Consider the following 115343-nt stretch of genomic DNA (forward strand, 5'->3'; position numbering starts at 1 on the left):
ACGGAATTCAGCCTTGAAAGTGATTCAAAATCGCATTTTTTCGTTGTTTGAACATCGGTTTCAAGATAAATGCTTCAATGAAGAAGGCAGGAAGGAATGACGCATAAGTCACTTCGTCCACGAAATAGACGCCAGATCCACGTTCTTCGACTCGGTGCACATGGCACCACGCTCGAAATGGATATGGAACTTTTGTACCGACATCAACGAAGACATATTCTTCTACAAAAGGAATCCAAGAAGTCCAAGAGACAAACAGCGGAGAAACTCCGACGCGCAGACGAATTGTATTTCCCGCCCGCGTGCGTGTGTCGCCTGACGTTTTCACTTGCGGAAATACGGTCAATCGACTCAATGCCTTGGCATCACTTAAGAAGTCCCACGCTTGCTCCTTTGATGTATCAACACGTGTCTCAAAACGAAAAGTATGCATTAGAGTTCCCCCTTTAATAGTCGATCAATCTTCATTTGCGCGACAGAAATCGGATGCGTCATATATGTTTCCTGATCGACGAGCACTGTCTGGTCCGGCTGTTCTGTCACGCGATAAACGGCAATTTCCCAAATCCGGTGCGAGAAGATATGTCGAACGTGTCCAACGAGCGTTCCGTTTCGATCTTCCTCTGCTTCCCGTAGTGGGTATTGCCACATGCCAGCGAGTAACCCTGTCTCAGCCCGTTGTTCGATTGCGATTTTTCCGTCTGTTTCATAGACAAGAGCATCATAAGGAATAATTTGCGTCTTCCCTTTCTTCGTCTTCACAGGCAATTCTTCCTGTGCGTTTCGATCATATGCGAAACAAACGTCTTGAACAGGACAAAGTCCACACATCGGTGACTTCGGGGTACAGACCATTGCCCCGAGTTCCATTAATCCTTGATTAAAACTCGATGGGTCAGCCGGATCAATCAATTGGTGAACTGCCGCTTCAAACAACTTCCGTGTTTTCGGAGCTGCGATATCCTCATAAATTCCAAGGACACGTGAAAGAACGCGCATCACGTTCCCATCTACTGCAGGTTCCGCTTGACCATAAGCAATCGACAGAACCGCTCCTGTCGTATACGGACCGACTCCCTTCAACTGACTGAATAACTCCTTCTCATCCGGAACGATCCCATCATATTTTTCAACAACTTCCTGAACCGCGATTTGAAGATTCTTCACACGGGAATAGTACCCTAAGCCTTCCCAATGCTTCAGGACCTCACTTTGTTCCGCTTGCGCTAAATCATGCGGTGTCGGAAAACGTTTCGTGAAGCGCTCGTAATACGGAATCACGGTATCGACGCGTGTTTGCTGAAGCATGATTTCACTAATCCAAATATGATACGGATTTTTTGTTCTCCGCCAAGGCAAATCTCGCTGTTCACGTAAGAACCAAGCAATCAGTTCTGTGGTAAATTGTGTTTTATTAAAGTTTGTGAAATATTCTTGAACGACAGTCAAAAGGTTACCTCTTTTCTCTTAGATACGATATATTAATTAAAAATTACACGAAAGAACCTCGATGGATCTACCATCACGATTTTATAGAAGGAGCGAATTCGCATTGGATACTGGGACGCATATCGGCATGGGACTTTGTCTCGCCGCCATCTCAACGCTACACCCTGACGTCGCAGCGAGCACGACGATGTTTGCTGCCGTGACGACGACAGCACTCGTCGGCTCACATGCACCGGACTTCGACACCGTCTTCAAATTTAAAGGAAATAGCGCCTACTTGCGCCAACATCGCGGAAAGTCGCATGGCTTGATTGCCTTGATTGCTTGGCCCTTGCTACTATCAATTGTTATCGGTACGTTATTCGGTATACCTCCGACTTCATTATGGCTGATGGCACAGATTGCTGTCGCCCTTCATGTCTTCGTCGATCTGTTTAACGCGTACGGAACACAAGCCTTACACCCATTCAAACAATCCTGGATCGGTTGGGGTGTCATTAACACATTTGATCCGTATCTATTCACGATGTATTATGCTGCGTTCGGGATTTGGTTGTTGACGAAAGCAACAATTGTCATCTTCCCAATATTGATCGCTATCGTCATTATCTACTACGCCGTTCAGTTTAAATTGCGGAATGATGCCTTAGCAACTGCAGCCCGTTATTATCGCGGGGCGCATAAGCTCTTCATCTCGCCCGGCATGAAATGGGACGAGTGGCATGTCGCGGCACGTTTACGTGACGAGTACTCTGTCGTTAAGATCAATAGTGGAAATGTCGTTGAGTGTGGAAATTTCCGCATCAAGGACGAACCGCATGGGGACGATTTATATGAAATCGTTAAACAAAATGCTGACTTGCAAGCGTTTCTTGAATTCTCGAAGATCCATACGTATACGGTCTCACGTAAGGACGGTATTGTCGAATACCGCTTTACGAACCTACGTTACTTCACGAAGGAAGTCTATCCGTTCGTTGCCGTCGTCAGAATCGACGCAGCGACAAAGGAAATCGTCAGTTCGTACACCGGCTGGGTGTTCAGCGAACGGACCTTGCAAAAAAAGTTGTTCATCCCTGCATTATAAAGAAAAAGCTCCGCGCAACGGTAATCCCGATGTGCGGAGCTTTTTTCATTCGACGTTTCGACCTGTCATCAAATGCTTGAACTTTTCATTCGTCGTGTTAAACCGGTGTAACATCGCCCCGTGCTGTTTAATCTGTTGTTCGACGAAATGAACAGCAACGGCTTCACCTTGATATTTTTCACCAGCACGCGCGAGTGTCGCTTCGAAATCTTCCCATAGGACTTCGACCCATGTTAATGCCTCGTCGGGCGTCAGTACGTCGTTTACTTGTAATAATTCTTCGGCTAGTTGCTGGAGTGCTTGTTCTCGATTTGTCATGCCTGTTCTCCCTCTCCTGTAAATAGTGCGAGTGGAATCGCGACTTCTTGAGCTGTTCCTTCAAAATGTCCCCAACCCATGACCCCATTGACGAAGTGTAATTCAAATCGTGCCTCTTCTCCTTCAATCCGGTAATAGGCACCCCGTTCAAATCGTTCCGGGTCGACTAAATAACTTTTCGCAATGGCGATTTTTCGCGTCACGACTTCTACTTCGCTGACGTTACCATGTTGCTCAGCTTTTCGTTTCTGTTCACTTAATTTCGTGATCAGCATTTCAAGCTCATATTTTGATAATTGACTCATCCGTGTCTCCATTAAAAAAACTCCCCCTCTTCGTTTTTCAGTATAAACGAAAAGGAGGAGAAACTGGATGGATTAGCTTGATTTCAATTCAAGATTACGCTTGCTTTGCAACGCGTACATTTTCGCATAAATACCGGACGCTGAAAGAAGCACATCATGTGGTCCCCGCTCTACGATCCGACCATGATCAAGAACAAGAATCTCATCCGCATCCTTGATCGTCGACAAGCGGTGCGCAATGATGAACGTCGTCCGTCCTTTTGTTAACGTCAGCAAAGCCTCTTGAATGACTGCTTCGGTTTCTGAGTCGACACTTGCTGTTGCTTCATCAAGAACAAGGATTGCTGGATCGAATGCCAGCGCACGAGCAAAGCTTATTAATTGGCGCTCCCCAGCGGATAACGTAGCACCTTTTTCAATGACCGGTTCATCGAGTCCATTCGGGAGACGGTCGATGAATCGATCGGCTCCGACGGCTTCAATCGCCTGGCGAACGCGAGCTTCCGTTATATCAGGATTGCCGAGCGTGATGTTCGACCGGATCGTTCCCGTGAAGAGGAACGGATCCTGTAAGACGATCCCCATATGCTCACGGACTGCTTGTTTCGGTAAGTTTGTCACGTCTTGTCCGTCAATCAACAATTGCCCTTTTGACGGATCATAGAACCGCATCAGCAAGTTCATGATTGAGCTTTTCCCACTGCCGGTATGACCAACGAGAGCAATCGTTGCGCCTGGTGCTGCGTCGATTTGAATTTCACGCAATACAGGATTACCTGCCTCGTAACTGAATTCGACGTCTTTGAAGGAAACTGCTCCTTTAAAGCGCGGAACACGACCTTGTTCGACCGGCTCGCCTTTTTCGTCGAGCAACTGGAACATCCGGTCCGCTGAGACGAGCGCTTGTTGCAGTGGTGATAGCTGATTCATAATTTGAGTGACCGGTTCGAACAAACGGGACACATAATCGATATAGGCATATAAAATACCGAGCGATAAAAACGATCCGTTTGTCAGGCTTTTTCCACCGACGACCCAAATCAATAGGGCAAGCGTCAGGTTTTTCAAAAAGTAGGATAAGTTGTGTGACATCAAGGCATCGAGTCGTAACAACTTTGCCCGTGTCTGATAGTTCTCTTCATTTTTTTCTTCGAATTCGGCAAGGACTTCCTTCTCGCGCGCATAGGCTTGAATGATCGGCATCGTCTGAATGTTTTCATTCAATTGTCCATTCATGTCAGCAACGAGCGAACGAACCTTGAAGTTATTTTTCGTCGCAAGTTTCTGGAACAGTTGAATCCAGAAATAGACGATCGGAATGATGATCAGCGAGACAAGTCCTAGTCGGTAATCAAGGAAGAACATCGCGACAAGAATTCCTGCCATCGTGATGATTCCTGAAAAGACCCGTGCGAGCACACCGAGATAAAGATCACGAATCGTCTCCGTATCATTTGTGACCCGACTGACGATTTTCCCGATTGGCGTCTGATCGAAATAACGGACCGGTAACCGTTGCAGGTGCGTAAAGACATCAAGTCGCATCCGTTTGATGATTTTATGGGCCGACCGCTGGAGTAAAATTTGCTGTACCCAGTTCAATCCAGCTGCTACTAGTAACAAGATGACGTAGATCAATGATAGCCAGCCGATCGCTTTTAAGTCGTTTGAATAAAAATCATAGACCTGTCCTTGTGTCAGTTTTTGAATATCGTTATACGTGTATACGTCGTTCCCACGCGTAACGGTCATCGTATTTCCACTGATGTTCCGTTCCCCACCACTAACGACTTGTTTGGGTACGAAATAGTAGCCGTTTTCTGTTTGAACGATCGAGACGGATCGAACGATTTCATCTTTAGAGACATCTTGTGCTTTGGCGAATTGACGACCGTCATACGTGACCGCGCCATCCGTTTTAACTTCAACCCAGTCCTTTTCAATCGCTACGATATGTTCATCGATGATGACTTTAGCGATATAGGGACCCGTCAGTTCTGCTCCGACTGCTAGTACGAGTAGAAACAGCCCTAAAAAGATCGCTTGTTTTTCGTGAATCGCATAGCGGATCAACGAACGGATCGTCGTCTTCCGACGTGCCGGATCGAGTTGATATAATTCCAATTCATTCATGTAGAGGCACCTCCTTACATCTCTTCACTTTGTCGCTCGAATTGTTGAGCGTACCAGCCATTTTGTGCCATCAGGCTGTCGTGTGTTCCTCGTTCTGAAATCACCCCGTCTTGTAAGACGATGATTTCGTCCGCATGCGCCACTGCCGATAAGCGATGGGCAACGATCAATGTCGTTGATTGATGACGATTCGAGCGAATCGAATCGATAATATGTGATTCCGTTTTCGCATCTACTGCCGACAGTGAATCATCCAGCAGTAGCAATTCTGGTTTTTTCAACATTGCACGTGCGATCGACAGACGTTGCTTTTGTCCGCCTGATAATGTGACGCCTCGTTCGCCGACCATCGTCTCAAGTCCTTGTTCGAGCGTCTCGATGTCTTTTTCAAAGGATGCGAGACGAATCGCTTCCTGTAATTCTTCTTCCGTCGCTTCACCTGCACCGAACAAGATATTGTCCCGGACGGATTTCGAGAACAGTAAATGTTCTTGTGATACGTAACCTGTCCATCCACGCACTGTTTCAAGCGCGATATCTTCATACGGCACACCGTTGACCGTCAGCATGTCTCGACCAATCGGATACTCACGCAGGAATTGACGCAAGAACGTCGTTTTCCCGGACCCGGTTGGTCCAACGATTCCAATCGTTGCTCCTTGATCGATCGTCATGTTCAAATCTTGTAATACCGGATGCGCCGTTTCTGGGTACGTAAATGTCAAATTCGTCATCTCAATCCGCTCCGGACGCTCGACGTGCTCCCGCGGCGTCGAGGCAATCAACGGTTTCACACGCATCGTCGCTTCTAAGCGGTCAAGACTCGCTGTTCCCCGCTGGATGACGTTGATCAATTCACCAAATGCATACATCGGCCAGATCAGCATTCCGAGATAGATGTTAAAGGCGACCAATTGTCCAAGCGTGATATCGTTCGTAAAGACGAGATATGTCCCGAACGACAAGCCGATCAAATAACTGAATCCGACGAGTAGTTTAATGATCGGTTCAAATAAGACATCGATTTTTGCGACGTGCATGTTTTTCTCAAAGACATCCGTCGTCACATCGTCGAACCGTTTGACATCAACTGGTTCTTGGACAAACGAACGGATGACACGCAGTCCAGAAATCGACTCGACGACCTGATCGTTCATCGTTCCGAACGAGTCCTGGGCAGTAATGAAACGACCATGAATTTGACTCCCGAGCTTATTCATCGCATAGGCGAGAAGTGGCATCGGTAATAATGCAGCGAGCGTCAACTTCCAGTCGATCGCGACACCCATAACGACAAGTGTGATGGCTGTCATATTCAGCGAATCAACGAGCGTCAAGACACCAAACCCAGCTGTCCGTTCAACGGCTTTTAAGTCGTTTGTTGCGAGTGCCATCAAATCACCTGTCCGATTCTTTTGATAGAACGTTGGTGTCAATTTCAATAAGTGCGTAAAGAACCTACTCCGCAATGTCCGCTCTAGTAAAAATGCCGTTCCGAATAACTTAGCTAACCACTGATACGTCAAAATGAAGGAGATGATGGAAATGACCGTTAATCCACCGACATACTGTAAGAGTGTCGTTCGATCCATCGAACCTGAGCGTAAACCGTCGATCACTTTTCCGATCAACCACGGCGGTGTCAAATCGATGAAGCCCGTGATGATCAGTAAGACGACTGCTACGAGGTAAGATGATTTGTGTTCTTTTAGAAACCAACTCAATTGCCGAAATAAACGCATGAGGGTCCCCCCTTTACTGTGAAATGAAGTGTTTTTTCCGAGCACGCAAAAAGGCATACGGATTTCCGGATGCAGTCCGAGAATCCGTATGCCTTGAAATAGACATACTGTTTTCTTGTTCGTCTGCGCGCTCGGGAGACGAATCCCCTTGCTCGCACATGAAATGAATTACTTATACGTGCTCAAGAGTCTCCGTCGTATTCAGCTGTTGGATGTGTGTGAAACCAATTGGCTTTTTCATAGGACGGTTCCTCCTTTTCTTAGTCTGTGCGTAGAATAACACAATTGTCGGATAATTGTCAATTTTTCGTCTTGCTTTCGTTATTCTGTCTCTTCTTCTTTAACTTGTTCAAGAACTTGAGCCGCTAGTCCATACGGAAATCCCTTTCGGACAAGTGCCTGTTTTACCTTTTGCTCGCGTTCGAACGGTTCGAGTTGCCGGTACTTCGGATAATACTTGCGTGCTTGATAGAGTGCTGCTTGTTCTTCTTCGTCACCTTCTTCAGCTAAGAATACCTCTTCGATGCCCGCTTTGATCAAATCGGTCGAAAACCCGCGTTTCATAAGTGTCATCTGTAGCTTTTGCGTCAATTCGCGTACGGAGCGTCGTTGCAATTCCTTTTGCTTTTGTCGTAAAAATTTAAGTATTTTTTCGTATGCTTCTTCATCCGTAAACGTCATGATTGCCTCATCGATTGCTGTCTTCGGTATCTTCAACGCCTCAAGATCGCGGCGAATCTTTCCCGGTCCTTGTGGTGTAGTTGCTTTTTTCGTCGCTGTATACGCAAGTGCGAACTGGTGATCATCGAGATAGCGTTGCTCGGTCAATCGCTCGATCGCATGTTTGATCGCATGTTCCGGTGTCTCTTTTTCCGTCAGATACGTGACGACCTCACTTGTTGCCCGCATCCGATACGATAAGTGATTCAATGAGAGACGATATGCTTTCTGCTGTTCTTCAGCCGTCAGTACTTCCTTAACGAAGTCGTCATCGAGCTCTTTATCGCGCTGTAGATTGTATTTGATTAAGATATCGACGTCTACGGCAAATGCATATTCTTCTTTACCATCACGTTCGACATAGATATTGAATCGTTCGCTGTTCTTTTTCTGGGTCGAGATCCGCTTGATCTTCATTTCGTTCCCTCCTCTAACCTGATTCGATAGTTCTACGATAGCATGAACAGGCAGGTCTATGTTTGACTGAAACTAAGGAACGGGAACAAATGGTAAGAACCTTATTTTGATGGATTTCAGGGAGGATGGATTATATGAAGATTGCAATCACGGGTGGAACTGGAATGATTGGTCAAGCCTTGACGAAGCGTTTACTTGAGCAAGGACATCATATTTTTATTTTAACGCGTCATCCGAAAGCGGATGATGCGCACGTCACATATATCAAGTGGATGACAGAAGATGCAAAACCGGAACAACATTTAGAAGGAGTCGATGCTTTTATTCATCTCGCCGGCGCTTCAATCAATGATGGTCGTTGGACGGATGAACGAAAACGCGTCATTCTCGATAGTCGTGTCAGTACGACAAAAGAACTGGTACGAATCGTCGAAGCACTCGATCAAAAACCAAACGTCGTCTTATCTGCTTCGGCAGTCGGAATTTACGGACAAGATCGGCATCAGACGTTCTCAGAAGACCAACCACTCCCCCCGACTGCTGACTTTTTGAGTCATGTCTGTGTCGCATGGGAAGATCTCGCCCGTCCGATTGCTGACGCTGGCATTCGACTCGTTCATCCACGAATCGGTGTCGTCTTGACGAAAGCCGGCGGTGCTTATCCATTAATGCGCTTACCGTACGTCTTGTTTGGTGGCGGTACGATGGGTGACGGAAAACAATGGGTGTCTTGGGTCCATATCGATGATTTAGTCGATTTATTCATCTTCGCCCTTGAGACCCCGACAGTCGAGGGGCCGCTGAACATTACTGCTCCTCACCCAGAGACGATGCGTCGCTTTGGTCAGACGATTGGGAAAGTCTTGCACCGTCCACACTGGCTCCCTGCTCCACGCTTCGCGTTAGAACTCGCACTGGGTGAAAAGAGTACGATCGTACTCGAAGGAGCGCGTGTCGTTCCAAAAAAAGCGCTCGAAAACGGATACAAGTTTCGGTATGCTGAACTAAAGGATGCGTTACGAGCAATCGAGCATTCAAACTAGTACAGGGGTGGACGATACTTGGATATCTTAATTCGAAATGCACATATCTATCCGATTACTTCGGACAGTTTTTACGGAGACATCCGAATCCGTGACGGGAAAATCATTGAAATGGGTGAACTGCTTGATCATTTAGAAAATGATCAAGTCGTTGAAGCTGAAGGTCACTTTTTATTGCCCGGTTTCATCGATGCCCACACGCACCTTGGATTATATGACGAAGGAACCGGAACGGTCGGAAACGATGCCAATGAGACGATCTTTGCGATGACACCACATCTCCGTGCCATTGATGGCGTGTACCCGCTTGATGAAGGATTCAAGGAGGCTGTTCAACATGGTATCACGACCGTTCAAGTCATGCCCGGTAGCATGAACATCATCGGTGGTGTCACAAGTGTCATCAAAACACATGGTCGATTCATCGATGATATGATCCTTCGCAAGTACGCGGGTCTGAAGGTGGCGCTTGGTGAAAACCCTAAACGCGTCCATAGTGCTGGTCGCGCCGGTGAACTGACACGGATGGGCATCATGGGAATGTTACGCGAAGCTTTTCTTGAAGTTCGGACACAACACGTTTCTGAAACCTTCGCTCACCAAATGATCAAACGTGTTCTTGACCATAAAATGCCTCTACGTGTACATGCGCACCGAGCAGATGATATCCTGTCCGCCATTCGTTTTGCGGAAGAGTTCGATCTTGATTTACGTATCGAGCATTGTACGGAAGGTCATCTCGTCGCGAAAGAGATGGAGCAGTTGCCGATTGAAAAAGTGACTGTCGGACCGACATTTACACGTAAGTCTAAAATCGAACTGAAGAACAAAACGTGGGAAACTTACCGGATACTACACGAACACGGTCTTGAGATTTCGATTACGACCGATCATCCGTACACCCCTGTCCAGTATTTGAACCTCTGTGCTGGTCTCGCTGCACGAGAAGGTTTACCGGTCGACATCGCCTTACGGGCAATTACGATTCATCCCGCCCGTTCGCTTGGTGTAGAGGATCATGTCGGATCGATCGAGACCGGAAAAGATGCCGATCTCGTCCTCTGGAGTCACTTCCCACTCGACTATTTAGCAAAGCCGCTCATGACGATGATCGACGGAAAAATCATTTTTGAACACGCTCAATTGAACTTGTCTTAACCCCGCCCCCGTAAGGTGTTTGTAACGCCTTTCGGGGGTTTTGAACGCTTCCGAAAAACATCTTGTTTTTGTATCTTTTTTCACAAAAATTATTTTCTTGCAATTTTAAAAAAAGAAGGTAATATTATCTTATCCGACAACTGAAGAAGGCATACCATGCGCGGTTCAAACGAGTCAGACAGGTAGCTTTCGACAATCATTCTTGCGGTCCTAAAAAGGAGGAATGGAAGTATGCTCAAGCAACGGGAGCTGAGCGACTGCGCTGATTTGTTCGAACTGATGCAGCATCAAGACGTATATCCGTACGTCCGCCAAAAAACACGGTACTTTGATGAATTTCTGTTTACTACAAAGCAGGCAATCGAAGAGGAAGAACGTGGTGAAATCGTATCACGTACCATCCTAGATGAGTTCGATCAACCGATTGGTACGATTAGTTTACTCGATATCGAAGGACAATATGGGTTTCTCGGTACATGGTTAGGTAAACCGTATCATGGTAAAGGATACAATCATTTAGCGAAAGAAGCCTTCTTCTCTGAGCTGTTCTTCGAGCTCGAATACGAGAGTGTCTTCATGAAAATTCGCAAAAGTAACATCCGTTCACAAAAAGCAGCTGAAAAATTGCCATACGCGTTCTGTGCTGATGAGTTGCGCCCAGCGCTCCTTGAACAATTGAATGCCGGTGAGACACAATTCACGCTGTATGAAGTCTCAAAGTCTAGTTTCCACATGTACATTCATGGTCGGGAGCTCGAAACACTATATGATCACCAACAACTCGAAGCATGAGAGCCTTGTCTCTCGTGCTTTTTTGCGTCCACGCATGCGTTTCTAAAGTTTGAAATGGTATGATAAATAAGAAAACTTATCTTTATGGAAGAAACTCTTTCTTCTACAGGAAATGGAGCGAAGACTTATGCCAGAATCGTTTAACATTCTCGTAGTAGATGATGAAGCACAAATGCGTGACCTTCTCGTCTCGAATCTCGAAAAAGAACATTACACGACGATGACAGCTTCTAATGGACAAGAAGCAATCCATCTCATTCAACAAAATACATTCCACCTCGTCCTACTCGATGTCATGATGCCGGAAATGGATGGTTTGACAGCCTGTATGCGGATTCGTGAATTCTCAAACGTTCCGATCATCATGCTGACGGCACGTTCGGACGAACTCGACCGGATCCACGGTCTAAAAATCGGAGCTGACGACTATATTACAAAACCATTCAGCCCACGAGAGCTGCTCGCTCGGATCGAAGCGACACTTCGTCGTTCTCATCGATTCACGGTCGATCAATCGGCTACTTTGACGCTTGGTATGCTCGAACTTGATACCGAAAGTCGGAGTGTCCACGTTAACGGTAAACCGGTCAGTCTGACACGTAAGGAATTTGATTTGTTGCATTTGTTCGCCCAAAACAATGATAAGGTCTTTTCTCGCGAACAGTTACTCGATCAAATCTGGGGTGCAGATTATATCGGTAACTTGCGGACAGTCGATACACATATCAAAACACTTCGCTTAAAGCTCGGGGAAGCTGGTGGCTCGATTCAAACAGTCTGGGGCATCGGTTATAAATTCGAGGAAGTATGATTAAGCGCTATACGATCCGGCGTCGGATTTGGATCACGATTTGGTTCACAAGCGTTTTTTCTGCCATTTTGTTCGTCCTGTTGACGTTTTATCTCTACGACCGGTTCTATCTTCAGACGCAGGAAGATATCTTATTAAACCGAGGCGAAAAGCTGATCAACATCTATGAATCTGAAGGATTATCCGGTGCTTTTTATGATGGAATGACTTATACGAATGAGTTAACAGAATCAAAAGTCTTCTTCATTGATTTTCTGAAGAAAAATCCAGCCGGACTTCGTTTTTTGACGAATGCAGATATTGAACAACTGCGAAACGGGGAAACTGTTGTCTCGAGTCGGACCCATCCGATTGAAGGAACAGACATTTTAATGACCGGATTTCCAATCATTGAAAACAATCGACTCGTCGGTACGCTGATCTTGTATTTGGAACTCGGTCAAATCAGTGAACCGTTCCGTCCACTCCGGCTGATGATCTTCTTTATGATCGGACTGATCGTCTTGAATCTTGTCATCTTTGGACGCCAGATCATTGATACGATCATTCGCCCGTTAATCGATATGAAGCGCGCCTCAACCGTCTATGCGCAAGGTGACTTTGATTACCGGATTCCAATTCAGTCAGATGATGAAATCGGTGAACTAGCAGAGACGTTGAACAAGATGGCAGAATCACTCGGTGAGGTCGATGAGCAACGTAAAGAGTTCCTCGCAAACGTTAGTCACGAACTCCGTACACCACTCTCTTATATCCGTGGTTATACGGAGATGATGCAGGACGATTCACTCGAGGAAGAAAAACGTGCTCAGTACTATCAAATCATCGAACGGGAAACCGAACGTTTGCAACGTCTCGTCAATGACTTACTCGATCTCGCTCAACTCGAGCGCGATTCTTACCCGATGTCGAAACAACCACTCGTCTTCAGTCAAGTACTTGAAGATGTGATCTACCGGATGGAACCGATCGCTCAATCAAAAGGGGTCACATTCGTCATGAATCTCGACCCGGATCAAATCGTCTTAGGCGATACGGACCGTCTCGAGCAAGTCTTTGGTAATTTACTCGATAATGCATTGCGGTACACACCACCCGGCAAACAGATTTTCTTGTCGACTGAAACGATCGGTGACCGGACGCATTGTCTAATTCGAGACGAAGGAGAAGGCATTCCGGAAGAACATCTCGATCGACTGACGAAACGCTTTTACCGTGTCGATAAATCACGGACGCGCAAAGATGGCGGAACTGGTCTTGGTCTTGCGATCACAAAACACATCATTGATCGGCATGATGGGACGATTCGGTTCAACTCCATTCTCGGACAAGGCACAACCGTCCACATCGAGTTACCGCTTCTTCCGGATGAAGAGGATGGTTTCGAATGATGGAACAGCATGTCGTACAGACTTTTGAACTCTTCGGTTCGTTTGCACCGATCGTTAGTTTGTTAATTGGTATCGTCGTCAGCGTTCTTGGTGTTTTACCGAGTACGTTCGTCACCGCTGCGAACCTCGTCTACTTCGGACTATGGTACGGCACACTGCTCTCGTTCATCGGTGAGGTCTTCGGTGCAGGGTGTGCCTTCCTGCTCTACCGGAAAGGATTACGATATGCCCTTCGTCGTCCACTTCCGGATCGATTCGCTCGCCTGCAGCAAAAGCTACAAGCACAACAAGGACGCGAAGCCTTTTTGACGATCATCTTATTGCGACTATTACCATTCGTCCCGTCTGGCATTGTCAATATCGTTAGTGCGGCTAGTCGTGTTTCCATCTTGCTTTTCCTATCTGCAAGTACGCTCGGAAAAATTCCAGCTATGTTACTCGAAGTACTCGCCGTCCATCAATTCATGCAATCCTCGACGATGATGCAATGGTCGATTGCAAGCATCGCATTCGTCAGTTATTTGATCTATCGCGTATATCAAAAACGAATATCATCGATTTAATTACAAGCTAGCTGAAAGGAATTGTCGTTCATGGAGTTAAGACGTTTTGGAACATCCGATTTACTTGTTTCTCCGCTTGGTTTTGGAGCCGGTCATATTGGTGCAGAACAGATGACGGATCGCGAAGCCGTCTATTTACTGGAACAAGCACGGGATCTTGGTATTAATCTGATCGATACAGCACGCGGCTATGGCTTATCCGAGCAACGTGTTGGGCAATTCCTAAAGAATCGTCGTCACGACATCATTCTCTCGACGAAGGTCGGCTATGATGTAGCGGGTGCACAGGATTGGACCTTTGAAGCGGTCAGTGGCGGCATCGATCAAGCCTTACGGACGATGCAAACGGATTATCTTGATATCGTACACTTACATTCCTGCAGCCGAGAGATTCTTGCTCAAAGTGACGTCATCGAGGCGCTGGAACGAGCAAAACAAGCTGGGAAAGTCCGGGTCATCGCTTATTCTGGTGATCGGGAAGATTTGCAGTATGCCATCGAAACGAAACGCTTCGATAGTTTTCAGACATCCTTCAATCTGTTCGACCAACGCGTCGATCAAGTCTTGCCTACACTTTTGAATCACGGGGTCATCGCCAAACGTCCAATCGGTAATGCACCGTGGCGCTTTACGGATCGTCCGGTCGGACAATATGTTGAACCCTACTGGGAACGGGCGCAACAACTCGCTTATCCACTCGAAGAATCAAGCTGGCTTGAGACCGCACTTCGTTTTACAATTTTTGAACCAGGCATTACGACGGCCATCATCGGAACGTCTCGACCAGAACACCTCGCTGTGAACCAGCAGCTGATTGAACGCGGTCCACTCCCAGCTGACCGCGTCACTCAATTGAAAGAACGTTTTTCCGAATGTGACGCCACGTTCGATTATGTTTCACAAACGTAAGTGATCAGTCGCAGAAAAAAAGCCCGTATGCACTCCTCTTAACGAGTGTGCATACGGGCTTGTTTCATACTTAGAACTTTTTCTTTTTCTTCTTTTCGAGCACGACGATCGCTTCGACGTGTGCCGTTTGTGGGAACATATCATACGGTTGAATGTACGATACCTTATATCCCGCTTTCATTAAGTGATCGCAATCACGTGCAAGCGTCTGCGGGTTACACGAGACATAGATGATTTTTTTCGCCTTAGACGAAATCATTGCGTTCAATAACTGCGTATCGCAACCTGAACGGGGTGGATCGACGATGAAGACATCTGGAATCCAGCCTTCCTTCACCCAACGTGGAATCCATGCTTCTGCCTTACCGACGACATAATGCGCATGATCAAAGCCATATTGCTTCATGTGCGCGTTCGCATCTTCAACTGCTTCTTCAATGATTTCCATCCCGCGGACTTCTTTCGCACCCTTAGCAATCCAGAGTCCGATTGAACCGACACCTGCGTATGCATCAACGACACGTTCTTCGCCTGTTAAAGCAGCAGCACGGGCAATCTCTTCATACATTCGTTCTGCCTGTTCTGGGTTCAACTGGAAGAAAGCGCGTGGCGACAATTGATACGTGAACTCGCCCATCTCTTCTTCGATCCGTTCCACACCACGCAACACTTCCGTCTCTTCTCCGAAGACACGTGACGTCAACTTGTCATTGATGTTCAGTGCGACCGAGACGACACCTGGAATATCCATGATATCGCGGGACAGCCCTTCTAGATCACGGAAGCCATCTTTAAAGGCAACGAGCACAACTTGAATTTCGCCTGTTTTGATTCCTGTCCGAACGACGATATGTCGCATGACACCGTCTTGTTTTGATGCATGGTAAACGGGCACTTTATAGTTATTGAGTAATTTCGTGACAGCTTGGTTGACGCGAAGCGTATCCTTATTTTGGACGACACAATCGTCGATTGCGACAAGACGATTGGAATTCGCAGAATAGAGACCACTGACGATTTCATTGTTTTGTTTCCCGACGACGAATTGTGACTTGTTGCGGTATCCCCACTCCTTCGAGCCAATCGTCGGACGGATATCAGCCTTCTCAACATTCAACTTCGTTGATTTCAAGAAGGCATTGCGAAGCATCTCTTCCTTATAACGTAATTGTCCATCGTAACTCATATGCTGTAATTGACAGCCACCACAGACACTATAGACTGGGCAAAGTGGTGTCACACGGTCTGGTGAACGATCGTCACGCTTTAAGATTTTTGCATTCGCATAGTTCGCATGGATTTCTGTGATCTCGATTTGTGCCGTCTCCCCTACAAGTAACCCTGGGATAAAGACGATCTGTCGCTCAAGCGTTGCGATCCCTTCACCGTTGATTCCCATTCGTAGACAAGTGACCGAACGGACCTCACCCGTCTGTAATTTGATTTTTGTTGCCATTGATTTCATCCTTCCTCTTTACGCAAATGAAAAAGCGGTCTCAATCTACCGCTTTTTTCGTTTCTTCTTGTTCTTTCATATCCTTCGCATATCGAACGACCTTCGCCTTCAATTGATCCAGTGATACGATCAGTCGTTCCAAATCTTCGATATCTGATGATTCATCGAGTGAATCGATTGTATGACAGAGAAGCTGCATTCTTGATTTTAGCACATTCATTTGACCAAGTTTATCAGTTCTTGCTTTTCCCATTATTCAGACTTCCTTTCTTCCGCTGGATTCCGACGTTATTTTAGCATACGATACGAGGTGGAGCACTAAAAAGGAGGAGTAAATATGCCACATTCATCACCCATTACGATCGCGAATGATCCGTGGGAAGCTTATCGTGACATTGAACAATACGGCACGGTCCGTTTGACGAACATTGAAGTCACGACAACAAAACTGTGTAACATGCGCTGCGAACATTGCGCCGTCGGTTACATGTTATCCAGTAGCGAATCACCTGAAATTCCAGTCGAACTACTCATTCAACGCCTGGATGAAATCGAACATCTGCGTGCGTTTTCCATCACAGGTGGAGAACCGATGCTCTCAATGAAGTCCGTCAAGGAATATGTGGTCCCTTTACTTAAGTATGCCCACGAACGTGGCGCTAAAACCCAAATCAACTCAAATTTAACACTTCCGTTATCTCGCTATGAATTAATCATTCCTTATTTAGATGTCTTGCACATCTCACATAACTGGGGAACAGCCGATGATTTCATCGATGGTGGCTTTGCGATGATGGAACGAAAACCGTCACGCGAAGCACGGACGAAGCTATTTGAGACGATGAAAGAGAATGCCCGTATCCTGAATGCACGAGGTGTCATCGTTTCTGCTGAGACGATGATCAATAAACGGACCTTACCACATCTTGAAGCGATTCATAAGGAAATCGTCGATATGGGTTGTGTTCGTCACGAAGTGCATCCGATGTACCCCGCTGACTTCGCGTCGATGATCGAAGCGGCTAGCTTGCCCGAAATCCGCGATGGGATTCATCGTTTGCTCGATGTTCGGGATCCGAACGTCTGGATGTTATTTGGAACACTCCCCTTCTATGCTTGCTCGATGGAAGAGGCGGATTTAGAACTTCATCGACGATTGCGTCAAGAGAAAAACGTATCTGTCCGCAATGACCCTGATGGTCGCTCTCGGCTCAACGTCAACATCTTTGATGGCGAGATCATCGTAACGGATTTCGGTGATGAACTTGCTTCGCTCGGTACGATTCATGAGACATCCTTCAATGATGCGTATGCCGAGTGGCAAGAAACGGAACTGAATAAAAGCTTGTCGTGTCACTGTCCTGCAGTGCAATGCCTCGGACCAAACGCCCTTGTGAAGAATGCATATTACCCTCAGATTAATTTCACAAAACAATCGAGTCGGCTTTAAATCTAAAAAAGAGGTTTTGAACAATTCTTTCCCGGGAAAAATGTCACAAAGTAGACACAATCTGTTTTTCTAAAAGGGGTGACCGGGATGGAATGGCTCGTAGGTATTGTTGCAATCATCGGTACGTTCAGCATGGTCTTGTTCGTCATGATGGTTGGTATTCGCGCTTCACATAGCATCGAACATGATGAAGTATTCGATCAAACGGACTGGGACGAACATCTTCTGCATATGCCGCGTCCAACACGGTTCGAACAAGAAAATAAATGAAGCACGCCCCGGTCTCCCTTTTCAGAGTCCGGGGCGTGTTATGCTAAAAAGAAAAAGAAAGGTCGTCGTTACTTGTGTCACGTCGTTTTGCACTTATCTTATCGATTGTCTTCATTTCCGGATTCACGCAAGGTCTGTTGATTCCACTGTTATCCATTTTACTTGAACGTCAAGGAACACCAGCCTTCATTAACGGTCTTAGCGCTGCCGTTCTTTATATTGGTGTCATCGTCGCTGCTCCTTTAATGGAAGGACCACTGCGACGACGCGGCTATATTCCAGTCATTTCATTCGGTCTTGCTCTAGTTGCTGTCGCTGTATTTTTATTCCCGCTCCTTCCGAGCATCATTGCTTGGATGATTCTACGCTTTCTCGTTGGATTCGGTGATCAAACGTTACACTACGGATCACAAGTTTGGGTCACGTCCATTACACCGAACGAACGATTGGGAAGAACGATGTCATTGTACGGTATGGCATTTGGTCTTGGTTTTGCCCTCGGACCTCTTGCTGCGCCACTCGTTGATATCATTGACTGGTTGCCTTTCGTGTTAACAGGAACTTTGACTGTCATCGTTCTGATTTTGTTATCACGTATGCCGAATGAAAAGCCATCGACCGTCATGCCGGAGGAATTACAAAGCGCTGCCTCCCGCTATCGACTTGTCTTAGCGACTGCTTGGTTCACGCTACTACCTGGCTTTACATACGGTTTTCTTGAAGCCACACTGAATGCCAGTTTCCCTGTGTTTGCGACGCGTAATGGGTATGGGTTATCAGAAACAAGTACTTTGATCACGACGTTTGTCGTTAGCTCATTGATTATGCAACTACCACTTGGACGGCTCGCAGATCACTTCGGGAAACGTCGGACGTTAGTGACGGTACTCTCGATTGGATCCGTTGCTTTTCTCATTGCCTGCTTCGCCTTCGAGCAATATGGTTGGCTGTTCGCAATCTTTGCAATTAGTGGGATGGCTCTCGGCTCAACGTATTCGCTTGGCGTCGCCTATATGACGGAACAATTACCACGTCATCTCCTACCAACCGGTAATTTACTTGCCGGAATCGCCTTTAGTCTCGGTTCGATTCTCGGACCGATTGCCGGCAGTCTGTTCGTGCAGCTTCCAGCTACGCTATATTTTAGTTTATTCGTTCTTGTCCTTGCGACACTTGCCTTTCTCTTACGATATGCAAAACGTCACGAGACACCTCGAATCTAAAAAAGGATCTTGCGCCACTGATGCGCAAGATCCTTTTTTTATTTCACGATTCCTTCTTGCCGAAAACTCCGCCAGAGCTTATCGTCGATTGCATACGGTTGTTCCTTTGCGCGCTTTAACTCTTCTGTCTCGAGCAATACGACGACCTCTCGACCGTTGATTGACCACACTGAATCGTAACCTCTCTCCGCCTCAATGATCTCTACATCCACATCTCCATGGGTTTCCTTCAATTGCTGACTGACGCACGTCACGACGAACCGGGCAAACTCATCACGTGGACGACGAGTGGCAATGATCTTTCGAACGATCTCATTCCGTTCCATCCGTTTTCATCTCCTTTCGTTTAATAGTCGCACTAGCCTTTCAGACAAGGCCGAATCGGTCTTTAGATGACCGTACAGAAAAAAGCCGAACGGGTCGGCTTGAGCAACGAACGATTGGGAGTTACTTTAATTGAAACTATTTTTGCACGATTCTGAATCTTCGTCAACCTCGCTTTTGAAACCAGACAGGCAAGTACGTGGAAACTAAAATACCACCCACAACGAACAAGAGACCTAACAACGCTTGCGGCGGAATCGCCTCGCCAAGAATCAAGGCAGATAAACTGACTCCATAGATCGGTACGAAGAACATAAATAACGACACCTTACTGACAGGATTATATTTCATCAGTAAATTCCATAGTGTAAATCCAGTCGCCGATAAAAAGGCGAGATACACGAGCATCCAAGCACTAGTCGTTGAAAAGCTGAACGGCGCGACGTGACCATCAAGTATGACACCCGCAATGAAGAGACCGATTGACCCAATGACCATCGCCCATCCTGTCATCGGCGCAACCGGATAACGTGCCGAGTATTCTTTTGCGATCAAATTACCGAATGCTCCGGAAACCATTGCCGCAATCAACAATCCTTCCCCTACTCCAAACGAGACACCTTGTCCACCTTGCGGCCAGTTCGCCAAGATGACGCCTGTAAATCCAAGGAACAAGGCGAGTCCTTTAAATCGATTCAGTCGATCGTCCTCGTACCGGAAATGAGCCAATAACATCTGAAAGAACGAAGTCGATCCGGCAATGATTGATCCTTGTACGCCGGTTGATAAAGATAAACCGATATAAAAGAAGACGTACTGCAAGAAGGTCAAAAAGAAGCCGAGTCGGCTATAGGCATAGGTCCGCTCCTTTAGCGTAATTGTCTGTTTGAAGACGGAGACACTGACGACAAGTAACAACACACCTGCTAAAAAGAAACGATAGCTCGCAAACAGTAGTTGCTCTCCGTATTCGGAAGACGTGATTTGTAATAATTCATAACTTTTCTTAATGAAGGGAAACGCACTTCCCCACAAAAAAGTCGTCAGTAACGCAAAGACGACGAGTCCAATCCGATGGGTTAAAATTTTTTGCATCTTTCTGGTTCCTTTCCTGTTCCTTTTCACTGAAGCATGGTATAGTAATTCTACAGATAATAATAATTATAATCTAGAGACAATGAAACTCATTATCAATCAGTTAAACGCATTGATATATCACATTCTCATTCTCTTTCTATAATGATTTCATTTCTCATTTACATTTTGAAAGGAGTTTTAATATGACGACTTCCACTACTACCGATGTTCAACAGCGTTCCGTATTCCGTCATGCTTGGGATGAGCATCACGAATTGATTCTAGCATTGTTTAGCGGAATATTGATTTTAGTTGCTTACGGACTTGAAAAATTCAATGCGGCGTCTGCCATTTATGTCACATTGTACTTATCTGCATATGTGATCGGAGGATATGCGAAAGCAAAGGAAGGCTTGACGGAGACGTATCAAGAAAAGACGTTGAATGTTGAACTGCTGATGATTTTAGCAGCGATCGGTGCTGCTGCTATCGGATACTGGATGGAAGGTGCAATTCTTATCTTCATCTTCGCATTATCCGGTGCCCTTGAAACATATACGATGAATAAAAACGAACGCGCTCTACAAAGTTTGATGTCTTTACAGCCAGAAGAAGCAACACGCCTGAACGCAAACGGACAACTCGAAGTCGTTGGAATCGAACAATTAGCGATCGGTAACCTCGTCTATGTTCGTCCGGGTGAACGAATTCCGGTTGATGGTGTCATCATTCGTGGTCAAGCGGCGATTGAAGAAGCGTCGATTACTGGCGAATCAATCCCCGTTGAAAAACAGACCGGTGATACTGTCTATAATTCGACTGTCAACATGAACGGTGTCTTAACGATTGAGATGACGAAAGCTGCAGATGAATCATTGTTCCAAAAAATCATTCATATGGTTCAAAATGCACAAAGCGAGCAATCCCCATCTGCTCAGTTTATCGAACGGTTTGAAAGCCGTTATGTCAAAATCGTATTGCTTGTCGTCGCACTCATGATGGTCCTTCCTCATTACATCGTCGGTTGGACGTTCGAGACAAGTATTTACCGCGCGATGATTTTACTCGTCGTCGCCTCCCCTTGTGCGCTTGTGGCGTCGATTACACCTGCTGCCTTGTCTGCAATTGCCGCATCTGCGAAAAATGGTGTTCTTTTTAAAGGAGGCGCACACATTGAAACACTCGGACAAGTCGACACGATCGTCTTCGACAAAACGGGTACGCTGACGACAGGTAAACCAGTCGTTACAGAAAGTCGTTACGCCGAAGGCTTGGATGTTCAAGCTGTTCAACAAGCCGTCGCTTCTATTGAAGCACAGTCGAATCATCCGCTCGCACAAGCGATCGTTGACCACTTAAAAGCCGATGTTCGTGAGCCGTCAATGTTCAAAGATGTAACAGGATACGGAATTGAGGCAACCGTCGATAGTGTCACGTATCGCATTGGTAAACGGGCATTCCACGATGGTTTAGACGATCCATTCGTCGCGATTGAACAATCGCTTAAAGAACAGGGACATACAATCGTTTATGTCAGTAATGGATCGCAAATCGTAGCACTTTATGCGCTACGTGACACGATTCGTCCTGAAGCCAAAACAGCGATTGCTGCTTTAAATGATCTCGGAATCGCAACAATCATGTTGACAGGTGATAATCCGGTGACGGCAGCTGCTATTTCGCGCGAAGCAGGATTAACGGATTTCGTCGCTGAATGTCTACCGGAGGATAAAGTCCGGTATATCAAGCAATATCAAACAGAAGGTCGGACCGTTGCGATGGTCGGTGATGGCATTAACGATGCTCCAGCACTTGCACTGGCGCATGTCGGAATCGCCATGGGCGAAGGAACAGACGCTGCGCTTGAAACGGCTGACGTCGTCTTGATGAAAAATGATTTAGGTCGCCTTGCCTATGCTGTGCATAAAGCACGGAAGATGAACCGAATCGTCAAACAAAACATCACGCTGGCGATCGGTGTCATTCTTCTATTGATCGCATCTAACTTGTCACAGTTCTTGATCATGCCGTTCGCTGTCGTCGGACACGAAGGATCGACGATTCTTGTCATCTTGAATGGTTTACGTCTTCTCCAACAGGACGCTTTACCACGTCTTACACCACGTCCTTCTGAAAAGCAATTAGCTGCTTAATCATCAAAAAAGCCTGACCGCCACATGGCAGTCAGGCTTTTTTGTACCTTCATCCGAATGTATTCGTTGGAATCGAATCGAGTTCTGCTTGTTCCTTCAAGCGTTTCTCTTCCATCTTTTTCGGATCTGCTTTTTTCATGAACCGTTCCCACGAGGCGTTCAATTCAGAACCGAGTAAAATGATCAAACCTGTGAAATAGAGCCATAGCAACAAGATGACGACACTACCGAGCGAACCATACGTTTGATTGTAATTGGAGAAGTTCGAGACGTAGAAACCAAATCCAACCGATAACAATTGCCAGACGATGACACCGAAAACAGCTCCTGGGATCGCTTCTTTAAACGTAATCGGACGCTTTGGTGCAACGCGGTAGAAAATTGACAAAATACCAATCAATAGAATCGTCGACACGACGTACCGTAAGACGGTCAGTAAGATTTTTTGTCCCATATCGATCGGGAGGACGAAATTCGCAAGGTAAGTAATAATCGGACCACCGAGGACATTCAAGACGATCAGCAACAACATCCCGATTCCAAGTACGATCGTGAGTAATAAGGCGATTCCTCGTGCTGCGACAAAACCACGGGGTGAGAAGTCGCCATACGCATGGTTCGCCGTCGTAATCAAACGATCGACCCCTTTTGAAGCCGACCAGACGGCAAGAATCGCACCGATTGATAACAGACCACCTTGTGGTTCCTTAATGGCTTGGAAAATCGTATCCGTAAACGTGTTGACGGCTCCGCCTGGCGCTAGATCTCGAATTTGCGACTCGAGCGTCTGCCGATCAATATCAAAGAAAGATAAGACGGAAATGACGAAAATGATACCTGGGAAAATGGATAAAAACCAGTAATAAGCGAGCGTCCCTGCATAATCCGTGATGTTATGATCGGACATTCGCTGCTTTAAGTTAAGGGCAAGCCCTTTTGGATCGCGTGAATGCGCCATCGTCATCTCTCCTTCATGAAAAAGAGGCAGTCAAAGACCACCTCATTGTTTTAATATACTTTTCCCATTTTATTTCAACTAAAACCTCATTCGTTCTCAGAAAGAATTAATTCATAGAACGGTTCTGTCATTTCTGCCAACTGTTTGGCGAGTGACGGCGGACGAATCGGCAACGAAGGTAACGCTGAACGTTTGATCCAAACTGGCGTATAACCCGATCCTTCCTCTTCGAATTCTTCACCTGTTCCCGTCCCAAAACGACCACCTATTGTTTTTGCCCAAAAATAAGGGTTATCGAATCCATTAAATCGGACGATAGCAGCTATACCGGTCAACTCCACGTCGACACCAAGTTCTTCATGTGCTTCGCGAATCGCTGTCTCTTCTAGCGATTCTCCGTCATCTTTTCCACCGCCTGGAAAGACATAATACGTTTCGTTCGGTTTATCCCGACGAATTAACGCAATTTCATCCTGTTCGTTTCGTAAAATGATCGCACTTCGTTGAATCGGCATGACGCCACCCCCTTTTCAAATTCTACTTATTGAATAGCATCCAGCATTTCAGGAACGAGCCCGTTCTCTGTCGAAGCGATGACTTCTGCTGCGACTTTCATGCCAAGCTTCAATGCTTCTTCTGCAGTTTTTTCTTGTGTCAGTTCAGACAAGACAGCGGAGAAGAAAGAATCGCCTGCTCCAGTCGAATCGACGACCTTTACTTTTTTCGTTCCGACGTGACCGGATGTCGCCGTACGACGATCGACATAGACCGCACCGAGTTCGCTCATTGTCACGACCGTGAATGGCGCTCCTTTTTTCGCTAATTCGTTTGCTACATGAATCGCATCTTCCACTGTCACGATCGATAGATCAGACAGAATTTCTGCTTCTTCTCGACTACAAATAAATCCAGTGAATCCTTGTAGCAGATGACGATTTCGTTCAATGACGCTCAAGTGACCACAAACACCAAACAATGGTAACTCCATTTTGCGGCATAAATGAATCAAACGTTCGAGCACAGTAACAGACAAATCAAGATCGATCGCTACGGCATCGACTCCATCAAGTGCATAGATCGATTGACGTAAAATCGCTTCTTCGAGCAACTTGGCATCCGGTTGTTTCGAGATCGATGTTTGCAAGTCACCTTCGTTGTCCATAACAGCTAGCCACATACCCATTCCATGATCTTCTAACATTTCGACATGATCCACATTCGCACCGTAAGATTTCAGCTCATCGAGCACTCCTACGCCAATCTGGTCATTCGTAACCGTCGAGATAAAGCGAACTTCATTCCCGAGGACGGCTAGGTTTTGTGCTACGTTGCGTCCTGTTCCTCCATTCGAAAACGTGATGTCTCCTACGTTTTTCGCATCCTTGTGCAAGGGAGCGAACGAAGTTCCTTTTATGTCGACGAATACTTTTCCGATTACCGCGATTTTATTCATTCTAGTTCCACCTCTAACCATATTTCCTGATTTCCGACCTTGAATTGGTCTTTCAGGCACATTGCTTCAATTATAGTAAAATTTTAAATCAGTGACAACCGAAGTACTTTTTTTCTAACTGTTCTCTCTCTTCATACGAAAAAAGCAGCAAGCGAATCGCCTGCTGCTTTGACTTAACATCAGATATTTGCAATGACAAGACTGATTGCGAGTAAAAGACCAAAAATCGTGTTCACCTTACCAGTCTGTGCCATTCCAGGCATCAGTTTTTCTGGTGGTAGGTCTTCCCAGAAGAGACGCACCGCTTTGATCATCAGTGGAATACTTAACAATGCAAGTAGTGCAAACCACGAGACCTCGAATGCGAGTACAGCAATGATAAGAGATAGGACAGCGGCTGCAAAAAATCCAACTAAGACATATACAGCACGGCGATGTCCAACGAGACACGCAATCGTTTTTCGCCCGTTGACCTTATCATTATCCAAATCACGAATATTATTCGCAAGTAGGATCGAACCAATTAAAATGGCGACTGGTATAGAAATCGCAACGGCTTCTGTCGGAACGTAACCGATTTGCAAGTACGCAGAGATTGCGATGATGATATACCCCATAAAAAAGCCGGCAACGACTTCCCCGAACGGCGTATAGGCAATCGGGAGCGGTCCACCCGTGTAGATATATCCGACGAACATCGAAATGAGTCCTACGACAAGCAACCACCACGATGTCTCGATACACAGATACACACCGAGTAATGCCGAGATCCCGTACAATATAAGCGCGAACGCTAGAATCGTACCCGGCTTGAACCCGTCACGAACGATCGATCCACCAATTCCGACCGACTCCTCCGTATCTAAACCACGTTTGTAATCGTAGTATTCATTGAACAGATTCGTTGCGATTTGAATCAGCATCGATGCGATCAACATCGCCACGAACAAATCCAAGCGTATCGACTCCACACGTGGTGCGACAACTGCCGTACCGACGACGACCGGAACAAAACTTGCTGTTAAGGTATGTGGTCGTGTCATTCGCCAATAGACAGCGATTGATTTATTCATATAATAACCCCTTTCCTGTCTAAGTGTATCGGGTTTCGTTTTTTGCTGTCAATGTTCAATCCCAGATAGCTTATTCCTTCTTTTTTGTCCGTAAAAAGTTTACACTTAGATTAAGTGAAACATATCACAGTATCTACAGACTAGGGGGCAATGAGCGGTATGGCTTACGCTCAACAAGAGCTAAAACAGTGTATCGAACAGGCCGTCAGTCAGGCAAACGCCTCACAACGACCTATACTCGCTTCGTATTCATGGGAAATCGAAGCAACTGACATGCGTTCCCTCGAACAGGGTATCGAGGAACGATTTTATTTCGCGACACCTGATCGCTCGATGCGGGCCATCGGGTTTGGCATCGTACAACAACTTCAGGCTTCAGGAACGGATCGTTTTTTACGAATTCAATCACAATGGGCAAACTTAAATCGCGATCACGTCGGTCATGATTTGTTTGCGTTCAGTGGTTTTTCTTTCGCTGAACTCAAACAACCAGACTATCGCTGGTCTTCATTCGGTGATGCCTCGATGACGATTCCGAAGTTTTTATTTTTAGAGCAAGACGGACAGACACGCGTGACGATTTTTGCTCGTGTCGAACCGATGGATCAAGTCGATTCAATCTTAAATCAACTCGCACTCGATTTCGCCAAAGTCAATCAACCGCAAGCATCGACTTTGTCAGGCGTCACGCGTCTACGGCTATCGCGGGATGGAAATGAGGCGTTTGAAGCGTCGTTCCAACAAGCGATGCATTACTTGGAGACAACACTTGAAAAAATCGTCCTTGCACGGGAGGTCGTTTATGAACTGGATCGCCCGCTCGACGTGGCAGCTGTCGTTGCTGAACTAGAAGACACACAGCCTGGTAGTTACGTCTTCTGTTTCCAACCGAATCCAGAAGAAGCCTTCATCGGCGCCACACCGGAACGACTCGTTCAAAAACGTGGGCGTCGCCTTGAGACGGCAGCAGTTGCTGGTTCCGCACCACGTCACGAGACCGATGAGATGGACGAAGCACTTGGTCAATCACTCTTACAAGACCAAAAGAATCGGATGGAGCACGGTATCGTTGCAGATTCGATAGAACGGACGTTATCTGTATTTTCGGAGGAACTGGATTGTCCGGACACACCGATTCTCTTGAAGAATCGCCATATCCAACATCTTTATACTCCAATCACAGCACGTCTAAAAGCAGACGTGACATTGTTTCAATTGATTGAAAAACTGCACCCCACACCTGCGCTTGGTGGTGAACCCAAACAGTTGGCGGTCGATGCCATCCAAGAAATCGAGACGTTCGAACGGGGTTGGTACGGTTCACCCGTCGGTTGGATGAATGGACAGGATGATGGGGAATTCATCGTTGCCATCCGCTCCGGACTGTTTACGGAACGGGCGGTCATTCTTTATGCTGGTTGTGGTCTTGTCGAAGGCTCTCATCTCGATAGTGAGCTGGCAGAGACGGAAACTAAACTATCACCGATGTTACAAGCACTGTCACATGTCGGTTCGATTGAAAAGGATGATATTTATGTTGACTAAGTGGATGCATACGTTAATCGATACGCTCGTCGCTTCTGGTGTCCGGGACTTCGTCATCAGTCCCGGTTCTCGGTCGACACCACTGGCTATTGCTGCATTTCTGCATCCGTCTAGCCGTACCCACGTCCTTGTTGACGAACGGTCGGCTAGTTTTTTTGCATTAGGTTTGACGCGGACGGAAGATCACGTTCGTCCTGTTGCCTTAATTTGTACAAGCGGTACCGCTGCGACGAACTATTATTCGGCAGTGACCGAAGCCAATATTTTCGAACTTCCACTAATCGTCTTGACGGCCGATCGCCCACATGAGTTACGTAATGTCGGTGCCCCACAAGCGATTGATCAAGTCGGATTGTACGGAAAACAAGTCCGACATGCGTTTGATCTACCTTTAGCGGAGGAAGCAAGTCTTCCTTACGTTGCTCATGTCGCACAACGGGCAGCCTTACTCTCGCTGACGGAACCAGCAGGACCGGTTCAAATCAACGTCCCGTTACGAGAACCACTTGTCCCGGAACTCGATCTCTTACGAACAGGATGTCCTGTCGGCGAATTACCTGCCCCGACATCGGAAGTAAATAACGCCTTAACGGTTGCGCTTCAAGAAGAGCGTCTTCTTTTTGTGCTTGGACCTCAACTCACTGCGACGGACAGTCAGGTTGTCATTTCATATGCGAAAAAAGCGGGTATTCCAGTCTTAGCAGATCCACTTAGTCAAGGGCGGCAATCGAAGGAAGATCATGTTTTTGCCTATTACGATACATGGCTAAAACATCCTGCTACTGCTCAGCACGTCCGACCGGATCGCATCATTCGTTTTGGTGCCATGCCAACGTCAAAACCTTATCTGCTCTGGTCTCGGGACATCCCGACGACGGTCGTCGGTCATCCAGGTAACTGGCGTGACCCGCAACTCCATTCGGATTTCGTGATTGGTCACGCGCGACAACTCGAGCATCAGGAACTCATTTTGCATGATCCTACGTATCTCGCACTATTACAACAGGCGGAGCGACTCGTCGCGAATGCCTTTACGACGATTAATCAAGAAGAGATGACGGAATATAATGTCGTTCGCGCCTTGACGACATTACAGGAAGGAAGTCTCTTCGTTTCAAACAGCATGCCGATTCGAGACGTTGATACGTTCCTGCCGACAGGCACACCCCTTCGTCTGCTCGCGAACCGTGGCGCAAATGGAATTGATGGTATTCTTTCGAGTGCTCTTGGAGCAACGTTTGATGCCAAACACCGCTATTTACTCGTTGGTGACTTGGCATTCATTCATGATATCAACGGGCTAATGACAGCGCGCACGCTTCCGTTAACGATTATCCTCGTCAACAATGCGGGTGGTGGTATCTTTAGCTTTTTACCACAACAACAACTCGAGCAAGAAGTGTTCGAGCCACTATTTGGTACACCACAACATCTTGACTTCGCTTCCCTCGCTTCTGGGTATGGCGTGACCTATCAGGCGATCGATTCGATTGCTGCGTTACGTCAATCACTTGCGGAAGAGACAAACGTCACTCGGATTCTCGAAGTCAAGACGACACGAATCGAAAACGTACAGATGCATCGTTCGATTTGGGACGTGACGAATCAAGCGTTAGACGAGGTGTTCCGATGATTTTACGCGGTCATCCCTATCACGTGAAAATCGAAGGATCTGGTCCTCCACTCCTGTTGCTCCATGGTTTTACAGGATCCCTCTCAACGTGGGACATGCTAAGTGAGCATTTATCTCCTCACTTCACTGTCTATCGTCTTGATTTGATGGGACATGGAAAGACGGTACCAGCGCCCGATCAACGGATGCGTTTGACGCAACAGGTCAAGGATCTCGAGACGCTACTCTCTACTCGATCTGAGCAATGGGTCGTCCTCGGTTATTCGATGGGTGGACGAATTGCTTTAATGCTGAGTGTCGTCTCGGAGCGAGTTGCTCGAACGATCGCTGTCAGCACGACACCAGGCATTAAAACGGCAACGGATCGAAAAGCACGTCGTGCATCCGATCGAATATTAGCTGATCGACTTGAAAAAGACGGACTTGAGACGTTCATTAATTACTGGGAGACACTTGGACTGTTTAAATCGCAAGCCCTTCTCCCTGAACCTCAACGTCAGCTTCTGCGTCAGGAACGTCTATCACAAACCGTTGAAGGGCTAAGTGCCTCGCTTCGTTCGCAGGGTACAGGAAGCATGCCTTCACTTTGGTCACGCCTTCCACAAGAGATTGATTGGATTGTCGGGGAAGAGGATGAAAAATTCCGAACGATTGCTTCGCAGGCTGCATCATTTGAAAAAATTCACGTGATTTCGCATGCTTCGCACGCCCCACATATCGACCAACCGCAAAAGTTTGTTACAATGGTAAAGAATCTACTTATTCATCACTAACATATTGGGGGAATTCACATGAAATACGCTCCGGAATGGGTATCAGCCCGTAGCTATGAAGACATCAAATATGAACAATGGAACGGTATCGCGAAAATCACGATCAACCGTCCAGAAGTTCGCAACGCGTTCCGACCACACACGGTCCACGAACTCATTGACGCATTTTCACGTGCACGTGACGATCAAAACGTCGGCGTCATCATCTTAACAGGTGAAGGTGATCTCGCATTCTGTTCTGGCGGAGACCAAAAGGTACGCGGACATGGTGGATATGTCGGTGAAGACGAAATTCCACGCTTGAACGTCCTTGATCTTCAACGTTTGATTCGTGTCATCCCGAAACCAGTCATCGCAATGGTCGCAGGCTATGCAATCGGTGGCGGACACGTCCTTCACCTCGTGTGTGACTTGACAATCGCTGCAGACAACGCCCGCTTCGGACAAACAGGTCCTAAAGTCGGCTCATTCGATGCTGGTTATGGTTCTGGTTACCTTGCACGCGTTGTTGGACACAAGAAAGCGCGCGAAATCTGGTACCTCTGCCGTCAATATGATGCGCAACAAGCACTCGATATGGGACTCGTCAATACGGTCGTTCCACTTGCAGATCTCGAACAAGAAACGATTCAATGGTGTGCTGAAATTCTTCAACATTCACCAACTGCTCTTCGTTTCCTCAAAGCGGCATTCAATGCTGATTCAGACGGTCTTGCAGGTATCCAGCAACTTGCAGGAGATGCGACATTGTTGTACTACACAACAGACGAAGCAAAAGAAGGACGCGATGCGTTCAAAGAAAAACGCAATCCTGACTTCGGACAGTTCCCGCGTTTCCCATAATGAAAAGAAGGTTCAATCGTCTTATGACGTTGAACCTTTTTCGTATATTCATCACAAAGGAAGTGACTATTTTGTATCCTTGGATTTATACACGGGCAAAAGAACAGCCGAATGATATGGCGCTCATTACGGAGACAGAGCGCTGGTCGTGGTCCGAACTCTATACACATGCCCACCGCTTAGCAAGTACTTGGGCGACAATCGTGTCACGTGGAGACCGGATCGTCCTTTACGGTCCATCGAGTGCACGTTACATCGTCGCACTTCACGCAGCTCAATTACTCGAATTGACCGTCGTCCCGATCAATACGCGTTTGACGCAAACGGAAGTATTACGTCAATTCAAACAGGCAGATGTACGACTCGTCGTGACAGACCGGGCACTCGATACAGCGATTCCGTGTCGCTCTTTTTCCTATGAAAAAGAAGCCCCTGACCTGTTAATACGCCATATGCCCAAGCAATATATCCAATCCATGCTCTTTACGAGTGGTACGACCGGACATCCGAAAGCTGTCGAACAAACAATGTTGAATCATTTCTCGAGTGCTACGAATGCTGCGCGTCACATTGGATCACTTCCGGAAGATCGTTTTTTGATCGTCACACCACTGTTCCATATGAGTGGGTTAGCTGTCGTCTACCGGGCAGTCATCTACGGCGTACCAATCGTTCTTGAGCCACATTTTTCACCAGAACGTGCCTTGCACTGGATCACGACGGAACGAATCACACATGTCTCACTCGTTTCTGTCATGCTCGACCGACTGCTCGAAGCTGGACTTCGTCGGCATTCGCTCCGCGTCGTATTAACCGGAGGTGGACCCGTCCCTTTACCGATTCTGACGCGAGCTCTTGATCGAAATATCCCTGTCATGCAGACATATGGTATGACAGAAACAGCTTCCCAAATCGCAACTCTCTTGCCTGAGGATGCTTTACGAAAGCTCGGATCGGCTGGACAAGCGATTCATCCGACACAAATTCGCATCACGCGTCATCAAGAAATCGAAGTCAAAGGACCGACAATCATGAAAGGTTATTTTCATGACGAGGAGAAAACGGTAAACGCCTTTACCGCAGATGGTTTTTTTAAGACCGGTGATCTAGGTCGTCTCGACGCAGATGGCTATCTTTATGTGCTCGATCGCCGAAGTGATCTTATCATCTCTGGTGGTGAGAATATCTATCCAGCTGAGGTCGAATCAGCGCTTTTATCGATCAATGGTATTCAAGAAGCGGGTGTCGTCGGACGTTTTGACGCAACATGGGGGCAGGTTCCGGTTGCCTTCATCGTCAGTAATCTTGACGAAACAACCATCCGAACAGAGATCAGCCAATTACTCGCGAAATATAAATGTCCAGTTGATTACATTTATCATAGCGTGTTGCCACGCAATGCGAACGGTAAGTTGCTTCGTAAGCAACTGAAAGAGTCGTTATGAGTATCACGTTACGTTCCGCCGAACTGTTCGATGTTCCACTCGTCTTTCGTCGTCCGATGCAAACCGCCCTCTCAACGTTGACGGTTCGCCGCACGACGATTCTACGCGTAACCGATTCAGAAGGACGAATCGGTTACGGAGAAGGTGTTGCGTTTGATACACCGTGGTATACGTCCGAAACACAACACTCCCTCCAAGGGATCGCTCCGCTGCTTTATCGGTTACTTGAACCACCACTCCATCGTCCTGCTGACGTCAAAGATCGCTTCCGCATCGTGCAAGGCAATCCGATGGCAAAGGCGATGTTTGAAGGGGCCATCTATGAATTATTTGCAGCAGCATCCGGACAATCGCTTGCTACCTATCTCGGAGGTGACGAGTCGTGCCTCGTCCCTTGTGGGAAAGCACTCGGACGAGCATCAGCAGAACAAACAATCGAGGCAGTCGGTCAAGCTATTGCCTCCGGATATGGACGGATCAAGCTGAAGCTTGCTCCGACAGACACAGCAGTGCTCGAACAAGTACGGTCAGCTTTTCCTGATGCGCCTTTAATGTTTGATGCAAACGGTAGTTTCACTGAAACGGATTTCCCTCTATTACAACATTGGGATTCATTCGGTCTCGTTATGATGGAACAACCACTCGCAACATCTGATTGGTCTGGATATCAACGTCTTGCTGCACTTCTGAAGACACCGATTTGTCTTGATGAATCCATCGTCGCTCCAGCAGATGCCGATTTGATGAAGATGACACGTGCCGGTCAGATTTTGAACATCAAGCCTGCACGCGTCGGTGGATTAACGAATGCTTTATTGCTTCGAACGAAAGCCCCGTACTGGCTCGGCGGTATGTTCGAGAGTGGCATCGGACGTCGCCAAACACTTGCCTTCGCGACACTTCCCGGTCTCGCTTATCCGATCGACATGGCAAGTACTGCTGATTATTTTGAAGAAGATTTGCTCGAGACCCCGTATTACGTTGAACAAGGACACATTCGCTATACAGCCTCGGCTGTATCCGAAACACAGTTAACTAAACTAGCAACGTCCCGGATTTTTTTATGACTTACTTGAACTCCGACGACAAAGAAGAGGCAATGGATCGATGTCCATTGCCTCTTCTCGTATTTTACTAAGAGTTTCTCTTAGAACGATTCTTTTCCTTCAACCTTCGTCAAAATCTCATACCCGTCTTTTAAGACGACGACAGTATGCTCAAATTGTGAAACGAGACTCCGGTTCGGCGTGTACAACGTCCAACCATCCCGCTCATCTTCGATACAGAACTCGTCTCCTGTTGAAATGAACGTCTCGACAGCAATGACTTGTCCTTCCTTCAACAAATCGTTCTCTTCACGGTTGAAGTAGTTCGAGATGGATTCCGGCTCACCATGAAGTGTCTTCCCAAGACCGTGTCCCGCTAAGTTACGGATGACGGTAAAACCGCTCTTACGCGTTTCAGCATAAATCGCTTTTCCGATCTGGTTGACCTTCGTTCCTGCTTTGACTTTCTCAAGTCCTTTTTCAAGCGCCGTTAACGATACTTCAACGAGTCGGACATCTTCCGGACGTTTTGCTTCTCCCGCAATGACCGTCTTTCCTGTATCCGAGTAATAGCCATTTTTCACAGCTGAGACATCAACGTTGACGATATCCCCCTCTTGAATAACGTATTTACCAGGAATACCGTGTGCCGCGATGTCATTGACACTGATGCATGTCGCTCCTGGGAAATCATACATGACGATCGGAGCAGACTCGGCTCCCTGTTCTTTCAGGATACGTGCACCGATTTCGTCGAGTTCTTTTGTCGTGATTCCTGGTTTGACAGCGTCCGCCATCTCATCGCGCGCCATAGCGACGATTCGTCCAATTTCTCGTAATGCTTCATAATCATAATCTAACACTTTCATTTCCTCCTCATTCACTCAATCGTTCTTGATATAGATAATCTGCGGATATATCCGCAAATAAGAACATGCCATTACTGAGCGGCATACTAAATGTCCGTGTCTGTTCACTCGAACTGAAGTCGACATATCGTTCCGATAAATAACCACTGTGTCGTCGCTCCATCGCAACAGTCGTCCGAATGAAGTACGGACGGAAACTCCAATTGTACCCTTTGTAGAAAGCATACAGTTTCCATTCTCCACTCTTTTTACTGACGTTCGAAGATTGCTGGAATCCATTCGCATCCGTAATGTAGAATCGAATGAACTCTGGTTCCATCTTCCTCGCAAGCATCATCAACCATTCATCGAGATCCTGTTCCGATTTCAATGATTGACAGTATTCGTTAAACCGAACCGTCCAGTCTTGCTCCAGTTGAAACAATCGATTCATCTGTTCCCGATCATATTTATAGAACATTGGAACTTCATGAATCAAAATCTCCATTCCTGGACAAGTCATGACCCATTCAGGTGATGCTTCTCCCAGTAAATTCCCCATATAGTAACGTCCTCCGTGTTGCCACGCATACCGTAGTTGTCCTAAATGACTGATATTCTTATACAAAAGTGGCGCTCCAAGCTGATCACACAAGTGCTCCATCGTTTGTAAGAGATGCGGATACGTCGCTGAGACGGTTTTTTTCTCTATCATCGAGGATAGATCGACGATCAACATATCCGGTGACATCGAAAAGACACGTTCGAGACTCGTTGCTTCCGCACGGTCTAGCGCTACCTTCAGTCCAGAGTTCTGGTAGTACGCGACGATCCGACCAAGACGGTCAAAGTCATCAACTTGAACGTCCGTCAATGTGACATACATTCGTTCTTTTGGAAACGACGAATCGACCGTCCGTAAGACATGCAAGAAGTCTTCCCCACCGTTTTCAAACAGCCAAGCTGGGCGACAACGGATCAGGATAAACGCTTGTGCATCGGAGGGTACTTTTTGGAATGCTTGACGGACGACATGCCCCATGACTTCGAGTTGATACTCGATTGGAACATCATCTTCCTGAAAAAATGGTTTTAACGGTTCTCCACGAAAATGGGACTGGATTTCATACCCTTCCACCTTAAAAGGGGCAGCGCCTACAATCGGTTGAAACCACGCCTCTATCTCTTCGGGATGAACGATGACATCTAATGCATCCATTCTATTCCCCCCTTGTACTCTTTTTCTATCTTAACAAAAAAAGAGCCTCTCTGTAACGAGAGAGCCCCTGTTTTACGATAACGTCGTATCTTTTCGTAAGGCGATATACAAGTACACACCAAATGTCGCCGTCAAATAGATGATACTCAGAACACCATATTGAATTCCGACGGCTCCTCCCTTACCGATGGCGAGCACAAGAAAAATAATGCCACCAAATAATAAGGTCGCTAACGGAATATAACGAAAATGTCCTTTTGTCGTCCGCTCACAAATCTTTTTCGTCGCGACGATCAGTGCAACGAGACAGACGGATGCTGCTACATAAATGGTATACACGAATGATTCAGCCCTCTCCCTATCGTTCATGGCTCATTTTATCATGACCGATTAGAAAAATCATAAAAAAGAACCGACTTGTCTGTGACAAATCGGTTCGAATCGTTTACTTTTCAAAACGTGGTTTACGTCCACCACGGTTACGATCGCTTTCGCTACGGTTGCTACGTCCTGCATAACCGCCTTCACGACGATCCGATGAAGAAGATGAAGATGAACGACCACCTTCACGACGTTCGCCACCGCTACGTGGGCTGTTTCCACGGTATCCGCCACTGCGGTTGCCGCTGCCACTTCCACCTTTGTTTCCGTAAGGACGACGGTTTCCACCACCGTTACTACCGAAACGTTTCACGCGGATTGGTTCGATTGAAGAGATTTGGACTGGTGTTGCATCCGGCTCTTTCGTCAATCCTTTAAGTGCTGCTGAAAGAAGTTCCACTGCTTCGTACTCTTCTAAGAGTTCTTGTGCAAGTGTTGTATATTCTTGTGAATTTTTTGCTTCAACGCGTTTGATGAGTTCTTGTGCAGCGAGCTTCAAGTTGCCTTCTAAGATTTCGTCAAGTGTTGGCGCATGACGACGTGACATTTTTTTGTTCGTGACACGTTCGATTGTTTTGATTTGACCGAATTCACGTGGTGTAACGAACGTGACAGCCGATCCTGTTTTACCAGCGCGTCCCGTACGACCGATCCGGTGAACGTAGCTTTCTGGATCTTGTGGTACGTCGAAGTTGTAGACGTGTGTGACACCAGAAATGTCAAGACCACGTGCTGCAACGTCTGTTGCGACGAGGATATCGATCGTTCCTTTTTTGAAACGACGGATGACTTGGTCACGTTTTGCTTGTGTTAAGTCACCGTGTAAACCGTCAGCCGTGTATCCACGTTGGATCAAGCCTTCAGTCATCTCATCAACACGTTTTTTCGTACGACCGAAGATGATTGAGAGTTCCGGAGAATCCGTGTCGATCAAACGGCAAAGAACGTCGAATTTTTGGCTTTCTTTTAATTCGATGAACGACTGGTCGATATTTTCAACTGTCATTTCTTTTGCTTTGACTTTGATGTGTGTCGGAGTCGTCATGAAACGATCTGCAATTTTACGAATTTGTGGTGGCATTGTTGCTGAGAACAAGAGTGTTTGACGAGTTTCAGGAAGTGCACCGAGGATTTTCTCGATGTCTTCGACGAACCCCATGTTCAACATCTCATCTGCTTCATCAAGGATGACCGTTTGAACGTGATCAAGGTTCAACGTCTTACGGTTCATGTGGTCCATCAAACGTCCTGGTGTTGCAACGACGATTTGTGGATTTTTACGAAGCGCACGGATTTGGCGATCGATTTGCTGACCACCGTAGACAGGAAGGGCATGAACACGTTTTACGTCACCGATACGGTTCAATTCTTCTGCTACCTGGATTGCAAGTTCACGTGTTGGAGCAAGAATCAACGCTTGGATGTAGCGTGATTTTGCGTCAAGACGCTCGATTGTTGGGATACCGAATGCTGCTGTTTTCCCTGTACCTGTTTGTGCTTGACCGATTAAGTCGACGCCGCTGAGTCCGACAGGAATTGTTTCTGCTTGGATTGGTGTTGCTTCTTCAAAGCCCATTTTTAGGACACCTTTGATAAGTGCCTCACTAAGATTTAATTCACGAAATGTTGTCAATGCTAAATACTCTCCTTTGTCATATGAAAAGCGTCTGCCACTAAACAGACGCTACCGTAACGAATACAATCGACTACCTATTATAACAGAATCTATCACATAAAGATAGAGTGGTTTCTCTTATAATAATAATGTTTAGGGAAGTCACCATCATAATCGTTGCCATAAGGGCGAGGGAAAGGCGAAGTGCCCGGACCGTGCGATGAAACGTCATCGCGTGCCCCCACTAGTGATGGGGTATATTCAGTAAATGGTCGCCGGTAATACCAGCCGCAACCACCAAAATGATGAATTCCTTACTATCTATTCGAAACGCAGGCTTATTCAGTTCGATTATTTCGTTAACTGAATACCCGTTTCATTTTTTTCTATTTTTTTATCCTTCAACAGGCGACCGAGCGCTCGTTTGAATGCTGCCTTACTGAGACCGAATACTTCGTCGATCGTTTCGGGAGCTGTCTTATCACCATACGGCATCTGACCATCATGTTCAAGTAGATGGTTCAAAATCAACTCCGCATCTGTATCGATGGCTTCAAAGGCACGTGGTCGTGCTGAAAGTAATACTGTACCATCTGGTTTTACATTTGTCACTCGTAATTTCAACACTTCTCCAAGACGCGGCCAGCGTTCCATCTCGCGTTCGTGCAAGAATCCAATCGACTGATCGTTAACCCAAACATTGACGCCTGGCTCGCGTTGTGAAAAGACGAGACCTTCTACGTCCATGTTATTCCACTCTTCTGGTGCCGGCTTTGCACGCAAGTTGAAGTAAGCATATGGTGCAGGGTCTCCGAGTAAACGAAGCTTCTGGTCATGTTTAAGACGAATGAAGAGTTGATCGCCTTCTTCTGGCCAAAACATGCGTCGTTGCGGTAAATCGTCAAGTGAGACGAGTACGTCTTTTTGAATACCGATATTTGCAAATACTCCTGTGTTATAACGTGTTCCATTGATTGTCGTTTTGACGTAATCTTCAAATGATGCTTCTGGAATCGTCATCGATGATGCTAGACGCCCTTCATTATCTTGATACAAGAAGACTTCGACCTGTTCATCGATGCCTACTTTCTGTGTTTGTTCATTGTTATGCAACAACACATCTTCGTTTCCATCTGTTAGAAACACTCCGAACTCTGCTTCGCGTTCTACTTTTAATGTGACAACCTGTCCTGCGCGTAATCCCATTTCGGGTCATCTCCTCTCTATATTTGAATCAATTCAAGTCTTCTCGAATCGTTCTGCTGTTCTTTCCCTACCATACTATACTCTTTTTTCATTCATCTCTGATATCGACCACATAGTGCTAGATGTGACATATTTGTGAACGGAACACATTTGCGTGATTTTTTTGAAAAAAAGATATATGATTAAACAATAGGAAAAAGAAGGTTTAGTTTAGGTAAATATGGGGGATAAAAATGTTTCATAACATTCAATCGCGTTCGTTCGCACGACGCTTCACGAAAACATTGGTTTTTGCATTTTTCGCTTTCCTTGCTACGATCGGAATCGTTTTCGCAGAAGGATCGAACAATACAGATATGACACCGAAGACACCAGCGCTTCAACAAATCGATCGCCCTTAAAATCTACACCTTTCGTGTGGATTTTTTTGTTTTTTCCGGACATTTACAGGACGATAAAGGAAAATCATATTTGACCTCGAATTAAATGAATATGCCATCATCTTAATTTCTGAGGAGGAAACGAACGTGCTCTTCTATTTATTCACGACGATCGCGGGTCTCATCACTACATATTTAAGCTTTGTCACTGGCTTTTACACCGGTTCAATCGGTGTATTCGTCTTTACATTAGCAATTTGCCTGTCGCTATCCTCAATTCGTCAGTTGATTCGCACTTCCTATCTTACTTATATTGAATATATCCAACATCGTCGTGTCCAAAAACAATATGAACGTATGAAAAAACGAGAACAATCTTATCAGATTGCTTATCCTGATCGCGATTCGAGTACACCACTTGCATTCTCCGCGACAGACCAGCATGATAAGTAAGGAACACGATTTCATCATCTAGGAGGAACAGATTCATTATGAACGAAATCCCTTTATCAAACGGTTGGACACTTCGCTACTCACCTGTCATCGATTTATGGTTGAAGGAAGATGGCGTACTGCTCGTAGATCACGAAGATAAGGTCCGCTTGACTCTCATTTTGGATGAGGAGACGATGGAGATCAAACAGATCGACAATACGAACGCTACGTTCTCTGTTGATCCAACAACACGTCGCCTTACCTTCGAACTAGGAGAAAGCGAAGAGGAATCTGAGCCTCGTTACTGGGAATAATCACGTAGACTGGGTGCGACACCCGGTCTTTTTTTGTACAATAACATCAGCAATGAAAAAAAGGAGCTGTTACTTCACCATGATACGTACTGTCATTTGGTTCATTTATTTTGGACTTGTCTTACCCTGTACCTTACCTTTTTTACCTAGTGCAAAACGTCGAACTCACCTCGCACGCTATGCATTCGTCCAGCGCGTAGCAAGCGCATGGGCAAACTCTCTCCTTCGACTCGCTGGTGTTCGTGTAAACGTGACGGGACAAGAACACATCCCGGCAAATGAGCCTGTCGTTTTCATTTCGAATCACCAAGGGAACTTTGACGTCCCGATTCTACTTGGAAAAATCGACAAACCGAAAGCATTCATCTCAAAAATCGAAGTGAATAAAATTCCGATCGTCAATGTTTGGATGAATTTGATGGGGTGTGTCATGATTGACCGAAAAGACCGACGTCAATCTCTAAAAGCAATTCGCTCTGGTGTCGACACGATCAAAGACGGACAATCGATGATCATTTTCCCTGAAGGAACACGTTCAAAAGGTGGACCGATGGCGGAATTCAAAGCGGGAAGCTTTACGCTTGCGACTTCAAGCGGCGCTCGTGTCGTACCCGTCGCGATTTCCGGTAGTTATCGTGTTATGGAAGAGACGGGTAAGATTCGCCCGGCTACAGTCGAAGTTACGATTTTACCGTCGATTGATCCAAGTACAATGACACAGAAAGAACTTGTCCATATGGTCGAACATCAAATCAAACAGATTGTAGAAGGTGTCTAATATGTTAATGAAAGCAGAAAATCTCAAAAAAGAATTCGCTGATAAAATCGTCTTCGAGGATGTCACATTTTCCGTCTCGCCTGGTGACCGAATCGGCATCATTGGTGTCAACGGTACTGGTAAATCGACTCTCCTGCATATTTTAGCAAATAAAGAGACAGCAGACGCCGGTACAATCCACCATCCAAATGATTATCGTATCCGTTTGCTGTCGCAAACGACGGATTATCCCGAAGATCAAACCGTCATGGAAGTCTTGCTGTCTGGTGATACACCGACAATCAACGCATTACGACACTATGAAACGGCGCGTCTAGCACTCGAACAGGATCCCACGAGCGAGACGTTGCTGAACCGCTTCATCGTCGCTCAGACCGAAGTCGATGCTGCGCAAGCGTGGGATACGGAATCGCGCTTAAAAATGATCTTAAACAAACTCGGTATTCTCGACTTGAATGCGTTGATTGGTTCTCTTTCCGGAGGACAACGAAAACGTGTCGGACTCGCGGAAGCGTTACTCGACGAAGCCGATCTCCTGTTACTCGATGAACCGACGAACGAACTCGATGCTGAGACAATCAGCTGGCTTGAGACTCAAATCAAGGAATACCGTGGTGCTATCTTACTGATCACTCACGATCGCTATTTCTTGAATCGTGTCACGAATCATATGATGGAGATTGCGAACGGAACGGCTTACTTCTATGTCGGAAACTATGAATCGTTTCTCGAAAAACGTGCCGAACGTCGCGAACGAACTGCTTCTATGGAAGAAAAGCGTCAGAACATTCTACGTCGTGAACTTGCTTGGTTACGCCGCGGTGCTAAAGCACGGACGACGAAACAAAAAGCTCGGATTCAGCGCGTTGATGCCTTGCAAGATCTCTCATACGAAGAAGAAGAGTCGACGCTCGAAGTCCAGGTTGGTTCGACGCGTCTTGGCAAAAAAGTCATCGAAGCACATGACGTCTCGCATCGATTTGGTGATAGAACACTGTTTGAGTCGTTCAACGCCCTGATTGGACGGAAAGAACGATATGGAATCGTCGGACGAAATGGTAGTGGGAAATCAACGCTTCTTTCAATCCTTGCGAAACGTTTAGAGCCGACAACCGGTGAAATCATTCACGGCGAAACAGTGAAGATCGGCTTTTATGGTCAATTTGCTGAATTCACGCATCCAGAACGACGCGTCATCGATGAAGTCGAACGGATTGCAAAAGTCATTACGACTCTCGCTGGTGAGGAGATTACGGCAAGTCAGATGCTCGAACAATTTCTCTTTAAACCAGAAGCACAATACAAACAAATCGGTAAGCTATCCGGTGGTGAAAAACGTCGTCTGAAATTGTTGACGATTTTAATGGAAGAACCAAACGTCCTCTTCCTCGATGAGCCGACGAATGATTTAGATACCGAGACGTTATCGGTACTCGAAGACTATTTAGAATCATTCCCTGGCACCGTCATCACTGTTAGTCATGATCGCTATTTCCTTGATCGGGTCGTTGATCGTCTGATTGCTTTTGAAGACGCGACTATTGTTTTTTATTACGGACAATATACGGACTATCTTGAGCAAATCACAACACCTACTCCTTCAGTAGTCGTTGAAAAAATCGCTTCAGTTGCTCCACTAAAAGCAGAGGCACCGAAGAAGTTGAGCTATCAAGAACAACAGGATTGGGATGTCATTGAACAACAAATCGAAGAGAGCGAAGCCGAGCTAGAACAATTAGAAGCTGAACTTGCTTCGGCAGGAAGTGATCTCGGGAAGGTCAATGAATTGTATCAATCCATTGAAAAAACGAAAGCAACGCTTGATGAACGGATGGAATATTGGACGTATCTATCTGAAAAAATCGAAGCATTTGAGTCGTACCGTCAATCCAATCAGTGATATGAATAAGCGGAAGTTCTTCATTAAGAAGAACCCCGCTTTTTTCATTAAATGGGAATAGACTCTTAATTTCAATTTAAATATGAAAATAAATGTGAATTCATACTAGATATCGGGTAATGATATAGCATATTTCGTTTTAAGCAGGTGTTGCGAAAGGAGGAGTTTCCGTGACACGGATGATCCAAAATCTCTACCTTACCGTCTCCATTTACTTAGTTGTCACTTATACCTTGCTATCGCTATTACCACTAGATCGTTCACTACAACTTTCAGCAATCATCAGTTTAACCGGATCATTTGTTATTTTCGTACTTAGTCTATTGGGTTCTCTCCAGCATCCTTCTTTCATGTATAGATGGTTATCCATTGCTTTCTTTGCTTATTTCTTTGGAGATTTGCTGAATATGATGGGACGTCTCTTGCAATGGGACGATGTTAATTTGAACGTTTTGTTAGATGTTCCTTATACGATTCATTTAACGATGATGGTTATTTTCTTTTTTCAGCAATTGGATTTAAGGCTATTTCAAAAACAAAAGTTATTGATTCTCGACTCTTTGACATTGTTCACTGTCTCTATGATTGCTGGATATATTGCGATTTTTCGCTTTATCCCCTCTTATACACGAACGATGCTCGAGCAAATCAGTTGGACCTTCTATGCCTTCTTGACGATTTTATTGACGTTGTTCTTTTTCTTACTTTACGCTTCCGGGTTAAAACGGAATGTTTCAAGATTAAGCTTCATCTATCTAGTACTCGGGACATTCATTCTCGGTATGACAAACTTTATTTTTTATACAACATTATTGAACGGTGAACCACAAATAGCAGGTCAGTTGCTTCCGTTATATCCACTCAGCAGTCTGTTTCTCATCGCTTTTATGAATACTCGTACCCTTCCGATTATTCGTGAACAGCAAGTTACTCTTATTCGCGTCGAAACAATCATGCGTTCCTTAATGGCTTATATCTTATTATCTGCGCTAATTCTCTATATTACATTCTTTCCTGTCTCCCGAATCTTTTTCTTGCTGTCTGTCGGCATTACGTTTTTATTGTTTTTAACGCGTCAGCTTTTTTCATATCGGGAAAATCTACGACTATTACAGGAAACAACCGCACTACAAACGAATTTAGAAGATATTGTCCATCAAAAAACGGCATTGTTACAATTGCGAGAACAAGAACTAACGTCCTTATTTTTATCCTATCCAGAAATCGTTCTTGAAATCGATGACATGTATCACATTCGATCGGTTAACCCAGCGGCGGCAGCTACAGGATGGAACGATTTTCCACTTGGACCGAGTCAACGTTGGCAATTAAATCAACTCATCCCTCTGCTAAAACAGGAACAACTGAGCTTTCCGTTTCATCTATTGCATATACCTGCTACAGAGGAACATCCAGAATATTTTTTGAATACGACCGTGATCGATGTCCCAGATCAGAAGCGCTATTTTGTCATCTTAGCGGACGTTACGGAAGACCACCAACAGGAAGTATGGCTCGAACGGATGGGATATCACGATTCGCTTACGCGTTTACCAAATCGACGTTACTTTGAAGAGCAGCTTTATCTCATGCTCCCGACTCTAGATTACGGCTCCTTGTTATTCATTGATTTGGACGGCTTCAAACAAATCAATGATACCTACGGACATGATATCGGTGATTTACTGTTACAAGAAACAGCAATACGCCTGCAGTCCATGGCGATGACAACGGATCTCGTTGCACGTCTTGGGGGAGATGAGTTCTTGATTTTCATTCAGGCATCAGCTTCGGAAACACGACAATTTGCTGAACATGTTCTCGAAGTCCTGAATCATCCGTTCTTTATCGACCCACATACGCTTCATATCACACCTTCCATCGGGATTTCCTTATATCCTGAAGATGGTAAAAGTTCAGAACAGTTATTGATTCGGGCAGATGAAGCCATGTATCACATCAAGAATACCGAAAAAAATAACTTTTTATTCGCAACTCAAATCAAACGTTAGGAGGAATTGCATGGTTAAATCAAACTATTTCACGCGTTGGTTCCCTGCCATGCTGTTGATTTCCTTTGCCTTAATGATCCTTGCTACATGGACACCCTCCATCTCTAATCGAATCGTGGAACAAGGGCTTCAATATGTATCACTTTGCTTGATTGCATATTTTATTTTGACTGCCTATCGCAAGGAACAAACATTGGTCGTACCCCGACGTAAATTTTGGCTGATTGCTTTAGGATCGCTAGTTTTATCCTGTATTGGGTCCATTCTTGAAACTTTGCGCTTCTTTGATTTAGATGGTTCAGTTCCCGCCGTGTACAGTCTGATTTTGTTTTCGTTATCCCATTACGTCTTTTTATACGCTATCTTTTATCGAATCATCACAAAACGGACACTCGGACAACACGTGCTCGCATTCGTAGATGCCGCCATCATTGTTGTTTTCATCGGACTTGTCACGTTTCACGTTCTCAATGAACTGACGAATCCAGGGCTTCAAACTGTTCCCTATGCCATTATCGTCATTACGAACACGTCGCTTGGTTTGTTTGTTTTCTTCTATTTCACGTTCATCCAAGAAACACACTGGGTATCCCGGATGGCGTTATTTTTATTATTCTTGTCCATTTTCATTCGCGGTATCTTTGAAATCTCAAGTGTCTATTTTCCAGATTTCTCAGCGAATTATCTGCTATTCTTCCCGATATTGATTCGCTTAGCACAAAGTGCAGCGATTTTATGGCATGTTGATCATATTGAAGAAGGAACTGCTCGAACGAAGGTCATTCCCCGTTCGTGGCTTCCTTTACTAGCCGTTCCTTTATTCATCCACTATATGGTGGAACAAGAAGGTGGAAAACTTGATATCTTTATCATCTTATTTTTGTTAATCGTTCGACAAATCTTGATTGCTCGTCAGCATGGATTGATCGTCGCTCAATTGCATGAACGAAACGAACAACTCGCTTCACGCATCGAGCATCGAAAACAACAAATCCAAGAGAGCGAACAGCAAGTGATTCCACTTTTTCTCGGTCATCCTGATCCGATGATTCGACTTGATCAATTCGGAACTGCTCTATACGCAAATTTAGCTGCACAACGTTTGTTTCATTTGCCCGATATGACAATTGAACAGGTTCCACGTACGATGCGTCACTTGTTAGAGACACTTGAAACAGATATTGATGAGTATGAAGATGAACAGCAAAAACAGTATGAAGTCATTGATATTCCAATTCAAATCGCTTCGACTTCAATGGGACGATTTACGATTTTACATGATATTACTGAACGAAAAATTCGACAGAAGCAGATTGAGTACCATGCTTACCATGACGCTTTAACAAGTATCGGTAACCGTCGTTCCTTAGAACGAGATTTTTCGGATCGTTTACCCGAGATGAATTATCTAGCAGTGGTCGATTTAGATGGTTTCAAGCAAGTCAATGATACGTATGGTCATGAGGCCGGCGATTATGTATTAATTGAAGTCGCAAAACGATTACATGATCATACGAATGCTTTAGAACAGGTGTATCGACTCGGTGGAGATGAATTTGCGGTTCTCTTGCAAGCTGATGACGAACTATCTTTACGTCGGAAATGTAAATCCTTCTTACAATATTTAAGACGTCCTTATGTATACAAGGGGCAATCTTTGCTTGTTTCTGCAAGTATCGGTGTGACGGCACGTGATCAATCCGATCTTGAAACATGCTTAAAACAAGCCGACCTTGCGATGTACCGCGTGAAGCACCGGGATAAAAACGATGTCGCTTTGTATCGCGCCGATTCATGAAAAAAACCTAGCATGAGTTGCCTGCGATTGGGGTCAACTCATGCTAGGTTTTCGTTTTATTCTTCTGGTCTTGGTGCAATGTTACCTTCTTCGATATCAAGTAGCAAATCGATTAACTCTGCACAAAATTCGGGATACTGACGAAGTAACGCGTCTTCTCCCACTTCATCTACGAAATCGGTTAGCAAGGCAAGGACTTCAGGTACTAATGCGCGCGCTACCTTCATGTAGGCAATCGCAAAACGCCATTTCCCCGAAATGTAGAGTAGTTTCCCAACTAATAAATCACCCACTTCGACTTCAATCTCAGTCAAATCGGTCTGATACGTTTGTTTTGACATTAAATCAACGACGCCATCCGCCTCGACCTGAAATAATGAGGGCATCGGGTCTGCTAATCCACGTAAGGCACGATAGAGACTAGGAGACAACTCTTCTTTTACTTGCTCGAGAAAACGACCGTGAGGCGTTTTCCCTTGATCATCCGTTTCATAGAAGATTGCCCAGTCAACGAATAGGTCCCGGAACAGTTCAGCATCTTTTAAATACCAACGTCCTTCTGTCGCGATCTCTTCAATGAAAGCGACCCAATCCGTACTACGTGCTGTTGCCGCCTCTTGATACATTTTCTTCAAGGCTGCATTCATTTCCGCTTCAGAAACCGTCGTCGGAAATGGAATTACTTTTCGATCGTTCTTCATTTCGATCGCCCTTTCCGGTGAGGAGTAGCCGGTCGCTTAATTGTCTGAGGAGCTGTGAATTCACGTTTTGGAATCACTTCACCACGGTAAATTTCCATTGGTTCCATCTCAACACCCATTTGCTTCGCAAGTGTTTTTAAGTGCTTTAAGTCTTGATCCGTTACAAGAGCGAGTACCATCCCATTTGCATTTCCACGTCCTGTCCGTCCTGAACGGTGAACGAAATCGTCAAGCGACTCCGGCAAATCGTAATGAACGACGTGCGTGACCGCCTCGATATCAAGTCCACGTGCTGCAAGACCTGTCGTGACGAGTAAGGGGAACTCCCCTTTTTTATAAGAACGTAATGTCTCCATCCGCTCACGTTTCCCTTTTTCAGCGTCTAGAATCCGATACTTTAATGAGAATTTACTCAATTCGCCATTCAACGGACCGAGGAAAGAACGATTGTTGATGAATGTGAGTACTTTTGATCCTTGCATGTTCGCAAGACGACGTAACAATTCTGGTTTTTGACGACGTGATGTCTCTAGATAACCAAATGTCACTTGAGTGCTGACGGCACGTTCGACACGAATCGTTTCAGGATCGTTCGCAAGCGTCCGTCCCCATTCTGCTGTCCGTTCTGGTAACGTCGCTGATACGAATGCCAGTTGACGATCGCGTAATGCACTGTTTGCGATCCGCGTCGCCGAGTCACTCATACCACTCTCATAGATTTGATCCGCTTCATCTAAAACAATCAGCTTCACTTTATGCATCTTCAGCTTCTTTGAATCAATCAACTCGACGAGACGTCCAGGTGTACCAACAATGATTTGTGGTTTTTTCTTCAATCGCTCATACTGTCGCTTCAATTCAACGCCGCCAATGAATGCACCGGATTTAATACCACTTCCTTGAGCAAATAATTGGATGACTTGATGAATTTGCATGACGAGTTCTCGAGTTGGTGCTGTGATGACGACTTGTACGTGAGGCTCTTCTACTTCAATCTTTTCTAAAGCTGGAATAACATAGGCAAGCGTCTTCCCTGTTCCTGTTGGGGCTTCAGCAAGAACATCTTTTCCTTCGCGCAACAATGGAATCGCTTGTTCTTGAACAGGCATCAACTCCGTAAAACGTGCTCGCTCCCATGCTTCCTGTAAAAATGGTTTTGTAAAATTCATAACGATTTCTCCTACTCTCTTAATTCCATCATGCCGTTACGTATTCGACATGATCTCCTGATCCATCACGGTAACCCCGTAACGTTTGTGTATATTCATTCCCTGCATCGAGCAATCGAATGTGGAACCGGATTTCTGTTTCATCAGCTTCTTCTTCTAGAATCTCAAACCCTTGGATGACACGATCCTGTAACTCAGCAGCGAGTGCCGGATACTCTGCAAGACTTGCATACGTCGCTTTTACATCCACTGGACGACGAACAAGCGCAATCCAATACGATTCATCATAGCCGATAAAGTCTTCATAATCAAAATCATCTTCAAATCGAATCCAGAATCCATCGCTTTCGAATTCCGTGATCATACCAGTTCGTGTTGAACCGTCCGAACCGATTTTTAGCGAGACCCAGTCTCCTGACTGATAGTCTCCTTGTTGTGTTAATGACACATACTCCATTTGGCACACCTCCACGTTCTATATTCCCTTTTTCATTGTCAACGATACGTCCTAAAAACACAAGATACCGTCGCGTGACATTCCTCACAGTTTCAACTGTTCTAATAACTCTTTTTCAATTCCACTCATACAGTTTCTAGAAAACCTTGAATTAGCAACACCAAACTGTTTTTTCTGAACTATTCTCATATGAACACAGAAATAAAGAAAGCGCGTCATATCAACGTTTCTTCACTTGTTAGAACATTCACATGAACGTAAAGGGAATACATCCCTCCTTTTGTTACACTATTCACATAAGGAACTGATGAGTAACTCAATTCTAAAGGAGTGGTATCTATGTTATTAGAGAAAACGAGTGGCTGGGCGACCTTTACGTCTGGTGAATGGGTAAACGCAATCGATGTCGCAAACTTCATCCGGCTCAATCGCACGGAATATACAGGAGATGATCACTTTTTAGTTGGTCCAACGCAAGCAACGGAACAACTCTGGCAACAAATTCTACAGCTGACGAATGAAGAACAACAACGTGGTGGAGTTTACGCCGTCGATGCCAAAACACCTTCAACAATTCTATCGCACGATGCGGGTTACCTCGATCGATCACTTGAAAAAGTCGTCGGCTTGCAGACGGACGAACCGTTCAAACGTTCGATTCATCCGAATGGCGGAATTCGCATGGTAAACGACGCTTTAGCTGCTTACGGATTTGAAGCAGATGAGACCGTGACGAAAGTTTTTAGTGAATACCGGAAGACACATAACCAAGGCGTTTTCGATGCCTATACGCCAGAAATGCGCGCCGCACGTAAAGCTGGCATCATTACAGGACTACCAGACGCCTACGGACGCGGTCGAATCATCGGCGACTATCGTCGCGTCGCTTTGTACGGTACAACACGTTTGATTGAAGATCGCAAACGGGACTTGAAAGTGCGCGGCGGATTCCTCTCTGAATCAATGATTCGTGATCGCGAAGAGATGAATGAGCAATTACGTGCCCTGACGGAACTGACTGAACTCGGAACACGCTATGGTTTTGATCTCTCTCGTCCAGCGGAAACAGCACAAGAAGCGTTCCAGTGGGTCTACCTTGCTTATCTCGCTGCGATCAAGGAGCAAAATGGTGCCGCCATGTCACTCGGTCGGGTTTCGACGTTCTTCGACATCTATATCGAACGTGATCTTGCGACGGGTCGACTAACGGAAGAAACAGCACAAGAACTCGTCGATCATTTCGTTATGAAGCTTCGAATCGTCAAGTTCTTACGGACACCAGACTATAACGATCTCTTCTCGGGTGATCCGACGTGGGTTACGGAATCGATTGGTGGGATGAGCGAAGATGGTCGATCAAACGTAACGAAAAGTTCATTCCGCTTCCTGCATACGCTCTCGACGCTTGGTCCGGCACCGGAACCGAACCTAACTGTTCTTTGGTCCACTCAGCTTCCACGTGGATTTAAGGAGTTTTGTGCGAAAATGTCGATCGTATCGAGCTCGATTCAATATGAGAACGATGATCTGATGTTACCAGTCTACGGTGACGATTATGGCATCGCTTGTTGTGTCTCCGCGATGCGGATCGGTAAACAGATGCAATTCTTCGGTGCACGGGCGAACCTTGCGAAAGCATTACTCTATACGATCAATGGCGGAATCGATGAGAAGCTCAAAATCCAAGTCGCCCCAGCAACACCATTGATGCTTGATGAAGTACTAGATTACGAAACCGTCATGGCGGCTTACGATCGTCAACTCGATTGGTTAGCAGAACTATATGTCAACACTCTCAATGTCATTCACTACATGCACGATAAATATAGTTACGAACGGATTGAAATGGCCTTACATGACCCAGAAATTTTACGGACGATGGCATGTGGTATCGCTGGATTATCGGTCGTCGCTGATAGTCTATCTGCCATCCGTTACGCGACAGTCCGTCCGATCCGAGATGCAGACGGTATTGCAGTTGATTTCAAGATTGAAGGCGAATTTCCGAAGTTCGGGAATAACGATGAACGGGTCGATCAAATGGCTGTCGATCTCGTGACACTATTCATGGAAAAAATCCGTAAACATCCCACGTACCGGAGTGCACTCCCAACACAGTCTGTTCTGACGATCACTTCAAATGTCGTCTACGGTAAAAAGACAGGGAATACACCAGATGGTCGTCGCGCTGGCGAACCATTCGCACCGGGGGCTAATCCGATGCATGGACGTGATACGCGTGGTGCTGTCGCTGCTCTGACATCTGTCGGGAAACTACCTTATGAACATGCACTCGATGGTATCTCGTACACGTTCTCAATCGTTCCAAAAGCGCTTGGTAAGGATGACGCAACACGTATTCGTAATACGGTCGGTTTACTCGACGGATATATGGGTGGTACGACTTCAAAAGGTCATCACTTAAATGTCAACGTCTTCGATCGTGAGACTTTACTCGATGCCATGGAGCATCCGGAGCAGTATCCACAATTGACGATTCGAGTATCCGGCTATGCCGTCAACTTCATTAAATTGACGCGTGAACAACAAATTGATGTCATCAATCGAACATTCCACGGTTCTCTCTAAATAGTTTAGTATGTGAAAGGAAGTGAGCAGGATGACGCAAGGGATGATTCACTCTGTTGAATCATGTGGAACGGTCGATGGTCCAGGCATTCGATTCATCGTCTTTACGCAAGGGTGTCCACTACGATGTCAATATTGTCATAACGTCGATACCTGGGAATTTGGTTGCGGACGTCGTGTTTCAGCAGACGAAGTCATAAAAGAAGCGATCAGCTATCGCTCCTTCTTCAAGGCAACAGGTGGCGGAATCACCTTCTCTGGAGGTGAACCACTCGCTCAGCCAGAATTCCTGGAGGCTGCTTTAACAGAAGCGAAACGAAATGGATTGCATACTGTCATCGATACCGCAGGATCAGTGATTCCGAAAAACATCGATGCGATTCTCGATGCGACGGATTTAGTTCTACTTGATGTCAAACATATCGACGATGCCGCTTGTCGTGTCTTGACCGGACGGAGTAACGCTAATACACTCGCCTTCGCAAAACGCCTAGCTGAGCGAAACATCCCCGTCTGGATTCGCCACGTTCTTGTCCCAGGCATTACGATGTCTGAACGTTTCCTGCGTCAGACCGGTGAGTTCATCCGAACGCTCGGAAATGTCGAGCGCGTCGAAGTACTTCCATATCATCAGCTTGGAGTCTATAAGTGGGAAAACCTCGGTCTTGCTTATCCGTTGACGGACGTTCTTCCTCCTTCGCCAGAAGAAGCAGATGCTGCACAAACGCTTCTTGAATCATACTTGTGTTAACTTTTCCATTTTGTTACAATGACGTCATAGATTATGAACAGGAGGTACAACACCGAAATGAAGCAATCACTCGTACACGTCGCTTGATGAATGAAATCATCTCTTTCGCAATGCAGTTGCGGATGTCTGACGCTACGAGTCTGCTCTTTTTCGGTGTGACCGGTCATTGGTCATCGCCTTCTTTGAGTTACTCCTGCACACCATCCGCGCGCTTCGGATGGTGTGTTTTCATTTCATCTTACTGGAAATGAAACCTAAAGGAGCTGCTTTTATGCCTACTGAAACACTTACGATTCAACACCTATCGATGGATTACGACGAACGACGCCTTTTCTCGGACGTCTCCTTTCATATTCATGCTGGCGAACACGTCGCTTTGATTGGTCCGAACGGCATCGGAAAAACGACATTGTTACACTTAATCGCTGACCAACTTCAGCCGACTGACGGTTCGATCAAGCGTCATTTCAAAAAACTCGGTCTACTATCACAACACTTCGTAGCGGGCAATCACACCGTTCTCGATGTCGTCGAACGAGCAGATTTAGTCCGTTATCAACTTCGCGCTGACGCCATGAACGGTGACTTGACGGTCTATCAACAAGCACTTGATCTGGACGCCTTCTCGCTTGAAGCAGATGCGACGCGCGTCTTAAAAGAAGTGAAACTAGATGAAGTACTCTGGAGACACGAAGCATCCAGTTTAAGCGGTGGTGAACAGACACGCCTTCAACTTGCCTGTCTACTTCTGTTGCGACCTGATTTCATCATTCTCGATGAACCGACGAATCACCTGGATCAAGAGACACTCGATTGGCTCACCGAATGGGTCAACACGTCACGGGTCTCGATTCTCTATGTCTCACACGAACGATTTTTCATCGATGCGACGGCAGATGCCGTCATTGAACTATCCGAATCAGGAGCAACGCGGTATAACGGAAACTACCAGTTCTATAAAGAACAAAAGGAACATCAAGCCTTGTCACAGCAACGAGCGTATGAAAAACAAGAACGCACACGCAAAGAACTAACCCGCATGATCCAAGGCTATCGGCAGTGGCATCAAAAAGCTTCGGATCAAGCTAGTGAACGCGATCCATATGCGAAAAAGAAAGCCGCTAAACACGCAACAAAGGTCAAAGCAAAAGAACAACAGCTTGAACGTCTGTTAGAGGACCGTGTCAAAAAACCCGAGGTCGCACCGACTGTTCACGTAGCATTCGAACATGAAGCGATTCATGCGAAGCGACTCGTTTCGTTCGAACACGTCACATTTAGGCATGGGACGAAAACCATTCTAAACGACATCTCATTTTCGATCGATCGCAGTGACCGGATTGCCGTTACTGGACCGAATGGAAGCGGAAAAACGACCTTACTTCGTCTCATTGAAGGAGAATATATACCGAATCAAGGGAGAGTGCTACGCCATCCTCGATTAAAAACCGGCTATTTTTCACAAGCGCTTTCCCACTTACCGACGTCAGGTCCTTTGTTAGATGCATTACTCGAATTCGGAACAATGAGTGAAACGGATGCCCGGACACTGCTCGCCTGTTTTTTATTCCGGCGCGATGATGTTTATCGGTCGATTACTGACGCCAGCATGGGTGAAAAATGCCGAATTGCTTTCTTACGCCTTTATTTTTCTGGTGCGCATCTGCTTATTCTAGATGAACCGACTAACTATTTGGATCTCGCAACACGTGAACAAATTGAAGCCGCACTTGATGTCTTCCCGGGCGAACTCCTCTTCGTCTCTCACGATCGCTATTTTACCGATCGTCTATCGAATCGGACATTTGATTTAACGGCTGGATTCGAAGATCATCCAGTTGGAACTGCTACCGTACGAAACGCGCGCCACAGTGACCTTGAAGCAATTCAATCCGATTTAACCCGGCTCGATGCTTTAACGGGGATCGTACCGTTTAATACGGCATCCAATGAATCTCCCGAAAAAGAATAATGCGAAAAAGCATCTGCACTGAGAAAGAGACGTACTCTTTCTTCGTTGCAGATGCTTTTCGTATGTCGTTCGTATTATCGCTTTTGATACTTCACTTTCGTATGCGCTTGTGCTTGTTTGTGGATTTTTTTCCACTTGTCTTTCTCCGCTGCCTGTAACGCAGCGTTTTGCTTACGTTCCGCATAAGCGATTTCTCGTTTTAGCTTTACGAAGCTATTCCAGCGCTCGGTGGATAGCATTCCATCCTGTAAAGCAGTTCGTACGGCACATCCTGGTTCCTTGTCATGTTCACAGTTTCGGAAACGACAGTTCTCAGCAAGTTCTTCAATATCGGAAAAGGTCGACGATAAACCGTCACCTCCGTCCCACAAAGCTAATTCCCGCATCCCTGGTGTATCGACGAGCAATAGACCATTCGCAAGTCGTTTCAGTTCGCGATGCGTCGTCGTGTGACGTCCCCGTTCATCGTCTTCCCGTACGCCCCCTGTTTCCATTAACTGTTCTCCAGCTAAAGCATTGACAAGCGTCGATTTCCCGACACCAGACGATCCAACTAACACGATCGTCTGCTTGATTTGTAACTGTTCACGCAACGCTTCTAATCCGTCACCGCTCAAAGAATCAACGGCAAGGATTGATGTTCCGAACGCGACTGCTTCGACAGCCTGTAGTTCCATTTCGATCGACGCCATCAAACTCTTTTTCGTCAGGACGATGACAGGCGTCACCCCTGCATCCCAAGCAACTGTTAAATAACGTTCCAGTCGACGGACGTTGAAGTCATGTCCAAAAGCCATGACAAGCAAGGCGACATCGACATTCGCGCAGATGATTTGTTCCTCGGTTTCTGTGCCCGCTACTTTTCGCGAAAATTGAGACGATCGAGGTAAAACACGCTCAATCCGTCCCTTCCCCGGTTCTCGCTCTGTTTGAATGATCCAGTCTCCAACTGCCGGCAATTCTGCCTTTGTCGTAGATTGGAAACGCAGTTTACCAGACAGTTCGCTGAGCGACTCTCCTTCTTCTGTCATGACGCGATAATGCGTTTGATAGACAGCTATGATCCGTCCTAATCGTTCTGTTCCTGTCGTTTCGTAGACAGGTGGTGTACCCCATTCGTTCAAATGGTTTCCTCCTCTGATTTAAGGGAGGGAAACCCCTCCCTGGTTTCCGACACATGTTACTTTTTTAGCGTTGATAGTTGCACTCATCAACATCACTCCTCTCAATTCGATTCCTTTCTAGAATATCATATCAATCGTTCATTCTGATAGCGCTTCCCTCAAAGTCAGACCTTCTCTCCGCCTTAAGTCCGAGAGCAAATACGGTCCAAAGAGCGTCGTGTGAATCAAGGGACTCCCGTATCATAAAGGTATTAACACAAGGGAGGCTTCCTCATGAAGCAATCGAAAGGAAAACAAGTGGTGATGATTCTTGCGGGACTGGCATTACTCGCCGTTGTCATCGGAACATTACCTCACATGATCGGACTCGGTTTAGGAGCGTTGCTCGCGTTCTATTCCATCAGTAAGTTCATGCAGTCAAAAAAATGGTCAGCTAAACTTGGCTTCGGATTCATCGCAGCCATCGGGATTGGGCTTGCCCTCTCGAACATCTGGGCTGTCATCGGAATCGTCGCGGCAATCGCATTGTACGTCGGTTACATGCGTATGAAATTACAGCGTGTCGACGTTCAAAACTTATTTGCCCGCCGCCGTACATCAACGACGCACTTTGAAGCGGATTGGAAAGACCTAGACGAAAAACGATTTTAATCAAAAGCATGACCCTATACCATTTGCCACTTCCAAGGAGGAATTTTTCATGAAGAACGTATTTGATCAACTCAATGATTTTGCGACACAGATGATGACGGAAGTCAAAAAAGCAGCCGAACAGGGCGAAGTACCTGCTAAAAAACTGGTTCGTCATATTCGCTCAACCGAAGCTGACTTAAAAGAGATTGATCGACTCCTCGAGCGTCAACGGACGTTATTACAAGAGTTGACACAGAAACAAGAAGAAGCGAAGGATTTAGCCGACAAACGTTTTAAGCAAGTGGAAATCGCAAACGAAGCCGGTGAACAACAACTGGCTGAACGTGCAGCCATCGAATCGAAACATTATGGTGAACAATACCGATTCTTCGAAGAACTTGTCGCTGAGACGAAACGCGAGTTGAACGAGCTAGAACGCGAAGCGCTCGAGTTGAAATTAAAGCTTGAAGATTTACAAAATAAACGGTACGAATGGATGATGCGTGAAAACGTCTCGAACTTAAAAAACAAGATGAACCAGGTGCTAGATCGTGAACCAAATGCTACTATAAAGGAAGAAGCACATCCGTTCACAGCGGAAGAACCAGAAGCAAAACAACCTGTCGTCGATGAAGATGATATCGATGCGCGTATCGCTGAGCTCGAGCGCCGCATTCACCAATAAGCAGTCAATGGCGAAGGAGGCGTATGCCTCCCTTTGTCATGTTAGAAAGGAGATTGATCGTGCGACGATTAAGTACGAAACAACTGGTCGGTTACGTATCGATCCTGTTCGCCCTCGGTCTGTTCTACGACCTATTATCCGGTGCAGGAAACGTATTATTTGGTGTCTTATTTCCTTTCCTGCTGTATTACGTCGGAATCCATTTCCGGCGCCGTAATCATGAAAAATTAGCGATTCTATTCTACATCGTCGGTACGATCATTCTTGCTGGCGTTGTTCTCAGTTCGGCTGCCATCGGTTTTGTCATTGCCGGGATTTTGCTCTATCTTGGGATCATTCTCGTGACACGGCATTCCGTCCGCGAATTTTTATTTTCACGGATTGCACCGCATCAATATGAAGAGGAAGGCATCAAGATTCAGCCCGCTTATTCCTTCTCGACCCAAGCCGATGCACCGTACGTCTTACAGGATTTAAGTGAACAGTTCATCGTCAAGGATTTAGAAATTGATTTGACGCACGCTTATGTCCCGGAAGGTGAGACTTTGATTGTCGTTAGTGGCGTCGTCGGGGACGTCCGAATTCTGTTACCGTCCGGATACGACTATACGCTCGATACGTCAATCGGCTTCGGAAGTGTCAAGACGGACATCCGCCGGATCCCGACCTTCTTTAATCGACGTATTCAATTTCGAGCACCTGAATACAGTGAGGCAACGCGTAAAGTGCGTATTCATGTCATGCTCGGCATTGGCAATGTGGAGGTGTCTTCGATATGAAGCGTGATCAATTCCCGCTTGGTGTCATTGCGCTCCAAGTCATGACGGGCTTTCTGACAGCCGTCATGACGACGTTATTGTTCTTAAGTACACGTCAAGTCGATTGGCATGTCCTCTTTGTCCGTCAACAAGATTTCCCTGTCCTTCTGCTCGTCATCGGACTATCGTTACTTCTGCCGCTTGCGATCGGAAGCATGCATTACTTTTTCTTAAGACGTGACTTCAAGCGTGTCACGACTGCCATCATTGAACTCGAGCAAGGAAAGGATGTCACGATTGTTCCAGGTCCCTACTTTCATACGTTGACACGTCTGTCGCGGATCGGGAAACGCATCGACGAACAAGTCGAAACGGTACAAAAGATCAGTACGCGTCCGCAACATGTCGAACAAGTAAGAGTTCAAGCTGTCACAGAAGAACGCAAGCGACTCGCACGCGATCTGCACGACTCCGTTTCGCAACAGCTCTATGCCATCTCGATGATGACGACAGCTGCCAAACAAACGATTTTGTCTCAACCTGAAGCTGCAGCTAAACAGATTGAGATGGTCGAAACGATGGCGCAAACGGCTCAGTCTGAAATGCGTTCCCTGTTGCTTCAGCTCCGTCCCGTCGAACTCGAAGGGATGACGTTGCAACAAGGACTTTCTCAGCTACTCGAAGAATTATCTAGAAAGCAATCCACGCAATTGAGCTGGAAGTTAGAAGAGATGTCACTGCCACGACAAATCGAAAACGAGCTATTCCGAATCGTCCAAGAAGGATTAACAAATGCACTACGTCATGCAAAAGCGTCTCATATGGATATTGAACTCCGGCAATTCAACGAAACGATCATCCTGAGCATGAATGATGATGGTGTTGGGTTCGTCGTTGATGAAAAAAAACTTGCTTCTTACGGCATTAATTCAATGCGGGAACGAACGGCTGAGATGGGCGGAACGATCCGACTCATCAGTGTTCCAGGGCAAGGTACCCAAATCGAAGTAAAACTTAGAAAAGATCGGATGGTGCAAGTATGATACGCGTATTATTAGTAGATGATCATGAGATGGTCCGGGCCGGTGTGTCTGCTTTCCTTTCCACACAACCAGACATCGAAGTCGTCGCTGAAGCATCGGATGGTCAAGCGGGAGCCCTGCTTGCGCTTGAACACCGACCGGATGTCATCTTAATGGATTTAGTGATGGAGCCAGTCGACGGTGTCGAAGGAACACGATTGATCCGCAAAGACTGGCCGGAAGCAAAAATTCTTGTCGTGACGAGCTTTCTCGATGATGAGAAGGTCTATCCTGTCATCGAAGCCGGTGCGATGAGTTATGTCTTAAAGACAGCTAGCGCTTTTGATATTGCAGAAGCGATTCGTAAGACCGCAAACGGTCAATCTGTCATGGCAGCACAAGTGACGGGTAAAATGATGGAACGTCTCCGTCGTCCCACGACACATTTGCATGATGATTTAACGGAACGTGAGCAAGAAGTCCTTCAATTGATGGCACGTGGTATGGCGAACCAAGAAATTGCAGACGAATTATTCATTTCCTTAAAAACTGTCAAGACACACGTCTCGAACATCTTATCAAAACTCGATGTCGTAGACCGCACACAAGCCGTCGTCTATGCCTTCAAGCATAATCTCGTCAAATAAGATTTAGCACTTCATTACTTATTCCTTCAGCTCACGCAAGAACCCCAGATTGTCTCCTACTCGGAAACAATCTGGGGTTCTTTGCTTTTCGTTATATCATTTACCAGAGCTTCCATCCTGGAGCGCCTGGAGGAGCATTTTCGATCATATGCCAGATTGGTACCGTATACGCAAACGCAATCAAAGCGAATGTCACGAAGATCCATAACTTCCAGTTCTCAAAGAAGAGTGGCGTTGCCATCGCTTCTTCTTCTGTTTCAGCGATCGGAAATTCTTCCGTTCCTTTTGGTGTCCGGAAAGCAAGCTGGAACATGGCATATAAGAACAAGAGAATCGAGATGAACAAAATCGTTCCACCAATCGCCATGGCAACATGATACGGAATCCAGTCGGCGACGATCGAATCCTTGAAATAGCCGGCCGGACCGGTCCGTCTTGGATTACCGAGTAGACCTGAAATATGCATCGCCGTCGACATGAAGAGCATTCCGATCGTCCAGGCAGCCGTTTGAATAAGCCCGATACGATTCATTGCCGCTGTCAACGTCCGACCACGTAAGAGAGGAACAAGCCAGTACGCTGTTCCGAAGAACGTCAATGCCACAGCGGCACCGACCGTAATATGAAAGTGTCCGGTGACCCATAACGTGTTGTGGACGATGATATTCAGTTGATGCGATGCATTGATGACACCACCCGCACCTGCAGGAATGAAGAACAACATCCCGATGAACGGTGCAAGGAAACGGACATCACGATACGGCATTTTTTTCACCCAACCAAATATCCCAGTCGCTCCTTTTCGACGTCCAGCGAGTTCAAATGTCGCAAACATCGAAAAAGCTGTCATCAATGATGGAATGATGACGAGGAACGTCAAGACGACTTGGATATACTTCCAAAATGCTGAGATTCCTGGTTCTAACAATTGATGGTGAAAACCGACCGGGAACGAAAAGAGTAGGAACAATAAAAATGACATACGTGCTAACGCGTCAGAAAAAATCTTTCCTCCAACGATTTTCGGAATGACGGTATACCAGACAATGTAAGCAGGTAACAACCAAAAATAGACGAGTGGATGACCAAAGTACCAAAATAGTGTCCGCGATAGTTCAATCCCGACCTTATCCGTCCAACCGAGGGATAAAGGAAGTAACTGAAAGAGAATCGTCGCTGCTACGCCGAGTGTCGCAACGACCCATAACAAGGCAGTCATGATACTCATGTACGCTTGCAGGGGTGGATGAACACCAGGGTGTTCCCGCTTATAATCAGCATACATGCGGAACATGGCACCCGAAGCAATCCATGTTCCGACGACGAAGATGACGAGTCCGATATAAAATACAGGATGTGCCTTGAGTGGGGCATAGAATGTATAGAGGACGGAAGCTTCTCCTGCAAGTACCATCCATGTGACGAGGATGACACCAAGAATCATGAACCAGAATCCGACCCATCCGAGACGTCGTGGAAAATCTTCAAATCGTCCAAATGATTGACCTAAAAATGAGAACAATAACCCAAAAATGAATAGTGTCGTAAAGACGATCGCAAGCATTAATCCATGAGCGGTCAGAAGCTCATAATATCCGATTCCGGCGATTTCTGGGATGGCACCTGTACGTACCATCGTTTGCAATAGTCCACATAAACCACCGATCAATAAGGCAACGAGTGAAAAACTAACATGCGCGAAGGCAAGTTTCGCTTCTTTAATTCCGATGACAGTAGCCGGCAGACCACGCTCCATCTCAAACTGTCTTAGTTTTTTAGAAATGGCATTCATCTTATTCCACCACCTTGATTTTAGTTGCCATCATATGATGACCTGATCCGCAATATTCGTTACAGACGACAAGATATTCGCCTGCTTCCTTGAACGTATACTCGATTGAATTAATATGTCCGGGAACGACCATCATGTTGACGTTTGTCTTGACGATTTCAAATCCATGTACGACGTCCTTTGATGTCACGAGAAAATCGACCGTCGCCCCTTTAGGTATGACCATATCTTTTGGTGTAAACTGAAAAGCTTGTGAAACGATGACTGCTTCGTAACGGTTGTCATCAATCTTCTTTAGCCCTGGCTTATCGAATGGTTTCGTTTGATCGACTTTCGTCGGGTCAATCAACGTCGCATCGGATGGCGGTTGATTCCCAGATGCAAAGGCTGATACACCGATGATAGTCAAGAAGACTGCTAACATCGCTACTCCGAAGATCAACCAGATTTTTTCTAGACGATGAATATGCATCGTAACTCCCCCTTAACGTGATATAAATAATAGAAAGATTGAGCTCCACATCCCGATGATGACACCTGCTACAATCAGGACAGCAACGAATGTTCCTTTGAGGTTCGATTCTGTTTTTTTGCTCACGGTGATTACTCCTCTCCTGCTTTGAACTTGTCTTAATTGTAAGAATTCAACAGGTCAGGAAACTGTGATAAACATCACTTTAAATGTGAAGATTCCGCAGTTTCTATTTCGAAAACACACAGAAAGTTCACATCTAAATGAGTATAGAAAATTTTTCTACATATAAAAAATGACGTGAGACAGGAAAATCCTGTTTCACGTCGCGATTATTCTTAGATCAGCTATTAAATTCGACAAACACCTGCCGGACACCCTTCACAATGACACAGATCCCGTAGATATTGTGGATCATGAATAATGATTTCTTTTGCCGTCATCGAAATAATCCCTTCTTTTTTCCACTGAGAAAACATACGATTAACGGTTTCACGTGGTGCACCGATCAATTGACCAAACTCCCCGTCGGATGGTCGCTTCGCAAGACGGTAAGTTTCCCCCAGTTGTTCTCCTTCCATCGCAATCAGGCGAAGTAACGTCGAAGCTAATGCACCTGGTTTTCCAAAAAGTAGTAAGTCACGTAGTTTCGTTTCTGTCTGTTTCCGCATCAATGCTTGCCATCGCATGATCTCAAGCGCAAAGGCACCGTCTTTTTTCATGAGCTCTTCTAATTGGTTTTTTGATAAGAATCCGATGATGCTATCTTCCATCGTTTCGATACTGTAGGAACTCGGAAAAGCTTCTCCTACATCAAATTCACCAAACAAATCTCCTTTGAAGTATAAAAACATGAGTAATGGACTGCCTTTTTTCGTCAACTTCGATAGTTTGACGCCTCCTTGTTTCACATAAAACAACTTATCGTTCATTTCCCCTTCCCAACAGACGATGGAATCCTTTTTGAACGTCGTTTCTGTCATGAAGCTTTCAAGCAACGTTCGTGTCTCTGATGATAAGACGAACGTATTGGCTTCAGTCGTTCCACAAGTTAGCATATCCATTTCTCCTCTCCTCTTCTTCTGCTTTTAGTATAGAACATCACAGTCCAAAAGAATGGATTTTCAAAAGATCGTCAAACTTTGTTCAACATTTCACATTTATACTTTAAACATTACCTGACGACTGCTTTTGAGAGTACAAAAGAAATCGTCAGGACTGATATCATTGATCTACGCCATAGTAATGATGAACGATTCGATTGACTGCTTGACCAGGTGTCTGATCATACCAACTGGTTTGAAACTCCTGCATATGCTGACGACATTCTTCAAGTATCGCATCAGACATGACCCACTCTATCAACTGCTCCATCCGCTCTGTTTGTCTGACAGGTAGCGGCTTCGGATACTGATTGATAAGTCCTGGTAGTTGTCGGTATGTGTCAATATCCGGTGTATATAAGAACGCAGGAATTTTCAGCAGACAGCTTTCAAATGGAATCGAAGAATAATCGGTCACAAGAACATCTGTGATAAGCAGATAATCATTGATTGGATACGTATCGTCTAACAAATGCACATACGGAGAACGATCAGTAGAAAGTGCCTGAATCGTCGGATGTAATTTAACGAGAATCGTCCACCCCGATTTAGCGAGTTGTTCGAATTGTTGAATCGTTTGGTCTTCCATTCCTTTGTTTTCTCGATATGTCGGTGCATACAATAAGATTCGGCGGTCAGATTTTACGAACCGCTTTTTAAGTTCAAGTAGCTTACGCTCTCGCTGTCTCTCGTCGAACCAATAATCTGTTCGTGGCATGCCGAACGGTTTAAAGTGGGATCGTTCTAGATCATGCGGTATCATAAATTGTTCAGCACAACGCATTCCGGGAACAATAAAATCTCCGTATTCTTGATAAACACGTCGAAATCGTTTTTGTGCCTGCGTTGACATCGAACGAGTTTTCGATGAGGTCAGTCCAAATTGTTTTAACGTTCCAGCGGCATGCCACAATTGAATCCGTCTTGTATGTTTTCGAGTAGAGGCAACACTGAATTCTCCAATATAATTATCTAAAAAAATATAACGAGAAGTAGCTAAATGATAAGACATCGTAATCAATCGCATAGGATGATAAGCAACTTTACGACTGACATTCCAATAATCTGTCGCCCGCATATAGCGTTTATCGAAGATGAGAACTTGCTTTTGTTGTTTTTTTCGCTGATTTAAGCGAAGATGTATCGGCATCGCATTTTCACCATAGCTCATCCAAAATAACGTTTTTTCTTGAACGGGTAAAAAGCAAAATAGTTTATAGACTATTCGAAAGATGAATAAATAGATCGAAATAATCATTGAACGCATATTTAGTGACTCCCTTAAAAAAGAGACCTCACTTCCGCGAGGCCTCAACATTATTCATTAATTCGAGCCAAGCTCATTTTTAATTTGGCTAGTCGAGATTCCTTCAGTACGCTCTAAGTAAACGACTTCACAATGATCTTTCAAAAAGTCGAACTCACCTTTCCAGTCATCTCCCATTACAAATACATCTACACCATGTTTTTGAACGTCTTCTACTTTTTGTTCCCAGTTGTTTTCTGGAATAACTTCGTCTACATATCGAATGGCTTCTAAAATCAATTTACGATTCTCATAATTATGATACGCTTGTTTATGCTTAAGACGATTGAATTCATCTGTCGAAATTGCAACGATGAGATAATCACCCATTTCTTTAGCTCGACGCAAAATGTTGATATGTCCCCAGTGTAACAAATCAAATGTACCGTACGTAATGACCTTCTTCATCTAAAAAACACTCCCCGTTTATTTAATATTCTCTAAGATATCCATTGCAGCTCTTTTTGCTGCATGACCGTCATCCCATTCACAATAGTGACGACGAAATGCTTCACTCTTCAAATTGAATCGTCGCTCCCACGAATCAATTTGTCTAATTTCTTCAAAAAGAAGTTGTTCGTCTTGAATCAACGGACCCGGTGCTTCTTTCTCAAAAGAAAAATAAAATCCTCTCAAGTGATCACGATAATGTTTGAGATCATAGGTGTAGAATAGCATAGGACGTTTCAAGTGCGCATAATCGAACATCACAGAGGAATAATCCGTCACCAAGATATCTGCCGCTAAGTATAGCTCAGAAATTTCAGGATATCTAGAGGCATTCTTAATCGCTGATACAGCACTCAAATCCAGTTGATTTCCAACAAGATAATGGAGTCGTACAAGCATCGTATACTCATCACCAAATTCTTCATCGAATCGTTCAATGGAGAAAGGTAACGTAAATGAGTAGTTTCCTTGTTCAGCGTAATCATCATCTCGCCATGTTGGAGCATATAAAATAATTTTTTTATCGGATTCTATTTGATAATGTGCCTTTACCCGCTCGACAAGACTTTCCTGCTTTTCATTTTGGTACAACACATCATTTCTAGGATATCCGATTTCTAACATTTTGCCTTCGTATCCAAACGCTCTTTTGAAAATTTTACTAGAGTATGCGTTCGGAGAAAGAAGAACATCCCATTTTGCTGACTCTCTTATGAAATCTTTTTTATAGCGATCAGTTGATGTGTTCGCCATTCGGACATCAGTCATATCAAGCGCTAATTTTTTTAATGGTGTACCATGCCACGTTTGATAATATAGAGTACCTTTTCGTTTCACTAGCCACGAAGGAAGGCGGCTATTGGACACCCAAACGCGAGAAGTAGCTAATAAAAAAATCCATTTGATCGTCATCCGATTCACAGATGTTACATGTTCATCCGTTATAGAAACACCGCGTTGTTTGCTGATAATCAGTTCTAAGCCGGCGTTCATCTTTTTCAACTCATCGTAGATGGCTTTAGGACTATCATTGTATTGTTTGCCCAAAAAGCTTTCGAACATGACACGATTTTTCCGTACCGGAAATAAGGTGAAGATTCGCATCATGGTCCGAAGACTTCGCTCCACCATACCTGTTTTTTTCATGAGTCGAATTAATTTCTTCTTCACAATCAAAATCCCTCTCATACCATATATTCAATACAGCTCATCATAACAAAAAGCGCATCCATTTGGAATTGGTATTTGTTCGCATGTAGCGGAACGGTAGATCAAATGCCGTCGTGTTTTTGACGATTCCTTTTCGATGGCTGAACGTCTCGAAGCTATATTTCCCGTGATATCCACCCATCCCGCTTGCTCCGACTCCACCAAATGGTAAGTGGTGCTGTGCGACGTGCATCAGTGTATCGTTGATACATCCACCACCGAACGAAATCCGTTCAAGGATACGATGTTCGACGGCTTTATTCTCTGTGAACAAATAAAGAGCAAGCGGCTTGTCACGATCATTGACGAACGTGATGACTTCCTCGATTTCACGATATGTGAGTACAGGTAGAATCGGTCCAAAAATTTCATCTTGCATCAATGGAGCATCCGTCGCCACATCCGTCATGACAGTCGGCGCCATCTTACGGGTTTCTGGATCTACTTGTCCTCCAAATTCAATCGTACCTTGCGTCAAATAACTGCTTAGACGCTCCAAATGGTCGTCTGAGACGATTTTGACGTACGAAGAAACACCAACACCGTTCCCGTACTGTTTGAAAGCTTCTTCTTCAATCAATTGCAGGAAGCGTTCTTTGACATCTTCGTGAATCAATACGTAATCCGGAGCAATACATGTTTGCCCAGCATTTAACCATTTCCCCCATGCAACCCGCTTGGCTGCTAGACGAAGGTCCGCATCCTTGTGCACGATTGTCGGAGATTTCCCACCTAGCTCAAGCGTGACCGGTGTCAAATGTTTCGCAGCTGCCTGGTGCACAATTTTTCCGACACGTGTGGAACCCGTAAAGAAGATATAATCAAAGCGCTCGTTCAACAAGGCGCTACTGACTTCAGCATCCCCTTCAATGACGATTCCGAATCGTTCATGGAAGGCCGTTTCAAAAACTTCTCGTAATACACGAGAGACGTTCGGTGTCAGCTCGGATGGTTTAAGGACGACCGTATTCCCAGCAGCAATCGCGCCAATAACGGGAGCGAGTGCTAATTGGAATGGATAGTTCCATGGTGCGATAACGAGAACATTGCCATATGGCTCGTACTGAATTTCACTTTTCGATCCGATATGCAAGAGAGGTGTTGCTACACGTTTTGGTCGTGCAAGTCGACGGAGTTGTCTTTCCATCCGTTGAATCTCTCCGTAAACGAATCCGATTTCAGTTGTGAACGCGTCATGCTGTCCTTTATTAAGATCCTGTTTTAATGCTTCATAAATCGCGGCTTCATGCGTTTCGATTGCTTGACGTAAGAATGTCAGCATACTTAAGCGAAAGGCTAGACTGCGTGTCGCACCTGTTCGGAAAAAGTGGCGCTGCGTCTGAAGGCGTTCTGATAGCACTGTTTCTGTAATCGTTGTTTCCATCCGAGAATCTCCCCTTTAACTGATCTATAACACTGTTCTCATCTTACCATATCTCTTTTTCGATACGAAAAAAGACGGAGAGGCTTCTCCGTCTTCCTTCTTATAATTGAATCGCTGTCTCAAGCGCAACTTTCATCATATCGTTGAATGTCGTCTGGCGCTCTTCCGATGTCGTTTCTTCTCCTGTCAACAGATGATCTGAAATCGTCAAGATCGTCAATGCATTCACTTTATGTTTCGCTGCAAGCGTGTAAAGACCTGCCGCTTCCATTTCGATCGCAAGACATCCGAAATCGGCCCATTTTTTGAAATGGTGGAAGTCATCTTGATAGAACTGATCCGTCGTGAAGATTTGACCGACTTTTGCATCGATACCTTGTTCTTTTGCTGCTGTATACGCTTTATGCAACAAATCAAAAGAAGCTGTCGGTGCGTAGTCTAAGCCGTTAAAACGAACACGGTTTTGTGCCATGTCATGAGAAGCACTCATCGCGATGACGACGTCACGGACCTTAACGTCTGGCGTGATACCACCAGCAGTTCCGACACGGATCAAGTTCTTCGCACCGTACGACTGAACGAGTTCATTCGCATAGATCGACATCGATGGTACACCCATGCCTGTTCCTTGAACCGAAACTTTTTTACCTTTATAAGTACCTGTAAAGCCATACATTCCTCGAACTTCATTGTAGAGAACGACATCCTCTAAAAACGTCTCAGCGATGTATTTAGCACGTAACGGATCTCCTGGAAGTAAGACCGTTTCGGCGATTTGTCCTTCAGCTGCATTAATGTGTACACTCATGTACGATTCCTCCTCGATAGTCGTTTAAATCGACAACAATTCACGAAACTCATTCGGTGTCATGCCGAATTGTTTTTTGAACACTTTCCGAAAATACTTATCGTCCTGATATCCGACTTCAAGTGCGATTTCGTAAATGCGCGCTTCCGTCTCACTCAATAATTCCTTCGCCCGATTCAAGCGAATCGTTTGAATGTAATCAGATAAGTTAACAGAAAAACGCTGTTTGAAGCGTCGTGATATATACTCTCGGCTCAAGTAAAACCGTTCGCTCATGAATTGTAGTGTCAATTCTTCCGCATAATGCGTTTCGATGTATTTGGCGATTTGATCAATCGCTTCCCCTGATTCCACTACCGGATGGATACATTCCATCGCGCGGGACAAGGCATCATTGAGTACATCTGGATCAACAGGCTTCAATAAATAATCGAAGGATTGATGCAAAATGGCACGCCGCATATACGTATAATCATCATACCCTGTCAGCACGATCGTGACGACCTTTGGATGATGATTTTTTGTCCATTCTAGTAACGTTAATCCGTCGAGTCCTGGCATTTCGACATCTGTCAGCATTAAATCAATCGTTCCGGTATCCAGTAAGCGTTTGGCTTCTTCCCCATGTTCCGCCTCGTAAATGCGTGAGACCTGCCAACTGTCCCATTCTCCGAGCAGTTTGACCGCTTCCCGTACATGTTGTTCATCGTCTACGATCAACACATTCATGTCAATTCCCCCTTCTCATATGGAATCCGAATCACGATTTTGAATCCACCCTTTACAGATGCAGAAGAGAGCGTCATATTTGCTTCCTCCCCGTAAAAAATCAAGAGACGTTCATAAATATTATGGAGACCAATCCCACTTGTCTCAAGATCTTCCGGACTACGATGCATGCGCATTTTCCGATCAATTTCTTCGAGTCGCCCTGCTTCGAGGACGGCGCCGCTATTCTCAATTTGAATGATGAGGCGTCCGCCGTCCGTCCGTACTTTATAAGCGAGATAGTTTTCTGTTGCTGCTAATTGTTGACGGAAGGCGTGTTTAAAATAGTTTTCAGCAAACGGTTGTAAAATCATCTTTGGTACTTCAATGTCATTGAGGTGCCAAGGGACGTCGACGATATAACGGAACCGTTCTGGAAAACGTTGCTGTTGCAAACGAATATACGCCTGGAGATGATCGACTTCTTGTTTTAACGTCACGATCGTCTGCTCATTATTCATCGAGTAACGCATCATTTGAGATAAACCCGTGATGGAGCGATACGCGATCTTCCGGTCTCCTTGTAACGTCGTCGTACCGATGGATTGCAAGGCGTTGAATAAAAAGTGTGGATTGAGCTGGGATTGTAATGCCCGTAGCTCATTCGTCCGATTCTCAAGTGCCAGTCGATACTCCCGTTTGATTAAACGATCGATGCGTTGAATCATACGTTGAAACTGGCGGTTGAGTAATCCAATCTCGTCATTCGTCGTCGCAACGAATGGCGCTGATAAATCCCCTTGTTCGACTCGCCAGACATTTGCCGTCAACTGTTTGATTGGTTTCGTAATCTGCATGGCAACGAGACTTGCTGCAATGATCATGACAAATAGTGAGACGAGACCAATCAAAACAAGAATCAATGCTGTTTCGTTCGCTCCTTGGATGACCGATGCATACGGAATTCGTTTGACTAGTGTTAGTGGAACTCCATTCGTCATCGTCTTCGAGTAGACAATGAAAGATTTTCCGACACGTAAACTCCCACTCTTCCCAGTAAATTGATCTACTGGTAGTTTCATCTCTGCTCCAGTCTGTGCCAAAACACGCTGATCTGTCATCAACCACAACGATTCTTCTGGATCATTCTCGAACAGCTTCAACTGTTGTTCAAACACACGGACAGGGATATCCACCGAGAGGAAGCCGAGCGGCTCATCTGTTTCGACACGATCGATGCGATAACGAAAACTAACAACTTGTTTTTCATCGAGAATCATCGTGTGTACATTATACGGTTCAATGGTGTGCGCCCCGTCAATTAACCAGCCATTTTTTTGTTTCATCAATTGAAAGTAATCCGTTTCCTGCATCCAATCGAATGTTCCCCGACTCGTCGTTTTCATATTGTAGACCGAATACTCCGAATAGCCATTTAAGATGACGAAATGCAACTGCTCGATATCCTGACGGGACAAAAACAGACCTAACATCGCTCGCGAAACGACTCCATCCGATTCGTCTAGTTCCTTGTCTGCTCCAACACGCATGATGTTCATCAACGAACGATTCGCATACAGACTCGTCGATAGACGGCGAATATCCTCTATGTAGTGGGTCACCTGTGTATTTCCCCGCGTCAACACATTCAGGCTAGAACGTTCTGCCTGTTCGATGTTTTGATGCCGCACATACAAGTAGGAAATCGATGTCGCGAGGGCTGTTGGAATCAAGATTGCCAGGACGACGAGACGAATCAAACGCGTCCGGATACTTTTCATAAAAGGCGCCCCCATCCTTTTTCTTGTAATCAATCGTATCATAACCTTGAATCCGCTTACATCATTTCCTGATATTCTCTTTCTCGATTCGCTAAAAAAATTCTTTTCTGTTTCGACTTGATTCCGAATGAATTTTACTATAACATCATCAATGTTCGTTTTTTAATCAATTTGTTATGAAGGTGGTCCTTTTATCCATGTTTAAACTTGCCGCACATCAAACAACCGTAAAACGTGAAATCCAAGCTGGATTCGTGACGTTCATTACGATGGCATATATTTTGCTCGTCAACCCGACGATTTTAGCAGATGCCGGTATCCCGCAAGCTCAAGCTTTTTCTGCGACGATCATCGCGACATTGATCGGTACACTTCTGATGGGACTTTATGCGAATCTCCCCATCGCAGTCGCACCCGGAATGGGACTCAATGCGTATTTTACTTACACACTTGTCGTTGGTGAAAAAATCCCATATCAAACAGCACTCTCAGTCGTATTCGTCGCTGGTTTCATTTTCTTATTGTTATCACTCTCACCGATTCGAACGAAGTTAATTGAAATCATTCCGATGACATTAAAGCTTGCTATCACAGGTGGAATCGGTCTCTTCATCGCTTCACTCGGTCTGAAGATGTCAGGAATTTTAGTCGCTAGTGAAGATACACTCGTCACAATCGGTGCATTGACATCACCAGAAGCACTCATTACGCTCATTGGACTGTTAGTTGCAGCTATTTTGACGATCAAACGTGTACCAGGTGCTATTTTGTACGCCATGGTCCTTTCTGGATTGATTGCATTCTTGACAGGTGAATTGAAGTTTTCCGATTCCTTCGTCGCATTACCAACATTACCAGAAGGACTGATCATCACTAATCCGTTCAACGCCATTCAAGATGTGTTCCAATATGGTTTGTTCAGTGGTGTTCTCTCATTCGTGCTCGTGACGATGTTTGACACGACAGGAACGATGGTCGCAGTTGGAGAACAAGCCGGACTAATTGAAGAAGATGGATCGTTGAAAAACAGCGAACTTGCACTATTATCTGATTCAACAGCAATGGTTGCTGGTTCATTGTTTGGAACAAGCCCAACAACCGCTTACGTAGAATCTGCAGCAGGTGTCGCTGCTGGTGGACGAACTGGACTCACATCCGTGACAGTCGGAATTTTATTCGGCTTATCTGCCATCTTCGGACCGTTCGTTCAATCAATTTCGAGTGTTCCAGCAATCACTGCTCCAGCATTGATTTTAGTCGGTGCCTTCATGATTCAAAATATTAAACAGATTCCATGGGATGATTTCAGTGAAGCATTCACGGCTTTTCTTGTCATCTTGATCATGCCATTATCCGGTAGTATCGCAACTGGTATCGCATTTGGTTTCATCGTCTATCCGATTATGAAAGCTATCCAAAAAGAGCGCGTTCATCCACTCATCTATGTATTCGCGCTTCTCTTCTTCATTCAATTATTCTTCCTGTAATACAAAAAACATGCCTGTTCCGTTAATTGATCGGACCAGGCATGTTTTTTGTATTATTCTTATTTCTTCATTTTATCCCATGTCTTCGTAAAATCTTGCAACATTTCGTCAGCCGTTTTTTGCTTACCGACATATGCTTGCATGATTGCTCCGAACTCGTTTACTGCTCCATCCGGATACTTGAACCAGTTCCATGAGATTGTTTTTCCATCTTTCGAGTATGCTTGAATATCATCTGCAAGCGGTCCTAAATCCTTCGCTTCGATTGATTTGAAAGCTGGAATGAATTTGAATTTATTGACCATATAATCTTTCCCTGTATCAGATGTTGCCATCCATTCGAGGAATTTTTTTGCTTCTGCTTTATTCTTCGAGTTCTTGTTGACAACCCAGTTGTTTGGTACGCCGACAGGAAGACGATCCATCTTTTCTTTATCATCATTAATCGGCATCGGGATGAAGCCCATGTTGATATCAGGGTTTACATCCGTGATCAATTGTTGTGCCCAGTTCCCTTGTTGAATCATCGCTGTCTTACCTTCAGCAAACTGAGAAACTTGTGTGTTGTAATCCGTCGTCAACGGATTTTTGTTCCCGTACTTGATCGTTAAATCAAATAGATTCATGAACTCCTTGAACTGTTTGTTGTCTTCAAACTTTGCTTTTCCAGCATTCAAGTCCGCGATGAACTGGTCCGGATCATCCTGCTGCGCGACCGGAATGTTCAAAAGGTGATTTCCAAGAACCCACCACTCTCCGTATCCGATCGAGAACGGTGTCACTCCATCTGCTTTCAATTTCTTCGAAGCATCAGTCAACTCAGTTAACGTTTTTGGAAGTTCTGTGATACCAGCTTTTTTGAAGATATCCTTATTATAGATGAAACCATATCCTTCGAGGTTCATCGGCATTCCGTATAACTTCCCGTCGATTGTCATCGGCTCTTTTGAGAGGTCTGTCAAATCACTGACCCATTTTTCATCCGATAGGTCTTCTAGTTTGTCCTGCCATGTTTTCGCTTCTGTGAATCCACCGTTGTTGAAAACATCAGGTTCATTGCCTGAAGCGAATTGTGATTTCAGAGCCGCACCATAATCCGATCCGCCACCAACAGTTTGTACGACGACTTTCGTTCCTGTTTCCTTCTCATATGCTTTTGCCATCTTTTCCATGTCTTTTGCGATTTCAGCCTTGAATTGGAATACGTTGAGCGTCTTACCATCTTTTGAACCACTATCTTTCGAGTCATCGCTATTCAATGTACCGCCACCACATGCTGCCAAAGCGACAACCATCGCCGTCGTGACGACAGGTAATGCTGCCCATCTTCTTTTACGCATTCGGATTCCCTCCCTGATTTCGTTTCATATTCGTGCTACATCTTCACAATAAATGAAAACGCTTGCAATGAAGAGAGAGAAAGTTGTCCGGTGTGGTGGAAAATATTGAACAATCGTTATCCGAGTCTTTTCATCGGAATTGTTGTATCATGAAACTAGAGATTCTTTCATGAATAGGAGTTTGATGCCATGTCCTTGCAACTAACGATTTTATTGATTGGTATATTGCTGTTTGCTGCCGTTTGGACGACAAAGTTATCGAGTCGTCTTAATATTCCGGCACTATTAATTTTTATCGCACTTGGAATGATTGCCGGAAGCGACATTACAGGCTTTATTCGCTTTGACGACGCTGAACTTGCGCAGCTTCTCGGAACGGTCGCTCTGATCATCATTTTATTCGAAGGTGGACTGCAAACCGCCTGGAAGGAAGTACGTCATGAATTAGCTCCTTCTCTTTCTCTTGCGACATTCGGGGTCTTTATTGCTACCTCCATCGTTGCCGTCGCTTCCCATTACATTCTTGGCTTCAGTTGGGCGAATGCTTTCTTGCTTGGAGCAATCGTTGGTTCGACCGATGCTGCCGCCATTTTTTCTGTCCTAAGTGGTCAGCCCATTCGACGTAAAGTCGGATCCACACTCGAGGTCGAATCTGGAACGAACGACCCGATGGCCGTCTTTTTGACAGTCTTATTCCTTGAGTTCGTAACAAACCCTGAAGAGGCGTCACTCTTAGCAGGACTTGGTTCACTCGTTTGGGAAATGACGATGGGACTTCTAATTGGTTTATTTATCGGATGGGCAGCCTCGACATTGATCAATCGCATCGATTTGTCCTCGTCTAGCTTTTATCCGATCCTGCTCATGTCGTTCGCTTTCTTGTCTTTCGGATTAGCTGATACGTTCCATGCCAGCGGATTTTTAGCTGTTTATGTCACGGCGATCTATATTAGCAATCACGAACTCGTCTACCGTCAGACGCTCGTCCGCTTTACGATGAGTATGGCTCACCTTGCCCAAATCGGGATGTTCATCGTGCTCGGTCTGCTCGTCTTCCCAAAACAATTGCTTGATGTACAGGTCATTCTATCCTCTATCGCACTGGCACTGATCTTGATTTTCATTGCTCGCCCTCTATCGGTCTGGGTAAGTCTCCTACCGTTTCGTTATTCGTGGCAAGAAAAGGTCTTTATTTCCTTTGCTGGTCTAAAAGGAGCGGTGCCAATCATTCTCGCGACATATCCACTCGTTGCGGGTATTGAGAATGCATCGATGATTTTTAATATCGTTTTCTTCACGGTTCTGCTGTCGACACTGATTCAAGGGAGTATGTTGACGTTTCTTGCTGAGCGGTTACGTCTGAATGAGACACAGACCTCTGCTATTCATACGGTCATTGAGTTCATGTCGATCGGTAAACCAAATGCAGAAATCATTGAATTGACGTTACCGATGTCCCATCCATTCATTGGAACGACCATTTCAGAAATTGATTTACCACAGGAATTTTTGATTACCGCCATCATTCGTGATGATCAAATTATTACTCCTCGTGGTGACACTGCTCTTGAAGGCAACGATCAATTATTACTGCTTACTCCAAAACATCGGATTAAGACACTCAAACGATTCTTGTTTCCCCCTGCTTAAGGTTCATACAAAACAGGGTAGTAGATGCTTATCATCTACTACCCTATTTTGATCTGTTCACTTATTCTGTTGCTTCGTCTTTGCGTCTTGCGTCTGTTCTTTCTGTTTTGCTTTAGAGCGACGATAGAGGATATAGCCTCCAAGAACCACGACGATTCCGCCTAGAATCCACCACAACTCCTGCTCTAACCCTTTTAACATCGATTCAGCCCGTTCTACTCCAAACCGTTCACCGACCCAAATGTAAAAGAAGGAAACTGGAAAAAGTCCAATACTTGAAGCGAGTAGATAACGCTTGAACGATAAACCGAACAAACCACACGGGATCGAGACAACTGAGCGAACAACTGGGAAGAACCGTCCAAATAATGCTGACCATGTTCCGTACTTCGCGACAATCCGCTCTCCCTGAGCGATTTCTTTTTCTTTAATCAGTAGCCATTTACCGTACCTGACCAGGATCGGACGCCCCGCATAACGACCAAGAAGATAAAAGACCGTTGCCCCCATTAGACTTCCTAAAAAACCGACAAGAACAGCCATTGTCCAACTCACCGTTCCGTTTGACACATATAGACCTAGTAGCGGTAAGCCAACTTCTGCTGGAATCAATTCCGTTCCAAGACCAACGATCATAATTCCCAAAAACAGCCAGAGATTGGATTCTCCGGCTGAGAACAACCATTCCAACATACAAGTAACCCTCCGTTCATCCTCTCGCTGGACGGAGGAGATAATAGATGATGACGACTAGTGTCGTCCAGACGCCTGTGAAAATCCCGATGATCCCGACAATAAAGAAGCCGAGTGCAACGATTGAGCCTGTCTGTTTATAATCCCGCCACATTGTCCGTAAGCCTTTAATGTTGAACCATAAAAACGCAATGAACAAAATAGGGATGAGTATCCCAACGATTAATAGAGAAGACATGCTTTCACCTCTTTCTTATTTATTGTTATCCCCATTCTATCAGGAATCGACACGTCTTTCCTCCGCCTAAGGTCTTATGAACTTTAAAAAAAGAGTACACTTCCGAATGGAAGTATACTCTTCAGTATTTAAAACGTCATTGTTTTGACGCTTTCTTACTATATATATATATGTCAGAGCAAGTGAATGCCTTCAGCTTGAAGACTCTTACGTGTCTCTTCCGACCAAACAGAAGCTTGAACTTCACCGATATGACGCTTCTTCAATAAGAACATCGCCATACGGGATTGACCGATCCCTCCACCCATCGTTAACGGTAGACGCTCTTCGAGCACACCTTGATGGAACGGGAAAGCCAACTTATCTTCTTCTTGAGCGATTTCTGTCTGCTTTAACAGCGCTTCACGGTCAACGCGGATTCCCATCGAAGACAACTCGAATGCTCCGATCTCTGGGTGGTGGACTAAGATGTCACCGTTGAGTGTCCAGTCATCGTAATCTGCAGCTCGACCGTCATGCTTCTCTCCTGAAGCTAGTGCGCCACCGATCTGCATCAAGAAAACAGCACCGTAAGTCTTCGTAGCTTCTGTTTCACGTTCTTTTGTCGAGAGTTTTGGATAAGCATCCTCAAGTTCTTGCGTCGTCATGAAATGGATCGTTTCCGGTAAGATCGCTGAAATACCATACTCTACTTCCACTTCTTGTTCGACTTGGCGAATCGTTGCGTAGATTGCTTGTACCGTTTCTTGTAAATAAGCACTCGTCCGTTGTTCTTTCGTAATGATACGTTCCCAGTCCCACTGATCGACATGTATAGAATGAGTCGCATCTAACATTTCATCGCGACGAATCGCATGCATCAATGTGTACAACCCTTCTCCTGCTTCAAATCCGTACGTATGGAGTGCTTGGCGTTTCCACTTCGCAAGGGATTGAACGATTTCAAGATCTGCTGTGTGATCTAGTGCATCAAAGCGAATGATTCGCTCCACTCCGTTGAGGTGATCGTTGACACCGAGTGTACTTTCTACGAACAATGGTGCTTCGACACGTGTCAATCCGAGTGTTTTCGAAAAGCGTTCCTCAAAGCGTTTCTTTACGAGTGTGATTGCTTCCTGTGTGTGTTTCATCGATACGAGTGTTGTCATGGTGGTATTCCTCCTCAATTGTGTTTTGAAAAAGAAGCCATAAAAAAGAGCCCTTCTTTCCCAAGAATATGGGACGAAAGACTCGGTTCCGCGGTACCACCCATGTTAGCAACGATGTTGCTCACTCAAAAGACGAATCACTTCATCTTCGGCCTTATGATAACGGACAGGCAACTCCGGCTACGCCTACTGACATTCGGGTTCGGGTAGCGACTCCGGGAGGTTCTTCGCATCTTGCTTCCGACTGGGCTCTCACCATCCCCAGCTCGCTATACGGTCGTACAAGGTGTTACTCTTCCCTTCAACGTCGTTGTTACAATTGAATTGAGAACATCGTACAACATGTCACAAGTGTTTGAAAAGACTTTTTTTAAAAAAACATACAAGTTGTCAGATTAATCTGACGTAAAAAACATAACAAAAGCGTTCTCGCAGAAGCGAGAACGCGCTTACAAAAATTATTTGATGGATCCACTCGTAATTCCTTGAATAATCTGTTTTTGTAGGGCAAAGAAGAACAATAATAATGGAATGATCCCAAGCACGAGTCCGGCAAGCGCTAAGTCCCATTGCTTCGTATACTGACCGAAGAAATAGAATGTCGCGAGTGGAATTGTCCGTAAATCGACGTCTCGTAACATGAGCGATGGTAATAGGAAATCGTTCCAAATCCAAAGTGTGTTCAAAATGATGATCGTCACCGTAATTGGCTTGAGTAATGGGAAGACGATTCGCCAGAATACACCCCATTGCGAACAACCATCAATAATGGCCGCCTCCTCAATTTCTTCAGGAATCGATTTCATGAATCCATGATATAGGAAAATCGATAATCCAGATCCAAAACCAAGATACATTAGAATCAATCCCCAATAACTGTTCTGCAATCCGAGATCACCAGACAGTTTCGATAAGGGAATCATGATCGATTGGAATGGAATGATCATCGCCGCAACGAATAAGAAGAAGATAATCGTCGACAAACGTGTTTTCGTCCGAACGAGTTTCCAAGCTGCCATCGAACAAAAGATGATGATGACTGCGTTAGCACCAACAGTAATGATGACGGAGTTTAAAAAGACTTTTCCGAAGTTCATCGCTTCCCATGCTTCTGCATAGTTCGATGTCATCCATTCCTTCGGAAGACCCGATGTATTCGTAAAAATATCGCCCTGCGTCTTGAATGAATTCGAAACAACATAATAAAACGGAATCATATACAGAAGACCCATCAGTAAGGCTGCCAGTTCGACTGTTCCAAGACGTAAAGAATAGCGACTTTTCGTCTTTTTAGAACGCTTTGGTTTCTCCTCTTGCGGAGTTGGTAACGGTTGCGCCGTACTCATGCTTCCACCTCCCGTTTTTTCGTCAGATAGACTTGAGTGACTGTAATCGCCGCAACAACGACGAAGAAGATGATTGCCTTCGCTGATCCGAGCCCAAGATTATTGTTCGTAAACGATTCTTTATAGATATTCAAAGCAAGCATCTCAGTCGATTTGAATGGTCCGCCATTCGTGAGTGATAAGTTCGTATCGAATAACTTGAAGGACCATGAAATCGTTAAGAAGAGACAAATCGTGACCGACGGCATGATCAGCGGCAACGTAATGTTCCGTAACGTCGACAGACGATTCGCACCATCGATTTTTGCTGCTTCAATCAGCTCTTGTGGAACGTTTTGTAGAGCCGCGATATAGATGACCATGATGTAACCGCCACCTTGCCAAATTGAAACGATGACAATTCCCCAAAATCCTGTTCGAGCATCTCCTAACCATGGAAGTTCAAATATGCTCCACCCTGTCAATTCACCGATTGATGCGAATCCTTTAACGTAGATGAACTGCCAGACGAATCCGAGAATCAACCCACCGATTAAGTTCGGCATGAAAAAAATCGTTCGCAAGAAATTACGTGTACGAATATTTTGCGTTAATAAAAATGCCAAGATGAAACCGACAACATTCGTTAAGATGACGGCGACGACCGTGTAGCGTGTCGTTAACCAAAATGACTGCTGGAACTGTTCGTCACTTGTAAAGAGACGGACATAGTTATCAAAGCCGATCCAATTTAATTCTCCGGTCACTCCGTTCCAATCCGTGAACGAATACATGACGCCATTAAAAAACGGTACAAGCACGATCACTGCGAATACAAGAAAGACCGGTCCGACGAAGAGCCAAAAATCAAGACCGCGTTTCCACTTCTTTTGTCCAGATGTCATTGTTTCATCCCTCCTCCACTCTACAGTACGTCTTTCTCTCACACTTGAACACGTCACCATTTGACCCATTGGGTGGAAAATATTGAACGTTTTCCTTTGGCGCGTTTGTATCAGATACGCTACTATTAGAAAAAAGAGAGATCCAATCAAAGAGGGAGTCGATACCATGGAAAAGACCATTCGTTCTGACTTAGAAATTGCACAACAAACCGTCTTACGACCGATTCGAGAAATTGCGGACCGGATTGGTTTACAAGAAGAGGATTTTGATACGTACGGAAAATATAAAGCGAAGTTGACAGACGGGCTGCTGAACCGGTTGGCAACAAAATCTGACGGCAAACTGATTCTTGTCACTGCGATCAATCCAACGGCTGCCGGTGAAGGGAAATCGACCGTTACCGTAGGACTCGGACAGGCGTTACACCGGGCCAAACACAAGACGATGATCTGTTTGCGCGAACCCTCACTCGGTCCGACGATGGGCTTAAAAGGTGGCGCATGTGGTGGCGGCTATAGCCAAGTCTTGCCGATGGAAGAGATCAATCTGCATTTCACAGGTGATATGCATGCAATCACGTCTGCTCATAATACGATCAGTGCCTTACTCGACAATCATTTGCATCAAGGAAATGTCCTTGGGATTGATCCGCGTCGCATCGTCTGGAAACGGGTTCTTGATTTGAACGATCGTGCCCTACGCCAAGTCACGATTGGTCTCGGTGGTCCTGCTCATGGTGTGCCTCGTCAAGAAGGATTCGATATTACAGTCGCTTCTGAAATCATGGCTGTTCTTTGTCTCGCCGACTCGATTATGGATCTCGAACAACGGCTGAGTCGCATCGTCGTCGCCTATACGTACGATCAACAACCTATAACAGTCAAAGACATTCAGGCAGCGGGAGCTGCAACGTTACTCCTAAAAGATGCGTTTCGACCGAATCTCGTTCAAACGGTCGAAGGAACACCCGCACTGATTCATGGTGGTCCATTCGCAAATATCGCACATGGCTGTAACTCTTTGATTGCCACACAAACTGCGCTGAAACTGAGTGATTACGTCGTCACAGAAGCAGGATTCGGAGCTGATTTAGGTGCTGAAAAATTCTTCAATATCAAATCACGGATTGGTGGTCTCCATCCGGATGCCGTTGTAATCGTTGCTACGGTTCGTGCCTTGAAAATGCATGGTGGAGTAGACAAAACGCAACTCAGTGAAGAAAATCTGTCTGCCTTAACGGATGGTCTTGCTTTACTTGAAAAACACGTCGAGACGATGAACTTGTTCGGTGTCCCTGCTGTCGTTGCCTTGAACCGTTTCTTCACCGACACAGAAGCTGAACGGAACATGATCTTGACATGGTGTCAGGAACGCAATATTCGTGTGGCAGAAAGTGAGGTCTTTAGTAAGGGTGGTGCCGGTGGTGAAGCACTCGTCACCGAAATCATGCAAGCGCTTGAGGAGCCAAGTCAGTTCCGCCCACTCTATCCTGACGTATTACCGCTCCGTCAAAAAATAGAACGGATCGCGAAACATGTCTATGGCGCAGCAGATGTTCACTTTGAAGCCAAAGCGCTACGTGAACTCGAGCGGTGTACAGAGATGGGATTGAATGATTTACCGATTTGTATGGCAAAAACACCATTTTCGTTAACCGATGACCCTGCGCGGTACGGTCGTGTCGAAGACTTCACGATTACGGTTCGCGAAATTCGACCATCGATTGGTGCAGGATTCATCGTCGCACTGACTGGGAATGTATTAACGATGCCCGGATTACCTGCAGTACCTGCCGCCTTCCACATGGGCGTCTCAGAAGACGGACAGGTATTCGGACTTTCTTGATGAGAGGATGAGTTACATGACGATTGATCATTCACATTGGATAGCCTCTGACGGCTATACAACGACATTGCATAGTCTCGAAGCGCACGATCCTAAAGGCGTCGTGATCGTCTTTCACGGGATGATGGAGCATGGGGCACGGTATGAGGAATTTGCCGAATTTCTCTATGCTCATCATTACCATACGATCATTGCAGACTTACGCTGCTTCGGGACGCGTGCAGCACAGCTCGGAACGCTCGGACACCTTGAGCCGAATCACGGATTTAAACAATTGATGCAAGATGCTGAAGAGCTCGTGTATGACATCCAAGAACGCTACCCGGAATTACCTGTATTCATTTTCGGTCATAGCTTTGGTTCCTTGATTGCTCGCCGGATTGGTCAAACACTCGGTCATTCGGTCGCGGGTGTCATCGCTAGCGGTCCTCCGACTAGTACTGGGTTACTCGGTAATATCAGTGAAAAGCTCGTCGAGCGTCAGATCAACCAGATGTCAGCGACCCACCCAGCTGAGCGATTTGGACAACTCGTTTTCGGACGCTATAATTTACGTTTCTTCCCGGCACTTTCTAAAAATGCCTGGTTATCTTCGGATCCGCAATACGTCATGCGTTATGATGCTGATCCGTTGTCCGGTCAAACGGTTACACTCGGCTTCTTCTATGAGCTACTGCAAGCAACGAAACTCGTCAATGCGCTTGCCTCCATCTATCAACACCCACGTCATTTACCTCTTCTGCTGATTGCAGGTGGCGATGACGCGGTGGCGTTTGACGGCAAAGGGATTCATCACTTGTTTGACATGTATAACCGTGTCCGCGTTGATGCTGTACAGCTGACGATTTATCGTGGATTGCGTCACGAGCTCTTCCATGAGTTCGAACGAATTCGTGTTTTTGCCGATATCGCGAGCTGGTTGAATAAACAAGTCAATCCAGCAACCGCGCGATCGTCTTCCCGTTCTTCTTAAGACCTAACGACCGATACAAAAAAGGCAGTGGATCCTAACGATCCGCCGCCTTTTTCCATCTCTATTATTTACCTCATTGAATCCAAGTCAATGAAGAAATCATTGCTTCGATTTCCTCGATCTCAAGCGTCTCGCGTTCTGCAGAGTACGTCAACAGAACTAACCGTTCCCCGTCCGAGTAAGCATAGATCCGTAAGAAGATATCTTCTTCTTTTCCATCTACTGCGAGCAACGCTTCTTTTGTTGAATTGCGACGAACTTCAAGTGCTCCCGTCAGTTCAATTCCGAACTCTTCAACCAACAGGTTGATTTCTTGTTCTGCTGCTTCATACGGTGTCAGCTCTTCAGAATCTGATTCATAAATGGATAACTGTAGCGTACCCATTGCATTTTCATCCGTCGAATAAAAACTGACGTACGTTTCTTCTTCTTGATATTCAAATACCTTTGGATATTCTAACGTGATCCAATGATCGACTGTGTACTGTTTCATTTAAATTCCTCCATTCGTTGTATCTTTTCAAAGTGGATACCCGTCACAGCCATACACTCGAATTGTCGAGCGAGCTGAGCAGAGACGAACATGCGCTGTGTGCGTTCATCTCGCATCAGGTGGTGCGGACATATCGAATCGTTGATCCGTCGCTCTGTCAAAAAATAGACACGTCGTCTCGGGATCGGACGGAAGACATCCGTCGTATGTAGATATTCGATTCGACTGACAGATAAGAGATTGAGAAGATAGTACGGAACCACTCCGTCTTTCGTCTCAAGATGTACCTTGAGACACTGTACAGAAAAAGGCGCGTATGCTTCAATGACACGTTGCATACGTTCCGAGACGAGCGGCAGATCGAATGTGTTTGGAAGGACATCCGGTAACAAATCCGCATCTTGATTGATGGAAAAAGCAAGTACACCTACGTTATGGAACCACTCTCCTATCAATAAGCGATGACGATCGAATTGATGGTGGCAAATCGCCTTCCATCCTTTTCCCATCGTCTGTTCGCTCCAAACTCGAACTTCATTCACCAGACACTCTCTCCTCTACCCAACATTACCCATATTACAAATCAAGATTACCAGTGGAAACGATTAACTAGTATTATTGTACACTGAAATTTAAAAGAAATTGCTTTTTTTCATAAAAGTTATGGAAATGACCTCTTTGCTATGCTACTATATTTCATGTAGCCAATACGCGGGTGTAGTTTAATGGTAAAACCTCAGCCTTCCAAGCTGATGACGAGAGTTCGATTCTCTTCACCCGCTCCAATTATGACATAACATAGGTCTAGGACCATTTCCCTCTAGAGGGCAGGCGACTCGCGACGTGCGAGTCGTCTTTTTTATTTGTTCTGCTGATGATTCCAGCGAATTTATGGGTATACAACGATATAGATAGAGATTCGTAAAGGAGGATTCGTATGATTCAGATGAAAATGCCCGGCGTAACGATTTATCAAAGTACACTCATGAAAACGACATCAACATTGATCGAGACGCCTGATTGTCTGATCGTCGTCAACCCTGGCTGGTTACCCGATGAGATTGCAACGATTCGTCGAGACGTCGAAATTGTGCGTCGTGAACGACCATTATACATCGTCTATACGCATGCTCATTTTGATCATATTTTAGGTGCCTATGCCTTTACGGATGCCATCGTCATCGCTTCTAAACCGTTCATCGATGTCGACCGACAGGAAGCACTCCAAGCCGTTCAAGACTTCAACGATGAATTTTACATCGACTCTCCCGTTCTCTTTCCAGACGTGACGCATGTCATCCATGAATCGGAGACGACGTTGACAATCGGTCAAACGAAACTGATTTTCTTCTTGACGCCCGGTCATGAAGCGACCCATCTTTCCTTCATCGTCATGCCACTCCACTTATTAGTCTGTGGTGATTACGCTTCCGACGTTGAAATCCCCTTGATTGAACATGATTCCGCTGAGTATTTGACGACGCTCGAGTTACTCGAATCGTTCATTTACGAATATGAAGTCAAACTGTTGATCCCCGGACACGGTCATATTTGTGACGTCCGAACGGAGATGATTGAACGACTTCATCAAAGCTATGATTATATTCTTGCACTCCGTGCCGGAAAAGAATCCGACTGGGCTCCTTCTTGGCAAACAACCTCTTTCATGAAACGCCTGCACGAAAAAAATAAGCGACAAGTCAAACGAGAACAGGAAGAACGATTAGCCCGACGCCATTATGATTAACTTCTCTCAAACGAAAAGACTCGGTCGCTAAATATAGACGACCGAGTCTTTGTGATTATCCAAGTAATGTGACGAGTAACGCTTTTTGTGCATGAAGACGATTCTCAGCCTGATCAAAGATGACAGACTGTTTGCCATCGATGACATCTGCCGTGACTTCTTCTCCCCGATGTGCGGGCAGGCAATGCAGGAAGATAGCTGCGTCATTTGCTTGATCCATGATCTGTGCGTTGACCTGATATCCTTCAAATGCTTGAAGACGCATCGTCGCCTCTTCTTCTTGTCCCATGCTCGCGAAGACATCCGTATACACGATGTCAGCACCACTCGCTGCTTCTTCAGGACTCGTTAAGACGACAATGTTCCCTCCTGTCTCCTTTGCGATGACCTGTGCCTCATGAACGACTTGTGGATCGGGAGCATAGGCCGCCGGTGTACAGATCCGGATTTCCATACCACTGAGTGCTCCACCAATCATCAATGAATGCGCCATGTTATTCCCATCTCCGATATACGTCAAAACCTGTCCAGCCCGTGTTCCAAACGTTTCTTCAATCGTTAGCAAATCAGCGAGCACTTGGCAAGGATGATGCAAATCCGTCAGTCCATTAATGATTGGAATCGTGCCATGCGTAGCAAGCGTCTCGACGATGTCATGACCGAATGTCCGGATCATTAGTGCATCGACATAACGGCTCATGACTTGAATCGTATCCGAGAGCGGCTCGCCCCGTCCGATCTGCATATCCGCGCCACTTAGAACGATTGGATGCCCTCCTAGTTCGACGACGCCCACCTCAAACGATAAACGCGTCCGTGTCGATGCCTTTTCAAACAAGAGCGCTACTTTTTTATTTTTCAACACCTCTTCATACTTATTCGGTTGTTGTTTGATATCTTTCGCGAGGACCAATAAATCAGTAAGTGCTTCCGGTGTCAGTTCCGCCATCGTCAAAAAATGCTGCAGTTGTTGCATCGTCTTCATTTCACTTCCTCCTTGATTGGTTGTGTCCATGTATGAAGTGGCTTCACAGCATAAGGCTGCTGTTCTGTCGCTTGTAAATGATAGTGCGCTAGTTCCGGTTCTGTTAAGACTTGTACCCCAGCAGCCAGCGCTGCTGCGCGACTCGCTTTTTCTTCTGTTACGTGTGAATAGAAGATGGCACAACTTGCCCAATCAATCGTTTCATCTAACGGTACGCCTATTCCGAATGCTTCTGTATCTGCTCCCGCAACGATCATGTCTCTTGTCGTCAAATGACGCTTCGTCGTCTCGTCGAAGATAAACCGTTCTAACGCGAATCCATCTGTCGTCCATTGAAGGGTTTCACCTGTCGAACGCATGACGGGACCGGTTTTAGGATCGACTCCTTGTAGTTTCAGTGTTGAAAAAACAGGTGTCTTGACGGCATGGAAATTAAGTTTCGTCTGTTCCGTCGGTAGTTCGATCGCTTGTCCAGCTGCTGCTTGGACTGCCCATTGTAAAATCGGTTGACCCGTTACTTTTGCGACGATTGGCAATGTCCGAGAGGCCCGTGGATTGATCTCAAGAACGTAGACCTGGTCTTGATGCAGGACGAATTGAATATTAAACGCTCCTTTGTATGCCATCTGTTGCCCGATCATCTGTGCAATCCGTGCTACTTCGTCTTGAACAGTAGCGCTGAGCGATACGGGTGGTAAAATCATCGTCGAGTCTCCAGAGTGAACCCCTGCCCGTTCCAATTGTTCCATCAAAATTGGAACATACGTCGTTGTTCCATTCGTGATGCAATCGACTTCGATTTCTTTTCCTTGAAGATAAGCATCCACAAGGACAGGGAATGACAATTCTGAAGCGATTGCCTCTAACTGCTGTTGGTTGTGAATAATATGCATTCCTTTTCCTCCGATGACATAAGAAGGACGAATCATGACAGGATAGCCGATTGTTGTTGCAACTTCTGTCATTTTCTCGTGTGTCGTGACTTCTTGTCCCGGAATTCGATCGACACCGATGTCGTCTAAAAATTGATAGAACCGCTCACGGTCTTCCATCTGATCAATGACATCTGCTGTCGTTCCAAGAAGGTGATAGCCTGCTTGCTCAAGACCCGCCGCAAGAGCAATCCCCGTTTGTCCTCCGAACTGAACTAATACGTCTTGGCACTCTTCTGCTTCTAGCACATGTATGACGTCTTCGAGTGTCAACGGCTCGACATACAAGCGATCCGCGACTTCGAAGTCGGTCGAGACCGTCTCTGGATTATTGTTGATCATGATCGTTTCGTAACCGGATGCTTGTAGCGCACGCACGGCGTGAACAGAACAATAATCAAATTCGATCCCTTGACCGATTCGAATCGGTCCAGCACCGATCACAGCGACTTTCTTTTTCGTTGATGCCATGACTTCCGTCTGTCCGCTCCAGTTTCCGTAGAAATAAGGGGTTGTGCTCTTGAACTCTCCCGCGCACGTATCAATCATGTGATAGACAGGAGTGATGCCTTGCTCTTTCCGTAAGTGCTCGATGTCTACAGAACTGACACCTGTCAAAAATGCAATCTGCTCGTCCGTGAAGCCCATCATCTTCGCAGTTTTGATAGAAGAGATATCTGTCGTTTTGATTTTTAATTGTTGATCGACGAGTCGTTTGAGTACTTTGACGAATAAGGCTTGCACCTTCGTCTGCTCGACAAGTTTTTCGACGGTCGTCACCTCGCGATCCAGTAGCGCGAGCATTGCAAGCAATCGACGATCTGTCGGCGCCATCACTTCTTCCCATAACGCGTTGATATCAGCTGTTTTCATCCATGTTGGATAAAGAGGAGCTTGTTCGATTCCTGCACCACGCCATGCTTTTTGCAATGCTTCTTCTAGCGTTTTTCCCATCGCCATGCTTTCACCGGTCGCCTTCATTTGTGTCCCAAGCGTCCGGTCACTGCTAGCAAACAAATCGAATGGGAAACATGGTACTTTTGCCGTGATGTAATCCATCGTCGGTTCAAAGCTTGCCATGGTTTCCTTCGTAACAGGATTGATGCAGTCATCGAGTCGTTCGCCAAGCGCAAGACGCGTCGCTAATTTCGCGATCGGATACCCGGTCGCTTTTGAAGCAAGTGCTGAAGAACGACTGACACGTGGATTGACTTCAATGACGAAATAGCGTTCTTCCGTCGGGTGGATCGCGAACTGGATGTTACATCCACCGATCACACCGAGATGCGACACGATTTTACGAGCTTCCGTGCGCAATTGTTGATTCATCCGATCCGAAATCGATTGAATCGGTGCAAAAACGACCGAGTCTCCGGTATGGACGCCGACGGGATCAATGTTTTCCATATTACAGACGATGATCGTCGTATCTGCGCTGTCACGCATGACTTCGTATTCAACTTCTTTATAACCCGCGATACTTACTTCAACCAGACACTGTGAAATCGGACTCGCTTGTAGACCGTTTTGTGCTAACAGACGGGCTTCATCTTTCGTTAAGGCAATGCCACCACCCGTTCCTCCGAGCGTAAAGGCGGGGCGGATGACGAGTGGTACACCATGCACTGCCATGAAATCTTCAAGCTCTGCTAGCGACTCGATCGTTTGGCTTTCCGGAAGTGGTTGCGCCAGTTCAATCATTTTTTGCTTGAATCGCTCACGGTCTTCGCCGTCCCGGATTGTCTCAAGTGACGTTCCGAGAAGTTCGACACCGTATTGTTCTAGCACTCCTGCTTCTTCGAGTGACATTGCAAGATTGAGTGCCGTTTGTCCACCGACCGTCGCTAGAAGGTGTGATGGTCGATCTTGTTCGATGATAGCCGTTGCTTTTTCAAGAGTCATCGCCTCAATGTAGACATGATCTGCCGTGCTCGGATCCGTCATAATAGTAGCCGGATTCGAATTCATTAAGATGACCTCGCATCCCGCTTCTCGAAGCGCCTGACAGGCTTGTGTGCCGGAATAATCAAATTCTGCTGCTTGCCCGATGACGATCGGACCCGAACCGATGACGAGTACTTTCTGTTTATCCCACATATGCTACCTCCTGATGTAATACGGTATTTACGAATTGATCGAAGACGACCATCGCCTCTGTCGGTCCCGGACTCGCTTCTGGATGAAATTGGACTGTCATGATTGGTAAAGTAGGATGAATCAATCCTTCGACGGATCCATCATTGATATGTTCGTACGCGAGTTCCATTTCAGATGTTGTGATACTTTTGGCATCAACGGCATACCCATGATTCTGAGACGTCATGAACACTTGTCCAGACGCTAAGTGACGAACGGGATGATTTGCCCCACGATGCCCATGATGTTGTTTTAATAAGGTACAGCCGAACGCATGAGCGAGGACTTGATGCCCCATACAAATTCCGAGCGTCGGATAGCTCGTCGCTAGTTCACGGATTCCTGAAAGAAATGGATCGAGTTGTGTCGGATTACCGGGTCCGTTGGAAAACAGAAGACCATCCGGTGCAAGCGCTTGAATCCGTTCTGGTGTCGTATCATACGGTACGACTGTTATCCGCATATGTCGTTCAAGCAAGGCGTCGATCATCGATTGCTTCACACCATAATCGATACAGACGACATGTCCTTGTTCCACTTCCGGTACGTATTCGATATCTGACGTCGTCGAGACGGAGGCGATATACGCTGTGTCTATAGTCTCAAGGGATGTCATGTCTTCTTGCATCATGTCACCAAACTGGTCACCCTCCGTCCGTAACAGATGCACAAGGGAACGAGTATCCACTCCCGACAGGATGGGAACGTTCGCTTCGCTTAACCAACTCGCAAGTGATGTCCCTTCCCCGTCCTCTGCTAATGTTTGGACGACGACTCCAGCGACTTGGACCTGCTTGCTTTCTGAAGCCTCCACTTGTATGCCGTACTGTCCAATCAACGGGTACGTGAAGACGAGAATCTGTCCCTGATAAGACGGATCCGTCAGGACTTCCTGATATCCTGTCATCCCTGTGAAAAAAACGACTTCTCCTTTGACAGGTGCTGTTCCTTGCCACGAACCGGTAAACGTCGTTCCGTTCGCAAGTGTTAGTTTTCCGGATTGTTTCATACGATAACCTCCTGTTGACAAACAAGTTGTATTTTTTCGACCGCTTGCATGAGTTCCTGTTCTGTTACGAACAGCGATGGCAGCAAACGAATGACAGAGGGACCAGCCGAGACGACGAGAAGACCCTCTTGGCGTAAAGCGTCAATGAGCGATGCAACAGGAATCGTACACTCGATGCCAATCATCAAACCGCGCCCTCGAACAGAGCGGACAATCGTATCTGGTAAGCTTTGTGTCAATTGCTGGCGCAAAAATTCTCCTTTTTCTTGAACATCCGCCATGACTTCCTCACTCAATAAAAGATCAAGTGTTGCTTCTGCAGCTGTCATCGCAAGCGGATTCCCACCGAAAGTCGAGCCATGAGAACCAGGCGTAAACACTTCAGCCGCCTCTGCCGTTGCGAGTAATGCCCCGACTGCAAGCCCACTTCCAAGTCCTTTCGCAAGAGTGATGATATCTGGTATTAGTGGTGTCTGCTCAAACGCAAAACGAGATCCCGTTCGACCGATACCCGTTTGTACTTCGTCGACGATGATTTTGACGTCATACAATCTCGCCTGTTCCATCAATGTCTCAAGCCACGTATCGTCTGCAACGACGACACCACCCTCTCCTTGAATGATTTCAAGCCAAACGGCAGCTGTTTGTTCCGTGATTTCTGCTAAACTCTCCATATCGTTAAATGGTAAATGTTTAAATCCATTCACCATCTCTCCGTATCCTGCTTTGATTTTCTCCTGTCCTGTCGCGCCCATCATCGCAAACGTTCGCCCATGGAACGATTGTTTGAACGTGATGACCTCCGTTTTCCCTGTCCATTTTCGAACAAGTTTATACGCCGCCTCGTTCGCTTCCGCACCACTATTACAAAAGAAGGCATGACTGAGATGACTGTCTTCTGTTAATCGCTGCGCTACTCGCTCTTGTTGCGCAATTTGAAATAGATTCGACGTATGCCAAATCTGATTCAATTGTTCTTCTAGTCGTTGCTGAATATAAGGGTGCCGATGCCCCGTGTTGCAAACAGCAATCCCCATGATGAAATCGAGATATGTTTTTCCTGTCGTATCCTCAACGATCGACCCTTGTCCTTTGACCAATTCCACATTAGTACGTTGATAAGTGGGCAGTAGTGCGCTCATGTAATTCCTCCTTGATTCGTGTCCCGATAGCCGCTACGTTTTTTCCCGATCGGATGATGACTTCCGGTATGCCATGTTGCGCTGCCTGCATCATCGCTTCAACTTTTGGAATCATCCCACCGTAAATTTCCCCGGACGCTATTGCTGCCTCGATCGCTGCATAGGTAATCTCCGATTGATAGTCACCGTTTACTTTTACTCCCTCGACATCCGTCAACAATTCGAATCGATCGACGGACCAAGCTTTTGCGACTGCAATGGCACATGCATCTCCGTTACTGTTCAAGGCACCTTGTTCTCCTGTAACGAGAGACGTGACGACGGGCACATAACCATTCGTACTTAATACCGTGAACAATCGTGGATGAATGTGTGTGATATGACCGACTGCCCCGAGTCCTTTGACTTTTTTACCATGGACACTCGCACCGTCTAGACCACTCATCCCGACCGCTGGTATTCCTGCCTGATTCAATTGTTGGACGATACCGGATTGAACTTCACCGGCGAGAATGCGTCTTGCCCCAAGTAAGACACCATCCGTCGTCACACGTACACCGTCCCGAAACACGGGTTGGATGCCCTCTTGTTCGCAGTAACCAGATAAAAGTGGTCCGCCGCCATGGACGATCAATAGTTCGTTTCCTGTTTCGACCCATGCTTTCCATTCTTCAAAGTATCGTGTATCAAGTTGTTCCCAGACACTACCACCTAGTTTGATGACTTTTCGTTTCGTCATGTCCGATAACTCGCATTGATTTTGACGTAATCGTATGTCAGGTCACAACCATAGGCGTGTCCTTGTCCTGTACCGTCATGCAAATCGATATGAATCCGGACGTCCTGCTGTGCCAAATCCTTCGAAGCAACCGTTTCATCGAATAAGACAGGCATACTCTGTTGCAACACCCACTGCGAGCCAATTTTGATATCAACGTTCGAGACATCGAGCGGCTCCTTGATACTGCCAACTGCAGCGATGATTCGTCCCCAGTTCGCATCTTCCCCAAAGATGGCTGTTTTGACGAGAGACGATCCGACGACTTGTTTGGCGATCATCCGCGCTACTTCATCAGTTTGTGTTCCGTCTACCGTCACTTCGATCAACTTCGTCGCACCTTCCCCGTCCCGCGCAATCTGTTTCGCTAAATCTTGGCAAACCGTTTCGATCGCCTGTTCGAATGCTAACGCTTCGTCTGTCCCTTCAACGATCGTTGCTCCTCCTGCAGCTCCGCTCGCTAAAATCATCACCATGTCATTCGTCGAACTGTCACCATCTACGGTAATGCAGTTGAACGTCCGATGAATCGTCCGGCGTAATAGTGTCTGTAAGACATCCGGTTCAATCGTTGCATCGGTCGTCAAGAACCCAAGCATCGTTGCCATGTTCGGGTGAATCATCCCTGACCCTTTCGCCACGCCACATACTGAAATTTGAACATCCCCTTGCATGTATTGTTGACCAGCTGATTTCGTACCGGTATCGGTCGTCAGGATCGCATGGGCAAAATCATTCGCGGCATCCTTGTCATTTGTAGGTATCAGCTGTGGAATACCTGCCAGTAACGTATCAATGGCTAACGGTTGACCAATGATTCCTGTTGAAGCAATCGCGACTTGTTCTGGAGCAATTCCGAAGTGGGTCGCTAACGCTTGTTGGGATGTATACGCATGTGATAGACCAAGTTCTCCTGTGCAGGCATTCGCATTTCCGCTGTTGACGAGGACTGCATGAATGTGTCCTTGTGACGCCTGTAACGCTTGCTTCGTCACAGTGATCGGTGCTGCTTGCACCTGATTCGTCGTATAGACAGCTGCGGCACTTGCGCCTTCCTCACACCAAATCAAGCCAAGATCCTTCCGCTTTCGCTTTAGCCCGACGTGTACCCCTGAAGCTTGAAATCCCTTCGGTGTCGTGATCGTCAATGGGGTCTCTATTTGTACTTGCCACACAGGCGTTCCTCCTCTTTCATCTCAAAGTATTTAAATATAGATCGGTTGTTGGGTCAGACCAGACATTTCATCAAATCCTGCTAAAATGTTGGCATTTTGAACGGCTTGTCCGGCAGCTCCTTTTTGCATGTTATCGATGACTGAAACGATGGTCACGCGCCCTGTCCGATCATCCTTATAGACGGTCAAATCACAGTGATTACTCCCGACGACGGACTTGATTTCCGGATCAGCCTGTTGGATTCGGACGAATGGTTCCGTTGCATACTGGTCAATCAACCAGGATCGCCACTCCGCTTCCGATAAATCGATCAACGGCTGGACCGTCATAATCGCCATAATTCCTCGATTGATCGGTAGTAGTTGGGTCGAGAACGTGATCGGATCCGATGATCCAGTCCATTCGAAAAGCGCCTGCTCAATTTCCGGAATGTGCTGATGCTGATTCACTTTATACAAACGAACGTTTTCGCTGGAATGGACATGATGCGTTTGTGCCGTTAACGTTTTGCCAGCCCCCGTTAGACCAGAAGAAGCTTGAATGATGATTTGAGATGGATCGACTTTTTTCTCTTTTAAGAATGGTGTCAGTCCGAGCAAAACTGCTGTCGCGTAACAGCCCGGATTCGCAATCCATTTACTTGCCGCGACAGCTTGACGATTCCACTCCGGTAATCCGTAAGCTGCTTTTTTTTGTATGTCCACAGCTACTGGTTCCTTGTTGTACCACGTTGCATATATGTCAGACGGAAGTCGTAAATCACCACTTAAATCAATGATGTAACCGGACCAGTTTTGAAGTTGTTCTAGGTACTGTTTTGAGATTCCGCTCGGTGTTGCTAAGAAGACCATTTCTGTTTCTGTTTCTATAAGATTTCCTATTGAGAAAGAAGTTAAGGATGAGTATGTTTTTTTATTCATGAATGGGAATACGTCATTCATCTCTTCACCTGCCATCGAATCACTCATTAAGCAGACGATTTCAAAAGAAGGATGTGCTTCTAACAACCGAATCAGCTCAATTCCGGTATATCCTGTTACTCCAATAATGGTGCATTTCATATCTGTCCGCTCCCCTTCGAAGAATGTTATACCGATTTAAACATATGTATATTTATACTGTCAATTGAATTTTTATTAGTTTTTACACAAAAAAGAAGCGTTGAAGCGATTGTCTTATAGAAGACAGTCCCTTCAACGCTTCTTTTACTTCTATCTGCTTAACGCTTTTCAGCACGTTGCGCTACGAGATGATCAATTCCAAATACACCTGCACCCATAATCGCAACGACTACCACAAAAATCAGTGTAAACATATGTATCCTCCTCATCGTTCACAAAAATGTCATTTGATACTTCCTATTGTGCAAGATTTGAAGGAAAAAAGAAAGCGTTTACGACAAAAAATCGCCACATTTATAATTTTTTATATTTTTTATAGAAACGCTTATGGTTGACGCCATCCATAATATTCGTTAGTATTACGTTTGTTCAATGCTTTTGTGCATAAAAGCGTGTTAGCAACAGAGAGCTATTATACTTTCATATTCATTTAAGGAGGTGGAAGCATGCGCATGTCATTCCGTGAATCCGCAGCTATCCTAGGAATCAGCATCATTATTTTATTGTCCGCGTTATTCGGTGCCAAAGCCGAACCGCATCTTGCCATCTTATCCAGTCTTATTTTCGTCTCAGGATATGCCGTTTACCGTGGTTTTAAGTTCGAAGACGTCGAACATCATATGATTCAAGGTATTCGGGAAGCGATTAAACCCATCTTGATCATGCTACTCGTCGGTATGACGATCGCGGTCTGGATGATGAGTGGCGCAGTGCCGACCCTTCTTCATTTTGGTTTATCTACACTTTCAGCGACTTGGTTCGCTCCAAGTGCGCTTCTGATCGCGATGGTCGTTTCGACCTTTACGGGTAGTTCTTTTACAACAATCGGTACGGTCGGTGTTGCCTTAATGGGAATCGCGATTGCACTAGGCGTCAATCCGGCACTTGCAGCAGGAGCAATCATCAGTGGTGCGTGTTTCGGAGATAAGATGTCACCCTTATCGGACACAACGAATTTTGCACCGGGAATCGTTAACGTTTCCGTATTTGATCATATTCGTTTCATGATGGGAACGACGATTCCTGCTATCACGATTACGTTCATCTTATTCTTCATCTTTGGACGTAGTAGTGGTACTGTCGATTCATCTGCTGTTCAAACGACACAACAAGAGTTAGCTCGTTTGTTTGACTTATCACCTTGGACATTGCTTTCACCATTGCTCGTCATGGTGTTAGCGCTACGTAAGATGCCTGTCATCCCAACACTCATTGCAGGTGTGTTGAGTGGATTACTATTAACAGGTCTCGTACAAGGAAACTGGAGCATCTCGAACTGGATGGCAGTCATTCAGAATGGTTTAAAATTAGAATCGTCTAGTAAGACTGTTACGGCAATCATTACTAAAGGTGGATTGCAATCGATGATGTGGTCGGTTTCACTCGTCATGCTCGCCCTTGCTTTCGGTGGCGTCTTGCGTGGCATCGGTGTCATCGATGTCGTCATTGAACGGACGGTTTCCCGATTGAAACGCGATGGTAGCATCATCTCATCGGTTGCCTTATCATCGATCGGTGTTAACTTGATGGCTGGGGAACAATACTTGTCCATCTTGCTACCGGGTCAAGCATTCAAGAAAATTTTCGAAGAGCGTCAGATTGATCCGCGTTTCCTTTCTCGTTCACTCGAGGACGGTGGAACACTCGTCAATCCACTCATTCCGTGGGGAGTTTCTGGAGCATTCTTTGCTTCTACTCTTGGTGTCCCGGTAACTGAATACATTCCGTTCGCCTTCTTTTTACTTCTTTCACCATTGTTTACGTTCTTACTTGCTTTTCTTCGTCCTACTAAAGTCGAAACGAAACAGTCCCTCGCTTCTTAAGTCTATTCTCATATTAGAGATCCGATATGATATATCGGGTCTTTTTTTCCGACCTTTACCTTCCTTATTCCTATTAAATACGTCAGATTTAAGACGAAAACGGCTTGAAATCACGTTTTTTTTAAGAATCATGTGTAAAGATGAAACGAACTGGGAATATACCAAACATAAGAATAAAAATTACAGAGAATGATAGAGAGAGAGTACATCCCTGTTCGACCTAAGGATGACTTCGATGTAATTGTGGGAGGAGTTAATATGATCAAACGTGGTACGCTGGAGCGACTTGATGGCAAATATGCTGTCCTACTGTGGGAAAACGGTTCAAGTTTCATTCCACGACGTTATTTACCACCTGAAGCACGATTAGGCGATACGATTATCTTTGACGGTACAACTTATACGTTAGATGTCAGCAATTCATCACCCTCTTCCTTTCAAACATTTTCGTTTCGGCAAATGGGTTGATGATCGATAAAAAGCCATTCTGTATCATGTATTGACTATAGAGAAAATTTTTCTCTAATCAGTCTCTCATGAAACGAATGGCTTTTTTGCTTTATCTCCGAACATATAGGGAGTGATCGCAACAAGATGGACAAGGAAAGTGGTGTATATCAGATATCTCGATTCGTTCCAACACCGTCTGATCATGTGGACATTCATAACGTGGCTCGACGACATCTAGTTGCAAGAACAATGCGCACCAGAATCGATTCGAAAACCGGGAGCATGTCGGACAATAATATAAATCCAATTGATGTGGTACCCACCCATCCGCTAATTCTTCTTGATGAAGCTGATAGTGCTGAATTAAGCGAAAACGATTCCAGTCATCCAAATACGTCCGTTGTAGGATCGGTTCATGCATCGAAGGGACGAACCAAAGAGGAAGACCCGTCATGAACGCTTCGACTCCTTGCGTCAAGAGAGCAGGAAACGTTGGCCACCCATCTAGTTGACCGAGTTGAAAGGAGCAGTTGCGGCATCGGAGTTCCATCGTCATCCTCCTGTTCGTTTCACCATCTCTTTTAACATCTGTTCCGTCACAGGACCGACGTGTTTCGCGAGAATCGTTCCTTTCTGGTCTAATACATAAGTTGCTGGCATTGCTACAAGGCGATACGCATCCTCAGACGTTCCTTCCCGATCATATAACACAGGATATTCAACAGGTGTCTGCTCCAGAAAATCTGCGACATCCGAAACACGTCGCTCTGATGTCGTGACATTGATTCCGTAGACCGGTATATCTGTATGTTGAGAAAAGGCATTTAGTTCTGGAATCTCTTGTTTGCAAGGCGGGCACCACGTTGCCCAAAAATTAATGACAAAGACATCATGATTGATTTCGTCTAGATCGATGGTTTTTCCTTCTTGACGCAAAGATAGATTCGGAGCTTTCATCCCGACTTCTAGACCACCTTGCGATGCTTGTTTTTGTTGTTGTTCCACTTTCGACTGCTTTACGTCATATGTACGATAACCTTGGTAGGCAATACCAATGACCGCAATCGCTAGGATCAGATAGATTAGCGTTTTTTTCACATCTAATCCCCTCCTTCTTTGTTTAGTGTAGCAGACTTCCTCTTTTCGTCCTTCTTCTTTTATCAACAAAAAAGCGAACTCTTCTGCCTCATATGCCAAAAGAGTTCGCTTCATTTATAAGATTAAATTCTTAAACGATTCAACTGTTAGTTAAAACGTGGTAGTTGTTTTTTGACTTGACGATTATCTTTGACGCTACCGACTGCTTCTGCTCCACCTAAAGCTTCATTCAAGGATGTCTTTCCTTCCTTGACTTCTAGACGTCGATTGAATACCGATCGATTATCGACAGAGGCAACGAGGATCGATGCGACATCCGTTTCCGAAATCGTCGCGTCCTTCGTATCCTTTAGATCTTCATCCGCTTCAATCAAACCACGTCCTTCACCTGTTGTGATGGCTACGGGACAAATAATCGTATACGTCAAACCACTATGTTCAATCTGTTCTTCTGCAGCATTTTTAGCAGCATAGAACGGATAGACATCTTTCTTAAATTGCTCAGGTCGATCTGCACCATAAGCGCTCAATAACACAAAGTGACGGACACGCGCTTTTTTCGCTGCATCGATTGTTTTTAAGGCAACCGTCCGATCCAGCAGTTCAATTTCTGTCGCTTCACCATCTACTCCTGCGGTTGCCGCACAAATGACTGCATCCTGTCCTGCGACTCCGTGCTCAATGACTTTTTCGAGTTCTGTTTCGATGTCGACATAATGAGCCTTTACACCGAGTTTTTCGAATCGTTCCACCAAATGTTCGTGACGAACGATGACCGTGACCTGATGACCCTTGGCAAGTGATTTGACGACGCGCGCTCCAATCGTACCGGATGCACCTACGACTAGTACTTTCATATGGGGGGTCCCTCCTCGATAAGTTAGTCACCTTCGTGGAATGTTAAGATGTCGTGTCCGAAAATCATCGATTTCAGACATCACTTAAACGATCCACTAAAGGAGCAACGTACATCAATTTATACCCGCAATGACCGATGAGAAACCCCTCCACTTCAGTTCTTCAATGTTCCATAGAATGTCGTATCGAGACGGTCCCGTAGTTCTTGCAACGCCTTTTCATCCGGTAGGTCATAGAAAATTCCGTTCAGTCGTTGACTCACTGCTTCAATTTCATAATGTTTTCGTTCTGACATCAAGGCAAGAGATAACCCTGCTGTTGCCATCTCACGTACACTCAAATCGAGATTCATCTCTTCTTTCATATACGTATGCGCTGCTGGGATTTTTGACCACCCAGTCGGTTTCAATAAGTGTGTCGCTACAGCTTGTATGACTTCGGACTGACGATTTGCACGTGCTCCATCATTATCTGTTTTTCGATGTCTCGAATAGGCAAGTGCCATTGCACCATCCATATGGTATTCCTTCCCTTTCTGGAATGAATACTGATTTGCTTTCCCACTCGCATCCTGCTCGGAGAATGTTCCTGTCGAGACAAGGTCGATTCCGCCGATTTGATCCACTAATCCAATGAAACTATCAAAGGAAATAACGATCTTCCCATCAATTTCTTCATCGAGTAGACCAGAAACAGCCTCTTGCGTACACTCTTCGCCACCAAAAGCAAAAGCATGTGTAATTTTGTCTTTTTTTCCATTCTCACAGGAAATTGGTGTATACGTATCTCGAGGAATCGATGTCAATTGAATCGTTCGAGAAAGTGGAATGAATTGCATGACCGACAACGAATCCGAACGTGACCCACGCAATGATTCCCCTGGTCGTGCATCACTACCAATCAGTAAAAACGTAAACGGTTGGGATGCAAAAAGAACGAACGCAATCAGTAGTAGCAAGAATAGTCCAATAACCTTTCGTTTAAAACGACGTTTTTTCTTGATTTTTTTAGGCTGAGCTTCTCGCGAAGATACATCAGCATTCGTCTGTACGGATCGCTCTGACCGGTCAGCCGTCCTCGAACGTCTCGAGCGTTCTCGGCTAGCAAATAACCGTGAACCAGCGCGACCGATCATCTGTCCCATCTGCTTGAGTACGCCGCTCCCGGAACGACGCGATGAACTTTTTCGATCTCGTGGTTGCTCTTCGACATAGCGATGATACGTCACCGGTTCCTGTCGTCTCTCGAATGGTTCATGAGCGATTGGTTCTTCCGACGAGAATGCTTCTTCTTCTTTCGCCTGCTCTTCTAACTCTAAGCGTCGGCGCTCCAAGCGGGAGCGGTGTGGTTGATGTTCTGCCATTCAGATACCTCCGTATCAATCTTTTGCAATCTGTTTCTCTTTCAAGAAATCGCGGAGATACGTCCGTTTCGGTTCGTGCATCGAGGCAGCCATCTGTTTGACCCACCCTTCTGTCCGTTGACCACCAGTCCGTTCTCCGTAATACGATGACGTCGACTCTTCATATTGAGTCAGTAGTTCACGCATCGTATCGTCATCAGTATACGTATTCCGGTGGAAGACCGCATCCATCGGAAGGCGGGGTTTTTTACCGGGTTGTTGATCCGGAAGACCAACGGCAACTCCAAACAATGGTACGACATGGTCCGGAAGATGTAGCAATTCGCTGACGCGACGGGCATCATTTCGCAGGGAACCGATATAGACCGTTCCGTATCCGAGTGACTCAGCAGCTACGACTAAGTTCTGGGCTGCTAGTCCGGCATCGACAGCACCGACAACAAGTGCCTCTGTTGTCTCGATCGTCCGACTTACGTCGCCTCCTGCTAGTTCTGCCGCCAACGTATGTTTATGATAATCCATACAAAAGACGAAGAAATAACTGTTTTCTGCCACGTATTGTTGACCACTTGCGACATCGACCAACTGGCGCTTCAATTCCTCGTCTTCGACACCAATGATCGCATACGCTTGCTGGTAAGAAGATGTTGAGGCAGCCTGTGCGGCTTGGATCAGTGTTTCAATTGTCTTTTCATCTAATTGATGTTGCTTAAATTTCCGGATTGACCGGTGGTTGATTAAATGTTGAATCGTTTCATTCATGTGTAATCGTCCCCTTCTGTAAATAGCTTTCTTATTTAAGATAGTCGTCCCTCACTAAAAAGCGCAAATGAAGAGGTTCGGTTTATGAAAAAAGCGGGAAATGAATAGTGTTGTACTGTGCTTTTTTGACGAAGGAGGGCGATCATGAGAATACGGAAACTGCGGCTCTTACTGGAACAGTATGGCGATACGACCCTTCGCGATATCATCGTCGAAATCTATCGTCAACTCCCGAGACAAGTCATCGAAGAGAAAGAGTTTGACGCCATGTTGACACAATTCATGAAGTACAAAGATTTACAGAAAGAACAGGAACAACCGACCGTCGAACAGACGATTGCTCAAACGGAACGGTTCGTTCAATTAGCATACGACTTGCAGTACCTTGAGCCAAATCCAATCGTCCCGCTTCGCGAACAAAAAAACTGGTACCTCACCGCGAAACGTCTGCTCAAGCATTTACGCCACTATGCTCATCGTAAAAATGGAACCCGAATTGCTTTTGAAGAATTTTTCTTTCTTCTTTCGTCAGCTGCCGGGGAAGAACCTTTATTTTTAAGTAATGATCCCTTTCGATTATTAAAAGTCTCGCAAGTCGATTTTTTTCAAGAATTGGTCGGCTACTACAAAACGGATAGTCATGGCATTGAGTGGATGGATCGTGCCCTTTACACGGCTTTAAAAGTTCCGATGGACGTTGATACCGAGCGAAGTGATCTCCTGCTTGCTGTACTTGCACACTGCGAGACAGCAGAACACCAAGAAGCGTATATCAACTGCCTGAACACGCATGCGAAAAAACTACAATCACATGTTCGGATCGATGCAGATGCTTTGTCCACCTATCAAGAAATTCGCTTCGCGGAACTGCATGCCCTGATCTCACTACGAGCGTTAGAACGAGCAGAAACGATGCTTTTCACAGAGTATATTCCATACTTTTCACATCGTTCGACTCCTTTTCGCTATTATCTCGATTTACTCGAGCGTGCTGGACTCGAACAAGAGCATGAACGAATGGCACGTGTCGGTCGAAAAAAGCGAATTCATTTCTAGGAACATTCTCTTCCTAGTCATATGTGACGGACAAAAAAAGTAAGTGACGATGTACTCGCCACTTACTTTTTGTTGATTTCTAATAGTCTAGGGCAGATTCATCTCAATCAGAAGCATTGACGATTCCAAGCCCAACCGTCGCCAGTAAAGCGATACAAGCAAATAAAAACGCCATATCGTTCGGTGAATCGAATCCTTCATAGATCGGTTCTTTTCGATCAACGATGATATGATCTTTTGTTCCATAATTGCCATATGTCGTTGATGTACTTGTAACTGATTCATCGTAATCTTTAGCTTCTCCTACTATTGTGTTTGCGCTGATAAAAAAAAATAATAAGCCAATCACAACCCAAATATACTTCATATTCAACTAACCTCATTTTCTTAAATAATCCATCTACTTTTCATTTTAAAAATAATATATATTTACCTTTAATTTACTGTAAAATAATAGTTATAAAGACCATTTCATTTATCTAGAGGAGGAATATGATTTGTTCATTGTACCTTATAGTCAATTATCGTGTAGGCAAAAGCGATACGTTCATCAACTTCTACAACATAACCAGTGGCCACAAAATACTTTTCTTTTTCAACCACTCGAAGATCACCAATTTGTTTATCTTAAAAACGATCACGTCTATGCTACGCTTAGTTATCATATTACAAATGACATGGTTTGTCTGATGAATGGTGCCTACTCGAATATCTCCGCATTTTATCATCTTGCAAAATATTTACATGAGTATCTTATTTATCAGGGTGCTAAACAAATTAAAGTACAAATCGTTCCGCCTCAAGATGGCGCATTATCATCCATTTGGAAAGCACTTGGCTACATTCTCTCTTCTGAACAATTTCGATTAATCGGAATTTCAAATGATCGCGTTGCTACGCTGCGTTTTCAACCTATACATGCCCGTAATCAAGAACAGTATCTTACACTTCGTAACACTTCCATTAAAGGATGTGAGTATCTTTTCCCTTACCATTCTGAACATCTAGAACAATGGGTACATTCGAATACGATACCTTATTTGGTTTATGATCAACAATTAGTAATTGGTACACTTCTCTTTCAAAAACACGGTCGTTCGATTCGTCTTCTTGAAATTACTTGCTTGCCTGAATTGAGATATCAAGGATACGGTCGGCGGATTCTTGATACCTTTCAAGCTAAACTATTTAAAATAAATATCAAAACATTCGAAACACTGTTCTTTTCTACAAACTTAGACGTGTTGAGGCTCTATCAAAGAAGTACATTTTGTGATATTCAACTTTTTTCTCACTGGCATACATTTCAAGTTACAACTAATTCGTTAACGACATAATCGCTTAATCACTTCATCATATTCAGATAAGACGTATTCAGCATCGATTCGGTTGAAATCTACTCCACCTTGATCACGAAGCAATAACCCCATTTCATATAATTGCTCGATATAAGTATGTCCCTGTTTTAAGGCAAGTCCAGGGTGATAGTTATGAAAGGCGAGCAATGCATCCTCATTCACTTCAGAAGCAATAGATTCCTGCATTATACGATTTAATAAAGAGGGAAATAGCGTTGTTTGCCGGCCAATTAACGCATAGAACGGAAAGTAGTGTTTAGCGTAGATAAATGTCGGAAGATAAGCATCCATCTCAATTATCTTAAATAACAACGGTGAAGCAGGGCGTTGTAATCGTTCTGAAAGCCCAACGGTCGCCTTGCATTCGCACAGCTGATCAAGCACTCGAATCGTCAACTCTTCTTCGATATCGAGTAATAAGACGAGGTCAAGTAGATTTAATTCATGCGTCTCCATGAATTGATCACTGCGTTGAAGTTGTATCGTATAGGTGAAATCTAACTCTTCAGCAACAAGTGCCCATAACTCTTCGTGGCGCGCTGCATATAGACCTACCGGAAAGTGAAGAGGTTGCCGGACGATGGAGCGATGCCCTTCGAGTGTATAGACTTGATTGACGTCAAGACCGTATGCTAGTAGCATCTCGAGTAATTGGTGACGATTTTGACAAGTAACGAGCGTTTGGAAAAGACGATCAACTTCGACGAGTGGTTGTTTCATCTCAAGCGCTAATTGTAAATGAGCAGGCGAATCTAGCTCTAATGATCGTTTAATAAACTGTAAAGCTTGTTGTTCCACAACATTCAATTGGGCAACATGTATTCGAAATGCTTCGACATCAAGTTCCCTGAAGGCTTGTAGTGCCGGTACAATTGATTGGTTTTTCGTAAAGGGTTTCCACATGATTCCCTCGACCTCCTCATTTCAGTATCTCTTCGTAGTGTACGCAATATCCTACCGTCTTGAAAGCAAAAAATGGAGAATCTTCCGTCGTTTCAGGAAGATCCTCCATTTTTTATTTTTTACCGACTTTTAGAGAAGCGTTTCGAAAGACGGCATCTTGTTTCCCTGTCTTTTCAACACTTGTTCCGACAGACCCATGATATTCGATTTCATCTTTTGGTTGAATGAATTCATATGTGATGGCTGGCTCGCCGCGAAGGCGAACGTGAATGATTTGTCGATGTTGCAAAGAAAAGGATGCGCGCACTTCAAGAAAGGAGGAAGCCGATAAATCATGTTGCCGCTCTAGAATCTTCATTATTTCTTGTTCGGAATCACGGTAGTTTCCTTGCAGTTGGGCATACGAAATGCCGACCCCTAAAGACAAGATACCGATTAAACTAAGAGCGCAAATGACCAGCACTTTCTTCATGACTGATCCACCTCCGAGAAAAGTTCATTCTACTTATTCATCGGTTCATTCAACGACGACGTGAAGTCTTTTTTTTAATCCTTTACGTGAAACTGCATATCCACATGAGGAATATCATCTTCTAAATAAGGTTCGGATACAGTTCGGAAACCAAACGATCCGTAAAACCCTTCTAAGTGTGCTTGTGCTTGTAAGTAGATCGCAGATTCTGCTTGTAAATGAATCATTGCTCGTTGCATCATTTGTCTTGCCAATCCAACAGACCGATGAGAACGATGAACGGCTACCCGTCCAATCGCCGTTCCTTTTTTCGAATGCTCATACATCCGAAGGCATCCTACAATTCGATCACTCTCGTCGCGTACAATCAGATGCGTTGCCTGTTGATCTTGATCATCTAATTCCGGATAAGCGCAGTTCTGCTCGACGACAAAGATATCCGTTCGTAGTTTCAAGAGTGCATACAATGTATCTGGTGTCATGTGATGAAAAGACTCGAACGTAAATTCGTACATAAAAACTCTCCTCTTTTAGTGACGATAAAGTCGCGATAATTGTCCTGCATAGATAGTGACAGGTATATCTCTAAAAATCGTATCTTTTTCCCAATTCAACCCATTCGCTCGTGCGACATTTTGGGAAGCATGATTATCAGGATGAATGATGGAGATGATCCGATCATGCCCTCGATTGAATGCCTCCAGCATTAAGTGCTTTGCCGCTTCACGACCATAACCGACTTTCCAATGCTTTGGTTCGAGCCAATAACCGACTTCTAATTCTTCAATTCCATCGACTTCTTGGATGAGTAAACCTGCGAAACCAATCGGCTCGTTCGTTTCCTTTTTAAATAACAGCAAAAATCCAGTTTGTCGTTCGTCCGAATAGCGCTCTAATTGCCGCTCAAACCATTCTCTTGCTTCTTCTTCGCTTAAGGCAACACCACCGTTGATATAGCGCATGACGCGCTCATTTTGGACAAGCGACTTATAAAAATCGAAATCTGCTTCTTCGAATGGTCGCATCCATAAACGTTCACTTTCCATCAAAATCGCCTCCTTTTATACTTCTCTTTTCCCGAGTTCTTTTCGCTTCATTCCTCTTCATGACAATGCTCTACGTATGACATTTTTCATTACTAATCGATGACATTCACTCTCTACTGCTTGCAATTCCCGGCATAAGTCGGTATTTTGGGAACAGTATGTTGAACAATGACTACACGATTAATGTTAAAATATATTTTGAGCGCATGAGCGCTGGATAGGAATTCACGAAAAGGACTGAGACCATAATGACTGAACAAGTAATGACGGGACTATATGAAGGAATTTCAAAAGAGTCCGTACTAATTAATGAGCCTTTGAAAAATCATACGTATACAAAAATGGGTGGAATCGCAGATTTATTTATTATTCCGACCTCTTATGAAGAAACGGCTTTTGTCGTCCGATATGCTTACGAACAAGATATTCCATTGACGTTGCTTGGAAATGGATCGAATCTTGTCGTCCGTGATGGCGGTATTCGTGGTATTGTCCTCTCTTTCGAGAAGTTAACTGACATCTCGGTCGAAGGACATGAACTCGTCGCTCAAAGTGGCGCAGCAATCATCGAAGCTTCTCGTGTGGCTTACGCACACCAACTCAGCGGGCTCGAATTCGCCTGCGGGATTCCAGGAACGATTGGTGGCGCCTTGATTATGAATGCAGGCGCATATGGCGGTGAAGTCAAAGACTGCTTGCATAGTGCGACTGTTTTGACACGACAAGGCGAACTGCTAAATATTTCGCATGATGAACTCGAACTGGGTTACCGGACGAGTTGCTTCTCAAAGAAAGAATACATCGTCCTCGAAGGTCGATTTGCTTTAACAGAAGGTGACCCAGCACTAATCAAGGAAGTCATGGATGATTTAACGCATAAGCGGGAAACAAAACAACCACTCGAGTACCCTTCTTGTGGTAGTGTCTTCAAACGTCCCGAAGGCTATTTTGCAGGTAAATTGATTCAAGATAGTAACTTACAGGGAACGCGTATCGGTGGTGCTGAAGTCTCAAAGAAACACGCTGGTTTCATCGTCAACGTCGAGAATGCATCAGCATCCGACTATATCGCGCTCATTCGTCATGTACAAGAAACCGTTCAAGAAAAATTCGGTATTTTACTTGAGACAGAAGTAAAAATCATCGGTGAAGAAGCGTAATCAATAATCTTATACAAAAGGTGAGTTCCGTATTCGGACTCACCTTTTGTTCGTTTAGATTGACCAGCTTCCGTCACGCATGACGGATTCACGCGTGCCGTCTGCAAGTTCTCCTTCGATCGATAGCTCTGCTGATCCAATCATGAAGTCAACATGAGTCATCGAATCGTTTGCTCCTTGTGCTTCTAGTTCTTCCGCTGAAAGGCTTGGACCATTTTCGAGACACGTCGAGTACGCCCGACCAATTGCCAAGTGGCATGACGCATTTTCATCAAACAGTGTATTGTAGAATAAAATACCCGAGTCTGAAATTGGCGAACGGTGTGGTACGAGCGCAACCTCTCCTAAGTAACGGGCGCCTTCATCAAGTGAAATCAAATCATCAAGTGCTTCTTGTCCTTGTTTTGCTTCTGCTTTGACGATTTTTCCATCTTCGAACCAAAGCGTAAACTCGTCAATCAAGTTCCCGCTGTAACTGAGTGGTTTGGTACTAGAGACGTAACCATTGACGCCTGTCTTTTTCGGTAACGTGAACACTTCTTCTGTCGGTAAATTCGCGATGAAATCCACACCATCTGCATTCGGACCACCGCCACCTAACCAGACATGTCGTTCTGGTAATTCGATCGATAGTTCTGTCCCTGGAGCTGTGTAGTGTAATGTTTTGTATTTCTTCTCTGTCAGGAATTTTGCTTTTGAACGTAGATTATGATCATGATCTGCCCATGCAGCAACTGGATCTGCTTGATCGGCACGTGTTGCCTTTAAAATAGCTGCCCACAGTTCATCGACCGGCTTCTCTGAGTCAGGGAACACTTTTTTCGCCCAGCTTTCAGATGGTGCCGCTACGACGCACCAGCTTACATTGTCACTCATGACGAACTTCCGCCAATTAGCAAGAGCAACACCTGCCGCTTTATTCGCACGTGTGATTCGACTCGAATCAACGCCATTCAATAAATCTGGATCTTCACTAACGACTGATAAGAATGCTGTCTTTTCTTCTGCCAGTTGATCATAACGTGCCTTTAACCAATCCGGGAACGTATCAAACGACTCTTCTGGTGCATTGAAATAACGAATTTTCGTCATCTCATCATCAGACCATTGTACATATACTTGCGTAGCACCTACTTCGTAGGCGACACGCGTGATTTCACGGACAAGTGGCAAATTCTCGATTCCGGCTCGTACCTCGAGTTGTTGTCCTGGTTGTAAATTAATTCCTGTACGTACTGCTAAAGACGCGTACTGTTGTAATTCTGCTTGTGTCGGCATTATGTAATCCCCTTTCTTGTATCTTTATTTTCACGAAATAGTTGCAATTTTGCAAGAAATAAGGCGAAACTAGAAGGAGAATAGAAGGAGGCATCACCATGGAATTCACACCCGGAGATTTTAAATCGGCTTATACGTATTTTCATCGACAGGCACTCGACCTCGTCGGTGATAAAAAAGCACAACAAGAACTGTTAGTTCGAGCAGAAATCGGACTTGCCCACTTGACGCAAGATATTGCGTCTACAGAAAGCTCGGATATCGAACGCGAGGTAGAGCTCGTTCTCTATTTCCAATTAAAACAATTGCTTGAAATGCTTCGTGCTCTGTACCAGAAAAAATTCGAAATGCATACGGAGCAGGAACAATTGTTGTTGACGGCTGTTCTGTACTTCACGTCTCCTGTTGACGCCTTACCGGACGATAACGTCCTCGGGCTCTTCGATGACGCACAAATCGTCGAAACGATTTATGAAGAACTGGCTGCAGATGTCGATCGCTTTCAACATATGGAATAAACGAAAAAAGCAGCTGTCGCGACAGCTGCTTTTTGATTATGCATTTTGCTTCGAAGCAATATGAACAGGTGTCGTTGATTGACGTGATTCATCTACCTCTAGTTTTTCTTTGTTCAGCCACGTATAGATCATTCCCATGAAGACAGCTCCACCGATAATGTTACCAGCTAAAGCTGGCAACAGGTTATGCATCGCTCCGGCAAACGTAATCGTATCCGGATGTGGCACGATTAAAGCAATTGAGAACAATGCCATATTGGCGATGACGTGATCAAATCCGGATGCAAAGAATACTGCGACCAGTACCATCATCATCATAATCTGCGCTAATTCATTCTTCATGTTCTTTGGAATGAAAATCGCTAAACAAACCATCCAGTTACAGAAAATAGCTCGTGTAAATATTTCCCACGTCGAATGGTGAATTTTTGTTTCCGATACAGCAAACAACCAATTGTTCATCCCAAGTTCTTGTATGATTCCTGTTTGAGAAAAGAGTAGCGCGAACGCTAGCCCTCCGAGTCCATTTCCGATTAGACAAATTAACCAAACCTTCATCGTATCCATCTTCGTCGTATAGCCTCGCATCGTTGCCGTTGTGAAATACATCGTATTCCCTGTAAACAGTTCTGCCCCACCATAAACGATTAAGACCAGTGCCACTCCGAATGTTAGTCCACCGACAAGTGTCGCAACAGGTGACTCCGCCATATATAGACCGTTAATTGCCTTTAAGGTAAAAATGATTGCAAACCCAATGAAAATACCTGCTAGCATAGCACGAACTAAGTACTCGAGAGGACGCACTTGTAACATACGCGTCGACTTGACTGCTTTATTCCGTAATCCTTCTAATGCTTCTACCTCGTTCATCGTAGAAACCTCTCTTTCTTTTGTTCAACATTTCACAATGTCTGTTCATTTATTATCATACTTCCATCTTAAAAGATGTTCAAGCGTTGAATAGACCTGTTTTATTGTTTTCATAAAAGAACGAGATGTAAACGATATCATTGTGTCGAGATTGTGAAAAATGCCTTTTCTTGTTTTATACAACTAATTATTTCGAATCGAAAGTCCTGATACGAACTGTTCGAAAAAGGTTTGTCGTCTTGATACATCCAGGACATACCTATCGATAACGACACGGTTGAATCGACTCGAAGATGAAGTGGCCCGTTCGATATCAGTTGGCGTATAAGCATCAAATGCTTTCCGGTCTATTTTAAAATCAGCACGTGAATAGGGATCGGTGTAGTGAATTTCAAGATTAGTCAAGTCAGGAATCGTTGAGAATAATACGAGTGTATGATGCATGAGGACTTTTGATAAACGAGCGTTTAAAAAATCCTGATTCACTTGTAATGTACCAGTGTCCGTCCCAATCCACGCACGCCGCTCTTTTCCAGTGACGTCATAGGCAAGCCGTAACGATTCTCCTTCAACATCTACCTGTTCTAATTCCGATGAAAACGGGAGTTGTTCGGCTAACTGACGAATCGCTACCGTATTCATCATCGAAGCACCGACTTGTCTTGCTACGATATCACCATCATGCCAAATAGACGTTCGATTTTCTTCATCTGGTTGTTGAAAAATACGAATGCCTATCAGTATCCCTAAACAGATACATCCAATAATCAAGAACGTTTTTTTCATTTTCATCACCTTCCTAAAAAAACTTACCCTTTTTCATCTTTTTTCATAAGAAGGGTTGAAATTTTATGCATATGGGCGTACTCTTGCAGGCAGATACTCACAGAAGGAGGAGCATGAGGTCACTCATCATATTGCCATGACTACTACGACACACCCACAGAAAAAGAGAGTTGAAAAAATCAGTTTTTTAATCATTGGTACATTACTTTATTCCCTTTACATCAGTTTACTACTATCTCCAAATGATATCGGATCCGGTGGTATCATGGGGATTACGCTCGTTGTGCAAGAGCTCTTCCATACCCCAATCGGCTTAACACAGTTGCTCTTAAACATCCCACTCTTCATTTTAGGTTTCCGTTTTCTACGTAAGCGATTCATGTTCTTATCTGGCGTTATCGTCATTGCTTCTTCTTTTTTAATCGACTGGATTCCAACTCAAATCGTTCCAGAATCTTTAAATGATCCGCTTGTCGCTTCCATCTTTGCCGGTCTAGTCTCCGGTCTTGCAATGGCATTGATTTTCTTCGGTGGCGCGTCTACCGGCGGGCTCGATATTCTTGGAAAGTTTTTCTTCGCTCGTTTTCATAACTGGCCACTTCCTCGTATATTTCTAATGCAAGATCTTGTCATCTACATTCTTGTCTGGTGGGTCTTCGATTTGAAACACGTTATGTACGCTCTCATCATGAGCTTTGTTCGCGCTAAAGCCCTTCAAACGGTCTATAGTTTTTATTCTGCTTCTAAGCAATGTATCATTATTTGTGAGAAAGCAGATGAAATCAACGAAGTCATTACAAAAGAGCTTGGTCGTGGTGTTACGATTTTGGATGCACGGGGTGGATACTCCAACCGAACGAAAAAAATGGTCTACGTTGTCGTTCAAAATAACGAAATCGTACGCTTGCAAGAGATCGTCGCTTCTGTTGAGCCAAATGCATTCGTTACGTTCTCAGAAATCCATACGGTTTTCGGAAATTACAAGGAACATTCCTATTCGTTTTAACATTAAGCGCAGCTAAGCTGCGCTTTTTCTTCTACAAAACAGCTTCTCGGATTGTACTAGCTTTCCTGCTTTTTTTATTCAAAATGCTGACTTTCTACTTTCCTATCCCTATTCAAAAAATAGACAGGCTTCACTTTTCTTGTAATAGTAGTTAAGCTAATGACATGTCTTTTTATTTAAAGGAATGATTGCATGCACTCACTATGGCGTCAGCGTATTCTGCTGATTCTTTTGATCAGTTTATTTGCTTCTATACCAATCATTTATGCCTTGTCCGGTTATCGGACAATTGCAGCGATGACAGCGCAGATGAAGGATCATGATATACCGTTAATTAATCAAGTCGACCAGCTAGTTGAACATAATCGAGATCGAGCAAATGCAGTCCGTGGTCTCTTATTGTATGAGGATAATCGTTACATCGAACAATATTATTTTTCGACTTCGAAAATTCATGATTTACGTAACGCTCTGAATCAATCATCAACTACTCCCGGGGCAATCAAGGATTTACTTCGGCGAAACAATGTATGGGAGTCTGAAATTGAACGGGTTTTCGTCGTATATGAACGTCAAAGTCCTGCAGCAGCAAAACGTCTTGCAAGACAATCGACTCAAACAACTCAGACAATTCTTGAAGACTTATCCCGTGTAAAAGATGATTTGTATCAAACCCTTCAAGCAAAATTACAACAATCGGATACGTTAATTGCTACATATAAATGGATGTGCCTCGGCTTGTCCATTCTGTCCTTTTTAATGATTAGTGCAACGATCTTTTTCTTCCATCGCTTTGCTCCTGCCATATCAAAGCAATCAGCACAAGAATAAACGAAAAGCGCAGCTATTGCTGCGCTTTTCGTTTATTCTAAAAATCATTCAAGTACTGCTTTTCCCTCTTGTACATGTTCCATCGCCATATGGACAAGCGATGATACATGATGATCATCCAAGGAATAATAGACGACTTTTCCTTCTTTACGAAACTTTACAAGTCCCTGTTTCAATAGGGATCGCAGATGATGCGACGCTGTCGCGATCGAACAATCAACAGAAGCAGAGACGTCACAAACGCACAATTCTTCTTCAATCGTCAAAGCATAAACGATTCGTAATCGTGTCGCATCTGATAAAATTTTAAACAATTTTCCAATTTCAAGCGTCGGAATTGTATCAACGACATGTCCGATTTCGGTGGCGCGCTGTTCGTCAATCGCGATCGTTTCACAACGGGGAATGTCCATGTCCGTCACCTCGTTTCTATATATATTGCACCACGAGAAACAGGACATTGCAAGTTCAGCGCATTCGTCTGCGAATGAGCCAAAACACGAGCCACCCCCCGACAAAATCTCCGATATCCCAGACAATTCGATTTTGGTCGACAGCACGCACCCCGATATCGATGACTTTTGTACTTTCTAATCGATTCGTATAACGCTGGCGCAATGAAGCTGGGATCGGCAACCGAAGAAGTATCCGATAATAAATATCTAAATGAGTATGCCCCCAGATTTCTGTCGCAATCGAACTCGTTTTAATATACAAAGGTCGCTTGTAACGTCGCTCATACTTTTCCTTCAATAAAAGAGCCATTTCATAGGATATACGATTAGGACGCGGAAATAAAACTTTTCCTAGATGATAAATCCCCTGATTATCGACCCGAATGATTTGTGGTTCTAACCGATACCGGATCCAATAGCCCCGAAAACGGATCGTCTGCCATTTCAATACAATCACCTCTGAACGAATTATACCCTGTTCTGAAGAGATTGATGCCATTCTCGCACAGCATCTGTCATTTGCTTTGCAGCGAGCTGCCGATCTTCTTTAGCAAAAATATCAGAAATGACCGCGTATCCTTCTAGTAGAATCGGTAGAGACGAGACATTTGTTGCTGTAATGCCACCAATACCAATCAAAGGTAAGTGAACCGCTTCTCGAATCGCCTGAAGTGTCGTATACGGCATCGCATCAGCGTCTGCTTTCGATGACGTCGCAAATAAAGACCCCACCCCTAAATAAGATGCCCCATTTTGTTCTGCTTCCATTGCTTGCTCAACAGTTGCAACCGATACACCGATTACAGCGTTCGGTAAGAGACGACGTGCTGCGGTTAGAGGAATGTCCTCTTGTCCGATATGCAAACCGGCTCCGACGAGTAACGCGATATCGATTCGATCATTGATGATCAATGGAATGTCGTGACGATCCGTGAGTGCTTTTAACTGAACTGCCTGTTCAAAGAACTCCTTTCCTTGCGCTGTTTTTTCCCGTAGTTGCACGATGGTTACCCCACCTAAAATCGCTTCTTCAACGACCGTTTCGATAGCAACTCCTGGATGATATCTACGATCCGTCACGGCGTAAATCGAATAATCAATTACCACGTTCCGTCACCTCCGTCAGATCTTGTTCCGTCATCAGGCTGATGGCATTGAACAACTCTCGTTTAAAATCGCCTAGACCTTGTGCCGATGCTGCCCGCTCTCCTGCTTTTCCCATGACGAACGTTCCATGAACTGCCGCCTCATACGCCGTATAGCCTGCACCAAGGAAGCTAGCAATTATCGATGCCGTCATACAACCTGTTCCTGTGATGTCTCCAAGACGAGGAGTACCCACGTTCAATTCCATTTCGCGTGTGCCATCCGTGATGTAATCGATTGGACCGGTGACGACGACGACGGATTGCTGTTTGCGTGCGAATATACGGATACTTTCTCGATCCATGCTTCCGTCTCCCACAGCATCGACTCCCTTCGTTCGTCCATTCTCTCCAAGTAGAGTCTTGATTTCAGAGACATTTCCTTTAATGATCGTACATCCGAAATCGATTAATTCTTTTGAGAAATCGGTTCTTAATGTCGTAGCTCCTGCTCCGACTGGATCGAGGATGATTGGAACGTTCAATCGTCCTGCTTCACGTACTGCCAGTCGTTGTGCTTCCTGCATTTCTGCATCAAGTGTACCAATGTTCAAGACAAGAGCTTGTGCGAGTCGAACCATCTCTTCTACTTCTCGAATGTCTTCCGCCATGACGGGGGATGCCCCAACAGCTAATGTGACGTTTGCGCAATCGTTAATCGTCACCGTATTCGTCAGATGGTGAATGAGTGGTTTCTGTTCAAGAATGGTCGTAAACATGTGCATCCCTCCAAAGTGAATGAAAATGGTGTGTCGGTCCAATACCTTGTCCGAGGGCAAATCCATGACGGATTGCTTCCGTGACATAGCTTTTTGCCTGTCGTACACTACCTGGTAAATCTTCTCCCAGCGCCATCCGTGCTGCAATCGCTGCAGATAAGGTACAACCCGTTCCGTGGGTATGTTGGTTGTCTAACCGTTCGGATGTGAAGCGATGTTCTTTCGTTCCGTCAAACAATAAATCCGTCGCCTCTCCGGGTAAGTGTCCACCCTTTAATAAGACTGCGCCCGTCTGCGTAGCCAATTGATGCATCGCAGACCGCATGTCCTCTAGATTGGTTACTGACTTTCCCGTTAAACGCTCAGCTTCTGGTAAATTTGGTGTAATGAGTGTCGCAAGTGGTAGTAACTCCATAATCAGTGCTTGTTCTGCCTCTGTCCGTAACAAGGCATGTCCACCTTTTGCGACCATGACTGGGTCTAATATGATCGGAACTGTCTGTTTACGAAGATGTGTAGCGATGACACGAATCGTCTGCGCATTCGAGACCATCCCGATTTTGATCGCATCGACACGAATATCTGAAAAAATCGATGTTAACTGGGCATCAACGATTTCCGGAGATAGCTCTTCCACCGCTTGAACACCTAATGTATTTTGCGCCGTGACAGCAGTCAGAACACTCATTCCATAAACGCCTAAAGCCGAAAATGTTTTTAAATCTGCTTGAATTCCAGCTCCACCACCGGAGTCGGATCCTGCAATCGTCAATACATGTTTCATGTTTCTCTCACCTTCCCATCGAGCAATGTAAGGGAGTCGTTACCGACAAAAAAAGCGCCGACCGCTGTAAAAAAGCAGTCGACGCTATACAAAAGCGTTATACACGCATTCCGATATCCGTTCGGCTCAACTTTCCTACGCTGGTATTATCCAGTTCAGGTAATAGGGTCGAAAACAGATTGGTTTTCCTCTCAGCCAGATTCCTCCAGCTCCCCTAGTTGCTCAAGTATTCGTTTCGCCTTAACTGTAGCATAGGGAACAAAAAAAAACGAGCCGAAGCCCGTTTTTGATTACAGATATGCTAATGGATTCACTGCATTCAGAGGAGAAGAGGCACTGTATTGATACCCTCCGACATGTAGTTCGAAATGCAAGTGTGGTCCTGTTGAATTTCCCGTACTACCAAGTGTTCCGACTTGCTGACCTTGAGAAACGGTTTGTCCTGCATGAACAGACAATGAACTCATATGGGCATAGACAGTCGTGTACACTTTCCCGTCAAGGAAGTGCGAAATCATGACGTGATTCCCGTAAGGTCCACCACCTGATGCGGTAATGACCGTTCCGGCTGCTGATGCGACGATTGGAGATCCGACGGGACCTTTAAAATCGACACCATTATGGAATGTATAACCGTTTGCTCCACTAGCTGGTCCAAAACCTTGTGAGACGCCACCAGAAGATGGTCGAACAAATTTCCCACCACCTGAAACGATTGGTGTTGCATCTGAACTTGTTGATTCTGTATTCTTATTTGCTTGTTTTGCTGCTTGAGCATTCGCTTTAGCGGCTTTTTCAGCTGCTGCTTTCTCTGCTGCTGCTTTTTCAGCCGCTGCTTTAGCAGCAGCTTTCGCTGCCGCAACCGCACGTTCTTGAGCTTCAAGAGTCGCTTGCAGTTCTTTTGCATCTAGAAGTTCTGTCGTGAACTTCGTCTTACCTTTTCGTAATTTTTTCAGTGTAGCACTACGCTCTTTCATTTGAACTTTTAACGCTTTCTTTTGTTCAAGCAATACTTTCTTTTCTTGCATTTGCTCCGCTTTTTTCTCGACGAGTGCTTGTTTTGCTTCTGCTAATTTTTGTTGTGTCGCGATGTAATCCGAAATCATTTTATCATCTTGCTCAGCGATTTTTTTCCCAGCCATGACACGGCTAAATAAATCACCCAAATCCTTTGATCCAAAAATGACTTCTTCCCATTTAATCGAGTTCCCATCGTTTTCTTGGAACACACGTAAGCGATCACCAAGAAGTTCTTCCTGCTTCTGTAGCATCTCTTCGTAACGAACGATATCTGCTTTTAACTCGTCAATTCGAACGTTCAACTGTTTAATTTGTTTATTTTTTTCGGAAACTTGGAAAATCTTTTCGTTAATCGCTGCATCAATTTGATTGATTTGACGTTGTTCTTTTGAAATTTTCGACTCTTGTTTTTTAATCGCTTTTTCTAATTTACGTTGTTCTGCAGCATTTTCAGCCTTTTTTTCTTTAATCGTTGCTGCCGCGATCGG

Annotated in this window: 114 protein-coding genes, 1 tRNA gene, 1 pseudogene, 1 riboswitch and 1 other annotated feature (1 of these 118 only partly in view); of the genes and pseudogenes, 47 read left to right on the top strand and 69 right to left on the bottom strand. The window is 45.2% G+C overall.

The features are described from left to right. Positions 1–7: 7 nt before the first annotated feature. Positions 8–433 (bottom strand): SRPBCC family protein, encoded by a 426-nt coding sequence (locus ACV3PA_RS15270; RefSeq protein ID WP_456125162.1) that lies wholly within the window; start codon positions 431–433, stop codon positions 8–10. Then, positions 433–1449, bottom strand: a complete 1017-nt coding sequence (gene mutY / locus ACV3PA_RS15275) for an A/G-specific adenine glycosylase (protein WP_456125163.1) — start codon at positions 1447–1449, stop codon at positions 433–435. Before mutY ends, ACV3PA_RS15270 begins: the two co-directional genes overlap by 1 nt. 103 nt (positions 1450–1552) lie before the next feature. Between mutY and ACV3PA_RS15280 the strand changes: the two genes are divergently transcribed. Next, entirely contained in the window at positions 1553–2536 is a 984-nt protein-coding gene (locus ACV3PA_RS15280) for a metal-dependent hydrolase (protein WP_053452181.1), read from the top strand. Positions 2537–2581: 45 nt separating this feature from the next. On the opposite strand, the gene ACV3PA_RS15285 is transcribed toward ACV3PA_RS15280, so the two are convergent. The 5 genes from ACV3PA_RS15285 to ACV3PA_RS15305 all read right to left on the bottom strand — a co-directional run bounded on the left by ACV3PA_RS15285 (position 2582) and on the right by ACV3PA_RS15305 (position 8171). Further along, a complete protein-coding gene (locus ACV3PA_RS15285) occupies positions 2582–2854 on the bottom strand; it encodes a YfhJ family protein (protein ID WP_053452182.1) in 273 nt (90 codons plus the stop codon). Beyond that, positions 2851–3171: a DUF1811 family protein gene (locus tag ACV3PA_RS15290; protein ID WP_053452183.1), complete on the bottom strand. Its 321-nt coding sequence runs from the start codon at positions 3169–3171 to the stop codon at positions 2851–2853. Before ACV3PA_RS15290 ends, ACV3PA_RS15285 begins: the two co-directional genes overlap by 4 nt. A 60-nt stretch (positions 3172–3231) precedes the next feature. Then, positions 3232–5292 carry an ABC transporter ATP-binding protein gene (locus tag ACV3PA_RS15295; RefSeq protein ID WP_456125164.1) on the bottom strand — a complete coding sequence of 687 codons (2061 nt, stop codon included), beginning with the start codon at positions 5290–5292 and terminating at the stop codon, positions 3232–3234. A gap of 14 nt (positions 5293–5306) precedes the next feature. Beyond that, entirely contained in the window at positions 5307–7034 is a 1728-nt protein-coding gene (locus tag ACV3PA_RS15300) for an ABC transporter ATP-binding protein (protein ID WP_053452185.1), read from the bottom strand. A gap of 321 nt (positions 7035–7355) precedes the next feature. Beyond that, positions 7356–8171, bottom strand: a complete 816-nt coding sequence (locus tag ACV3PA_RS15305; protein ID WP_456125165.1) for a RecX family transcriptional regulator — start codon at positions 8169–8171, stop codon at positions 7356–7358. 134 nt (positions 8172–8305) lie between these two features. On the opposite strand from ACV3PA_RS15305, the gene ACV3PA_RS15310 reads away from it, so the two are divergent. From ACV3PA_RS15310 to ACV3PA_RS15340, 7 genes are all read left to right on the top strand, one after another. Beyond that, a complete protein-coding gene (locus ACV3PA_RS15310; RefSeq protein WP_053452187.1) occupies positions 8306–9214 on the top strand; it encodes a TIGR01777 family oxidoreductase in 909 nt (302 codons plus the stop codon). Positions 9215–9232: 18 nt separating this feature from the next. After that, positions 9233–10372 carry an amidohydrolase gene (locus tag ACV3PA_RS15315; protein WP_053452188.1) on the top strand — a complete coding sequence of 380 codons (1140 nt, stop codon included), beginning with the start codon at positions 9233–9235 and terminating at the stop codon, positions 10370–10372. 231 nt (positions 10373–10603) lie between these two features. Continuing rightward, entirely contained in the window at positions 10604–11164 is a 561-nt protein-coding gene (locus tag ACV3PA_RS15320) for a GNAT family N-acetyltransferase (RefSeq protein WP_053452189.1), read from the top strand. 127 nt (positions 11165–11291) lie between these two features. Next, positions 11292–11975 carry a response regulator transcription factor gene (locus tag ACV3PA_RS15325; protein ID WP_023467299.1) on the top strand — a complete coding sequence of 228 codons (684 nt, stop codon included), beginning with the start codon at positions 11292–11294 and terminating at the stop codon, positions 11973–11975. Next, positions 11972–13366 carry a sensor histidine kinase gene (locus tag ACV3PA_RS15330; RefSeq protein ID WP_053452190.1) on the top strand — a complete coding sequence of 465 codons (1395 nt, stop codon included), beginning with the start codon at positions 11972–11974 and terminating at the stop codon, positions 13364–13366. The genes ACV3PA_RS15325 and ACV3PA_RS15330 overlap by 4 nt, the downstream gene beginning before the upstream one ends. After that, positions 13363–13929 carry a TVP38/TMEM64 family protein gene (locus tag ACV3PA_RS15335; RefSeq protein ID WP_456125166.1) on the top strand — a complete coding sequence of 189 codons (567 nt, stop codon included), beginning with the start codon at positions 13363–13365 and terminating at the stop codon, positions 13927–13929. The genes ACV3PA_RS15330 and ACV3PA_RS15335 overlap by 4 nt, the downstream gene beginning before the upstream one ends. Positions 13930–13959: 30 nt before the next feature. Further along, positions 13960–14838, top strand: coding sequence for an aldo/keto reductase (locus ACV3PA_RS15340; RefSeq protein WP_053452192.1), 879 nt, complete (start codon positions 13960–13962; stop codon positions 14836–14838). A gap of 70 nt (positions 14839–14908) precedes the next feature. On the opposite strand, the gene rlmD is transcribed toward ACV3PA_RS15340, so the two are convergent. Together rlmD and ACV3PA_RS15350 are read right to left on the bottom strand one after the other, a co-directional pair. Then, positions 14909–16294 (bottom strand): 23S rRNA (uracil(1939)-C(5))-methyltransferase RlmD, encoded by a 1386-nt coding sequence (gene rlmD, locus ACV3PA_RS15345; RefSeq protein ID WP_456125167.1) that lies wholly within the window; start codon positions 16292–16294, stop codon positions 14909–14911. 40 nt (positions 16295–16334) lie between these two features. Further along, a complete protein-coding gene (locus ACV3PA_RS15350; protein ID WP_023467294.1) occupies positions 16335–16547 on the bottom strand; it encodes an SE1561 family protein in 213 nt (70 codons plus the stop codon). Positions 16548–16631: 84 nt separating this feature from the next. Between ACV3PA_RS15350 and yfkAB the strand changes: the two genes are divergently transcribed. From yfkAB to ACV3PA_RS15365, 3 genes and pseudogenes are all read left to right on the top strand, one after another. Beyond that, a complete protein-coding gene (gene yfkAB, locus ACV3PA_RS15355; RefSeq protein WP_456125168.1) occupies positions 16632–17744 on the top strand; it encodes a radical SAM/CxCxxxxC motif protein YfkAB in 1113 nt (370 codons plus the stop codon). An 87-nt stretch (positions 17745–17831) separates the two neighbouring features. After that, a complete protein-coding gene (locus tag ACV3PA_RS15360; protein WP_023467292.1) occupies positions 17832–18014 on the top strand; it encodes a hypothetical protein in 183 nt (60 codons plus the stop codon). A gap of 71 nt (positions 18015–18085) precedes the next feature. Continuing rightward, a pseudogene (locus tag ACV3PA_RS15365) lies at positions 18086–19237 on the top strand (MFS transporter); the annotation flags it as partial. A gap of 38 nt (positions 19238–19275) precedes the next feature. Here ACV3PA_RS15365 and ACV3PA_RS15370 read toward each other — a convergent pair. Together ACV3PA_RS15370 and ACV3PA_RS15375 are read right to left on the bottom strand one after the other, a co-directional pair. Continuing rightward, the gene (locus ACV3PA_RS15370; protein ID WP_023467290.1) at positions 19276–19563 is read right to left on the bottom strand and encodes a hypothetical protein; all 288 of its coding nucleotides are present in this window, start codon (positions 19561–19563) and stop codon (positions 19276–19278) included. 163 nt (positions 19564–19726) lie between these two features. Next, complete coding sequence (locus ACV3PA_RS15375; protein ID WP_456125169.1) at positions 19727–20656, bottom strand: DMT family transporter; 930 nt, start codon at positions 20654–20656, stop codon at positions 19727–19729. Between the two features lie 185 nt (positions 20657–20841). Here ACV3PA_RS15375 and ACV3PA_RS15380 point away from each other — a divergent pair, with 185 nt between their 5' ends. Then, positions 20842–22791 (top strand): heavy metal translocating P-type ATPase, encoded by a 1950-nt coding sequence (locus ACV3PA_RS15380; protein WP_456125170.1) that lies wholly within the window; start codon positions 20842–20844, stop codon positions 22789–22791. A 49-nt stretch (positions 22792–22840) separates the two neighbouring features. Here ACV3PA_RS15380 and ACV3PA_RS15385 read toward each other — a convergent pair whose 3' ends face one another. The 4 genes from ACV3PA_RS15385 to ACV3PA_RS15400 all read right to left on the bottom strand — a co-directional run bounded on the left by ACV3PA_RS15385 (position 22841) and on the right by ACV3PA_RS15400 (position 26275). Next, positions 22841–23749 (bottom strand): YihY/virulence factor BrkB family protein, encoded by a 909-nt coding sequence (locus ACV3PA_RS15385; protein WP_053452198.1) that lies wholly within the window; start codon positions 23747–23749, stop codon positions 22841–22843. Positions 23750–23835: 86 nt separating this feature from the next. After that, entirely contained in the window at positions 23836–24264 is a 429-nt protein-coding gene (locus ACV3PA_RS15390) for an NUDIX hydrolase (RefSeq protein WP_456125171.1), read from the bottom strand. A gap of 26 nt (positions 24265–24290) precedes the next feature. Next, a complete protein-coding gene (locus ACV3PA_RS15395) occupies positions 24291–25202 on the bottom strand; it encodes a guanosine-inosine kinase (protein WP_053452200.1) in 912 nt (303 codons plus the stop codon). A gap of 179 nt (positions 25203–25381) precedes the next feature. Further along, a complete protein-coding gene (locus tag ACV3PA_RS15400; protein WP_053452201.1) occupies positions 25382–26275 on the bottom strand; it encodes a 1,4-dihydroxy-2-naphthoate polyprenyltransferase in 894 nt (297 codons plus the stop codon). Between the two features lie 159 nt (positions 26276–26434). Between ACV3PA_RS15400 and ACV3PA_RS15405 the strand changes: the two genes are divergently transcribed. From ACV3PA_RS15405 to menC, 6 genes are all read left to right on the top strand, one after another. Then, entirely contained in the window at positions 26435–27820 is a 1386-nt protein-coding gene (locus tag ACV3PA_RS15405) for an isochorismate synthase (RefSeq protein WP_053452202.1), read from the top strand. Next, the gene (gene menD, locus ACV3PA_RS15410) at positions 27810–29453 is read left to right on the top strand and encodes a 2-succinyl-5-enolpyruvyl-6-hydroxy-3-cyclohexene-1-carboxylic-acid synthase (RefSeq protein WP_456125172.1); all 1644 of its coding nucleotides are present in this window, start codon (positions 27810–27812) and stop codon (positions 29451–29453) included. The genes ACV3PA_RS15405 and menD overlap by 11 nt, the downstream gene beginning before the upstream one ends. Next, a complete protein-coding gene (gene menH, locus ACV3PA_RS15415) occupies positions 29450–30226 on the top strand; it encodes a 2-succinyl-6-hydroxy-2,4-cyclohexadiene-1-carboxylate synthase (protein ID WP_456125173.1) in 777 nt (258 codons plus the stop codon). The genes menD and menH overlap by 4 nt, the downstream gene beginning before the upstream one ends. 18 nt (positions 30227–30244) lie before the next feature. Further along, entirely contained in the window at positions 30245–31069 is an 825-nt protein-coding gene (gene menB, locus ACV3PA_RS15420; protein ID WP_053452205.1) for a 1,4-dihydroxy-2-naphthoyl-CoA synthase, read from the top strand. Positions 31070–31131: 62 nt separating this feature from the next. After that, complete coding sequence (gene menE, locus ACV3PA_RS15425; protein WP_456125984.1) at positions 31132–32514, top strand: o-succinylbenzoate--CoA ligase; 1383 nt, start codon at positions 31132–31134, stop codon at positions 32512–32514. Continuing rightward, on the top strand, positions 32511–33581 hold the full coding sequence (menC, locus tag ACV3PA_RS15430; protein ID WP_053452207.1) for an o-succinylbenzoate synthase: 1071 nt from the start codon (positions 32511–32513) through the stop codon (positions 33579–33581). The genes menE and menC overlap by 4 nt, the downstream gene beginning before the upstream one ends. 80 nt (positions 33582–33661) lie before the next feature. Here the strand turns inward: menC and map are convergent, their stop codons facing one another. The 5 genes from map to ACV3PA_RS15455 all read right to left on the bottom strand — a co-directional run bounded on the left by map (position 33662) and on the right by ACV3PA_RS15455 (position 38829). Beyond that, positions 33662–34423: a type I methionyl aminopeptidase gene (map, locus tag ACV3PA_RS15435; protein WP_425293145.1), complete on the bottom strand. Its 762-nt coding sequence runs from the start codon at positions 34421–34423 to the stop codon at positions 33662–33664. Positions 34424–34436: 13 nt separating this feature from the next. Then, positions 34437–35627 (bottom strand): EAL-associated domain-containing protein, encoded by a 1191-nt coding sequence (locus tag ACV3PA_RS15440; RefSeq protein ID WP_053452209.1) that lies wholly within the window; start codon positions 35625–35627, stop codon positions 34437–34439. A 72-nt stretch (positions 35628–35699) separates the two neighbouring features. Further along, entirely contained in the window at positions 35700–35966 is a 267-nt protein-coding gene (locus tag ACV3PA_RS15445; protein ID WP_023467277.1) for a hypothetical protein, read from the bottom strand. Between the two features lie 106 nt (positions 35967–36072). Beyond that, on the bottom strand, positions 36073–37641 hold the full coding sequence (locus ACV3PA_RS15450) for a degradosome RNA helicase CshA (RefSeq protein ID WP_456125174.1): 1569 nt from the start codon (positions 37639–37641) through the stop codon (positions 36073–36075). Between the two features lie 333 nt (positions 37642–37974). Next, positions 37975–38829: a CvfB family protein gene (locus ACV3PA_RS15455; protein WP_456125175.1), complete on the bottom strand. Its 855-nt coding sequence runs from the start codon at positions 38827–38829 to the stop codon at positions 37975–37977. 233 nt (positions 38830–39062) lie between these two features. Between ACV3PA_RS15455 and ACV3PA_RS15460 the strand changes: the two genes are divergently transcribed. From ACV3PA_RS15460 to ACV3PA_RS15490, 7 genes are all read left to right on the top strand, one after another. After that, complete coding sequence (locus tag ACV3PA_RS15460) at positions 39063–39230, top strand: hypothetical protein (RefSeq protein ID WP_200904879.1); 168 nt, start codon at positions 39063–39065, stop codon at positions 39228–39230. A 126-nt stretch (positions 39231–39356) separates the two neighbouring features. After that, complete coding sequence (locus tag ACV3PA_RS15465) at positions 39357–39662, top strand: hypothetical protein (protein ID WP_053452212.1); 306 nt, start codon at positions 39357–39359, stop codon at positions 39660–39662. Between the two features lie 38 nt (positions 39663–39700). Continuing rightward, a complete protein-coding gene (locus tag ACV3PA_RS15470; RefSeq protein WP_023467272.1) occupies positions 39701–39958 on the top strand; it encodes a hypothetical protein in 258 nt (85 codons plus the stop codon). Positions 39959–40037: 79 nt separating this feature from the next. Then, positions 40038–40736, top strand: coding sequence for a lysophospholipid acyltransferase family protein (locus tag ACV3PA_RS15475; RefSeq protein WP_053452213.1), 699 nt, complete (start codon positions 40038–40040; stop codon positions 40734–40736). A gap of 1 nt (position 40737) precedes the next feature. Then, positions 40738–42636, top strand: a complete 1899-nt coding sequence (locus tag ACV3PA_RS15480) for an ABC-F family ATP-binding cassette domain-containing protein (RefSeq protein WP_053452214.1) — start codon at positions 40738–40740, stop codon at positions 42634–42636. A gap of 179 nt (positions 42637–42815) precedes the next feature. Continuing rightward, entirely contained in the window at positions 42816–44648 is a 1833-nt protein-coding gene (locus tag ACV3PA_RS15485; protein ID WP_235504827.1) for a GGDEF domain-containing protein, read from the top strand. A gap of 10 nt (positions 44649–44658) precedes the next feature. After that, positions 44659–46446, top strand: a complete 1788-nt coding sequence (locus ACV3PA_RS15490) for a diguanylate cyclase domain-containing protein (protein WP_456125176.1) — start codon at positions 44659–44661, stop codon at positions 46444–46446. A 56-nt stretch (positions 46447–46502) separates the two neighbouring features. On the opposite strand, the gene ACV3PA_RS15495 is transcribed toward ACV3PA_RS15490, so the two are convergent. Genes ACV3PA_RS15495 through ACV3PA_RS15505 form a run of 3 tightly spaced genes read right to left on the bottom strand, consistent with a single transcriptional unit; the run spans position 46503 to position 48773 of the window. After that, complete coding sequence (locus ACV3PA_RS15495; protein ID WP_053452217.1) at positions 46503–47147, bottom strand: hypothetical protein; 645 nt, start codon at positions 47145–47147, stop codon at positions 46503–46505. Beyond that, entirely contained in the window at positions 47144–48316 is a 1173-nt protein-coding gene (locus ACV3PA_RS15500) for a DEAD/DEAH box helicase (protein ID WP_035412637.1), read from the bottom strand. Before ACV3PA_RS15500 ends, ACV3PA_RS15495 begins: the two co-directional genes overlap by 4 nt. Positions 48317–48344: 28 nt before the next feature. Beyond that, on the bottom strand, positions 48345–48773 hold the full coding sequence (locus ACV3PA_RS15505; RefSeq protein WP_053452218.1) for a hypothetical protein: 429 nt from the start codon (positions 48771–48773) through the stop codon (positions 48345–48347). Positions 48774–49112: 339 nt separating this feature from the next. On the opposite strand from ACV3PA_RS15505, the gene pflB reads away from it, so the two are divergent. The 3 genes from pflB to abc-f all read left to right on the top strand — a co-directional run bounded on the left by pflB (position 49113) and on the right by abc-f (position 54085). Then, positions 49113–51362: a formate C-acetyltransferase gene (gene pflB / locus ACV3PA_RS15510; RefSeq protein ID WP_456125177.1), complete on the top strand. Its 2250-nt coding sequence runs from the start codon at positions 49113–49115 to the stop codon at positions 51360–51362. Between the two features lie 31 nt (positions 51363–51393). Then, positions 51394–52113: a pyruvate formate-lyase-activating protein gene (gene pflA, locus ACV3PA_RS15515; RefSeq protein ID WP_456125178.1), complete on the top strand. Its 720-nt coding sequence runs from the start codon at positions 51394–51396 to the stop codon at positions 52111–52113. Between the two features lie 271 nt (positions 52114–52384). Beyond that, positions 52385–54085: a ribosomal protection-like ABC-F family protein gene (abc-f, locus tag ACV3PA_RS15520; protein WP_456125179.1), complete on the top strand. Its 1701-nt coding sequence runs from the start codon at positions 52385–52387 to the stop codon at positions 54083–54085. A 74-nt stretch (positions 54086–54159) separates the two neighbouring features. Here the strand turns inward: abc-f and rsgA are convergent, their stop codons facing one another. Beyond that, a complete protein-coding gene (gene rsgA, locus ACV3PA_RS15525) occupies positions 54160–55209 on the bottom strand; it encodes a ribosome small subunit-dependent GTPase A (protein ID WP_456125180.1) in 1050 nt (349 codons plus the stop codon). Between the two features lie 273 nt (positions 55210–55482). On the opposite strand from rsgA, the gene ACV3PA_RS15530 reads away from it, so the two are divergent. Genes ACV3PA_RS15530 through ACV3PA_RS15550 form a run of 5 tightly spaced genes read left to right on the top strand, consistent with a single transcriptional unit; the run spans position 55483 to position 58954 of the window. Then, positions 55483–55860: a lmo0954 family membrane protein gene (locus tag ACV3PA_RS15530; protein ID WP_456125181.1), complete on the top strand. Its 378-nt coding sequence runs from the start codon at positions 55483–55485 to the stop codon at positions 55858–55860. 49 nt (positions 55861–55909) lie between these two features. Then, complete coding sequence (locus ACV3PA_RS15535) at positions 55910–56527, top strand: PspA/IM30 family protein (protein ID WP_053452224.1); 618 nt, start codon at positions 55910–55912, stop codon at positions 56525–56527. 59 nt (positions 56528–56586) lie between these two features. Continuing rightward, on the top strand, positions 56587–57306 hold the full coding sequence (liaF, locus tag ACV3PA_RS15540) for a cell wall-active antibiotics response protein LiaF (protein ID WP_053452225.1): 720 nt from the start codon (positions 56587–56589) through the stop codon (positions 57304–57306). After that, on the top strand, positions 57303–58328 hold the full coding sequence (locus tag ACV3PA_RS15545; RefSeq protein WP_053452226.1) for a sensor histidine kinase: 1026 nt from the start codon (positions 57303–57305) through the stop codon (positions 58326–58328). Before liaF ends, ACV3PA_RS15545 begins: the two co-directional genes overlap by 4 nt. Continuing rightward, complete coding sequence (locus tag ACV3PA_RS15550; protein ID WP_023467256.1) at positions 58325–58954, top strand: response regulator; 630 nt, start codon at positions 58325–58327, stop codon at positions 58952–58954. Before ACV3PA_RS15545 ends, ACV3PA_RS15550 begins: the two co-directional genes overlap by 4 nt. 100 nt (positions 58955–59054) lie before the next feature. Here ACV3PA_RS15550 and ACV3PA_RS15555 read toward each other — a convergent pair whose 3' ends face one another. The 11 genes from ACV3PA_RS15555 to ACV3PA_RS15605 form a co-directional block, all read right to left on the bottom strand. Then, the gene (locus tag ACV3PA_RS15555) at positions 59055–60746 is read right to left on the bottom strand and encodes a b(o/a)3-type cytochrome-c oxidase subunit 1 (RefSeq protein ID WP_053452227.1); all 1692 of its coding nucleotides are present in this window, start codon (positions 60744–60746) and stop codon (positions 59055–59057) included. A gap of 1 nt (position 60747) precedes the next feature. After that, entirely contained in the window at positions 60748–61218 is a 471-nt protein-coding gene (locus ACV3PA_RS15560; protein WP_053452228.1) for a cytochrome c oxidase subunit II, read from the bottom strand. A gap of 12 nt (positions 61219–61230) precedes the next feature. After that, positions 61231–61344, bottom strand: a complete 114-nt coding sequence (locus ACV3PA_RS15565; RefSeq protein WP_235504821.1) for a cytochrome C oxidase subunit II — start codon at positions 61342–61344, stop codon at positions 61231–61233. 224 nt (positions 61345–61568) lie between these two features. Further along, positions 61569–62282 (bottom strand): Crp/Fnr family transcriptional regulator, encoded by a 714-nt coding sequence (locus tag ACV3PA_RS15570; RefSeq protein ID WP_235504822.1) that lies wholly within the window; start codon positions 62280–62282, stop codon positions 61569–61571. Between the two features lie 160 nt (positions 62283–62442). Next, complete coding sequence (locus tag ACV3PA_RS15575; protein WP_053452229.1) at positions 62443–63588, bottom strand: CDP-glycerol glycerophosphotransferase family protein; 1146 nt, start codon at positions 63586–63588, stop codon at positions 62443–62445. Positions 63589–63645: 57 nt separating this feature from the next. Further along, positions 63646–64035 carry a glycerol-3-phosphate cytidylyltransferase gene (tagD, locus tag ACV3PA_RS15580; protein WP_053452230.1) on the bottom strand — a complete coding sequence of 130 codons (390 nt, stop codon included), beginning with the start codon at positions 64033–64035 and terminating at the stop codon, positions 63646–63648. Positions 64036–64053: 18 nt separating this feature from the next. Next, positions 64054–65247 carry a CDP-glycerol glycerophosphotransferase family protein gene (locus ACV3PA_RS15585; protein ID WP_053452231.1) on the bottom strand — a complete coding sequence of 398 codons (1194 nt, stop codon included), beginning with the start codon at positions 65245–65247 and terminating at the stop codon, positions 64054–64056. A 40-nt stretch (positions 65248–65287) separates the two neighbouring features. Next, positions 65288–66670 carry an aldehyde dehydrogenase gene (locus ACV3PA_RS15590; protein WP_053452232.1) on the bottom strand — a complete coding sequence of 461 codons (1383 nt, stop codon included), beginning with the start codon at positions 66668–66670 and terminating at the stop codon, positions 65288–65290. Between the two features lie 100 nt (positions 66671–66770). Next, complete coding sequence (gene deoD / locus ACV3PA_RS15595) at positions 66771–67478, bottom strand: purine-nucleoside phosphorylase (protein ID WP_023467244.1); 708 nt, start codon at positions 67476–67478, stop codon at positions 66771–66773. A 24-nt stretch (positions 67479–67502) separates the two neighbouring features. Further along, positions 67503–68207 carry a response regulator transcription factor gene (locus tag ACV3PA_RS15600; protein WP_053452233.1) on the bottom strand — a complete coding sequence of 235 codons (705 nt, stop codon included), beginning with the start codon at positions 68205–68207 and terminating at the stop codon, positions 67503–67505. Beyond that, a complete protein-coding gene (locus ACV3PA_RS15605; protein WP_053452234.1) occupies positions 68204–69967 on the bottom strand; it encodes a sensor histidine kinase in 1764 nt (587 codons plus the stop codon). The genes ACV3PA_RS15600 and ACV3PA_RS15605 overlap by 4 nt, the downstream gene beginning before the upstream one ends. A gap of 197 nt (positions 69968–70164) precedes the next feature. Between ACV3PA_RS15605 and ACV3PA_RS15610 the strand changes: the two genes are divergently transcribed. Beyond that, a complete protein-coding gene (locus ACV3PA_RS15610) occupies positions 70165–71454 on the top strand; it encodes an NCS2 family permease (RefSeq protein WP_456125182.1) in 1290 nt (429 codons plus the stop codon). Positions 71455–71513: 59 nt separating this feature from the next. Here the strand turns inward: ACV3PA_RS15610 and ACV3PA_RS15615 are convergent, their stop codons facing one another. Beyond that, positions 71514–72794 (bottom strand): ABC transporter substrate-binding protein, encoded by a 1281-nt coding sequence (locus tag ACV3PA_RS15615; RefSeq protein WP_456125183.1) that lies wholly within the window; start codon positions 72792–72794, stop codon positions 71514–71516. A 189-nt stretch (positions 72795–72983) separates the two neighbouring features. On the opposite strand from ACV3PA_RS15615, the gene ACV3PA_RS15620 reads away from it, so the two are divergent. Continuing rightward, entirely contained in the window at positions 72984–74444 is a 1461-nt protein-coding gene (locus tag ACV3PA_RS15620; RefSeq protein ID WP_053452237.1) for a potassium/proton antiporter, read from the top strand. 57 nt (positions 74445–74501) lie between these two features. Here the strand turns inward: ACV3PA_RS15620 and ACV3PA_RS15625 are convergent, their stop codons facing one another. The 5 genes from ACV3PA_RS15625 to ACV3PA_RS15645 form a co-directional block, all read right to left on the bottom strand. Beyond that, positions 74502–75137, bottom strand: a complete 636-nt coding sequence (locus tag ACV3PA_RS15625; protein WP_456125184.1) for a DedA family protein — start codon at positions 75135–75137, stop codon at positions 74502–74504. 16 nt (positions 75138–75153) lie between these two features. Continuing rightward, positions 75154–75375: a hypothetical protein gene (locus tag ACV3PA_RS15630; RefSeq protein WP_053452239.1), complete on the bottom strand. Its 222-nt coding sequence runs from the start codon at positions 75373–75375 to the stop codon at positions 75154–75156. A gap of 173 nt (positions 75376–75548) precedes the next feature. Next, positions 75549–76523, bottom strand: coding sequence for an aspartate--ammonia ligase (gene asnA / locus ACV3PA_RS15635; RefSeq protein ID WP_053452240.1), 975 nt, complete (start codon positions 76521–76523; stop codon positions 75549–75551). 66 nt (positions 76524–76589) lie between these two features. Beyond that, positions 76590–76837 (bottom strand) — a binding site (T-box leader). A gap of 144 nt (positions 76838–76981) precedes the next feature. Further along, entirely contained in the window at positions 76982–77869 is an 888-nt protein-coding gene (locus tag ACV3PA_RS15640; RefSeq protein ID WP_053452241.1) for a carbohydrate ABC transporter permease, read from the bottom strand. Then, positions 77866–78753, bottom strand: coding sequence for a carbohydrate ABC transporter permease (locus ACV3PA_RS15645; RefSeq protein WP_053452242.1), 888 nt, complete (start codon positions 78751–78753; stop codon positions 77866–77868). The genes ACV3PA_RS15640 and ACV3PA_RS15645 overlap by 4 nt, the downstream gene beginning before the upstream one ends. Before the next feature lie 166 nt (positions 78754–78919). On the opposite strand from ACV3PA_RS15645, the gene ACV3PA_RS15650 reads away from it, so the two are divergent. Together ACV3PA_RS15650 and ACV3PA_RS15655 are read left to right on the top strand one after the other, a co-directional pair. Then, a complete protein-coding gene (locus tag ACV3PA_RS15650; RefSeq protein WP_053452243.1) occupies positions 78920–80599 on the top strand; it encodes a formate--tetrahydrofolate ligase in 1680 nt (559 codons plus the stop codon). Positions 80600–80615: 16 nt separating this feature from the next. Beyond that, the gene (locus ACV3PA_RS15655) at positions 80616–81572 is read left to right on the top strand and encodes an alpha/beta fold hydrolase (RefSeq protein ID WP_456125185.1); all 957 of its coding nucleotides are present in this window, start codon (positions 80616–80618) and stop codon (positions 81570–81572) included. A gap of 73 nt (positions 81573–81645) precedes the next feature. Here ACV3PA_RS15655 and ACV3PA_RS15660 read toward each other — a convergent pair whose 3' ends face one another. Then, positions 81646–82065 carry a hypothetical protein gene (locus ACV3PA_RS15660; RefSeq protein ID WP_023467229.1) on the bottom strand — a complete coding sequence of 140 codons (420 nt, stop codon included), beginning with the start codon at positions 82063–82065 and terminating at the stop codon, positions 81646–81648. Then, on the bottom strand, positions 82062–82607 hold the full coding sequence (locus tag ACV3PA_RS15665; protein ID WP_235504824.1) for an imm11 family protein: 546 nt from the start codon (positions 82605–82607) through the stop codon (positions 82062–82064). The genes ACV3PA_RS15660 and ACV3PA_RS15665 overlap by 4 nt, the downstream gene beginning before the upstream one ends. 169 nt (positions 82608–82776) lie before the next feature. Between ACV3PA_RS15665 and ACV3PA_RS15670 the strand changes: the two genes are divergently transcribed. Next, a tRNA-Gly gene (locus ACV3PA_RS15670) sits at positions 82777–82850 on the top strand. Positions 82851–83002: 152 nt separating this feature from the next. Continuing rightward, a complete protein-coding gene (locus tag ACV3PA_RS15675) occupies positions 83003–83812 on the top strand; it encodes an MBL fold metallo-hydrolase (protein ID WP_456125186.1) in 810 nt (269 codons plus the stop codon). 55 nt (positions 83813–83867) lie between these two features. Here the strand turns inward: ACV3PA_RS15675 and argF are convergent, their stop codons facing one another. Genes argF through argC form a run of 7 tightly spaced genes read right to left on the bottom strand, consistent with a single transcriptional unit; the run spans position 83868 to position 93031 of the window. Next, positions 83868–84797: an ornithine carbamoyltransferase gene (argF, locus tag ACV3PA_RS15680; RefSeq protein ID WP_053452246.1), complete on the bottom strand. Its 930-nt coding sequence runs from the start codon at positions 84795–84797 to the stop codon at positions 83868–83870. Then, on the bottom strand, positions 84794–87826 hold the full coding sequence (gene carB / locus ACV3PA_RS15685) for a carbamoyl-phosphate synthase (glutamine-hydrolyzing) large subunit (RefSeq protein WP_082318483.1): 3033 nt from the start codon (positions 87824–87826) through the stop codon (positions 84794–84796). Before carB ends, argF begins: the two co-directional genes overlap by 4 nt. Next, positions 87816–88874, bottom strand: a complete 1059-nt coding sequence (locus tag ACV3PA_RS15690) for a carbamoyl phosphate synthase small subunit (protein ID WP_053452247.1) — start codon at positions 88872–88874, stop codon at positions 87816–87818. The genes carB and ACV3PA_RS15690 overlap by 11 nt, the downstream gene beginning before the upstream one ends. Further along, positions 88871–90016 (bottom strand): acetylornithine transaminase, encoded by a 1146-nt coding sequence (locus ACV3PA_RS15695; protein WP_053452248.1) that lies wholly within the window; start codon positions 90014–90016, stop codon positions 88871–88873. The genes ACV3PA_RS15690 and ACV3PA_RS15695 overlap by 4 nt, the downstream gene beginning before the upstream one ends. Continuing rightward, complete coding sequence (gene argB, locus ACV3PA_RS15700) at positions 89982–90755, bottom strand: acetylglutamate kinase (RefSeq protein WP_456125187.1); 774 nt, start codon at positions 90753–90755, stop codon at positions 89982–89984. Before argB ends, ACV3PA_RS15695 begins: the two co-directional genes overlap by 35 nt. Continuing rightward, entirely contained in the window at positions 90752–91969 is a 1218-nt protein-coding gene (gene argJ, locus ACV3PA_RS15705; protein WP_053452250.1) for a bifunctional glutamate N-acetyltransferase/amino-acid acetyltransferase ArgJ, read from the bottom strand. Before argJ ends, argB begins: the two co-directional genes overlap by 4 nt. Before the next feature lie 30 nt (positions 91970–91999). Then, complete coding sequence (gene argC, locus ACV3PA_RS15710; RefSeq protein ID WP_456125188.1) at positions 92000–93031, bottom strand: N-acetyl-gamma-glutamyl-phosphate reductase; 1032 nt, start codon at positions 93029–93031, stop codon at positions 92000–92002. A gap of 506 nt (positions 93032–93537) precedes the next feature. Between argC and nhaC the strand changes: the two genes are divergently transcribed. Next, a complete protein-coding gene (gene nhaC, locus ACV3PA_RS15715) occupies positions 93538–94914 on the top strand; it encodes a Na+/H+ antiporter NhaC (RefSeq protein WP_456125189.1) in 1377 nt (458 codons plus the stop codon). A 258-nt stretch (positions 94915–95172) separates the two neighbouring features. Further along, positions 95173–95382, top strand: a complete 210-nt coding sequence (locus tag ACV3PA_RS15720) for a DUF3006 domain-containing protein (RefSeq protein WP_023467214.1) — start codon at positions 95173–95175, stop codon at positions 95380–95382. Between the two features lie 91 nt (positions 95383–95473). Here ACV3PA_RS15720 and ACV3PA_RS15725 read toward each other — a convergent pair whose 3' ends face one another. The 5 genes from ACV3PA_RS15725 to nfsA all read right to left on the bottom strand — a co-directional run bounded on the left by ACV3PA_RS15725 (position 95474) and on the right by nfsA (position 99445). After that, a complete protein-coding gene (locus ACV3PA_RS15725) occupies positions 95474–95914 on the bottom strand; it encodes a hypothetical protein (RefSeq protein WP_456125190.1) in 441 nt (146 codons plus the stop codon). Between the two features lie 2 nt (positions 95915–95916). Continuing rightward, positions 95917–96462, bottom strand: a complete 546-nt coding sequence (locus ACV3PA_RS15730) for a TlpA family protein disulfide reductase (protein ID WP_456125192.1) — start codon at positions 96460–96462, stop codon at positions 95917–95919. 146 nt (positions 96463–96608) lie between these two features. After that, a complete protein-coding gene (locus tag ACV3PA_RS15735) occupies positions 96609–97319 on the bottom strand; it encodes an NAD(P)H-binding protein (protein ID WP_023467211.1) in 711 nt (236 codons plus the stop codon). Positions 97320–97474: 155 nt separating this feature from the next. After that, positions 97475–98683, bottom strand: coding sequence for an LCP family protein (locus tag ACV3PA_RS15740; protein WP_053452255.1), 1209 nt, complete (start codon positions 98681–98683; stop codon positions 97475–97477). A 15-nt stretch (positions 98684–98698) separates the two neighbouring features. Next, on the bottom strand, positions 98699–99445 hold the full coding sequence (nfsA, locus tag ACV3PA_RS15745) for an oxygen-insensitive NADPH nitroreductase (protein WP_456125193.1): 747 nt from the start codon (positions 99443–99445) through the stop codon (positions 98699–98701). Positions 99446–99589: 144 nt separating this feature from the next. On the opposite strand from nfsA, the gene ACV3PA_RS15750 reads away from it, so the two are divergent. After that, positions 99590–100501 carry a hypothetical protein gene (locus tag ACV3PA_RS15750; protein ID WP_456125194.1) on the top strand — a complete coding sequence of 304 codons (912 nt, stop codon included), beginning with the start codon at positions 99590–99592 and terminating at the stop codon, positions 100499–100501. Between the two features lie 103 nt (positions 100502–100604). On the opposite strand, the gene ACV3PA_RS15755 is transcribed toward ACV3PA_RS15750, so the two are convergent. After that, positions 100605–100868, bottom strand: a complete 264-nt coding sequence (locus ACV3PA_RS15755) for a hypothetical protein (RefSeq protein ID WP_053452258.1) — start codon at positions 100866–100868, stop codon at positions 100605–100607. A gap of 130 nt (positions 100869–100998) precedes the next feature. On the opposite strand from ACV3PA_RS15755, the gene ACV3PA_RS15760 reads away from it, so the two are divergent. Further along, positions 100999–101838, top strand: a complete 840-nt coding sequence (locus ACV3PA_RS15760) for a GNAT family N-acetyltransferase (protein ID WP_053452259.1) — start codon at positions 100999–101001, stop codon at positions 101836–101838. Here ACV3PA_RS15760 and ACV3PA_RS15765 read toward each other — a convergent pair. The 4 genes from ACV3PA_RS15765 to ACV3PA_RS15780 all read right to left on the bottom strand — a co-directional run bounded on the left by ACV3PA_RS15765 (position 101827) and on the right by ACV3PA_RS15780 (position 104280). Further along, complete coding sequence (locus ACV3PA_RS15765; protein ID WP_053452260.1) at positions 101827–102762, bottom strand: hypothetical protein; 936 nt, start codon at positions 102760–102762, stop codon at positions 101827–101829. The genes ACV3PA_RS15760 and ACV3PA_RS15765 overlap by 12 nt on opposite strands. Before the next feature lie 112 nt (positions 102763–102874). After that, positions 102875–103234 carry a hypothetical protein gene (locus ACV3PA_RS15770; RefSeq protein ID WP_053452261.1) on the bottom strand — a complete coding sequence of 120 codons (360 nt, stop codon included), beginning with the start codon at positions 103232–103234 and terminating at the stop codon, positions 102875–102877. 74 nt (positions 103235–103308) lie between these two features. Next, positions 103309–103749 (bottom strand): GNAT family N-acetyltransferase, encoded by a 441-nt coding sequence (locus ACV3PA_RS15775; RefSeq protein WP_053452262.1) that lies wholly within the window; start codon positions 103747–103749, stop codon positions 103309–103311. Positions 103750–103764: 15 nt separating this feature from the next. Continuing rightward, positions 103765–104280 carry a GNAT family N-acetyltransferase gene (locus ACV3PA_RS15780; protein WP_053452263.1) on the bottom strand — a complete coding sequence of 172 codons (516 nt, stop codon included), beginning with the start codon at positions 104278–104280 and terminating at the stop codon, positions 103765–103767. Positions 104281–104528: 248 nt separating this feature from the next. Between ACV3PA_RS15780 and murB the strand changes: the two genes are divergently transcribed. Beyond that, the gene (murB, locus tag ACV3PA_RS15785; RefSeq protein WP_456125195.1) at positions 104529–105440 is read left to right on the top strand and encodes a UDP-N-acetylmuramate dehydrogenase; all 912 of its coding nucleotides are present in this window, start codon (positions 104529–104531) and stop codon (positions 105438–105440) included. A 54-nt stretch (positions 105441–105494) separates the two neighbouring features. Here the strand turns inward: murB and ACV3PA_RS15790 are convergent, their stop codons facing one another. Next, positions 105495–106718 (bottom strand): aminopeptidase, encoded by a 1224-nt coding sequence (locus ACV3PA_RS15790; RefSeq protein ID WP_053452265.1) that lies wholly within the window; start codon positions 106716–106718, stop codon positions 105495–105497. 98 nt (positions 106719–106816) lie between these two features. On the opposite strand from ACV3PA_RS15790, the gene ACV3PA_RS15795 reads away from it, so the two are divergent. Beyond that, positions 106817–107236 (top strand): YkvA family protein, encoded by a 420-nt coding sequence (locus tag ACV3PA_RS15795; RefSeq protein ID WP_456125196.1) that lies wholly within the window; start codon positions 106817–106819, stop codon positions 107234–107236. 36 nt (positions 107237–107272) lie between these two features. Here ACV3PA_RS15795 and ACV3PA_RS15800 read toward each other — a convergent pair whose 3' ends face one another. Further along, positions 107273–108109 (bottom strand): formate/nitrite transporter family protein, encoded by an 837-nt coding sequence (locus ACV3PA_RS15800; protein WP_053452267.1) that lies wholly within the window; start codon positions 108107–108109, stop codon positions 107273–107275. A gap of 183 nt (positions 108110–108292) precedes the next feature. Continuing rightward, the gene (locus tag ACV3PA_RS15805; RefSeq protein WP_053452268.1) at positions 108293–108895 is read right to left on the bottom strand and encodes a hypothetical protein; all 603 of its coding nucleotides are present in this window, start codon (positions 108893–108895) and stop codon (positions 108293–108295) included. 136 nt (positions 108896–109031) lie between these two features. Between ACV3PA_RS15805 and ACV3PA_RS15810 the strand changes: the two genes are divergently transcribed. Both ACV3PA_RS15810 and ACV3PA_RS15815 read left to right on the top strand, forming a co-directional pair. Further along, a complete protein-coding gene (locus ACV3PA_RS15810; RefSeq protein WP_456125197.1) occupies positions 109032–109901 on the top strand; it encodes a YitT family protein in 870 nt (289 codons plus the stop codon). A 192-nt stretch (positions 109902–110093) separates the two neighbouring features. Continuing rightward, entirely contained in the window at positions 110094–110732 is a 639-nt protein-coding gene (locus tag ACV3PA_RS15815) for a CHASE3 domain-containing protein (RefSeq protein WP_053452270.1), read from the top strand. Between the two features lie 44 nt (positions 110733–110776). On the opposite strand, the gene ACV3PA_RS15820 is transcribed toward ACV3PA_RS15815, so the two are convergent. From ACV3PA_RS15820 to ACV3PA_RS15845, 6 genes are all read right to left on the bottom strand, one after another. Continuing rightward, on the bottom strand, positions 110777–111145 hold the full coding sequence (locus ACV3PA_RS15820; protein ID WP_053452271.1) for an ArsR/SmtB family transcription factor: 369 nt from the start codon (positions 111143–111145) through the stop codon (positions 110777–110779). Between the two features lie 55 nt (positions 111146–111200). Beyond that, positions 111201–111644: a hypothetical protein gene (locus ACV3PA_RS15825; protein WP_456125198.1), complete on the bottom strand. Its 444-nt coding sequence runs from the start codon at positions 111642–111644 to the stop codon at positions 111201–111203. An 11-nt stretch (positions 111645–111655) separates the two neighbouring features. Further along, entirely contained in the window at positions 111656–112294 is a 639-nt protein-coding gene (gene thiE / locus ACV3PA_RS15830) for a thiamine phosphate synthase (RefSeq protein WP_053452273.1), read from the bottom strand. Further along, the gene (gene thiM / locus ACV3PA_RS15835; RefSeq protein ID WP_053452274.1) at positions 112284–113051 is read right to left on the bottom strand and encodes a hydroxyethylthiazole kinase; all 768 of its coding nucleotides are present in this window, start codon (positions 113049–113051) and stop codon (positions 112284–112286) included. The genes thiE and thiM overlap by 11 nt, the downstream gene beginning before the upstream one ends. Next, complete coding sequence (thiD, locus tag ACV3PA_RS15840; RefSeq protein ID WP_456125199.1) at positions 113032–113835, bottom strand: bifunctional hydroxymethylpyrimidine kinase/phosphomethylpyrimidine kinase; 804 nt, start codon at positions 113833–113835, stop codon at positions 113032–113034. Before thiD ends, thiM begins: the two co-directional genes overlap by 20 nt. A gap of 115 nt (positions 113836–113950) precedes the next feature. After that, positions 113951–114061: riboswitch (TPP riboswitch) on the bottom strand. Positions 114062–114125: 64 nt separating this feature from the next. Continuing rightward, positions 114126–115343 carry the 3' portion of a murein hydrolase activator EnvC family protein gene (locus ACV3PA_RS15845; RefSeq protein ID WP_456125200.1) on the bottom strand. Its footprint extends 60 nt past the window's final position, so 1218 of the gene's 1278 nt are visible here — the last part of the coding sequence; the start codon falls outside the window, past its right edge; the stop codon is at positions 114126–114128.

The organism is Exiguobacterium sp. EA-TM-5 (assembly GCF_053878415.1).

Coding starts and splice junctions, on each gene's coding strand:
- ACV3PA_RS15535 (WP_053452224.1), top strand. CDS start 55,910: ATGAAGAACGTATTTGATCAACTCAATGATTTTGCGACACAGATGATG.
- yfkAB (WP_456125168.1), top strand. CDS start 16,632: ATGCCACATTCATCACCCATTACGATCGCGAATGATCCGTGGGAAGCT.
- ACV3PA_RS15690 (WP_053452247.1), bottom strand. CDS start 88,874: ATGAAACAATCCGGAAAACTAACACTTGCGAACGGAACGACGTTTACC.
- ACV3PA_RS15470 (WP_023467272.1), top strand. CDS start 39,701: ATGAACGAAATCCCTTTATCAAACGGTTGGACACTTCGCTACTCACCT.
- ACV3PA_RS15630 (WP_053452239.1), bottom strand. CDS start 75,375: ATGTCTTCTCTATTAATCGTTGGGATACTCATCCCTATTTTGTTCATT.
- ACV3PA_RS15295 (WP_456125164.1), bottom strand. CDS start 5,292: ATGAATGAATTGGAATTATATCAACTCGATCCGGCACGTCGGAAGACG.
- ACV3PA_RS15390 (WP_456125171.1), bottom strand. CDS start 24,264: ATGCCGATTCAACGAAGTGCGATCATTTTACGAAACGAACAGGATGAA.
- nfsA (WP_456125193.1), bottom strand. CDS start 99,445: ATGAATGAAACGATTCAACATTTAATCAACCACCGGTCAATCCGGAAA.
- ACV3PA_RS15790 (WP_053452265.1), bottom strand. CDS start 106,718: ATGCCGACACAAGCAGAATTACAACAGTACGCGTCTTTAGCAGTACGT.
- argB (WP_456125187.1), bottom strand. CDS start 90,755: ATGACGAAACGAAAAGTCATCAAACTAGGTGGTAGTGTCTGGGAACAA.
- ACV3PA_RS15290 (WP_053452183.1), bottom strand. CDS start 3,171: ATGGAGACACGGATGAGTCAATTATCAAAATATGAGCTTGAAATGCTG.
- ACV3PA_RS15490 (WP_456125176.1), top strand. CDS start 44,659: ATGGTTAAATCAAACTATTTCACGCGTTGGTTCCCTGCCATGCTGTTG.
- ACV3PA_RS15770 (WP_053452261.1), bottom strand. CDS start 103,234: ATGAAGAAAGTGCTGGTCATTTGCGCTCTTAGTTTAATCGGTATCTTG.
- ACV3PA_RS15310 (WP_053452187.1), top strand. CDS start 8,306: ATGAAGATTGCAATCACGGGTGGAACTGGAATGATTGGTCAAGCCTTG.
- ACV3PA_RS15755 (WP_053452258.1), bottom strand. CDS start 100,868: ATGAAGTATATTTGGGTTGTGATTGGCTTATTATTTTTTTTTATCAGC.
- ACV3PA_RS15805 (WP_053452268.1), bottom strand. CDS start 108,895: ATGAAAAAAACGTTCTTGATTATTGGATGTATCTGTTTAGGGATACTG.
- ACV3PA_RS15655 (WP_456125185.1), top strand. CDS start 80,616: ATGACGATTGATCATTCACATTGGATAGCCTCTGACGGCTATACAACG.
- ACV3PA_RS15810 (WP_456125197.1), top strand. CDS start 109,032: ATGACTACTACGACACACCCACAGAAAAAGAGAGTTGAAAAAATCAGT.
- ACV3PA_RS15780 (WP_053452263.1), bottom strand. CDS start 104,280: ATGGAAAGTGAACGTTTATGGATGCGACCATTCGAAGAAGCAGATTTC.
- ACV3PA_RS15455 (WP_456125175.1), bottom strand. CDS start 38,829: ATGGGATTACGCGCAGGACAGGTTGTCACATTAAAAGTAGAACGCGAA.
- ACV3PA_RS15550 (WP_023467256.1), top strand. CDS start 58,325: ATGATACGCGTATTATTAGTAGATGATCATGAGATGGTCCGGGCCGGT.
- ACV3PA_RS15500 (WP_035412637.1), bottom strand. CDS start 48,316: ATGAATTTTACAAAACCATTTTTACAGGAAGCATGGGAGCGAGCACGT.
- ACV3PA_RS15495 (WP_053452217.1), bottom strand. CDS start 47,147: ATGAAGAACGATCGAAAAGTAATTCCATTTCCGACGACGGTTTCTGAA.
- ACV3PA_RS15360 (WP_023467292.1), top strand. CDS start 17,832: ATGGAATGGCTCGTAGGTATTGTTGCAATCATCGGTACGTTCAGCATG.
- menB (WP_053452205.1), top strand. CDS start 30,245: ATGAAATACGCTCCGGAATGGGTATCAGCCCGTAGCTATGAAGACATC.
- ACV3PA_RS15645 (WP_053452242.1), bottom strand. CDS start 78,753: ATGACATCTGGACAAAAGAAGTGGAAACGCGGTCTTGATTTTTGGCTC.
- ACV3PA_RS15545 (WP_053452226.1), top strand. CDS start 57,303: ATGAAGCGTGATCAATTCCCGCTTGGTGTCATTGCGCTCCAAGTCATG.
- argC (WP_456125188.1), bottom strand. CDS start 93,031: ATGAAATGCACCATTATTGGAGTAACAGGATATACCGGAATTGAGCTG.
- ACV3PA_RS15485 (WP_235504827.1), top strand. CDS start 42,816: ATGATCCAAAATCTCTACCTTACCGTCTCCATTTACTTAGTTGTCACT.
- ACV3PA_RS15375 (WP_456125169.1), bottom strand. CDS start 20,656: ATGCAAAAAATTTTAACCCATCGGATTGGACTCGTCGTCTTTGCGTTA.
- ACV3PA_RS15650 (WP_053452243.1), top strand. CDS start 78,920: ATGGAAAAGACCATTCGTTCTGACTTAGAAATTGCACAACAAACCGTC.
- ACV3PA_RS15560 (WP_053452228.1), bottom strand. CDS start 61,218: ATGCATATTCATCGTCTAGAAAAAATCTGGTTGATCTTCGGAGTAGCG.
- ACV3PA_RS15725 (WP_456125190.1), bottom strand. CDS start 95,914: ATGGAACTCCGATGCCGCAACTGCTCCTTTCAACTCGGTCAACTAGAT.
- ACV3PA_RS15765 (WP_053452260.1), bottom strand. CDS start 102,762: ATGTGGAAACCCTTTACGAAAAACCAATCAATTGTACCGGCACTACAA.
- ACV3PA_RS15575 (WP_053452229.1), bottom strand. CDS start 63,588: ATGCGTTCAATGATTATTTCGATCTATTTATTCATCTTTCGAATAGTC.
- ACV3PA_RS15695 (WP_053452248.1), bottom strand. CDS start 90,016: ATGAGCGCACTACTGCCCACTTATCAACGTACTAATGTGGAATTGGTC.
- ACV3PA_RS15395 (WP_053452200.1), bottom strand. CDS start 25,202: ATGAATAAAATCGCGGTAATCGGAAAAGTATTCGTCGACATAAAAGGA.
- ACV3PA_RS15400 (WP_053452201.1), bottom strand. CDS start 26,275: ATGAATAAATCAATCGCTGTCTATTGGCGAATGACACGACCACATACC.
- ACV3PA_RS15800 (WP_053452267.1), bottom strand. CDS start 108,109: ATGAACGAGGTAGAAGCATTAGAAGGATTACGGAATAAAGCAGTCAAG.
- ACV3PA_RS15335 (WP_456125166.1), top strand. CDS start 13,363: ATGATGGAACAGCATGTCGTACAGACTTTTGAACTCTTCGGTTCGTTT.
- ACV3PA_RS15330 (WP_053452190.1), top strand. CDS start 11,972: ATGATTAAGCGCTATACGATCCGGCGTCGGATTTGGATCACGATTTGG.
- ACV3PA_RS15385 (WP_053452198.1), bottom strand. CDS start 23,749: ATGGCGCATTCACGCGATCCAAAAGGGCTTGCCCTTAACTTAAAGCAG.
- menC (WP_053452207.1), top strand. CDS start 32,511: ATGAGTATCACGTTACGTTCCGCCGAACTGTTCGATGTTCCACTCGTC.
- ACV3PA_RS15820 (WP_053452271.1), bottom strand. CDS start 111,145: ATGGACATTCCCCGTTGTGAAACGATCGCGATTGACGAACAGCGCGCC.
- abc-f (WP_456125179.1), top strand. CDS start 52,385: ATGCCTACTGAAACACTTACGATTCAACACCTATCGATGGATTACGAC.
- ACV3PA_RS15625 (WP_456125184.1), bottom strand. CDS start 75,137: ATGTTGGAATGGTTGTTCTCAGCCGGAGAATCCAATCTCTGGCTGTTT.
- ACV3PA_RS15615 (WP_456125183.1), bottom strand. CDS start 72,794: ATGCGTAAAAGAAGATGGGCAGCATTACCTGTCGTCACGACGGCGATG.
- ACV3PA_RS15640 (WP_053452241.1), bottom strand. CDS start 77,869: ATGAGTACGGCGCAACCGTTACCAACTCCGCAAGAGGAGAAACCAAAG.
- ACV3PA_RS15305 (WP_456125165.1), bottom strand. CDS start 8,171: ATGAAGATCAAGCGGATCTCGACCCAGAAAAAGAACAGCGAACGATTC.
- carB (WP_082318483.1), bottom strand. CDS start 87,826: ATGTGGGATAAACAGAAAGTACTCGTCATCGGTTCGGGTCCGATCGTC.
- pflA (WP_456125178.1), top strand. CDS start 51,394: ATGACGCAAGGGATGATTCACTCTGTTGAATCATGTGGAACGGTCGAT.
- ACV3PA_RS15610 (WP_456125182.1), top strand. CDS start 70,165: ATGTTTAAACTTGCCGCACATCAAACAACCGTAAAACGTGAAATCCAA.
- ACV3PA_RS15605 (WP_053452234.1), bottom strand. CDS start 69,967: ATGAAAAGTATCCGGACGCGTTTGATTCGTCTCGTCGTCCTGGCAATC.
- ACV3PA_RS15620 (WP_053452237.1), top strand. CDS start 72,984: ATGTCCTTGCAACTAACGATTTTATTGATTGGTATATTGCTGTTTGCT.
- ACV3PA_RS15380 (WP_456125170.1), top strand. CDS start 20,842: ATGACGACTTCCACTACTACCGATGTTCAACAGCGTTCCGTATTCCGT.
- thiD (WP_456125199.1), bottom strand. CDS start 113,835: ATGAAACATGTATTGACGATTGCAGGATCCGACTCCGGTGGTGGAGCT.
- murB (WP_456125195.1), top strand. CDS start 104,529: ATGACTGAACAAGTAATGACGGGACTATATGAAGGAATTTCAAAAGAG.
- ACV3PA_RS15795 (WP_456125196.1), top strand. CDS start 106,817: ATGGAATTCACACCCGGAGATTTTAAATCGGCTTATACGTATTTTCAT.
- ACV3PA_RS15660 (WP_023467229.1), bottom strand. CDS start 82,065: ATGAAACAGTACACAGTCGATCATTGGATCACGTTAGAATATCCAAAG.
- ACV3PA_RS15590 (WP_053452232.1), bottom strand. CDS start 66,670: ATGGAAACAACGATTACAGAAACAGTGCTATCAGAACGCCTTCAGACG.
- nhaC (WP_456125189.1), top strand. CDS start 93,538: ATGCGCATGTCATTCCGTGAATCCGCAGCTATCCTAGGAATCAGCATC.
- ACV3PA_RS15405 (WP_053452202.1), top strand. CDS start 26,435: ATGGCTTACGCTCAACAAGAGCTAAAACAGTGTATCGAACAGGCCGTC.
- menH (WP_456125173.1), top strand. CDS start 29,450: ATGATTTTACGCGGTCATCCCTATCACGTGAAAATCGAAGGATCTGGT.
- argF (WP_053452246.1), bottom strand. CDS start 84,797: ATGAAGACGATGCAACAACTGCAGCATTTTTTGACGATGGCGGAACTG.
- deoD (WP_023467244.1), bottom strand. CDS start 67,478: ATGAGTGTACACATTAATGCAGCTGAAGGACAAATCGCCGAAACGGTC.
- ACV3PA_RS15600 (WP_053452233.1), bottom strand. CDS start 68,207: ATGAATGTGTTGATCGTAGACGATGAACAACATGTACGGGAAGCGGTC.
- ACV3PA_RS15460 (WP_200904879.1), top strand. CDS start 39,063: ATGTTTCATAACATTCAATCGCGTTCGTTCGCACGACGCTTCACGAAA.
- ACV3PA_RS15440 (WP_053452209.1), bottom strand. CDS start 35,627: ATGGATGCATTAGATGTCATCGTTCATCCCGAAGAGATAGAGGCGTGG.
- ACV3PA_RS15370 (WP_023467290.1), bottom strand. CDS start 19,563: ATGGAACGGAATGAGATCGTTCGAAAGATCATTGCCACTCGTCGTCCA.
- ACV3PA_RS15285 (WP_053452182.1), bottom strand. CDS start 2,854: ATGACAAATCGAGAACAAGCACTCCAGCAACTAGCCGAAGAATTATTA.
- ACV3PA_RS15555 (WP_053452227.1), bottom strand. CDS start 60,746: ATGAATGCCATTTCTAAAAAACTAAGACAGTTTGAGATGGAGCGTGGT.
- pflB (WP_456125177.1), top strand. CDS start 49,113: ATGTTATTAGAGAAAACGAGTGGCTGGGCGACCTTTACGTCTGGTGAA.
- ACV3PA_RS15340 (WP_053452192.1), top strand. CDS start 13,960: ATGGAGTTAAGACGTTTTGGAACATCCGATTTACTTGTTTCTCCGCTT.
- ACV3PA_RS15750 (WP_456125194.1), top strand. CDS start 99,590: ATGAGAATACGGAAACTGCGGCTCTTACTGGAACAGTATGGCGATACG.
- menD (WP_456125172.1), top strand. CDS start 27,810: ATGTTGACTAAGTGGATGCATACGTTAATCGATACGCTCGTCGCTTCT.
- ACV3PA_RS15350 (WP_023467294.1), bottom strand. CDS start 16,547: ATGGGAAAAGCAAGAACTGATAAACTTGGTCAAATGAATGTGCTAAAA.
- tagD (WP_053452230.1), bottom strand. CDS start 64,035: ATGAAGAAGGTCATTACGTACGGTACATTTGATTTGTTACACTGGGGA.
- ACV3PA_RS15505 (WP_053452218.1), bottom strand. CDS start 48,773: ATGGAGTATGTGTCATTAACACAACAAGGAGACTATCAGTCAGGAGAC.
- ACV3PA_RS15775 (WP_053452262.1), bottom strand. CDS start 103,749: ATGTACGAATTTACGTTCGAGTCTTTTCATCACATGACACCAGATACA.
- ACV3PA_RS15570 (WP_235504822.1), bottom strand. CDS start 62,282: ATGGATATGCTAACTTGTGGAACGACTGAAGCCAATACGTTCGTCTTA.
- ACV3PA_RS15720 (WP_023467214.1), top strand. CDS start 95,173: ATGATCAAACGTGGTACGCTGGAGCGACTTGATGGCAAATATGCTGTC.
- rlmD (WP_456125167.1), bottom strand. CDS start 16,294: ATGGCAACAAAAATCAAATTACAGACGGGTGAGGTCCGTTCGGTCACT.
- ACV3PA_RS15815 (WP_053452270.1), top strand. CDS start 110,094: ATGCACTCACTATGGCGTCAGCGTATTCTGCTGATTCTTTTGATCAGT.
- ACV3PA_RS15320 (WP_053452189.1), top strand. CDS start 10,604: ATGCTCAAGCAACGGGAGCTGAGCGACTGCGCTGATTTGTTCGAACTG.
- ACV3PA_RS15270 (WP_456125162.1), bottom strand. CDS start 433: ATGCATACTTTTCGTTTTGAGACACGTGTTGATACATCAAAGGAGCAA.
- ACV3PA_RS15735 (WP_023467211.1), bottom strand. CDS start 97,319: ATGAAAGTACTAGTCGTAGGTGCATCCGGTACGATTGGAGCGCGCGTC.
- ACV3PA_RS15325 (WP_023467299.1), top strand. CDS start 11,292: ATGCCAGAATCGTTTAACATTCTCGTAGTAGATGATGAAGCACAAATG.
- ACV3PA_RS15300 (WP_053452185.1), bottom strand. CDS start 7,034: ATGCGTTTATTTCGGCAATTGAGTTGGTTTCTAAAAGAACACAAATCA.
- ACV3PA_RS15475 (WP_053452213.1), top strand. CDS start 40,038: ATGATACGTACTGTCATTTGGTTCATTTATTTTGGACTTGTCTTACCC.
- ACV3PA_RS15530 (WP_456125181.1), top strand. CDS start 55,483: ATGAAGCAATCGAAAGGAAAACAAGTGGTGATGATTCTTGCGGGACTG.
- thiM (WP_053452274.1), bottom strand. CDS start 113,051: ATGTTTACGACCATTCTTGAACAGAAACCACTCATTCACCATCTGACG.
- ACV3PA_RS15675 (WP_456125186.1), top strand. CDS start 83,003: ATGATTCAGATGAAAATGCCCGGCGTAACGATTTATCAAAGTACACTC.
- asnA (WP_053452240.1), bottom strand. CDS start 76,523: ATGACAACACTCGTATCGATGAAACACACACAGGAAGCAATCACACTC.
- ACV3PA_RS15480 (WP_053452214.1), top strand. CDS start 40,738: ATGTTAATGAAAGCAGAAAATCTCAAAAAAGAATTCGCTGATAAAATC.
- ACV3PA_RS15740 (WP_053452255.1), bottom strand. CDS start 98,683: ATGGCAGAACATCAACCACACCGCTCCCGCTTGGAGCGCCGACGCTTA.